The following is a 108,171-nucleotide window of genomic DNA, read 5'->3' on the forward strand; positions in this document are numbered from 1 at the left end:
GTGTCTTGAAATTTGTGAGTACATCCCGACCATCGCAGCCGTTCGCCAACCCACAATTGTGTAAAATGCCGCCCCCTCAGACTGCTGGCCCTGCCCGATGAACGCTGACGCTCTCTCCACCCTTCACGATCATTTGCTGACGGCCCTGGCTGATGCACCCGCAGAAACCCGTCGGCTGTTCCATGGCCGGGGTCGTTGCTGGCCCGGGCTGGAACAAGTGACCGTTGACTGGCTGCAGGGCGTGGTGCTGGTGTCGCTGTTCAAGGAACCTGAAGCAGCGCAGCTGGAAGCATTGAAGCAGTTGCTGATGGTGATCACGGAAACGGCGCAGTGGCAAAAATCAGGGGCGAAGACTCTGTTGCTGCAACACCGCTACCTGCTGCAAAGCACCACCGAATGGCTGCTTGGGGACGCGATCGAAGAATTGATCATCACCGAGGGCGGCCTGCGTTATCGCGTGGACCTGGGCCGCAAGCAGAATACCGGACTGTTCCTCGACATGCGCTACGGCCGCGACTGGGTGCGAGCGAATGCCGAGGGCAAGCGCGTGTTGAATCTGTTCGCCTACACCTGCGGTTTTTCGGTCGCCGCCATCGAGGGTGGCGCCGAGCACGTGGTCAACCTGGACATGTCCAGCCCGGCCCTGAACCGTGGTCGCGACAACCATCGGCTCAATGGCCACGACATGAGCAAGGTGAGTTTTCTCGGCCATGACTTGTTCAAGTCCTGGGGCAAGGTGATCGGCAAAGGGCCTTATGACCTGGTGATCATCGACCCGCCATCCTTTCAGAAAGGCAGTTTTCTGCTGACCAAGGATTACCAGCGGGTGTTGCGTCGGCTGCCGGAGTTGCTCAGCCCCGAAGGGACAGTGCTGGCGTGCATGAACGACCCGGCGTTTGGCGCGGACTTCCTGATCGACGGCGTCGAGCGAGAAGCACCGAGCCTGCGTTTCGAGCAGCGGTTGGAGAATCCGCCAGAGTTTCCGGATGCCGATGTTGAGTGCGGGTTGAAGGCGCTGGTGTTCAAACTCGGGAGCTAAGTGCTGTTCACTGTGGGAGCGGGCTTGCCCGCGATGAGGCCGTCAGATCCAACATTGATTTCGTCAATTACACTGCCATCGCGGGCAAGCCCGCTCCCACAGGGATCTGTAGCGGACCCAAGATCGGTGGGCGGCCTCGGATCAACGCGGCTGCAACACCAGCGCAAACAGCTCGCTGTGACCGTTCACGTTGAGCTTGTGATAGAGATTGCGCCGATGCACTTTCACCGTCTCCGGGGAGATTCCCATTTGCTGGGCGATGGCTTTGCTTGAGAAGCCCTGGAGAATCAGTCGAGCCGTTTCGACTTCGCGCACGGACAATCGCGCGTCGAAGCGATCCAGCAGGGTTGCCAGATCGCCGGCCACGGCCTCGGCAGTGGTGCCTTGCGGCGGCATCAACTGCGAATGCCGGCGCATTGCCGACAGCACCCAATCCCGCACACACAGCAAACGCCCCTGCTCTTCGAGGGTAAAACACGTCGAGCGCCCCAGCGATAAACCGAGCACGGCACCGTCGATGTTGACCATGAATTGCAACTCGTCTGCGCCCACCACCGAACGGAAGTAACTCAGGTAGTACTCGCTCTGTTGAAACTGGTCGGGGGCCACCGAGTCGAGGCTGTGCAAGCCATCGGCGATGCCGGCACAAGCCGCCTGGTAAAAGGGATCGAGCAGGTACATGCCAGCGCTGTAGTGCGCCAGTTCTTCGTGTTCGGTTTGACTACCTTTAGAGTCGAAATCGATCAGCAAACGTGGCACTCGCCCCGCCCGCATCACCGCCACCAACGCATTGTCCAGCGGCACCAGCAGGCGCAGCGTGTCGACCAGCGCGCGCCAGAAACCGTCCTGGCCCAACCCGCCAAATACCCGCGCCAGCCCCTGGTGCACCGGCAACTCTTTCAACAACGCGTCCACGCACTACCCCTTTCGAGTAACCCATGATGGGAATGGGTGTGTCCCCCGCCTGCCGATACGCTGCAAGCACCTGTTCATCACCGGCCTGCAGCAGGCCAGGAGTGCCGCATCATGAGTCGTCGCCGTCAACAGATCAATCTTGGACTGAGCGCCTGTTTGTGCGTTTCGCTGTCGGCGGTGGCTGCCGAGGGGCCCACGGTTCATGTCTACAACTGGTATGACTACATCGGTCCCACCACCCTGCACGACTTCAAGCGCGACACCGGTATCGAGCCGGTCTACGACACCTTCGACAGCGCCGAAGTGCTGGAAGGCAAATTGCTGACCAGCCGCAGCGGATACGACGTGGTGGTGGCGAGCAACTTCAGCCTGCCGACCCTGATCAAGGCCGGCGCCCTGGCGCCACTGCCCCGCGCGCAGCTGCCGGACTTCAAGAACATGGACACCGAGCTGCTGGCAAAACTGGCCAACAACGACCCGGGCAACCTGTACGCCGTGCCATACCTGTGGGGCACCAACGGCATCGGCTACAACATCGACAAGGTTCGCGCCGCGCTGGGCGACAAGGCGCCGGTGGATTCCTGGGACCTGGTGTTCAACGAAGAGAACCTGGCCAAGCTCGGCCAGTGCGGCGTGGCGATGCTCGACTCGCCCTCGGAGATGTTGCCGGTCGCCCTGCACTACCTGGGCTTGCCACCCAACAGCACCAACCCCGAAGACTACAAAAAGGCCGAAGCGCTGTTGCTCAAGCTGCGTCCGCACATCGCCTACTTCAACTCCTCGAAGTTCATCAGCGACCTGGCCAACGGCAACATCTGCGTGGCGGTGGGCTGGTCCGGCGCGATGCTCGAAGCCAAGACCAATGCCGAGCAGGCCAGGAACGGCGTGAAGATTGCCTACAGCCTGCCGAAGGAAGGTGCGCCGGTCTGGTTCGATACGCTGGTGCTGCTCAAGGACGCACCGCATCCGGAGCAAGGCCTGGCCTTCATCGACTACCTGATGCGCCCCGAAGTCATAGCCCCGGTCAGCGATCACCTGTCGTACCCCAACGGCAACCGCAGCGCGACACCGCTGGTGGCCGAAGCGACCCGCAACAACCCGGCGGTTTATCCGTCGGCTGAAGCGCTGGCCACGTTGTTCACCTTGCAGCCGTTGCCGCCGGCCACCGAGCGAGTGCGCACGCGGATCTGGAGCAAAGTAAAAAACGGTCAGTAATCCCATTGAGACCTGTAGCAGCTGGCGGAGCCTGCGTTCGGCTGCGCAGCAGTCGTGTCTTCAGAACACTCGGTCTGTCAGGTGGACAGAGCAAGCCGGTTCTACGACTGCTTCGCAGCCGAACGCAGGCTTCGCCAGCTGCTACAGGGATCGCATCAGCCGCGCATTTTTGAATAAATTGAAGATGAGAGAAACGATGAAACCACGTGCCCGCGATTTGAATATCCAGTTCGGCCAACTGCAACCCGGCCCCCTCAACGCCATCACCGATGTGCCCGGCGTGCGCGTCGGCCACAGCGATGTGCGCGGCCGCACTGCCAGTGGCCGCGACATTCACACCGGCGTAACCCTGATCGAACCGCGTGCCGGGTCCACCAATCAGCAACCGTGTTTTGCCGGCGTCCATGTGCTCAACGGCAACGGCGACGCCACGGGGCTTGAGTGGATTCGTGAAGCCGGCCTGCTGACCAGCCCGATCGCCTTCACCAACACCCACAGCCTGGGCGTGGTGCGGGATGCGCTGATTGCTTTGGATCGCGAGGCTCAGCCCGATGACGGGCGACTTTACTGGAACATGCCGGTGGTGCTGGAGACCTTCGACGGCCTGCTCAGCGACATCAACGGTTTTCATGTGAAGCCCGAGCATGTGGCCGAGGCCCAGCGAAATGCCGTCGGCGGACCAGTGACTGAAGGCGCGGTAGGCGGCGGCAGCGGGATGATCTGTCACGAATTCAAGGGGGGCATTGGTACGTCCTCGCGCCAATTGAGCAAGGCTCAAGGCGGCTGGACCGTCGGCGCCATCGTCCAGGCCAACCATGGCATTCGCAATGAGTTGCGCGTCGATGGTTATCCGGTCGGGCGTTATATGGAACAGGCAGACTCACCGTTCCTCAGGGCATCGCTGCCCTATCCGGGCATGGGCTCGATCGTCGTGTGCCTGGCCACCGATGCACCGCTGCTGCCGCATCAATGCACGCGCCTCGCACAACGCGCCAGCCTCGGGCTCGCCCGTACCGGCGGCGGCAACGAAGACCACAGCGGCGACATTTTCATCGCTTTCGCCACGGGCAACCAACACGTGCCACCGGCCGCTTATGAAGGCAAAGGTGCGTCCACTTGCGACAACCTGAGCATGGTCAACAACGACCACATCAGCGAGTTGTTTTTGGCCGCGACGGAAGCAGTGGAGGAAGCGATCATCAACGCCGTGCTGGCCGCTGAAACAACTGAAGGTAACGGCCACACGGTGCCGGGTCTGGACGCAAAAACACTGCTCAAGGCCTTGCGTCAGGCCGGTTGGCCGGGGGAAACAGGCGGGATCTGAAGACTCGGTTTAAGTGAAGCCGCCCGATGCCGTGCATCGGGCGGCTATCGCTTAGTCTTTAAGGATCAGCAGCGGTGTGTCTTTTTTCACGAGGTAGGTCGCCAGCTCCGAGGCCTTACCGTCACCGATGTTCTTCGCAACATGCACGGTGCCTGCGGGGATGTACAAGGAGTCGCCGGCTTTGAGCGTCACTGGCGCCCGTCCTTCTAGTTGATACTCAAACGTGCCCGAGATCACGTAGGCGACTTCCACGCCAGGATGCGAATGCTTGGGGGATACAACGCCCGGGTCGAAATCGACCCGCACCTGAATCACCTCACCCTTGGAAATGTCGAGGTCCTGGCGCACCAGGTCCGTACGGTGAAGGCCTGTCTGCCAGCTTTTTGCCGGAGCGGCTTGCGCGGGCGCTTTTGCTTCTTCAGCCGCGAACGCGTTGAGTGATACAGCGGCAGCCAGGGCGATGCCAAGCAGGCCTGCGGTGTGACGGGATGTGATACGGGACATCGCAATTCTCCAATGAATGCCGCGGTTGCGGTGGCTTCATTACGAGGTCGCGGTGTATCGCGCAAGTGTCGAGAACAGCATGGTTTTGTATGCCCAGGTAACGACTGGCGCCGGGGATACGTTCGGATACAACCGCGGACGCACGTCAGTGCGGTACGCCGAACTTGGTCACGATGTCTTCTGGCTTGAGTGCTCGTCCGTCCGTTGAAACCAGCTGCAGTTTCTGGATTGGCTGACGATCCTTTGCGTCGACCATGACGGATCCCGCTTCGCCGGGCTCGTACAAAAACTCGTTACCCCACTGGGACAGGGCAATCAGGACAGTCTGCAAGGCCCTGCCCTTTTCGGTCAGCACATACTCCTTGTAAATGCTCCCGTCAGTCGCCGGTTCCATGCGCATTACACCCTCTGCCACCAGGCCTTTGAGGCGGGCACTCAGAATGTTCTTCGCGACATTCAGGCTTTTCTGAAAGTCACTGAAGCGTCGCGTGCCAGACAGCGCATCACGAATGATCAACAAGGACCACCAGTCGCCAATCAGATCCAGGGACCGAGCGACCGGACAGGGACTGCCCTGCAAGCTTTTGCGCTTCACGTAAACGAACCTCCGACAAAAAGGTGCCAACGCTGACGCAAATCAGTCAGATGGCAGGTGGTTGCATAATACAACCTACGCTGGTAAAAATCACTTCCATCGGTTTCATTATGAAACCGACAACCCGATTTCGAGCGATACCCTGTGTCAGACGCACAGTGATTTCGCCCTCAATGGTTGCATGATAAAACCGTAGGAGATTCCCAATGAAACTGGCTGGAAAAACTGCATTCATCACCGGCGGCAACAGTGGCCTCGGCCTGGCCACCGCCAAACTGTTCATCGCTGAAGGCGCAAAAGTGGCGATCACCGGTCGCAGTCAAAAAACCCTGGATGAAGCCCGGGAAGCGCTGGGTCCAAACCTGTTGGCGATCAAGGCGGACCTGACCGATGTTAAAGAGATCGAGCGCGCCGTAGCAGAAGCCGTCGCGGTATTTGGCAAGCTCGACATTGTGTTCGCCAACGCTGGAATTGCCGGGCAGACCCCGGTTGGCGGCACCACATTTGAAACGTTCCAGAACATCATCCAGACCAACCTCACCGGCACGTTTTTTACCGTGCAGGCAGCCGAACCGCACCTCAACCCAGGTGCCTCGATCATTTTGAACGGCTCGGTTCACGCCGTGATGGGATGGCCTGGTTACAGCGCGTATGCAGCGAGCAAGGGCGCCGTTCGTTCCATGACCCGTGTGATGGCCGCAGAGTTTGCCCCGCGTGGCATTCGCGTCAACCAGATTACCCCCGGTGCGGCGCGCACACCGGTATGGAACCCGCACACGGTGAAAGTGGGAATGGATGCGCTGGAGGAAAAACTGAACACTACGATCCCGCTCGGTCGCATAGGCGAAGCTGACGAAGTGGCCACCGTCGCTTTGTTCCTCGCCTCCAGCGACTCTTCGAATGTCGTAGGCGCCGAGATTGTCGTCGATGGCGGTGCAACCAGTTCGCCTCTTGGCGCACCGGCTCACCGAAAAAACTGGCAGGCGTAACGGGTTTGTATCGGTGTGTATTTTCGCTGGCGATCTTACACAGCGATACACAACCACCTGATCAGGACATATAGGCACTACATAAAAGTGAAAAAGTGGGGACCTCACCCGTTCGCCCCTTAAACCGGCGACATACCGGGTGATGCCCCCAACACTTAGCAGGAACCCGTCATGATCAATGAAATCGACACCGTGCTGTATACCGGCAAGACCCACACCACCGGCGGCCGCGACGGCGAATCGAAGAGTTCGGATGGACGTCTGGACGTCAAGCTTTCCCCACCCGGCTCTTCCGGAGCTGGCACCAACCCCGAGCAACTGCTGGGTGCGGGCTGGTCGGCCTGCTTCATCGGCGCGATCGGTAAAGCGGCTGCCGCGCTGAAAGTGACCTTGCCGAGCGGCGTCGCGGTTGATGCTGAAGTGGATCTGGGCAAGACCGACAATGCCTTCTTCCTGCAGGCGCGCCTCAATGTCAGCCTTCCGGGCCTCGACCCGGTTGTCGCACGGACGCTAGTGGATGCCGCGCACCAGACCTGCCCGTACTCCAAAGCGACCCGTGGCAACATCGACGTCGAGATCAATCTGGTTTAAACCGGGCACCGCGTTCGGCCTGTCTTCCCCGGCAGGCTGTACCGGCTTGTTCCCTATAGCATTTATCCATCCTGCCGCCCTTGCCCAAGGACGAAATCGGTCTAAAAAGTCCGGTTTGCGTTTCGCAGGCTTTGCTATTCTGAATTCTGTAGGTGAAGACGCAGACTGATGCGCAAGAGGATAGCGAGGAAGCGTAGGGCGCGCTCCTAAGGGTACACGGTTAGAAAGACGCTCCGAGGTGAGGTCCAGCCCTTATGCCGTGTGAAGCAGGACAGCACAAAACTGTTCTGTCAGAAGCCTGATAAACCTTGTAAGCCAGAGACCAGCGCTGGCCACCTACTCGATTCCGAAGCCCGCCCTGTGCGGGCTTTTTCGTTGTGTGCAGAAACCGGGAGCCACTGCCACCTCCCCCCACTCCGACCGCTCGTCGCCAAGCACGCCTTTACCCTCTTGACTTCGATTGGCGACTGCGCGAGTATTATTTCCATCGCATACGATACAAGCGTATACGTCATACAAGCCAACCCAATGCACCTTTGAGGATTCATCCCATGAGCAAGATCGAAAAAGTCCTGGCCTCCGGCAAAACCCACACCACCATGAGCAGCACCGGCACCACTTCGCGTGGCCATAACGGCACCCTCGACATCGTGCTGACGTCGCCTGGCAGCGACAAACCCGTTCATGAATTCAAAGGCACCCAACCGCACCCGAAAGCCGAGCAACTGTTTGCCGGTGCCTGGTCGGCCTGCTACATCGCCGCCGTCGGTCTTGCCGCCAAGCAGCGCAACGTTGAGCTTCCATCCGATGTGTCCGTCGATATCGAAGTCGACCTCGGCCAGACCGGCGACGCGTACTTCCTTCAAGCACGCCTGACACTGCGCGCTCCAGGTCTGGATCAAGCTGTGGCGACTGAAATCGCCCACGCCGCCGACCAGATCTGCCCGTACTCCAAGGCAACCCGGGGCAACATCGACGTGGCCCTGAACGTTCTCACGGCCTGAAACACCGGGAAGTTTTGACATCAATCGGCATTTTAGAAACATTACACTTATCGCATGCGATGTAAGCGCATACGAATAACAACCCTATTAAACATTCAGGTAACCACCCATGAGCAAGATCGAAAAAGTACTGGCCACCGGCAAAACCCACACCACCGCCAGCAGCACCGGCAACACCTCGCGCGGCCATAACGGCAGCCTCGACATCGCCATCTCGTCGCCCGGCAGCGCCCATCCCGCGCATGTGTTCGCCGCCACCCAGCCGCACCCCGCCGCCGAGCAATTGTTCGCCGGTGCATGGTCGGCCTGCTACACCGCCGCTGTCGGCCTGGTGGCCAATGACCTGAACGTGGTGCTGCCGGCGGACATGTCCGTCGACATCGAAGTCGATGTCGGTCAGACCGGTGCCGAGTACTTCCTTCAAGCTCGCTTGACCCTGCGCGTGCCCGGCCTGCCGGATGATGTTGCAAAAACCCTGGCGCACACCGCTGACCAGATCTGCCCATACTCGAAGGCGACCCGTGGCAACATCGACGTAGACTTGAACGTCCTTACGGCGTGATGCACCGCACGGCGGGTTCGACGTTGCCCGGCACGTCGACCCGTCGGAAGACAGAAACAAGGTGCTCGGGCGCGACCTGTCTGATGCAGAATGAGTTCATGCCGCTGCCGATCTCGACCGAGACCTTGCGCAACACCTGATCAAATCATTCAACACTGAGGAGTAAGCGATGACCACGCACACTGAAACCGCAATCCTGGCCGGTGGCTGCTTCTGGGGCATGCAGGACCTGATAAGGAAGCAAAAAGGCGTGCTGTCGACGCGAGTCGGTTACTCCGGCGGCGATGTGCCGAATGCGACTTACCGCAACCATGGCACCCACGCCGAAGCGATCGAGGTCGTGTTTGATCCGGCCATCACCAGCTACCGGCAGATCCTTGAGTTTTTCTTCCAGATCCATGACCCATCGACTGCCAATCGTCAGGGTAACGACATTGGCCTCAGCTACCGCTCGGCGATTTTTTATTTGAACGAAGAGCAACGAGCAGTGGCCGAAGACACCGCGGCCGATGTCGATGCTTCCAAACTCTGGCCCGGCCGGGTCGTGACTGAAATCGTTCCCGCCGGGCCGTTCTGGGAGGCAGAACCGGAGCATCAGGACTACCTCGAACGACTGCCGACCGGTTACACCTGCCACTTCATTCGGCCGAACTGGAAGCTGCCGAAACGAGCGTGATGCTCTGAGGCCTGGGTTCCGTCAATGGAACCCAGGCACCTTTGCGTCAGGTATTGGTTTTCAACTTGGTCCACAGCCGTGTGCTCAGCCGTGCGATTGCGGCGGGCAGATCCTCTACCGTAAACAATTTATCCATCACGGTTTTCGGCGGGTAAATCGCCAGGTCCTGTTTCACCGCCGGATTGACCAGCGTGTCCGCCGCCAGGTTCGGGTTGGCGTAGTGGATGCTGTTGCTGATGTTGGCGATGACGTCAGGCTTCAACAGGTAATTCATGTAGGCGTAGCCGTTCTTCTCGTGGGGCGCGCTCTTGGGCATGACCACCATGTCGAGCCACAGGGTCGAGCCCTCGTCCGGGATCGAATAAGCGATCTCGATGCCGTTGTTCGCTTCCTTGGCACTGGCCGCCGCTTGCACCACGTCTCCGTTAAAGCCGATCACGGCGCAGACATTGCCATTGGCCAGGTCGCTGACGTACTTGGACGCGTGGAAATACTGAACGTACGGCCGAATCTTGAGCAACGCCTGCTCGGCTTTCTTGTAGTCCGCCGGCTCGTGGCTATGGGGCGGTAATCCGAGGTAGTTGAGGGTGATCGGCAGAATCTGCGTCGGGTTATCGATGATCGCCACGCCGCATTCGCTCAGCTTCTTGATGTTGTTCTCATCAAAAATCAGGCTCCAGGAATGGGTGACGTCGGTGGTGCCGAAAATCGCGTTGATTTTCTCGACGTTGTAGCCAATACCCGCGGTGCCCCACATGTAGGGATAGCCGTACTGGTTGCCCGGGTCGTTGACCTCGAGCTTTTTCATCAGCGCCGGATCGAGGTTTTTCCAGTTCGGCAGCTGGCTCTTGTCCAGTTTCTGAATCGCGCCGGCCTTGATCAATCGCGACAGGAAATGGTTCGACGGGCTGACCACGTCATAACCGGTATTGCCGGTCATCAGTTTTGATTCCAGGACTTCGTTGCTGTCGTGGATGTCGTACGTCGCCTTGATCCCGGTTTCCTGGGTGAAGGTGTTCAAGGTGTCGTCGGCGATGTAGCCGTTCCAGTTGGAAATGTTGACGTCTTCGGCCGCCTGAGTGGCTGCCGAAAATGCCGTGAGCGCTAGCATCAGGGAAAGAGTATTGACCTGCATGTTGAATCACCTTTTTGTTCTTTTGTGATAACCGGATTCTAGATTTCTGTCCTGGCCCGGACCGCTTCGACGCGCATCCGAAACAGGGCGCCGATGTCGAGCAAGGGTCGCGGCGGGAGCCAGCCGGGCCGCGCTCTGTCCATCACAGAGTCGAGCAACGGCGAGCCAACACCCGATGCAAACTCGGCGAGCAGTCGGCCCCAAAGCGTGCCGCGCGCCAAGCCCGAGCCGTTGCAGCCGGCCACGGCAAACACGCCCTCTTCCACCCTGGAGAAAAACGGCTGCCCGGACCGTGAGGCGCTCAGGTGTCCGGTCCAGGTGTGCTGGATATCCTGCTCGGTCAGCCATGGGAAACGCCGCTGCAAACCCTGCACATGGTGCTGGCGACGGATCGCCAGTTCACGGCCGGACAAATCCCGCGAACGGTACTCCGCTGTGTTGCGGATCATCACCCGGCGATCTGGTGTCAGCCGTACCGTGGCGCCAAGCGGACGGGTAGAGAGCACGCCCCAGGGCTCGATGCTGCCGATGTTGCGAAACTCTTCGTCACTCAATGGCCGCGTGAGGCTGGCGCTGAGTTCCATGGCAAAGGTGCCGCTGTCCTGGATGCCCGCGCGCGGCACGAAGGCGTTGAGGCAGATCAGCACCTGCCTGGCCTCGATGCTGCCATCGATGCCGTTGGCCCGCACTCGTCCTTTACCCAACCGTTCGAGGCCGGTGATGTCGGTGTTTTCGTAGACCGTTACGGTCTCCGGCAGCGCCTCCAGCAAACCCTTGACGTACTTCGCCGGTTGCAGCAATGCGTTGCCTTTGCCGCACCAGATCGCGGCGCGGTAATGCCGGGTGCCGAGTTTTTGATTCAGTTGCTCGCCTTCGAGAAACTCCGCGCAGGCGCCGAGTGCCCGCAAGGTTTGTAGCTTGGCGTCAATGTGGGTCAGCTTGCCGGGATCGCTGACGGCAAAGAAATAGCCCGAGTCCCGGAAGTCGCACTCGATACCGTGTCGGTCAATCACCTTGCGCACTTCCGCACTGGCGGCACGGGAAATCGTCGTGTCGACTTCAAACCCGGCGAAGCCTGGGTTGCCGATCAATTCATCATGGGTGGGGTGTTCGTGGGCTACCACAAATCCGGAGTTACGCGCCGAAGCGCCCTGCGCCGCTCGCTGTCGGTCGACCACCACGATGCGTGCCTGCGGGTGCAATTGCGCCAAGGCATGGGCGGCACTCAGGCCGGTGATGCCGGCGCCGATGATCAGCCAATCGGCTTTTTGCGCACCGATCAGACGATCCCGTGCCGGAGCACTTCCTGCTTGCGCGATCCAGCCACATTCATTATTCATGCGTCACCTGCCTAGACTGTCGTTCTGCTAACCGGCACATGCAGTGATTGCATAGGCAATATGTGATGGCGGCTGCTAGCGCTAGAATCTATTAGGTCTTCGGTGCTACAACCAACGTTATAAATTCATTGAGCCATTCATAAAACGCATGGATAAGATTCGTCACGTCCCTTCCCTTCAAGCCATGCAGGCATTGGTGGAAGTCGCCGATTCGGGCAGCTTCACCCAAGCGGCGAGTAAACTTTGCCTGACCCAAAGTGCCGTTAGCCGGCAAATACAGCAGCTGGAAAGTCACTTCGGTGTGCCGATGTTCGTCAGGAGCAGCCGCAGCATTCGCCTGACCCCGGAAGGCGAACAAGTGTTGGCCAGCGCGCGCAATATTCTCGAGCAACTGAAAACCCTCGAAGATCGGCTGTCACCGCAGAAACGCCCGTTCCGCATCCGCATGCATGTGTCGCTGGCGGTGCGCTGGTTGCTGCCGAAACTGAGCGATTTCTACCGCTGTCACCCGGACATTTCCCTATCGATCGAAACCGTGGCAACCGAGATCGTCGAGCCGTCCAGCGACAGCGACGCCTACATCCTCTACTTACCCGAACCGTCCAGCGATCCCGTGTGCCTGACGCTGTTCGAGGAAGCGCTGGTGCCGGTGTGCGCGCCTGGCCTGACCAGCGCAACCCGGCCGCTGGCGTCGGTGGAGGACCTGCTGCGTTTCCCGCTGCTGCATCGTTCGGCCGATCAACAAGCGTGGATCGAATGGCTGGCGGCCAATGACGGCAAGCCGCTGCAGGACTATCGACACATTCCCTTCAACCTCGACGAGTTGGCGCTTGATGCTGCAGCGCGTGGGCTGGGGGTGGCGGTGACCGATCTGACCCTGGCGCAGGAATCGATTGATCGCGGGGTGCTGGTCGTTCCGTTCGGCAGCCCGTTGAAGACCCGCGGCGTCTATTCGCTTTGCCTGCAACCTTCGGCGGCGACTCATCCGGCGTGCGCGCAGGTCATGCAATGGTTCGCTGCTCAGGCTGAATGATGCAGGTATGGATACCTATGTGGGAGCCAGCCTGCTGGCGATGAGGGTGTGTCAGTCAAAGAATTCATGGCTGTCAGACCGCTATCGCGAGCAGGCTCACTCCCACAGGGTTTTGTGTTTATTCAGGGATTCAGGTTTCTGGTTGTACTACACCGCGCTCTTCCAGCAGGCGCACAAACATGGTCAGGCTCTGGGACACCGTCCCTCTGCGCCACACCAGCCAGGTGCACAAAAACCGGAAGGATGGCGACAACGGCCAGACACTCACCGTGGTGCAGCCCGGCATGCTTTCGAGCATGCTGCGCGGCATCAGCGCCAGGCCGGCACCGGCGCTGACGCAGGCCAGCATGCCGTGGTAGGACTCCATTTCGAAGATTTTGCCCGGCACCGCCGCGTCCTTGCTGAACCAGCTTTCGAAGTGGTGTCGGTAGGAGCAATTGGAGCGGAAGGCATAGATGTTTTCGCCGTTGACCTCCCGCGCGCGGTGGATCGGGGCATGGTGGAGCGGCGCGATCAGCACCATTTCTTCCTCGAACGCCGGCACGCCTTCCAGTGCCGGGTGCAGCACCGGGCCGTCGACAAACGCCGCGGCCAGTCGGCCCGACAACACGCCGTCGATCATGGTCCCGGACGGTCCGGTGGACAGGTCCAGTTCGACCTTGGCGTGCTTCTGGTTATAGGCCGCCAACAGCTCGGGGATGCGCACCGCCGCCGTGCTTTCCAGCGACCCCAGCGCGAAGGTGCCCTGGGGTTCTTCACCGGCCACCGTCGCCCGGGCTTCCTGGACCAGGTCGAGAATTCGCCGGGCGTAATCGAGAAAACTCCAGCCGGCCGGCGACAGGCGCAGGCGGCTTTTCTCGCGAATAAACAGGTCCACGCCCAGGTCCTGCTCCAGTTGTTTGATCCGCGTCGTCAGGTTCGACGGCACCCGATGGATGTGCTGGGCGGCCACGCTGATGCTGCCGTGCTCGGCCACTGCCTTGAAAATTTCCAGCTGAACCAGATCCACAGTCATTCTCCAAACGTGAACGATATGCTCAGCATTATTCAGTTTCCAGAAACCAAACGCCACTTTAACCTGAACGCATTCCCACCTAGCAGGACGGTGCCATGACCAACGTTTCCAGCCTCACTCACGCCATTTCGATCAACCCCGCCACTGGCGAGCAGATCGGCCACTACCCATTTGAATCCGATTCGGCGCTGCAGGCTGCGTTGTCCCGTGCCGCTGCCGGGTTCCGTGTCTGGCGCAGCACCTCGGTTGCGCAACGCTCGCAACGGTTGATCACCCTGGCCGGGGTTTTGCGCGACAACGCGGCAGCGATGGCGAACATGATCACCCTGGAGATGGGCAAGCCAATCACCCAGGCGCGCGGTGAAATCGAAAAGTGTGCGCAGCTCTGCGAATGGTACGCCGAACACGGCCCGGCCATGCTCAGCGCCGAACCGACGCTGGTTGAAGGTGGCAAAGCACGCATTGAATATCGTCCGCTCGGCCCGATTCTCGCGGTGATGCCGTGGAATTTCCCAATCTGGCAGGTCCTGCGTGGCGCCGTTCCCGCGCTGATCGCCGGCAACACCTACGTGCTCAAACATGCGCCCAACGTGATGGGCAGCGCTTACCTGCTGCTGGAAGCCTTCAAGCAAGCCGAGTTCCCTGAAGGTGTGTTCGAGGTCATCAACGTCACGCCGGAGGGCGTTTCCACAGCCATCGCTGATCCACGCATCGCCGCAGTGACTCTCACCGGCAGCGTGCGCGCCGGCATTGCCATCGGCGCACAGGCCGGTGCGGCGTTGAAGAAATGCGTACTGGAACTGGGTGGTTCGGATCCGTTCATCGTGCTCAACGATGCCGACTTGGACGAAGCAGTCAAAGCCGCCGTGATTGGCCGTTATCAAAACACCGGGCAAGTCTGTGCAGCCGCGAAACGCTTGATTGTCGAGCAAGGCATCGTCGAAGCATTCACGCGCAAGTTCGTCGAAGCCACACGCAAACTGGTGGTCGGCGACCCACTGGCCGCCGACACTTACGTTGGCCCGATGGCGCGCTTTGATCTGCGGGACGAACTGGATCAACAGGTGCGCGACACCCTGGAAGAAGGCGCGACGTTGTTGCTGGGCGGCAAGAAGGCAGAAGGTTCGGGCAACTTCTACGAGCCCACCGTTTTCGGTGATGTCACCGACCAGATGACTTCGTTCAAGCAGGAACTGTTTGGCCCAGTGGCTTCCATCATCACCGCACGTGACGCAGCCCATGCGCTGGAACTGGCCAATGACAGCGAATTCGGCCTCGCCGCGACGATCTACACCGGCAACGTCGAACGTGCCCAGCAGATGGCCGGCGAACTGGAAACCGGTGGCGTGTTCATCAACGGCTACTGCGCCAGCGACCCGCGCGTCACCTTTGGCGGCGTGAAGAAAAGCGGGTTTGGCCGCGAGCTGTCGCACTTCGGCGTACGTGAGTTCTGCAATGCGCAGACGGTGTGGCTGGACCGCCGCTGATCGTCTTCAGCGATAACTTACGCCTAACCGACGATATCGATCAATTGCTCGCGCTGCGCACCGGTCAGCATCGGCCCGAAACCGGCGCCGGCGTTGTCCGCCATGTAGCGCGGATTGCCGGTGCCGGGAATCACGCAGGTCACCGCGGAATGCGACAGCAGGAACTTCAGCGCCATCTGCGCCCAACTGTTGACCCTCACGTCCGCCGCCCAGCGTGGTAACGGTTTTTCCTTCAGGCGGGTGAGCAGGTTGCCGCCGCCGAACGGTCGATTACAGATCACCGCCACGCCGCGTTCGCGACACAGCGGCAGGATGCGTTTCTCGACGCCACGGTCATCCAGCGCATAGTTGATCTGTAAGAAATCCAGCGGCTCGGCCTTGAGCACTGCTTCCACTTCGTCATACGCCGAGGCTGTGTAATGGGTGATGCCGATGTAGCGAATGCGCCCTTCTTCCTTCCATTTGCGCAAGGTCGGCAAATGGGTTTGCCAGTCCAGCAGGTTGTGGATCTGCATCAGATCGATGCGATCGGTTTGCAGCAGTTTGAAGGACTGTTCCATCTGCGCGATGCCTTCTTCGCGGCCCCGGGTCCAGACCTTCGTGGCGAGGAAGGCCGGCGAGCGCGGCTCGTGAATCGACAGCAACTCACCAGTCGTCGCTTCTGCCCGGCCGTACATCGGCGAGCTGTCGATCACCGTCCCGCCCTTCTCGAACAATGCACGCAGCACGGCGGGCAGTTGCTTATAGGCCGGGCTCGACGGCGCGACATCAAAACCGCGATAGGTGCCCAACCCGACGATGGGCAATGGCTCGGAGCTGGAAGGAATGGCGCGGGTCAGCATGTTCTTGCCTCCTGTTTCCTTCGACGGCGCGGTTGCAGCAAAGGCCGGACCGAAGGTAAAAACCGCCGAAGCCCCGGCAGCCAGCGTGAGTATTTGGCGACGCGTGTATCCATCAGTGTGGCTCATGGAATGGCCCTTCCACCTTTTTGCTATCAGCCCGTTGTTCCTGGTGCCTGGCCAGCCACAGGCATAACCAGCCCCACAGCCCGGCAAACGGCACGATCACCAACGCTATCAGGCCAAAACCGGCGCCCAGTGCCGTCAAACCCACCGATAACCAGCCGCTGGCGGCGTCTCCACCGCGGTACACCAGGGTTTCGATCACATTCTTGGCCTTGTACTTTTCCTCGCGGCTCACCACGGTCCACAACACCTCCCGAGCCGGGCGCACGATGGCGAACTCGACGGCGCGGCGCAGCCCCTGCGCCAATGCAACCGTGGCAGGCACGGGCGCCAGGGCCATGGCGGTGAACGCCACGATCGTCGCCAAGGGCAACGCCACCAGCGCCCCGCCGACACCGACCAAACGTATCAACGGCGCCGTCAGCAGCAGCTGAAAGATCAAGGTCAACGCCGACACGATCAAATCGACCACGGCGAAGAATTGCGTGCGGCTGGCCACATCAGCATAGCTACCCGCCACAATCCGTCCCTGTTCGAAATACAACAAGGTCGCGGCGCTGGTGTGAAGCAGCATGAACAACACCAGCCCCAGCAGATAGGGCGAGCGCACAATCAGGGTGATCCCGGCCAGCATGCTGCCGCCCATGCGCCGATCATCCAGCAAGCGGCTGCCAGACTGCGATTGGGTTCGGGACAGCAGCGCCCGATAGCAGCGCACCGCGATTTCCAGCAGCACCGCCGCCGCGACGGTCAACGCCACCGGGCCCAGGCGTGTGGCCATGGTCGCGGCCAGCAACGGCCCGATGAATGTGCCCAAGGTCCCACCCGCCGCGATGAACCCGAACAGCCGTCGTCCTTGCTCACTGGAAAACCGGTCGACCAGCACGCTCCAGAAAATGCTGACGATGAACAGGTTGTAGATGCTGATCCAGACGAAAAACACCCGCCCGACGGCCACCGGCGCGACGTGATTGGCGATCAACACGCCAAACACCAGCATCGACGCGGCGATCACACGATAGATCAACGGCACGAACCGCGTGGCCGGCAGCCGTGAAGCCAATGCGCCAAACACCGGCACCATCAACAGCATCACCACGAAGGTCGCCGTGAACAGCCACTGCAATTTGTCGGCACCGCCCTCAAGGCCCAAGGCATCGCGCAGCGGCCGCACCAGGTAATAACTGGCCAGCACGCAGAAATGGAACGCGAACCCCAGCATCAGGGCGGTTCTTTCGTCGGGTTGCGCGTTGAGCCACTGTGCAGCGATGGGCATGGGCGCCCTCCTCTGTAGCCGGGCTCGGTGTGCCCCGCTAGCGATGAACTAAACTCTGGCTCCAATCCCGTGGATTGGGTTCCTCAGCCCAGAGCCGTCAATGTCGCCCACTAAAGTTAGTCGAATGCCACGAACCCTGGTGTTAATCGTCGTCATCCTGGCCGCGTTGTACCTGGCGCTCTGTGCGGCGCTGTTCGTGTTTCAGCGTTCGCTGATCTACTTCCCGCAACCCAGCGCCATCGAGACGCCCGAAACGCTCCTCAAGCTGACCGTAGAGGGTGCCGAGGTGAGGGTGTCGGTCAGGCCCCGCGACGGGCCGAAGGCGTTGATCTATTTCGGCGGTAATGCCGAGGACGTCTCTCGCAACCTGCCCGGGTTCGCCCAGGCGTTTCCGGAGCATGCGATCTATTTGCTGCACTATCGAGGTTTCGGGGGAAGCTCGGGCTCGCCTTCGGAGGAGTCGATCCAGCGCGATGCCATGACCTTGTTCGACAAGGTCTACAACTCCCACTCCCAAATCGCCGTGGTCGGACGCAGTCTCGGTTCAGGCGTCGCCGTGCGCCTCGCCAGCCAGCGCCCGGCCTCGAGCCTGATCCTGATCACGCCTTACAACAGCCTGGAAGACCTCGCCGTGCGCCAGTTCCCGTGGTTTCCGGTGAAGTGGCTGCTGCAGGAGCGCTTTGAATCATGGAAGTACGCGGCGCACATCACGATGCCGACGCTGCTGATCGCGGCGGAGCACGATGAAGTCATACCGCGCTCCAGCACCGAGCAGCTCTTCACGCATTTCGCCAAAGGTGTGGCCACGCTGCGGGTCATACCGGGCGTGGGCCACAATTCCATTTCCGAGAGCCCTGAATACCTCAAGCTGCTGGGCGCAGCCCTGTGAACAAAGCAGCTCTGCAACGTGTAGCAGCTGCCGAGCCTGCGAGGCTGCGTTCGGCTGCGAACTCCGCTACGACAATGCCGACGGCATCAATGACGACAAAGAGCGTAATACCGCCGGCCTGACCACCACCTGGTATCACCGCATCGGCAGCAATACCCGTGGCCTGCTCGAATACGACCACACCCAGTTTGATTACCAGCAGCCTGACAGCCCGCGCAGCAGCAAATCCAATGCCGTGCTCGCCGGTGCCGTATGGGACATCACCGCAAAGACCACCGGCGACTTGAGCCGGCTCTCCAGTGTGCCGGCGGTCTTGAGTAACCCGTTGGTCCAGCAATTCCAGGCGGACCGAGCCAAGGCGCAAGCCAAGGTCGATGAGCTCGCGGGGCGCTACGGGTCGAAACACCCTAGCCTGATTTCCGCGCAATCGGAATTGCGCGCCGCGACCACCAGCCTGCAGTTGCAGGTTCAGCAAGTGGTCGCCGGGATCGAACGCCAATTCCAGCTGGCCTCGGCCAGTGAAGCCTCGCTTCGCCAATCCTTCAACAGCAACAAGGCGCAGATCCAGGACATTGCCCGCAAGGAATTCCAGTTGCGCGAGTTCCAGCGTGAAGTCGACAGCACCCGCGCACTGTATGAAACCTTCGTCACCCGCTTGAAGGAAACCGCCGCCACCGCCGACATGGACTCCACCAAAGTGCGCATCGTCGATCCGGCCATTGTGCCTGTCGAAGCGAGCAAGCCCCGTAAAACATTGATTGTGGGGATCGTCGGGTTAATCGCGACGGTAATCGGCATGGCGCTGGCGTTGCTCATGGACAAACTGAGCAACACCTTCAAGACCGATGAGTCGATTGAAAGCACGCTGAACATTCCGCTGCTCAGCGTCGTTCCCCTGGTCATGAAGAAAAGCCGTCGGCAACTGGCGCGGTTGTTCGAAGACAATGAAAATCCGCGCTTCTCCGAGACCATTCGCAACCTGCGCACCTGGCTGATGTTGCAAAGCAGTGACATGCCGTCGCAGGTGGTGCTGGTCACCTCGACCGTCGCCGGTGAAGGCAAAAGCACGATTGCCAACAACCTGGCCAGCTCACTCACACCTCTGGAACGTGTGCTGCTGATCGATGCCGACATGCGTCAGCCAACCCTGTCGCTGAACTTCGACTTTCCGCCCGACAGCCCGGGACTGGCGAATGTGATCGCGGGCACTGCCCGGCTCGAAGACTGCATCGTTTCGGTGGGCAATCTGGACATGCTGCCAGCCGGGAGGATGGCGCCTGTATCGCAGGATCTGTTCACCGCACCGCGCCTGCCGTCTCCTGCGGACCCGCTAAGTTCGGCACGCCAGCCGCCGCCACAGGACCTGCTCAGTTCACCGCGCATGGCGCGCATGCTGGAGGTGCTCAAGACGCGTTACCGCCACATCATCATCGACTCTCCCCCTGCAGAGATGATCAGCGACGCGCTGTTGCTGGCCAGGCATTCGGATGCCGTGATCTATGTGGTCAAGGCCGACAGCACGCCGATCAATCAGGTGCAGCGAGGCATTTCGATGTTGCAACAAAGCCACGTGCCGGTGTTCGGCGCAGTGCTCAATCAAGTCGATCTGCGCAAGGCGCGCAAGTACGGCTACAACCATTCCCGAACGTTCTACAACTACGACTTCGCGCCCCGGTAACTACCCCGCGCGGCAGCCTGCCGTTACACCGCTTCTACCATCACGACACCTTGCTTCACCTCTGCCGACTCCTCAAAAGCCTGCGGGAGCCACGCCTGCCTGCTCCATCAGCGCCGACGAATCCACTCTGCCTCGAGGTCAAGCCCATGACTCCGCAGTACACCGCTCACGTTGCACATCGCCGAGGCCTGACGTTCTGGGGCCAGTGGTTGTGCGCGATGACACTGGCCATCTCGCTGCTGACGCTCCTGGTGTTTTGGCGTGTCGGCAGTCTGACCAGCGAATACCGCATCCTGATGATTCTTACCGTGCTCGGTTCGGTGCCCATCTACAGCATGATGCAGGTCTACCACAAGCGACATGGCCTGGTGGTCGGGCTCGGCCGGTTACTGGCCGGCTGGTTGATCCTGCTGGCGGTGCTGGCGGCCATTGCTTTCATCACCCAGACCAGTGCGATTTACTCGCGCCAGGTCATCATGGTCTGGGCCGTGCTGGGCTTTTTCGTCCAGGCGGCGAGTTTTCTGCCCTTGCATTATTTCGCCCGACTGCACTCGCGAATGATCTTCAAGGAACGTCGCTCGGTGATCATCGGCACTTGCCCGACCGCCCACGAACTCGCGAAAAAGCTCTCCCGGCCGAACCGTGCGCAGGTATTGGGGTTCATCGCCGCCGCCGATAACAACGGCCCGGCACCGAGCATTCTGCCGCTGCTGGGTCACGTCGACGGGATCCGCGAGATCATCACTCGCCTGGACGTACGCCGTGTCTACATTGTCCTGACGATGGCGCATGCCGCCACCATCGAAGCGCTCTACATCGATCTGCTGGACATGAACGTCGACGTGGTGTGGATCCCGGATTTCGGCAGCATGGTGCTGCTCAACCACTCGATCTCTGAAATCGAGCGAATGCCGGCGATTTACCTCAACGAGAGCCTGATCAGCTCGCACCCCGCCAGCCTGTTTTGCAAGGACCTGTTCGAACGCAGCCTGGCCGCCGTGGCCATTGTTGCCCTCAGTCCGTTGCTCTTGCTGGTGGCGATCGCCGTCAAGCTGACCTCCGCCGGTCCCGTGCTGTTCAAGCAAAATCGCCACGGCTGCAATGGCGAAGTGATCAAGGTCTGGAAGTTTCGTTCGATGCGCCTCCACGACGATCGCGAAGTGCAGCAGGCCACCCGTGACGATGAGCGCGTCACGCCGCTCGGGCGCTTTCTGCGCCGCAGCTCCATCGACGAATTACCGCAGCTGTTCAACGTGTTGTTCGGGCAAATGGCCCTGGTCGGCCCCCGCCCGCATGCCGTCACCCACAACATTTACTACACCGGCAAAGTCCGCGCCTACATGGCCCGTCACCGCCTCAAACCGGGGATTACCGGGTTGGCTCAGATCACCGGGCATCGGGGCGAAACCGAAACGGTGGAAAAGATGCAGCTACGGGTCGCCCAGGACCTCAACTACATCAACCAATGGTCGCTGTGGCTGGACATCAAGATCCTCATCAAGACGCCCTTCACCTTGTTCTCGAAAAACATCTATTGACCCCTGCCCAACGTTGATCGCTGTCACGACGACCTGAGGTTTGATCATGAATGTGAGCGTATTCGGTATTGGTTACGTGGGACTTGTCCAAGGCGCCGCGCTGGCGGAAGTGGGCCACAACGTCCTCTGTGTGGATGTCGACGCCGACAAGGTGCAGGCACTGAAGGACGGCACGCTGCCGCTCTATGAGCCGGGGCTGAAAAGCCTGGTCCTCAACAATTACCACAGTGGACGACTGCAGTTCGGCACCGACCTTGCCAGCGCCGTCCACCATGGTGATGTGCTGTTGATTGCCGTGGGCACACCGCCTGACGAGGACGGCTCGGCAGACCTCAAACATGTACTGAGCGTTGCGCAAACCATCGCGCTGAACATGGACCGGCATCACATCATCGTCGATAAATCCACCGTACCCGTCGGGACCGGCGACCAGGTGCGCGCGCACATCGAACAGGTGCTGGCCGACAACGGCCGCGGCGACCTGACCTTCGACGTGGTCTCCAACCCCGAATTTCTCAAGGAAGGTTGCGCGGTCGAAGACTGCATGCGCCCGGACCGGATCATCATCGGCACCGACAGTCAGCACGCCGAAGAGGTCATGCGGGAACTGTACGAACCGTTCAATCGCAACCGCGAAAAGATCATCGTCATGGACCTGCGCAGCGCCGAGCTGACCAAGTACGCCGCCAACAGCATGTTGGCGACCAAGATCAGCTTCATGAACGAAATGGCCAGCCTCGCCGAAAAACTCGGTGCCGATATCGAGATGGTCAGGCATGGCATCGGCTCTGATCCGCGCATCGGTTATCAATTCATCTATCCGGGTGTGGGCTACGGCGGATCGTGTTTCCCCAAGGACGTCAAGGCGCTGATACACGCCGCCGCCAGCGTCGACATCGACGCTCGGTTACTCAAGGCCGTCGAGTCGCGCAACGACGAACAGAAAGCCAGCCTGTACACGAAGATTTTCAATCACTTCGACGGCGCACTCCGCGGCAAGACCTTTGCCCTGTGGGGCCTGAGCTTCAAACCCAACACCGACGACATGCGCGAAGCCCCCAGCCGGGTGTTGATGGAAGCCTTGTGGCGCGCCGGCGCCAGCGTCCAGGCGTTCGACCCCAAAGCCATGGAAGAGGCCCAGCGCATATATGGCTCGCGCGATGACTTGACGCTGGCGGGCACCAAGGAAGCGGCGCTGAAAAATGCCGACGCCTTGATCATCGTCACCGAGTGGCAATCGTTTCGCGCGCCTGACTTCGACCTGCTCGGCCGGCAGCTCAAGCAACCGCTGATTTTTGACGGACGCAACTTGTTCGATCCGCAGCGGTTGAGCAAACGCGGCTTTACCTACGTCTCCGTGGGTCGCCAGACCTGCCCGGTCCTCTGAAAGGAGTCGCGCCATGATCAGGTTGCAAATAGTCAGGCATTACTCACCGAAGTTACTCGACGCCAATCAGGCTTATTCCTTCATCAACTTTGCGTCTATCGGCTGCCTTTTCGAACAGGCCCCAGGCACCGTCGCCTACTTTTGCGACGGCATGCTGATGTCGACGTTCATGTCGCGCGTGACCGGCCGGACGATCGGCCGGGTCAGCTTTGATTTCACGTCGATTGCCGACGCTGTGCTCAGCAGCGCCGAGCAACAGGGCAAGCGCGTGTATTTCGTCGGCGCCCGCCAGGCTGAACTCGATCTGTTTGTCGGCAAGATCAAGATCCTCTATCCGCGGCTGAGCATCGCCGGTTATCACAACGGCTACTTCGATGCGTCCCAGGCCCGGTGCATTCAGGCCGACATCTGCCGCAGCGAAGCCGACATCCTGATCGTCGGCCTGGGCGCCGGGCTGCAGGAGCAGTTCGAACAGGATGCGCTGCGCGCAGGTTTCCGTGGTGTCGCCTTCACCTGTGGCGGGTTCATCCGCCAGGAAGCCATGGCCACGCGGCCTTACTACCCGCCAGTGATCAATCGATTGCATCTGCGCGCTTTTTATCGGATGTATCGCGAGCCCCATACGATCAAACGCTACCTCATCGATTACCCCAGCAACTTTTTGCACCTGTTGACGATGATCGTTCAGCGCAAAGTCGCCATCAGCGTTGGGGAATGACCATGCACATCCTCTTCATTCTCAAGGACTTCAAAACGGGCGGCGGCATCGAGCGCGTCCAGCAGCGGTTGTCCGAGCAGTTTCTCAAGGACGGCCAGCGTGTGAGTTTTTTCGTCATGAACGGTGACACGCCAGACACTGAAGGTGCGTCAACGCTGGGCAGCGCCAGTGGCAGCGGCATCGTCGGGTTGCTCAAGTCCATTGTGCTGTTGCGCCGGCTCATTCGCCGTGAGGGCGTTACCCACCTGATTTCCGCCAAGGAGCAGGCCAACCTCTGCACCTGGTTCGCCACCCTGGGCCGTCCTTGCAAAGTCATTTATAGCCGCCACGCGGCACTGGATTGCACTGAACAGAAAACCGGCCCTTCAAGCCTGCGCCTGCTCTATTCGTTGTACCTCTGTGGCAGCGGCAAGGTGGTCACGGTCTCCACAGCCTTGCGCCAGTCCCTCGTCAACTGGATGCCCTGGGGTCGGCAACGGATCCGCTATTGCCCCAACGCCGTCGTCACCGAACAACTGCTTCACGCCGCACAAGCGCCGCTGCCCGCCGATTTGCCCCGCGACTATTGGTTGAGCCTGGGCCGACTAGTGGAACCTAAAGGGTTTCATCTGTTGCTGGAGGCCTATGCCCTGGCGTTGCGCAGCGAAGCATTGCCGGACCTGGTGATCGTCGGTGACGGTCCCTTGCTCGACGCACTGACCACTCAGGCAAGCCGACTGGGCATCACGCACCGGGTGCATTTCACCGGTTTCATGAGCAACCCCTATCCGCTGCTGAGGCACGCACGGCTGTTCATTCTGAGCTCGGTGCAGGAAGGCATGCCGACCGTCCTGATCGAGGCGCTCGCGCTGGGCACACCCGTGCTGGCATGCGACTGCGAGACCGGGCCCAGGGAACTGCTGGACAACGGTCGACTGGGTCAACTGGTTGCCGTGAACGATGCACCGGCGTTAGCGCGGGGAATGCTGCAAAGCCTGGCGGCACAGAACGGCGTTGCACCCAGCGCAAAAATGCTCAGTGACGCCATCCATCCGTACACCAGCCAGTACGCCGCACAAGCGTATTACCAGGTATGGAACCAATGAAAAAGTTGCTGATTATCCTGCATGACCTCAGCGCAGGCGGGGCTGAAAAAATGATGGCTCGCCTTGCCGGTGCCCTGGTGGACGCAGGCAATGACGTGACATTGCTGATGCTAACCGGCGGCGGTTTCCATGCGGTGAACCTCGACCCGCGTGTCAAGAAAGTCGAATTGCAAAGCCAGCGCACCGCCCGTGCGGTGCCGGCCCTCGCGAGATTTCTGCGCGCCAATCGCTTTGACGCACAACTGGCGGCCCTCACTCACGTCAACGTGGTGGCCATCATCGCCGCCTCACTGTCAGGGACACTGGCACGGCTACACGTCAGCGAACGCAACACGTTTTCCCATGACAAGCACGTCAACCCCGGCTTCATGGTGCGCCTGGCGTACCGGGTGGCACCGCTGTTGTATCGGCTCATCCCCAACCCTGTCATCTGCGTCTCGCGAGGCGTCGCCCAGGACCTGGTCGACACCACCCTTGCACGTCTGAAGGACGTGACCATTGCCGACAATCCGGTCCTCGATGACGACTTTCGCGACAGGCAACCGGGGCCGCCGAGCCACCGCTGGCTGCTGCAAAAGTCCAGCCCGGTGATTGTCGCCGTGGGTCGTCTCGCCCCGCAAAAGGGCTTTGACACCTTGATCAACGCCTTCGCGAGGTTGCCCGACGCCAACGTTCGTCTGATCATTTTTGGCGAAGGCGCGCTCAGGGCGCAGTTGCTTGAGCAGGCACGCACGCTGGGTGTGGCTGATCGATTCGACTTGCCAGGCTACACCCGCGATCCCCTGGCAGAAGTGGCCGCGGCCGACTGCTTTGTCCTGTCGTCACGTTTCGAGGGCAGTCCCAACGCGCTGGTCGAAGCCTTGTCCACTGGCACCCCGGTGGTGTCGACACGCTGCCCCCATGGCCCACAAGACATTCTCATGGGTGGCCTCGTCGCGCCGCTGGTGGCCGTCGACGACCCAAGCGCGTTGGCGCAGGCGATCACCCTGCAACTCTCGACACCGCCAGACCTGCAACGCCAGTCCCGCATCGAGGCCGCCGCGCGTTTCATGAATGCCAGCGCGGTAGAAACCTACCTCGCCGCGTTGCTCCGCAGGCCATCGCCATGAGCACACTGGAAATCAGATATTCCACGCTACGCGACGCGTTCACGTTGTTCGGCGTGCTGTTCTACATCCAGGTGATTACGTTTGTCCTCAGCCTGGGTGGCGCCTCCAGCTTCGGCGACATCGATAAAGACCTCGAAGGCAACGTCGCCAACCAGATCTGCGGTCTCATCACCCTGCTGGTGCCCTTGTTCTTCTTCATCCGCAACAAGGTGTTCCTCAGCAAAACCTTTTACCGCAGCAACTTCTTTCTGCTGCTGTTCATGTTCTGTGTGATCGCTTCAATCGGCTGGTCCCACGACCCGATGCTGAGTTTCAAGCGGTTTATCGCGATGCTCAGCGTGGTGTTTTTTGCCGGTTTCATTGCCTACAACTACCCCCTTGAAAAAATCACCTTCATGCTCGGCTGCGCCATCGGCGTGGCGGCGTTGATCGGGTTGATGCTCGCCGTCGTCATGCCGGACGTCGCGTTCTTGTCCGGTGGGATTCGCGACGGCGCCTTCAAGGGGATTTTCGCCGAAAAGAACGCCGGGGCACGGCTCAACGCAATCGCCATCCTGCTGTTGCTGCCGATGATCCGCCAACGTAACCGCTGGGCGCTCTTCTGCTCGTTTTTTTCACTAGTCGCCATCCTGCTCGCCCAGTCGGCGACCGGCGTGGCCTTGATCATTTCCGGAACGCTGAGCTACTGGTATTTCCTCACCTTGATCCGCTTGCGCATGCACCGCTCGCAGTGGCTGTTCTTCGGTTGCACGCTGGTGTTTCTGCTGGTTTGCCTGTTGTTGTACAGCCACGTTGCGTGGTTGCTGGAGATCGCCGGTCGCGATCCGTCGCTCACTGACCGCACGTTGATCTGGGAGCTGCTCGCGCCGTTTGTCGATCAACAATGGTTCAAGGGTTACGGCTTCGGTGCCTTCTGGGCCAGCCCCGATGCCAGTGTCTTCATCAATCGCTGGGGCTACATCGGCAACGCCCACAGCGGCTACATGGAGACCCTGCTCAACGGCGGCGTTATCCAGTTGACGGCGCTGGCGTTGCTGCTGGGCGAAGCGCTGTTCAAACAATACCGCGCCGTAACGGCGAACCAGGCGGCCCGGTTTCGTGCCAGCGCCCTGGTCATCATCGGTTTGTTCGTCGTCACCAATTATGTGGCGTACGTGATTCCCAACTATCGCTCCGCCGAGTTCCTGGTGTTCTGCACATTGGCCCTGTCATTTCGGCATCACCACGCGACATTCCCCGAGTTATCACCGACACCCCTGCGTCAGCGTCCGTCTGGCAGGGATTTAGCGCGCGATTCAGCCCAGGCGTGACAAAAAGGAGAAACAACCCGTGCCCAACCAAGCCTCCCCTTTACCTCATTCAGTGTGCGTCGTGATCCCGATGTACAACGGCGCCGACAGCATCGAGCAAACGCTGGCGTCCCTGGTCGAGCAGACCCGGCTGCCCGATCACGTCATCGTCGTCGACGATGGTTCCACCGATGACGGGCCACAACGGGTCAGGGACTTCGTGGCGCCGTACCGCCTGACGCTGTTGCAGCAGGCCAACGAAGGCCAGGCCAGTGCCCGCAACCACGGAATGCGACACAGTGAAGAAACGTTTGTGGCGCTGCTCGATGCCGATGATCAATTTCGTCCGCAAAAGCTCGAGCTGCAATTGGCGCTGTACGACGAACTCACTCGTCAGGGACGGCCGGTGGGGCTGATCGACTGCTACACCCAGGTCAATTACAGCGACGGCCGGCGGCAACTGGACAACCGGCGCAAGAGTGGTCGGCATTTCTACGATTTCATCCACGCCAACGTCCTCAATGGCGTATCCACCGCGCTGGTCAAGCGCGAGGTGATCATGCAATACGGCGGCTTCGATGCCAGCCTGCGTTACTCCGAAGACCGCTTCATGTGGACCCGGATCGCCGAACACTGGGAGGTCCACACGGTGCCACAGGTGCTGCTGGAGCGCACGGTCAACGGCGGCAACATGACCGCGCAACCGAAAAAATACTATGGGAACAAACTCAGGTTCATCGACGTGTACCTCGCCCGCTATGGCGAGCAGCTCAGCAAGCAGCAACGGATCGATTTCGTGCTGGGCAACCACACCGATTTTCTCAATGCCTTTTCCCGACGTGGCGAGCATGCCGAAGTGATCGGCGTGTACCGGCGAATGCTGGAGTATTCCTGGCAAACGCTGATCTTCGCCAACGGCAAACCGACCTTGCGCTACCTCTATGCCTGCGCTCGAACCCTGCGCAAGGCAAGGGCCTCAACCACCGCCCATTGAACCGGTATCCGCCATGGCCAATCACCGTCTGGTGACATTGATCTGGATCTTCACCGAAAAATTCGGCCTGATCTTCCTGTCGATGATTACCTTTGTCGCGTATGCCAGGCTGCTGTCGCCGGCAGAGTTGGGTGTGGGCACCGTCATCATCGCCGTCGTCGAGTTGATCGGCCTGGTGTATTCATCGGTGCTGGAAGACCCGCTGGTACGACTCGAACGGCTGGAGGACAAACACATCGCCACGGCGTTCTGGGCGGCGGTACTCGTCAGCCTGGTGTCCATCGTCGTCATCTCGGGCGCAGCGATGCTGTACACGCCCGATCCGGTGTTGCAATGGATGACGGCGGCGGCCTCGGTGAAAATCCTGTTCACCATGATGGCGCGGGTCTATGTGGCGCAAATGCGCCGCAGCGGTAACTTCAGGATGCTCGCGTCACGCACGTTACTGGGCAAAGTGTGTGGCGGTGTGGGCGGCATTGCTGTCGCACTCTGGGGATTAGGGGCCTGGGCGGTGATTGCCCAGGCGCTGATCATGGAACTGGTGTCCATCATCGTGTTGATGCGCGGCGACCGGCGACGCATTGCCTTTCATATCGACGGCCCGGTCTTGCGCGAACTGTTGAAGTCCGGAGCGCCGGTGGCCGTCAACGCGCTGAGTTCGCAAGCGCTGCAACGCGGGGTCAATGTGGTTTTGGGCATGACGGCCGGCACCAACGCGGTGGGCATGTTCAATATGGCGATGCGCATCATCGATCTGCCGCGCACGGCGATCTACCACGGTCTGATCAGTTATGCGCTGCCGGTGTTTGCCCGGCGTAGCGCCGATCCATCACGGTTGCGCGCGATCATCAGCGATTCGACCGCCGTCAGCGGCTTCCTGCTGACGCCCCTGTTCATCGGCATCGCACTCACGGCGCACGACGTGATCCTGTTGATCTTCGGCGCCAAATGGACCGAGGCCATTCCCCTGCTGCAAGTGCTGGCGTGCACCGCCGCTATCGGCAATACCGCCATGTATGCCACGACCGCGCTAATTGCCGTCAACCGCAGCCACCTGACCATCAAGGCCGAAGTGGCAACCACGGTACTGGCTCTGGCGCTGGTTTACAGCTTCGGCAGTCTGTATGGCGGCATGGCGGCCGCCCTCGCTCTGCTGGCGAGGATGCTGATCATCACGCCGCTGCAAATCCGCGGACTCAACACGGCCATCGGTTATGGCTGGCACCGATTCTTCGACGCCAATTACCGCAGCATGATCGCCTCGCTCGTCATGGCCGCAACCGTCCTGATGGTGGCTCCCCGAATGGGCTTTGAAGGCTATCTGAACCTGATTTGCACCATCGGTATTGGCGCCCTGAGCTATGCCGTGGCGTACAGCGTATTGCACCCACGCTGGCCGCAAGAATTCAAAACGGTATTCACCGCCCGCTGAATTCCCCCCCTGAGACAGGAACACCTCACCATGTCTAAAACCACGCTTATTACTGGCGGGGCCGGCTACATTGGCTCCCATACTGCATTGGCGCTTATTAATGCCGGGCACTCTGTGCTGGTGCTCGACAACCTGTGCAACAGCTGTCGAGAGTGCATCGCGCGCCTTGAGCTGCTGACCCACACCCGGGTCGATTTCATCAATGGCGACATTGGCGACTCGGTCTTGCTCGACCAGATTTTCAGCCGTTACGACGTCGATGCCGTGGTGCATTTTGCGAGCCTCAAATCCGTCGAAGAAAGCCTTCGCAAGCCTTTGGACTATTACGCCAACAATGTCGCCGGGACACTCAATCTGTGCCGGGCGATGGTGCGTCATGAAGTCTTCAATCTGGTGTTCAGCTCCTCGGCGACGGTGTACGGCGACCCTGCGCAAACCCCGATCCTGGAAGACATCGGCACCGGCAAACCGGTCAATCCCTATGGCCGCACCAAACTCATGATCGAGGAGTTGCTCACCGACCTGTGCCACGCGGACCCACGCTGGAGCATTGCCTTGTTGCGCTACTTCAACCCGATCGGTGCCCACGAAAGCGGGATAATCGGCGAAGACCCTCGCGGGCGCCCCGCCAATTTGCTGCCGTGCCTGACCCAGGTGGCGATCGGACGGATTCCCGAACTCACGGTGTACGGCTGCGACTATCCCACCGTGGACGGAACCTGCGTGCGCGATTACATCCATGTGGTCGACCTTGCCATCGGCCACCTCAAGGCGCTGGAGGTGTTGCAAGGCAAAGGCGGCATCAACGCCTGGAACCTGGGCACCGGCATCGGCTACAGCGTGTTGCAGATCATCCAGAGTTTCGAGGACATTACCGGTATCACCATTCCCTACCGCTTCGCCCCGCGACGTGCCGGTGACATTGCCAAATGCTGGGCGGACCCGAGCAAGGCTGGACGTGAGCTGGGCTGGAGCGCGCAACGCGACCTGGAACAGATGATCGTCGATACCTGGCGGTGGCAGTCGCGCAATCCGCAGGGGTATCAGTCGGCCCTCGACATACCGGCCCTGGTGACGGCGAAGTAATGCAGATGCTCAGCCACTATCTGCTGGTCCTGCTGTGGTCGGTTTCACTGGCTGGCACGGCGGCGCAAGCGGCCTCCCGTCCGCCGGCCAGCGGCCTGGTGCTGTGGCTCGACGCGGCCGACGCATCAACCATGACCGTCGATGCACAGGACCGTGTGCAGTCCTGGCGCGACAAATCCGGCCATTCCAACGACGCCACGGCAGACGATGCCGCCTTGGCACCGAAGCAGGTGGCGAACGCCCTGAACGGTCAATCGGTGCTGCGTTTCAGTGGCGTTTCGGGGTTTCTGGGCAAAAACATCCGCAGCGCAAAAGGCCCGGTCACGGTATTGCTCGTCTCCCTTCGGCCAGAAGAAGCCAATGTTGACCCCTGGCAGCGGCTGTTCAGTTCGCGACCGCAAATCGCAAACAACGATAACGTGTTGCCGAATTTCGCCATCAGCCTGCGACAGACCACCGCGTATGCGCCGACCATTTCCGTGCTGGAGCTTTTCGATGTGCCGATCGGTCCGTATGCCGTCGGGCGCAACGTGGGTGGCAAGGACGAAAACTTCCGCGGCGACATCGCCGAAGTGCTGGTCTACGACCGCCCGTTTGCCTCCCTCGCCGAGCGGCAACAAGCGTTTGAGTACCTGGCGGACAAATGGTCCATGGTCGTTCCCAGACTGGCCGACACCTGGACCCGTGTCGGACCGCTGGGCACGTTGCCGGTCCATACCAACCCCGACCTGCCGCTGTCTGATCAGGCCAATGCCGGCCAGTGGGCACTCGACACCAACCTGTCCGACGACTTCAACGGCCCCACCCTCGATCTTGCACGTTGGCACGTCAACAATGCCCAAGGGAACGAATCGCTCGGACGCAAACCGGCGCTGTTCAAGCCGGACAATGCAAGGGTCCACGATGGCCACCTGAACATCGTCTTCCGCAAGGAAACCTTGCCGCAGAAGTACGTCAAGCTCGGCTTCAAGGACTACTCCTCGGCGATGGTTCGCACCCATTCGCGTGGGCTCTTCGGGTATTACGAAGCGCGCGCCAAACCCATGAATTCGGCAGGCTCCAGCGCCCTCTGGCTGGCCTGGACGGGCATGGCCGACAACGCCACCGAAATCGACATCTTCGAAATCGGCGGCAAGACCAAGAACGCGGCGCTCGATCGTTCGTACAACATGAATGCCCACCTGTGGGCCACGCCACAAAGCACCGAACATATTGCCGATGGCAGCACCTGGATCAGTCCATGGCGCCTGGCGGATACCTTCCATATCTACGGCTTCGACTGGCAGCCCGACACCCTGCGCTGGTATGTCGATGGCGTGCTGGTCCGGGAATCGAAGAACCACCATTTCTTCTTCCCGATGCAGATTGTCTTTGACAGTGAGGCGATGTGGCAGTGGTTCGGCGTGGTTGACGATGCTGACCTGCCCTCTACCTTCAGCGTCGATTACGTCAAGGTGTGGCAACGCAGTCGATAGCCGCCACACCAGATCGACAACCGCACGGGTCAAATCTCTATCGGCAGATGGTCAGTTTTTCAGTCAGCGCTAACACGTCTGGAGCGCATTAAAATGATCAAACGCCGGCTGAATGAACTGGATTTGCTGCGCTTCCTGGCGGCTATCGCAGTCGTGTTTTTTCACTATGCCTTTCGCGGGTATGCAAAGGGCGACATGTCGGCAATGCCCTACCCGCTATTGGCTGAACCTGCCAAATACGGTTACCTGGGTGTCGAACTGTTTTTCATGATCAGCGGGTTCGTCATCCTGATGACGGCTTCGAGCAACAATCTCAAAGTGTTTTTCATCTCCCGCGTCGTTCGTATCTGCCCGGCTTTCTGGGTGTGCTGCACCCTCACTTTCGTCATCACACTTGCCATCGGACAACCCCGGTATACCGCTGATCTTTATCAATACATTGCGAACATGACTTTTCTGAGCGACTTGATGGGTATCGCGCCGATCGACGGCGTTTACTGGTCTCTGTTTGCAGAAATCAAATTTTATCTAATGATCTCCATTGTGCTGGGCTTCAAGAAAATAGAAAAAATAGAGACCTACCTCGTGCTTTGGCTGCTGGTCTCTGCCATCGCTGAAGTATTCACGTTAGAGAAGATGCGTTCGGTACTGGTGACCGATTACGCGGCCTATTTCATAGCGGGTGCAACGTTCTACCTGATATGGGCCAAGGGCATCACAACATCACGGGTTCTGTTGTTGGCGGGGGCATTGGCCTTGGCCAACTTCACCGCCATTGTGTGGGCCCAATTGCTCGAAACAAAATATTCGACCGAATACAATCCTTTGATCGTCTGCAGCATTATCATCCTGTTTTTCATGACGTTTTTCCTGGTCGCAACGAACAGGACGGGAGTAATAGGGACATTGAACTGGACTGCATTGGGAGCGCTGACCTACCCGCTTTATCTCTTGCACCAAATGATCGGCTTCATGATCTTTAACATCGCTTATCCGGCGGTGAATCCGCACCTGCTGCTTTGGGGCACTATCGCCTTGATGATCGGTGCGTCTCATATCATCCACAAACAAATAGAAACCCCGATGGCCAGGTCAATGAAAAAATTCCTTTCATTATCCTTCAAGCGTGTCGAGGTTAATAAGCCGTAACCGAGCGTACAAAGTCGCTGAGCGCTCATGCCGATCAACGGATAGTCGCGAAGGCCTTACGTTGGGGTTGGGGTACATATCCGTTTCTGCGGTAACGGCGGGTATTGGTTCCGCCCTTACGGCGGGTCACTTTGGAAAAGCCCCAAAGTAACCAAAGGGCTCTTGCCCCTGACGTTCGGTACCTCGCCAAGGCTCGGCATGCCCTCGCTCCGGCCTGGCTCTTCGTGTGAATGCATTTCCCCTGTGGGAGCTAGCCTGCTAGCGATGGACGTTAACGATTACGCGTTCGGTCTGAATGAACGCGGTGTCTGGACGTCCACCGCTAGCAGGCTAGCTCCCACAGGTTTTTTTGGCGGACATGACATGGTGTTCACTACCGATGACCTTGACGCACATCAGGTCGGCTATCAGTCCGCATCGTTTTGGTTTTTGATCTGGCTTTTGATCTTGATCTTGATCTTGCTTTTGATCTTGATCTGCCCCGTCGGAAGGCCGAGCGCAGGTTCTGCGCAGTGGGCACCGCGGCAGGGATGCCGCGGTAGCCGCCCCCGGCCATGGATGGCCGATGGCGGCGGGCCCACGGAGCAGGACCGGAGCGAGGCACCGTACGTCAGGGGCGAAAGCGTTTGGTTACTTTGCGCTCTTCAAAGTCACCCGCCGTAAGGGCGGAACCAATAGCAGCCGTTACCGCAGAAACGGATATGCCCCCCGACACCAGCCACCTTCAAATCATCGGCGAAGCACTCACCACCCGCAGCGCCAACCCTTCATAGGCATCCAGCGTAATAGTGAAATCCCCCTCCTGCGTCAAATCCCCTTCAACCCGCTCGTTGATGATGTCGACCACCGGCCCCGGCGCAATATTGGGCAGGTGCAAGGTTTCGGTGATCGGCGTCGATCCGAAATTCAGCGCGGTGATTTGCGTCCCCTTACCGGCCGGCAATTCGTGAACCATGACCAGCAGCCCGGGATGCTGCACATACGGAATCAGGATCTGACGACTCGCGGCAATGTCGTAGGCGCGACGCGCGGCGAGGATTCTTTTGAGTTGCGAGACGAACGAATCCGGGTCCTTCAATTGGCTGGGCAAGCTGCCATACAAGGTCTTCGGACGCGGCATTTCACCTGCGGACAGTGGCGCATCCGGATTGAGGTCCACCAGATCGTAGGCACCGCGGTGAATCCAGCGCGTGTCACCATCGCCCATCAAATGCTCGACCTGCTCCGCCGGCAACGGTAGCGCGCCGACAAGGTCCCAGCCGGACAGCGCGAACACACCCGGCTGCATGGCGTTGTACATCACCAACAGCAAATGCACTTGGCGAATCTGCTGGATATCCGCCGCTGTGATCGAGTCGAGATCACGAATGCCCAGCGCCGCCGTGATGATGCTGGCGGTGGTGCACGACACGCCGTTGGTCACGAATTTCAGGTTGTAAGGCGCGTGCTCGCCCGCCAGACGTTCGTACATCTGCTCACGAATGTGTTCACGCAAGATGCTGCCCGGGAAGGTCTGCCCCTGATAGAGATAGGTGTCATGGGCGTGCAGCGTCCAGAAATGCACCAGTTCCAGGGTCAGTTCGTCGTGGTTCTGCAGGGCATGGATCAGCGAACCGGGGTCGATGCCGAGGGTGTGCATCTGCCGCAGCATCAAGCGCAGGAATTCGGTGTCGCCCATCAGCAACGCGTGCTGGTAGGCCGGTCGGGTGATGAAGTCGTAGGAGAGATCGGCGCCGCCGTGGGACATGCTGGCGATGTCGTCGACGGTCAGGTTCAGCTCCTGGAAACTGAAACCGCCGGCCTTGCGGATCGCCCCGGCGAGCAACTGGTTACCGGTGATCGATAACGGGTGGCTTTCAGACCAGGCGGTGCCGTCGAGCTTGCGCTCCACGCCGAGGAATCCGTTGGCGTCCAGACGCAGGATTTTCGCGCCCATGACGTCAATGGCGTGCAGGGCATCGCCGATGATCATCTGTTGTGCGGCGAAGGTCGGGTCCAGCCAGTTCAGCGACGGCTGCCCTTCCTTGAAGTAATGCAGATAAACCCAGCGCCGTGGTTTGCCATCGACGCCGATCACGATCGGAGTCGCGCTCCAGTCGGTTTCCTTGACCCCCGGCTCGAAGAAGATCACGCGCTGCAACTGGCCGACGATGTAGTGCTTGTCCCGGAGCACGTCGACCTGCATAGGGCTGAGATTTTGCGCATCACGACCGTCGGCGATGTCCGGCAGCAACGGCCAGTCCTCCTCGCGGATTTCGACCATGTGGTAGAGACCCGGGTAGTCTTCGTAGGCCATCTCGGCCAGGCGGAAATCCGCGCCTTTGCCGGTGTGCGAAGGGATCACGTCATCGATGATCACCGCGTTGTGCGCGGCGGCCATGCGCACCAGCGCCTGGAGCTGCGCCTCGGTGCCCAGTTGCGGGTCGATCTCGAAACTGATGCGGTCGAAATTGCCGTCAATGGTCGGTGTGCGTTGGGTGCCGGTCAGGCCGCCAGACATTTTCAGCGGACCGTTATGAATGCCCTGGATGCCGATTCTCGACAGCGCATGCCATAAGGTTTCATCGCCCAGGGCTTCCAGCACGGTGCCGTCTTCGCGAGTGACGATGGACGCCGGGTAGGCAGTGAACCACACCGACGCCAGGGCCGAGGCATCGCGGGGCCGGGTATGGGCATAGGGCTGTTGCCACAGCCGACCTTGCCCCGAATAGAGCTTGGCCCGCTGCCGGGCGGCATGAAGCATCGATTGTTCAACCAGCCAGGTCACATGATTTTTGTCAGCCGCGGTCATAAAAACTGTTACCTGTTGTCGGGGTAAATTTGCGCTTGGCCATCCCATGCGTACCTGCACCGGCGGACCCGTCCTTTTCATATGAGGCCCTGAGGCGGCATTCGTTGCATCGACGCTGGACGAATCAGAGCCCGCCTGCTGTTTCAAGTCATACCTGGGAATGAGTTGTTAACACCTACATATCCCCGCAGACAACCTAGGCATAAGTGACGCACCTGCGCGTCTCTTTAAGATACAGCCATCAAATACCCACGCTTGATCAGACAAAAAACGTTCCTGGGTCGCGTCACTACGACGGTCTCTCGCGGACCGTTGCACGCATGCAAAACCCTTGTTGCTTGAACATCCCTTGATCAAATAAGGAGAACAGGATGAAAACTCCAAACGTCGTATTGGGCATCGCCCTGCTTGCTACCACTGGCTTGATAACGGCAACGATTCACGCCGCCGAACCTCGCGACGCAGCTGCCAGCGGCAGCCGAACAGGCGGAGATCGGGATGCTGTTGCACCGTTGGTCCAACACGCTTCCGACAAACCCACCCACCCGCACGTTGCCGAAGGCGGTGCCGATCGCTTGAAAGAACGGCAATTGGCGTCGGACGGCTCTGATCGCCTCAAGCAGAACCGTGTCGCCGAGGGCGGTGCCGACCGCCTGAAAGAACGGCAACTGGCAGCCGACGGCTCCGATCACCTCAAGCAGAATCGCGTCGCTTTCGGGGCCAACAGTCGGATGCGTGGCACGCGTGTCGCGGAAGGCGGCTCCGATCGTTTGATGCAGAACCGTGTTGCCGATGGTGGCTACGACTCCGGTTCAGACATGAACGCCGACTTCTGCTTCGCCTGCCGCTGATCGAGCATTGATTCAGGGCTCGGCTGACGGGCTCGATAAACAGAAAGCCCCTCCATGAGGGTAATGCGGTTCACTTAAGCGCGGTACTTCAGACATAGCTACTTTTGTGGCGAGGGAGCTTGCTCCCGCTGGGCTGCGTAGCGGCCCCAAAAATCCGATAACACCGTCGATTTTTGTGAGTGCTCCGCACTCAAGCGGGAGCAAGCTCCCTCGCCACAGGTTCTCTATGACTGAAGAGGTTTAAGTGAACAGCATCACCTCCACGAGGGGCTTTTTTCATCCGCCAATATTCAGGACGATTTTTGGCCGAAATTCAGGGGTTTATGTCCTATTGAAGGGCAAACATTTGCTTCTAGCATAGGCACCCGACTCCGCCCCCTCGATACCAGGAGTGCATGACCGAGATGAACAACAACAGGTCTTTCAATGCGCGCAAAGCCTTTCCATTTTTCAACAGTGCCAACGGCAAAGGGCAACGCATACCCTGCGAGACGAGCATTGGTGCAGCGATCGGCATCAGTTCCAACCCGCTGATCAACGCCCTGGGATGGCTGATCGGGCTGCTGGTGGCGTGCGGCATCGTGATCATCAATTCCGAGACACACACTGACCTGGCCCCGACGATTCTTTACATCACGTTGCTGTTGATGGCGGCGAACCTGTTTTCAATCAACGCCGTTATTTCAATCGCGCTGATGTGCATGCTGCTGCTGACGGCGACCTTTTTTTATAACGGCGGCTATCAACGCTGGGACTCGACAACGGGGTTCTTCCGCTGCCTGACCGCGCTGTCGGCGATCACCTTCCTGGCGCTGCGCAGCAAATATGCTGCCGACCGGCTGCGTCATAACGAGGTGTACCTGATCGGCGCCCAACGCCTGAGCCAGACCGGCAGCGTCGGCTTTCGCGCCGGCGCCGAAGCGATCTCCTGGTCGGATGAATCGGCGAGGATTTTTGAGTACCCGCTGACCGAAGCCCCGACCTTCTCCAAAGTCCTGGCACGCACTCATCCCGACGACCTTGCGCTGGTGCACGAAATCTTTGCCAAGGCGACGCGCCATGAAGCGCTGATCGAGGTCAAGCACCGCTTGCTGATGCCGGATGGACGCATCAAACATGTGCACATGATCGCCAGTCCGCTGTTCACTCAGCATGAGCGCTCCAAATACGTCGGCGCTCTGATGGATATCACTGCCAGCAAACAAGCCGAAGAAGCCCTCTTCTGCGCCCAGGCGCAACTGGCCCACGTCACCCGCGTCACGTCGCTGGGCGAACTGGCCGCCTCAATTGCCCATGAAGTGAACCAACCGCTGACGGCCATCACCAGCAGCAGCGAAGCCTGTCGCCGCTGGCTCGACCGCCCCGTCCCGGATCTGAACGAAGCGATCGCTTCCCTGGACCGCATCATCGCCAGCTCATGCCGCGCCAGCGATGTCATCAGTCGCATCAGGACGCTGTCACGCAAGTGTGGGCCGCTGCGCCAGAGTGAGTCGCTGAACGACATCGTCAACGAGACGCTGAGCCTGGTTCAACAAGAGTTGGCACACCACAAAATCAGTCCGAAGGTCGATTTGGCCGCGTGCGCGGGTCGTGTCCATGCGGATCGGGTACAGCTGCAGCAAGTGATCATCAATCTGATCATCAACGCATGCCAGGCCTTGGCGGAGGTCGAAGTCTGCGAACGAATTCTGCACGTACGCACGTGGGTCAAGGACAACGAGGCGGTGGTGGAAGTGGCTGACCTGGGTCCGGGCATCGCGGCCCATGTCCTGCCGTCCTTGTTCACCCCCTTTTTCACGACCAAGGACAACGGCATGGGCATGGGCCTCTCCATCTGCCGCTCGATCATTGATTTTCATGGCGGCAGGATCTGGGCCACCAGCGCCATCGGTCACGGCGCCTCGTTCAAGGTCGCCTTGCCGCTGCTCGTCACCGTCGCCCACTAAACGGCTTGAACACCAGGACAACTGCTCCCAGGGAAGCTCCATGAACAAATACCACCCCATGAACAAAGTCAGCAACACCGAGCCTTTGGTCTTCATCGTCGATGATGATGCGCCGCTGCGTGAAGCACTCGGCAGCCTGCTGCGTTCCATCGGCCTGCAGGTCGAGCTGTTCGGTTCCGCTGCCGACTTCATGAAGTACAACCGTCCGGACATCCCCAGCTGCCTGGTGCTGGATGTGCGATTGCAAGGCTCCAGCGGGCTGGATTTCCAGCAGGAGCTGGTGGCCGCCAACATTAACCTGCCGATCGTTTTCATGACCGGGCACGGCGACATTGCCATGACAGTTCGCGCGATGAAGGCCGGCGCGGTGGATTTCCTCGAGAAACCCTTTCGCGAACAGGACTTGATTGATGCGGTATCCGCTGCCCACGCACGGGACAAGGTGCGGCGCGAGTCGGAGCGCGAAAACGATGAGTTGCGCAGTCGCTTTGCCACGCTGACCCCCAGAGAGCAGACGGTCATGGCATTGGCCGTGTCAGGTCTGATGAACAAGCAGATCGCCGGGGAAATCGGCTTGAGCCAGATCACCGTCAAGATCCACCGCGGCCAGGCCATGCGCAAAATGTTCGCCCGCTCGTTTGCCGACCTTGTCCGAATGGCGCAAGCCCTGGGAATCAACCGCCCTTAGGGACGGGTCTATACGCAGGTATACTGTGTCGCGCTGGGGGATTGGGTATCTTGCACTGATGGCGGGCACTCTTTATGGGCTACCCGATATCACCCAGGTACTTAAATGTCCTACCCCTTTATCATTTCCGTGGTCGACGATGACGAGTCGGTTCGCATTGCACTGGACAGTTTATTGCGCTCCAACGGCTACACCGTCCGGGTATTCGCCACGGCCGAAGAGTTCCTCTCGACTAACGGTCCGCTGATCACCTCCTGCCTGATCTCCGATGTTCAAATGCCCGGCCTGTCGGGCATTCAGATGTATGAAGAACTCTCAGCCCGAGGCATTCACCTGCCGGTCATCTTCATCAGCGGATACCTGGATTCCCTGCCCCAGGTCAGCGCTACAGCCGTCAAACCCGTCGCATTTTTTCCCAAGCCATTCCCCTGTGGCGAATTGATTGCCTGTATCGAAGACATCCTCAATCGCTCCGCTTGAGCCCGCTCACCTGCGGTCAAATCACTCGGTCTGTGCGTTTTCATTTTGCCCGCTTAATACACGGGTATGCCTTGCTCATACTCATGCGTGTTTGCACTGACCCCAGGTAGAAGTGTCCCACCCTCTTCCCGTCGATAACATCTCCCTTGTCTTCAGGTGTAGGGCGGTGACTGGCGTGTATGGCTTTTTTGAAAATCCGTATCGGGTGTTGAAGTTGTCTCATGTGCTGCTGATCGGCGGGCTGATCATGTTGGCGGTCGGGATCATCCTGGCCTACGGCTGTGATGCCTACCTGACGCTGCCTGCCCTGGTGGGCGCGCATGCCATGACGATTCTGGGCCCGACGGCGATCAAGCTTGGTTATGTCATGCGGCTGCTGGCCCATAACCGCCTGCGCCTCAATCTGAAAGCGCAACTGCAGGACGCCGCTGCCTGATCCACCTTTTATAAAAGACCCGGCCAGCTCCCTCCTTGCTGAACCGGCGATTCCCAAACGCCCGCCAACCCGTTTTTTTGGCGGGTTTTTTTTGCTTCGAATTTACGCCGCCGCGCGTTCATTGTTCAGGGCTGGCAACGCAATGGCGAGCGCAAGGCCGATCAGTCCCGCAGCGACCAAAAAGGTGATTGCCATGCCATGGGCGACCGCTTCCGGGGCTGCGCTGGTGATGTCGGTTGTCGATGACGCCAGCGCAAACACCGCCCCCATGACCGAGGCGCCGGTGATGAGTCCGAGATTGCGCGACAGGCTGAGCAGGCCAGCGATAACGCCGCGCTGATCCTGACTCACGCCGATCATGATCAACGTGTTGTTGGCCGCCTGAAACAGCGCATAGCTGGCGGTGATCACGGCGATGGGCGCGAGGTAACCGAAGACGCCGAAACCCGTCGGCATCATGGACAGCACGCCAGCACCGAGCGCCATCGCGACGAGCCCGGAAGCGGTCATGCGCTGCGCGCCAAAACGGTCCACCAGACGACCGGCAGGTACGCCACCCAGCGCGGCTACCAGCGGGCCGACTGACAACGTGAGCCCGACCAGCGCTGCATTCAACCCGAGTGCGCCCGAGAGATAAAACGGCCCGACCACCAGTGTCGACATCATCACCGTCGAGACGAGCATGCTCATGGCCAGACTCGCGCTCAACCCCCGCTCACGCAACAGCGTCAGTTTGATCAGCGGCGATGCAACCGTCGCCTCGATGAACAGGAAGACTCCGCTGCCCGCAACGGCGATCAGCAATAACGCGAGGTTGAGCGAACTCCAAACCCCTTCACCCAACGTCATTGCCAGTGCATACGCGCCGAGTGTCAGCGCCAGTACCAGCGTGCCTGCAACGTCAAAAGCACCGCGTTGAACCTTCGGCATTTGGCGATCAGCAGGCAAGTAGAGATACGCGAGCACCCCGTTCAAAATGCCCAGCGGCAAGTTGATCAGAAAAATCGCCTGCCAGCCGAAACCGGAGATCAGCACGCCGCCCAGCGCCGGACCCAGCGTGGTGCCGATCGCCGACATCGTGCCGAGCAAGCCCATGGCGCTGCCGGTCTGCGCTTTGGGCACCGTCTCACCGACAAAAGCCACGGTGAGCGCCAACATGATCGCCGCGCCGAGGCCTTGCACCGCTCGCGCGGCGACCAACCACCACAGCGACGGCGCCAGACCACAGGCCAGTGACGCGAGCGAGAAGATGCCGATGCCGGCCAGCAGCAACCGGCGACGACCGACTATGTCGCCCAAGCGTCCAACGCTGACGATCAGCGTCGTGATCGCGAGCAGATACGCGAGGACGATCCACTGCACTTGCTGGAATGAGGCGTCGAGTGCCTGGGACAAAGTCGGCAAGCCTGCATTGGCGATGCTGGTGTCGAGCGAAGGCATCAACATCGACAACGAAAGGCTGGCGAGCGCCCAGCGGACCGAGCGGGATTGCGTGATGGTTTTCATGGTTGGGCCACTGATGAAGAGTTGGCCTTCAGCGTATGCCCGCGCCTGATAGGGCGGAAGACGCACCACTTGCACTTGATACCTGCACGCAACGCCCTGTCATCGTCCGGCCGTGCTAACGTTGAAGCATGACAACTCCTGACCTGAACCTGCTGATTACCCTCGATGCGCTGCTCGCCGAAGGCAGTGTGGCGCGTGCCGCCCAACGACTGCGACTGAGCCCGTCGGCGATGAGCCGGGCACTGGCGCGCCTGCGTGAAACCACCGGCGACCCACTGCTGGTCCGCGCCGGACGCGGGCTGGTACCGACACCCCGAGCGCTGGAACTGCGTGAGCAGGTCAGCCAACTGGTGCAGCACGCCGAAGCGGTGCTGCGCCCCGCCGTGCAGCTCGACCTCAAGCAGCTAGTGCGCACCTTCACCCTGCGCACCAGCGACGGCTTTGTGGAGAATTTCGGGCCGGCGCTGATTGCTCGCCTCAGCGAAGAAGCACCCGGCGTACGGCTGCACTTTTTACAGAAACTGAACCAGGACAGCGCGCTGCTGCGAGACGGCACGGTCGATCTGGAGACCGGCGTTGTCGCGGACACCACCAGCCCGGAAGTGCGCACCCGCGCGTTGTACCAGGACCGTTTTATCGGCGTGGTACGCCCGGGTCATGCACTGAGCAAGGGCAAGATCACCCCCGCCCGGTATGCGTCCGGCCGGCATGTCCTGGTCTCGCGACGCGGGCGGGACAAAGGGCCGATGGATGACGCCTTGAAACCGCTTGGACTGGCGCGGGAGATCGTGACCATCGTCGGCGGATTCTGCGCAGCGCTGGCGCTGGCTCGGGCGTCGGACCTGATCGCTACGGTGCCCGAACGCCACACCCACAATCTGCGTGCCGGCCTGCACAGTTTTGCCCTTCCGGTTTCAACGCCGGTGATCACCATTTCAATGCTCTGGCACCCGCGAATGGACGCCGACGCCGCGCACCAGTGGTTGCGCGGATGTATTCGCGAGGTGTGTGCGGGGTCGCTGGATTAGCGCTTATTGAATGCTTTCGCACCCACAGGTTCGGCGGCCAAGTCGGCGAACCGGGTCTAGACTCAATGCGTTGCTTCGGGCCACACCGGTCAGGCCAGCGATCTGGATATGAGGGAACGTCATGAGCGACAAAGTTGATTTACGCAAGTATTCCTCGCAAGTGGTCGACGGCGTGGAGCGCGCGCCGGGCCGTTCCATGCTGCGTGCCGTGGGCTTCACGGATGAAGACTTCAAAAAGCCGCAGATCGGCATCGCCTCGACGTGGGCGATGGTCACGCCGTGCAACATGCACATCGACAAGCTCGCCGTTGAAGCGGAAAAAGGCGCAAATGCCGCCGGCGCCAAAGGCGTCATTTTCAATACCATCACCATTTCCGACGGCATCGCCAACGGCACCGAAGGCATGAAGTATTCGCTGGTGTCGCGAGAAGTGATCGCTGATTCCATTGAGGTGGTGGCCGGTTGCGAAGGTTTTGATGGCCTGGTAACCGTGGGCGGTTGCGACAAGAACATGCCGGGCTGCCTGATCGGCATGGCGCGGCTGAACCGCCCGTCGATCTTCGTCTATGGCGGCACCATCCGCCCGGGCGCCGGCCACACCGACATTATTTCCGTGTTCGAGGCCGTGGGCCAAAATGCACGCGGCGATATCAACGAGATTCAGGTCAAGCAAATTGAGGAAGTGGCGATTCCCGGTCCCGGTTCCTGCGGCGGCATGTACACGGCCAACACCATGGCTTCTGCCATCGAGGCATTGGGCATGAGCCTGCCGGGTTCCAGCTCCCAGGACGCCGTCGGCAGCGATAAGGCGTCAGACAGTTTCCGCGCCGGTCAGCAGGTCATGGAGCTGTTGAAGCTGGACCTCAAACCACGCGATATCATGACTCGCAAAGCTTTCGAGAACGCCATCCGCGTGGTGATCGCCCTCGCCGGCTCGACCAATGCAGTGCTGCATCTGCTGGCCATGGCGCATGCGGTGGATGTCGAGCTGACGCTGGATGACTTCGTCGAACTGGGCAAGGTGTCGCCAGTGGTGGCCGACCTGCGCCCCAGCGGCCAATACATGATGAGCGAGCTGGTGGCCATCGGCGGCATCCAGCCGCTGATGAAACGCATGCTCGCGGCCGGCATGTTGCACGGCAATGTGATGACAGTGACCGGCAAGACCCTGGCAGAAAACCTGGAAAACGTACCCGATTATCCCGAGGGCCAGGACGTGATCCTGCCGTTCGACCAGCCGGTCAAAAAGGACTCTCATCTGGTGGTGCTGCGCGGCAACCTTTCACCCACTGGCGCCGTAGCCAAGATCACTGGCAAGGAAGGTTTGCGCTTTGAAGGCACGGCGCGCGTTTATCACGGTGAAGAAGGTGCGTTGGCCGGGATTCTCAATGGCGAAGTCAAAGCCGGCGACGTCATCGTCATTCGCTACGAAGGGCCCAAAGGTGGGCCGGGCATGCGCGAAATGCTCTCGCCGACGTCAGCGGTCATGGGCAAAGGGCTGGGCAAGGAAGTCGCGTTGATCACCGACGGCCGCTTTTCCGGTGGCTCCCATGGTTTTGTCGTGGGGCATATCACGCCGGAAGCCTTTGAGGGCGGGCCGATTGCGCTGATTGAAGATGGCGACACGATCACCATCGATGCAGAAACCCGGCAGATTACGGTGGATGTATCCGACGCTGAATTGGCTGAGCGCAAGACCCGTTGGGTGAGGCCGGAATCCAAGTACAAACGCGGGGTGTTGGCCAAGTATGCGAAGACCGTGTCCAGTGCTTCGGAGGGGGCGGTTACGGATAAATATCTTTAGGGATGGGCGCCAGACCTGTGGTTTTGCGTTGTCTGATCTGCCGCCTTCGCGAGCAAGCCCGCTCCCACACTTGATCCGCGTCAAACACAAAACCTGTGTTCAATGAAGATCTAATGTGGGAGCGGGCTTGCTCGCGAAGAGGCCTTCACAATCACTGCAAATCAATGGATCGGCACACGAACCTCAAAGCCGAAACCGATCCACCGACTGCGACAGCTTGCCCGCCAAGGTCGACAACTCATCGGTCGTCGAAGCCGTCTGGCCAATCACCTTGCTGTTGCCTTCCGACATGCCCGCAATCATGTCCACCTGATGGGCGATTTCGTTACTGGCCAGGCTCTGTTCACCAATCGTGCGGGTGATGTCGTTCACCAGCTCGGTGGTGTTGAGCGTGGCCTGGAGGATTTCGCGGATGGCGCGTTCGACGTCGGCGGTCACGGCCATGCCTTTGTCGACCTGTGCAACGCCCGCCTCCATGCTGGTCACCGCCTCGCGGGTGCTTTGCTGGATGCGCGAGACCATGCTGGCAATTTCCTGCGTAGAGGCGCTGGTGCGTCCCGCGAGGCTGCGGACTTCGTCGGCCACCACGGCAAAACCACGGCCCTGCTCACCGGCACGGGCAGCTTCGATCGCGGCGTTGAGGGCCAGCAAGTTGGTTTGATCGGCGATGCCCTTGATCACCTGAATGATGCTGAAAATCCCCTCGGACTCCTTGTCCAGCGTGCGGATCACCTGGGCTGACTGCTGCGCCGAACGGGCTATGCCGTCCATGTCGTTAACCACTTGATGAATCACGCGACCGCCATCCTTGGCCAGTGACTCGGCCTGGTTGGCCATGTTCAGTGCGCGTTCGGCGTGACGGGTGATTTCCTCGATGCTCGCGGTCATTTCACTGGCGGCAGCGGCCATGGTGCTGGCGGCGACGCTTTGCTGCTGGCTGCTGTCGGCGACCTGGTGGCAACCACTGCTTAACTGCACGCTCATGCCACTCACGCCGTGAGCGTTGCTGCGAACCACCTCGATCATGCCGCGCAAGTCGCGCTGCATGGTGGCCAGACTGCGGATCAAGGCGCTGGCTTCGTCGTTGTGGGTCGGTTCGACGATCGGCTCGCTCAGGTTGCCGTGGGCGATGCTTTTGGCAATGCGGCTTGCGGTCTGCAACGGCCCCATGATGCTCAGAATCACCCAGCGGCCCTGGATAAGCAGTAACAGAAGGCTGGCGATCAGGACGATACCCAGCGTGAAGTTGGCGCTGCTGATGGCCTGCTCAGTGCTTTTGCTGGTCTGTTGGGTGTTGGTTTCGATCACCTCGCTGAGGGCCGCCATCTGGTCTTCCAGCTGGCTGAACGCGGTATTGAACGTGCCCAGTTCCTTTTGCGCGGAATCCGGATTTTCCAGCGCCAGACCGACAATGCGCTCGGCCGCACCGATGTAGGTATCGAGGCTCGGCTTGACCTTGTTCAGGCCAGTCTTGATGGTGTCGTTGACCGGCAACTTCAGGTTTTCACCCAGCACGTCACGAAAATGCGCCGCATGCCCCTCGATGGAACTGCGCACCTCGGCTTTGCTGCTGGTGCTTTTGCCCAGACCGACCACCATCGCAGACAGCACATCGGCGCGCAGTGCGTCGTGCATCATGTCGGCTTCAAGGTGATTGCGCAGCGCGGTCATGCTGACCTCGTTGTCCTTCACCGCCTCGGCCATCCGGGTGTTTCCCACGTAACTGACCAGGCTCACGATCAACGCGGTGAGCAAGCTCGTACCAATCAGCAGCAACAAGCGTAATTTTATAGACATGGGGTAACCCTCTCGGTACGTCGCATTTATGAACACGTTATCGGCTGCGCCGGCAAGTCTTTGAAGCCTGACGCCGGACTTTCGGTGTTTTGCGACATGCGGTAGTGACAGCCGGTTTTTCCAGCGCAAATTTCCCCTCTTCACGCCTGAACCTAGTGCCTGAACGCAAGTCTTAGCCGAGCCATGAATTCCCATTGCCGCTGTCATCTCATCAGAGCTGCCCGTCACATGCGCCAACCTCGCCATGCCTTTCGTCTTGTTTCGCTCTGTTTCATACCTTTGCTTCCTCTGTTTGCCGGCGGATCGAGCAAGAGCCGCTGGTTACCGAGGCCGGCAGATCGGCGAAAACATCGCCGCCGGGCAGAGCTCACCGGGCAAGGCAATGGCAGGTTGGCTGGCCAGCCCCGGGCATTGCGCCAATTTGATGAACCCTATGTTTACCCAGGTGGGCGCGGCGTATGCGGCGGACGCGCGCAGTGATGAAGGGGTTTACTGGACGATGGTGTTTGGTTCGCCGTGATCCTGATTCTGCGCTGTCGCTTTCTGAGCGGTGAAGTCATGGCCAAACCTTGCGCCGGGCCGCTAAAGTGGCGCGACGAAAATCAGGGAACCGATGAACATGGATGAGCTTCACCAAGGCAGTTGCCTATGCGGCGCCGTTGAATATCACGTATCCACTGAACTGAAAGCCGTCACCCACTGCCATTGCAAAAAATGCCAAAAGAGCCATGGAGCGGCATTCGCGACGTATGCGAGCGCTCCCAGGTCGGCGATTTCAGTAATTGCGGATGCAACGGCGCTCAAGGGCTACGAATCGTCCAAAGGCGTCACACGCCAGTTCTGCTCCCACTGCGGGTCTTCGCTGTTCTGGTCAGATTCGAAGGGGGCGTTTTCGGACTGGGTTTCGATAGCGATCGGTACGCTGGATACGCCTTTCCTGACCTTAAAGCAGAAACACACCTGTATTGAGTCCAAAGCGTGCTGGTACGAAGCCGATTCGCTATAGGGCTAGCGCTTGCGCGCCAGCCGCTGCTTCCAATTGCCACCATTGGCGCGCTGACATTGCTCTTCAGAATCAAACTGCACATGGGCCGCGACCGATCTGACGTGTACATCCGCTTCGCTTAATGCTGTCGCCGTCAGTTCGACCATGCGCTCGCCCTGCCCGCTCGCCAGCGCCTGATCCTTGTTGGCCTGGGTGTCGAAGATCCAAATTACCCTGAGGCTGGATGGAAACACGTCGTAATCGACTTCGTGGGTCAGCCATTCAAAGCCGACGATGTGCACTTTGGCCGTTTCGCATGCCTCGGTCAGGGTGGCAATCAGGCGACGCTCGATGTGTGCCTGATCGCGTTTGCTTAAACCCATGGGGAATCCTTGAAATTGTCGAGATTTAAAATCAGGTTCAATGGTGCATTGTTTTCGGGCAATTGATGCCCCTGACAATCATTGTCCGATTTCTTGATAAACAGCGAGTTCAGGACGAAGATATTCGTCCGGAATGAAGGCCGGCTCTGCCACCTTCAACTGCCGAATCCGGTAATCGCCGAGACGCCCGGCAATCAACCTGCACGATTGCGAGAGGGAATGACATGAACACCTATCAGCCGTTGAACTGCGATCTGCACGACTACCTGGAGATCGCCTGCCTGTACGGTTATCGCCTGGATATCGAGTTGAACGACGGCGCACGTCTGGTCGCCAAGGCACTGACGACGCGAACCTCCAGCGACAAGGAAGAGTTTCTCTGCCTTAAGACCGCTGACGGCCAGCATGAAGTCCGCCTGGATCAACTGCTGGCCATCACGCCGCTGGATGCCAATGCGCAGTTTGGGCGGGTGGTGCTTCAGGGAGCGGTTTGCCGTTTTTGAGCGGCCCATCGGGTGCTTCATTACAGTACGGGCCCGGCATCACGCATGAAAATCTCGATGGTTTTGGGCCCACCCCCTTCGAACGCTCGGTGGTAGTCCTCTCCCGCAATAGCGCGCAGATACGCTTGATCCGCCTCAACCCTGAGGTCGCGCCACTCCTGCCAGCTCACGATGCCCAGGCGATCCATCTCGTCAGACTGACGAATCAGTTCTTCGTGATAGGCGTCGGGACACTCCATGCGCAGCCTCAAATCCTCAAGGGCAAGATGCCAGGCGTTGAGCGCTCGCAGCTTTAGCTCATGAGCCGGTGTCAGCAGATTGGCAAACGAGTGCATGGCAGCTCCCCCCGAGAGTTCTTTCAGAATGGATCAATCCATCGTGAACACGGTTCAGGCATGCCGACCAAAGGCAGGTTTTTCAAGGCGGCGTCCCCAATGGGCTACGTGAGGACCTGGCGGATGAAGGTGGTGCTGGACCTGCTGCGCGACGGAGTTCAGATCAAGGTGATCGCTGCGTCAGTCGGGTACAGCTCGCAAGCTTCTTTCTCCCGCATTTTTTCGTCTTCCAGCGCTTGAAGTTTTATACTTCTGTCCCTGGTCGATACACCGGGGTGCGTTATCGCCACCCCCCATGGAAGACGTCCGCGCACGACACATCAATCGAATGGAATCCATCACAATGAGTTTCACTGCTATACAAAAAGTATCCACTAAAGCCTGGTTCGCGATTGTGGCCCTGGTGACAGTTCTAAGCGGCATTGCAACGATTTACGCCACGTTTCACGAAACCAACCCCAACAATCCCCGCCTCATCGGTCGCTGGATGACTGATTACACCTACCCGTTCACCAACGGCACGTTCGAATTCAAGGGCATGACCGAGTATTTCCGCACAGGCCGGTACAACGTCAATGGCATTGTCATTCTTGACGGAACCGCTGAATCCAAACCCTACCGTCTTGAATACAGCGTAAACGGTGCCGGCAACTGGACGGCCGATTCCAGCCTGCTTTCGTTCACGTTGGCTGACATGAAGTCGATGCCCAAGTCTTACGTGATCAACGGCACAGCCGTTCCCCCCTCGCTAGTTGCCAGGTTGGCTGGGCCCTCCATGCCTGCCTTTAGCGACGGTTTAGCGTCCGGCGCTTCCGACGAATTCAAAATCCTGATGATCAAGGACGATGAAATAACGCTTGAGGGTAAAGACCCGGCAGGGAATGCCTTCACCCTACAGACATACAGACAACACTAGGTTTGTGCGGGTCTGATCTGAAAACTTCAGTGGCTGTGGTGCCGTCTTCGCGGGCAAGCCCAGCTCCCACAGGATTTGCGTCGTTGACATGAGGAGTGATCGACAAAAATCCCCTGTGGGTGCGTGGCTTTCCCGCGAAGAGGCCCACAAACAACCCAAATCCTGATGACTCGACTGTCACTGCCCCGGCCTTTGCGACTAACGGTGATATCGCCTTTCAGCCCGCCTCAATCCCTCTAATTCGGCGGTCTCAGACACCCAATCAAACTTCGCACATCGACGCGGCAGCCTGCTACAAATAACTGCTTACAATTTAGCCAATCATAAAACCCGATCCTGTACTACCGAGTGTTACGTTGAGCGCCTTATCGGGCCATGAGATGCCAACGTAGTCATGCGCATCAAACTTCACCGTTTTCCTGCCTTCTGTGCCTACCTCACCCTGTTCTGCCTTTTTGCGACCGCATGGGTGATCAATCCTGCCAATACGCATTCTTCCTTTGCCCAGATCAGTCCAGTGATGGCAGTGGCCGGCAAAGTGGCCGAGCCTATTTATACCAGCCGATTCGCCTCCTCCGGGCTCGTCGATTTCGTGCATTCCTCGGCGGTCACTGCCTTGCCCGACGGCAGCCTGATGACGGTCTGGTTCGCCGGCTCGCGTGAAGGCGCCGCCGATGTGCAGGTGCGCTCCGCCCGGTTCGATTCGAAAACCGGCGAATGGGGTGCCGAAAAGGTCTTGGCGACTCGGGACTCAACCCAACAGGGCACCCGAAAATACATTCGCAAACTGGGCAACCCGGTGGTGGCCCTCGCGCCGGATAACCGCGTGTGGTTGTTCTATGTGTCGGTATCCATGGGTGGCTGGGCCGGTAGCGCGGTCAATGTGATGGTTTCCGACGACTTCGGTGAACATTGGTCCGCTCCGCGTCAATTGATCACGTCACCCTTTCTGAACATCAGCACCCTGGTCCGCTCGGCACCGGTGTTTCACACCGACGGCTCCATCGGCCTGCCGGTCTACCACGAGTTTCTGGGCAAGTTTGCCGAGTACCTCTACCTGAGCGCCAATGGCGATGTGATCGATAAATTCCGCATCAGCCACGGCATGAATTCCTTGCAGCCCACGGTGGTTCCGCTCGACGGCCAGCGCGGCATTGCCTTGCTGCGTTATGCCGGCAACACCCACCACCGTGTTCTGGCGGCCCGCACCGAAGATGCCGGGCAAACCTGGAGCGAGCCCTATCCGCTCGATCCCTCGAACCCGAACTCCTCGCTGGCAGCCGTCGCGACACCCGAACACGGCTTGCTGGTCGCGCTCAACGACCTGCAGGAGGGACGCTTCAAGCTGAGCCTGTACGGGACCGATGCCAAAATGGACGATTGGCGCTCATTGCGCGACCTGGATAAATCACCTGATCCACAGGGCGCTCCGTTTTCTCCTGAAGCCTACAAGGAGATCATCGGCAGAGAGTTCCGTGGGTCGAGCGGTGCGCGCCGCCAACCGCTGGAAGCGGAGTTCCTGGATAACCTCGACAACCGTGTCTGTAAAAACCAGGAGTGTGAATTCGAATACGAATACCCGTATTTCATCCGCAGTCCTGACGGCATGTATCACTTGGTTTATTCCTGGAACAACACCTTCATCAAGCACGTTACCTTTAACGATGCATGGCTTAACGAGCGTCTCAAATGATCAGCCTGTGGCAAGCCCATGTCAGCTTCGCAATGATCATCTTCCTGGTGCTGCCTTCGTTCGGCTTGCCCAGAACCTCGCGGATCGCACTGCTGGCCGCATTGCTGGCCGTCAGCTTCATCTCGCCGGACGGTTTGTCGTTTGCCGCGTATTTGCGCAGCTACATTGATGACCTGGCGATCACCACCCTGGTGTTCATGGCGTGGGGCTGCTTGCGCCGGCTGGACATGTTGCCACCGGCACGGGGCAAAAACGGCGTATTGATCCTCTTCGCCGCGATGGCCGTGGTGCTGTACCCGGCCACCCTGGGCATGAGTGATCTGGACCCCTATCGCTTCGGGTACAGCCCGCGGCCCATGTTGATTCTCTTCGCCGCGCTCACACTGGGCCTGTTTTACCTGCGCAATGGCCTGGCCGTCTTGATGCTGGCCAGCGCAACCCTGGCCTTCATCGCCGGGATCAAGCCTTCGCAAAACTATTGGGATTACCTGGTCGATCCGCTGCTGGGTCTGTATTGCTGCGGCGCCCTGCTGATGCTTGCCGTACGCTGGATGTATCGCCGCTCAAACAAACGCCGTACTGCGATGAGCGACCAGATTAAATCCGCTTGAGATTTAACGACTTTTTAACAGGGGAACAGGGATGGGTTGGCTGCACTCGAGACGTTTACATTACTGGCTAGGCGCTACAGCGATTGCGTTCGTGCTGTTTGCACTGCTGAGGGTGGTGTTCTTCTTCGGCTTTTCCGGGTTCGAACCCAAAGCCCTGAGCGACACACAAGGCGTCTGGGAAACCCTGAGCATCGGCTTTCGTTTCGATCTGCGCCTGGCCATCCTGATGATGTTGCCGCTGGCGTTGCTGGCCTGGATTCCGCGCTGGAACCTGCTCCGCAGCCGTCTGCTAAGGCGCATCGCACGCGTCTACCTGGTCGCAGTCCTGAGCGTACTACTGCTGATCTACATCATCGATTTTGGCCATTTCGCCTACCTGGGCGTGCGAATCAACGCCACTGTCCTGCGCTTCATCGAGGATGCGCAAATCTCCCGCGACATGGTCTGGCAGACTTACCCGGTGATCTGGATTTCGCTGGGTTGGCTGGCCACGGTCGCGTTTGTGACCCTGGCGCTGGTGCGTCTGGAAAGCGTCACGCTGGATCGCCCTCGCAAAATCATTCACCCGCTCTCCGCAACATGGGGCGGCGCGGTCATGGTCGTGCTGGTGCTGCTGGGCATTCTGGGTCGTGTGGAAAACATGAACCTCGAAAACCCGGTGCCGTTGCGCTGGAGCGATGCGTTCTTCTCGGGCAATAACCAGATGGCCGCGCTGGGCCTGAACCCGGTGTTGTTCCTCTACGACACGGTCAAGGTCGGCCAGTCGCGTTACGACGAAGCGCAGGTGCGCGAACATTACCCGGTCATGGCCAACTACCTGGGGGTCGAAAAACCCGATCCGCAGACCCTGAATTTCGTCCGGCACCAGGCACCACAACCGTACAAAATTCCGGGCTCACGTGCGCCGAACGTCATGTTCATCATGCTTGAATCGCTGGGCACCAGTGCCGTCGGCGCCTATGGCAATCCGATCAATCCGACGCCCAATCTCGATCGCCTGGCCACCCAGAGCTGGTTCTTCGAGCACTTCTATGTGCCCGTGACGGGGACCGCAAAAACCGTCTGGGCCAGCATCAGCGGCGTACCTGACGTCACTCGCCAGGAAACCGCAACGCGCAATCCACTGATCACCCAGCAAAACACGCTGATCAATGCCTTCACCGGTTACGAGAAGATCTACACCATCGGCGGCAACTCCGGCTGGGCCAACATGAATGCACTGATTCGGCAGAGCATCGACGGCGTGCGCTTGTTCGAAGAGCGCGACTGGAAATCGCCGGTGGTGGACGTCTGGGGCATTTCCGATCTGGACCTGTTCAAGGAAACCGATCAGATCCTGCAAGCACTGCCCAAGGACAAACCGTTCTTCGCGTATGTGCAGACGGCCGGCAATCACCGTCCGTTCACGATTCCCAAGAGCAATGACGGCTTCGAGGTCAAGCACCCTACCCTGGCCGAAGTACAGGCCGCAGGATCGCGCAGTGTCGAGCAGTACAACGCCGTGCGTTTGCTGGACTTCAATCTCGGACGCTTGATGGAAATCGCCAAGGCCGGCGGCTGGTATGAGAACACCATTTTCGTGATGTTCGGCGACCACAACACCCGCATCGCACAGATCCCGTTCCTGGCACCGGCCTACGAGCAACTGGGCCTGGAAAGCAACGCGGTGCCAATGATCATCCACGCACCGGGCTTGATCGGAACGCGCAAGGTCAAGGAAGCGGTTGGCCTGGTGGACTTGCTGCCCACCGTGGCAGGCATGGCCGGTCTTGAGTTCCGTAACAGCGGCATGGGCCGTGATATCCAGCAGCCCGCGCCAGAAGGCGAACGTGTGGTGCCGCTGGTATTGCGTGAAGGCACATTCCCGTTGATCGCCGGCGTCACGCAACACTACATGGTGCAGATGGAGCACGACGGCAGCTCGCCAACCCTTCACGACCTCGCCTCGATGACGCCACGGGACAACGTTGCCGAGAAAAACCCTGAAGAGTTCAAACGCCTGTCGGCGCTGACCCGCGCCATGCATGAAACCTCACGGTTGATGCTGTACCAGAACGTTCGAAAGTAACCGTTCAGGCCTGAAAATCCGCGTCTATGCTTCGGATAGACGCGGGTCCTCCCCGCAACATCCGTAAAAGACTCTGCCTATTACCTCCTAATACTCCACCTATTAGCTGACTCCCCAAGTGGGGTCTAACCTGTATCCAGCGCTGGCGGAACAAGCCGGCCGGTTTAGTGCTGATAAGGAGACAGGAATGAGTCCGAAGCTTGACTAGGCCACCCGTGGGCCACCGCCGCTGTCCAATTCCCGTGTGGTCCAGACGATCAGTTGATCCAACTGTTGGTCCTGCAGCCTATGTCATTGAATTCGCTCGTTGCTATCTAACGCCCACCCCGGGCCGATAGCCGGATGAAACACGACCAAAGGTAGCTCACACATGGCAAATGAATCGAAATGCCCGTTCAATCACGCCGCTGGCGGTGGCACGACGAACCGCGATTGGTGGCCGAACCAACTGAATCTGAAGATCCTGCACCAGCACTCGTCCCTGTCCGACCCCATGGACGAGGGCTTCAACTACGCCGAAGAATTCAAGACCCTGGACTTTGAGGCGGTCAAGCGTGACCTGACGGCTCTGATGACCGACTCGCAAGACTGGTGGCCAGCGGACTTCGGCCACTATGGGCCGCTGTTCATTCGCATGGCCTGGCACGCCGCAGGCACGTATCGCACGGGCGATGGTCGTGGCGGTGCCGGCTCCGGTCAGCAGCGCTTTGCACCGCTCAACAGCTGGCCGGATAACGTCAGCCTCGACAAGGCGCGCCGGCTGCTCTGGCCGATCAAGCAAAAGTACGGCCGTAAAATCTCCTGGGCGGACCTGATCGTCCTCACCGGCAACGTCGCGCTAGAGTCCATGGGCTTCAAGACTTTCGGTTTTTCCGGGGGTCGTGCGGACGTCTGGGAACCGGATGAAGACGTCTACTGGGGTTCGGAAAACAAATGGCTGGGCGGTGACACCCGCTACGGCAAAGACAGCGCTCCCGTGGAAGCTCCCGGTGACGGTCCACTTGTCGCCGAACCCGGTAAAAACGAGGAGAGCCGTACCGAACACGGCCGCAATCTCGAAAACCCGCTGGCCGCCGTGCAAATGGGCCTGATCTACGTCAACCCCGAGGGACCGGAAGGCGAGCCAGACCCGGTCAGATCCGCCATAGACATCCGCGAAACCTTCGGCCGCATGGCAATGAACGACGAAGAAACCGTGGCGCTGATCGCCGGCGGTCACGCCTTCGGCAAAACCCACGGCGCAGGGCCTGCCGACAACGTCGGCGCCGAGCCCGAAGCCGCGGGCCTCGAAGCCCAGGGCTTTGGCTGGAAGAACAGCTTCGGCACCGGCAAAGGCCCGGACACCATCACCAGCGGCCTGGAAGTGACCTGGACCACCACGCCCACAAAGTGGAGCAACAATTACCTGGAAAACCTGTTCGGCTTCGAGTGGGAACTGAGCAAAAGCCCGGCCGGTGCACACCAGTGGGTTGCGAAAAACGGCGCGGGCGCCGGCACCATTCCGGATGCTCATGACCCGTCGAAACGGCGCAACCCCACCATGCTGACCTCGGACCTGGCATTGCGCTTCGACCCGATCTACGAACCGATTTCTCGGCGTTTCCTGGAAAATCCGGATCAACTGGCCGATGCGTTCGCCCGCGCCTGGTTCAAGCTGATCCACCGTGACATGGGCCCTCTCTCCCGCTACCTCGGCCCGGAAATGCCCAGCGAAGAATTGCTGTGGCAAGACCCGATCCCGGAGGTCGACCATGCCTTGGTCAACGACAGTGATGTCGCCGCGCTCAAGAGCAAAGTGCTTGCTTCGGGCCTGAGCGTCTCGCAGCTGGTATCGACGGCGTGGGCAGCAGCTTCCACCTTCCGTGGCTCCGACAAACGTGGCGGCGCCAATGGGGGGCGTCTGCGTCTGGCGCCGCAGAAATCCTGGCAAGCCAACCAACCTGATCAACTGGCGAATGTGCTGGCGAAACTCGAAAGCATCCAGAGCGAGTTCAACAACAGCGGCAAGAAAGTCTCGCTGGCTGACCTGATCGTGCTGGCGGGTAACGCGGGCGTCGAACAGGCGGCGAAAAATGCCGGTCACAGCGTCACGGTGCCGTTCACCCCAGGGCGCATGGACGCTTCGCAAGAGCAGACGGATGTCGAATCCTTCGGCTTCCTCGAACCCATCGCCGATGGCTTCCGTAATTACCTCAAGTCCCGCTACAGCGTGTCGGCCGAGCATCTGCTGATCGACAAAGCGCAACAACTGACGCTCACCGCGCCAGAAATGACCGCGCTCGTGGGTGGCCTGCGCGTGTTGAACACCAATGTCGGGCAAACCAGACACGGCGTGTTCACCCAGCAGCCAGAAGCGTTGACCAATGACTTCTTCAAGAACCTGCTGGACATGGGCGTGGAATGGAAACCGACCTCAGAATCCAATGAAGAGTTTGAAGCACGCGATCGTAAAACCGGCGAAGTGAGGTGGACCGGAACCCGTGTTGACCTGGTCTTTGGCTCTCATGCGCAGTTGAGGGCGCTGGCTGAGGTTTACGCGAGCAGTGACACGAAGGAGAAGTTTGTGAAGGACTTCGTGGCGGCGTGGACCAAGGTGATGAACCTGGATCGCTTCGATGTGAAGTGATGCACTCGTTGAATCGGTAAGGCTTGAAAGGACCACCCCGACCCGGTGATACGGGTCGGGGGAATCCCTCTGAACTCACCTGACTATATAAGCTGCTGGGTCTTCGCGATCCGAGCGTGTTTCCAGCATCTCGATGGCCAGCGCAGTAAAGCAGTAACTCTTGTCTGCCCCAAAAACGATGACCCCCTCTTCACAGAGGCGCTTGAGCACTTCCCGCACGCTGATAAACGGTAAATCGGTTGAGAAGGATTGCAGATAGGAATGCACTCCGCGCACACCGATGGGCGTTCCGTCTCTCGCGGCGACCAGCAAGGCATCGATCACTTTCAAGCGAATAAGGCTGGTGCGCAATCCGTAATAGCGAAGCAACGCCCGGATGTGCTCGTTGGAACTGCGCTCGAAATCGAATGCCCGGTGAGCAGACGTCGATTGGAATTTCAGAGTTGCGAGGGTCGCCGATGCTGAGGTGTTTAACATTCGAATACTCCTTTTCAAATACTTTCATGCATCAAGAAATGCACACGTGGTTATTCACCAAACGTTACCGCCGACGACCCGCCGCCATTAGAAATCGACCGTAGCCGACAGCTGCAGCGTCCGCGGATAACCCGGGGAAAACGCACCGTACGAGGCGACGCCAGACCAGTACTCTCGATCAAAGACGTTCTGCACCGTGGCGCGGAATGTCGTAGGTCGACCTTCGATTTTGGTGGTGTAGCGAGCGCCCGTGTCGAAGCGCGTCCAGGCATCCAGTTCCTGGGTATTGGCCTGATTCACATATTGGCTGCCGGTGTAGATCGCGCCGCCAGTGAGCGTGAAGCCCTCCAGCCACGGGGTGTCCCATTCGGCCCAGAGGTTGGCTTGTACGTCGGGCACGCCCACCGGCTCGTTGCCCCGGTTAGCGGCCGTGGCGGAATCCGTCAGTTCGCCATCGAGGAAGGTCACGCCGCCCATCAAGCGAGTACCCGGCGCAACTTCGCCGAACATGCTCAGCTCAACGCCGCGATTGCGTTGTTCGGCCTGCACCGAGAACACGTTGCCTGCGCCGATTTCGCCGCTGGGCTTTTCAATCTGGAACAACGCCAGGGTGGTCATGAACGTGCCATGTTCATATTTGACGCCGATTTCGTGTTGCTTCGACTCATAAGGCGCAAAGGTTTCACCGGAGTTGGCGGCGGTGCCTGGTGCTATATCACCTTTACTCAAACCTTCGACATAGTTGTAGTAAAGCGACACGTCTTCCCAGGGTTTGACCACCACGCCGACCAGCGGCGTCGTGGCGCTGTCGTCATATTTGGAGCTGACCGAACCTGTCGCGGTGTAGTTACGCGACTCGATGTCCTGTTTACGCACACCCAAGGTCAGCTGGATGCGGTCGTCCAGCACGGACAAGGTGTCGGTCAGCGCCACACCGGACAACTCCGACTCGGAAATGCGCAGCACCTTTGGCGCGTTGAGGAATTGTTCGGGCACCTCCACCGGGTGGTAGATGTTCGAACGGATTTCGGTTCCGTTGGTGATGCCCCGGGACAACTCATCCTGATACCGGGTCGCCATCAGCGTGGTCGTGTGGGTGACCGGCCCGGTGGCGAACACGCCACGGATACCCACGTCGGCCGTCGAGCGATCGACGTTGAATTTGTAGTAGCCGGGAATGTTGCTGGTATCGCCGGCGTTGTTGAGGATTCTCGGCACCTGGTCGGACTTGCGCTTGACGTCTGCCTTGCCGCCACCGGCATGGGCGAATACGGTGACCGCGTCAGTCAGATCATATTCGCCGCCCAGCAACGCCGACTGCTCCCTGGTGTCGGACCATCCCCAATCCTGCGTCAAGTTAGTACGACCATTGGGCGCAGAGGGAATATCGACACCCGGCGCCACCGTAAAGGGCCGCGAGGGAGCCTCGAAGCTTTCTTTCTGGCTGATGAAGTCAAGGTTCAAGCGCAGTCGCTCCCCTTGATAATCGAGCGCAATGGCCCCGATATCGACCGATCGTTCCTGGTCGTCAACGGCGGTATCGCCCCCCTGGAGGCTGCCGTTGAAGCGCACGCCGAACTGGTTCTCGTCGCCAAAACGACGGCTGATATCCAGATGACCGCCTGCTTGCGAGTCCGACGCGTAACTCGCGGTAAAGCGCGTCAGGTCTTCGGCCAGTGGCCGCTTGGGCACGATATTGATCACGCCGCCGACACCGCTGTTCGGCGAGATCCCGTACATCAAGGCCCCCGGCCCCTTGAGCACTTCGACGCGTTCGGCGTAGTCGGTGAACACCCGATAGTTGGGCGCCACGCCATACACGCCGTCGAAGGCCAGCTCGCCCAGGTTGCCTTCGCCCACCGCGAAACCGCGAACGAAAAAGGAATCGACGATGCCGCCGGTTTGACCGGTGGAGCGCACTGATGGATCTCGTTCCAGGGCATCGGCAACGGTCACCGTTTGCAGGTCGGCCAATGTCTTGGCGGTGTAGCTGGTTACACTGAACGGCGTATCCATCACATCTTTGTTGCCCATCATCCCCAGGCGCGCACCGCGAGCAACCTGCCCACCGGCAATGACTCCCGGCAGCACGGTCGGGCTGGTGTAATTGGCAGTGATGTTGGTAGAGCCGAGTGTCAGGCCATCGGCATTCGGGTTTGCCGAAGCGTCAGGTGTCTTGGCGACGTCAGCATCCTGTTGCTGTTGGGCGGCGGCCCAGGTGTTGGCGCTTCCTGCGACCAGGGCAAAACTCAGCATGGCGGTACGAATGGCCTGCGTTAACGCGCGCTCACCGCATGGTCGACTGGCAACGGACATGACGTAAGGATCCTTTTGGGCAAGAGAAAATGGTAATCACTCCTATTGCCAGTCGACCCGCGAAAAAGTATCACCCTCTCTTCGAAAATTTTTGGGCCCCTCGGCCGTAAAGCCGAGGAGCCTGCCCGGTCAATCACGCGTACAGGCAGTCGAGCGGTATGGCGATCACCGGCAAGGCCGGGTCGAACGCATGCCGCGTGGTCTTGTACGGAAACAGCTCGCCACGGGCGATCGTGGTGAAAATCCGTGCCACCTCGAACGTTTGCCCGGTCTGCCAATGCCGCACACAAACGCGCGGGTCGGCGTAATCGAGCTGGATGCAGGGGACCCTTTTCAACCCCAGTTGCAGCGCCGCGTTGAACCGGTGATTGCCGTCCATCACGATGCCTTTCGAGCGCTCGACGATGATCGGTTCCAGCCAATGCCCGGCCCGGATGATGGCTTCGCGCAGCAACGCCACATTGGCTGGATCGACCTGTTCCGACTGCAACACATCGCACATTGGCCGCAGCGCAATCTGATAACCGTGCCCCATGATTCATCTCCTGTTCGACGGTGGCTCAGCAGGCATCGGCCTTGGCAACCAGCGCGTATCGACTGGCCACGTCCAGCAGACGCTGCGCCTGTTCGATGAGGGGCAGATCGACCATCTCACCGTCCACTTGCACCGCATGACTGCCTCCGGCCACGGCGCTCAAGACTCGATCCGCCCAGGCCAGCTGGCGCGCATCAGGCAGGAAGGCCCGCTGGACAGTGCCCAACTGTGCGGGATGGATGCAGAGCTTGGCGCCAAACCCCAGGGAGCGGGCGTAACGCGACTCCTGCGCAACCACCGTCATGTCACTGATCGCCGGTGTCACGCCATCGATCGGTGCCGGCAAATCGGCGGTACGCGAGGCCAGCACAATCCGGTTTCGAGCGAACAGAAAGGCCTCGGGGATCTGGCTGCAATTGATATCCAGGGAAAAATCCAGCGAGCCAAATGCCAGGCGTGCCAACCCCGGAATTTCGGCAATCGCCTCGACCTGTTGCAAGCCTTTGGCGGTCTCGATGATGGCGACGATCTTGAGTTCGGGATTCCATGCCAGCAGGTCTTCGACGACCCGGAACAAGTTCTCGGGGCGTTCCGCCTTGGGCAGGAAAATACCCGCGCAGCGCTCGGGATAACGCATGTCCCTGAGCCAGGTCAGGTCCTGGCGAAAGAGCGCACTGCTGACGCTGTTCAGACGGATGTAACGCTGGCAGCGCACCGTCGGCGTGCTCTCCTGCCAAGCCCAGATTGCGGCTCGCGCGGCGGCTTTGCTTCCCGGATGAACGGCATCCTCGAGGTCAAGAATGATTGCATCCGGAGCCGCATCGACCGCTTTGGAAAAACGTTCGGGACGATTGCCTGGAACGAACAGGTAGCTGATGGGAAGCGTGGCTTGGGTGCTGAGACGATCAGTTGTCATGAATCTCTCCTTGGCATGCATCAGTCGTGGGTTTCAAAAAAAATTCGGGTATCTGCGGCGTTGAATTTCCGAGCCTGGAAACGGCGTGTTGCATCAACCTTCAACGCCTTGTTCATCAAGGTTTTAAGGTGTTTTTTCAGGCAGGAACGCATGCTTGCAAGAGCGTGCAAATAATCGCTTTTGCACTCTTGCTCAACGGGTGGGCATCCAAAATATTTGAAAACCTTACTTGATAATCGTTCGCGTTAGCAATATTGTTCTCGCCGCCAAGAGAAACAATTCTCGAATCAAAGCAAGCGTTCATGTTTACGGGAAGTACAGAGCAGTGATGTCATTTGAATGTCAGCTGCTGGCACTTTACAGGGGGTTAGGCCATCAACTAATGGCCGAACAATCTGTCCCTATAAACCTTATGGAATGGGGTCTCATGCAATTGTTTTGTATAGCATTTATGACGACTATTACCCCTGACACATTCTCGGGTTTTATCTGGCATCCGCCTCCTGAATCATTAAGCGCTCGTGCCTGACGAGCGCAAAGATCACACCTATCGATAACGTTTAGTTGTCGAAATATGAATGGCGAGATTTTCGATGCCAAGGGTTAACTATGCCTATTACAATTGCGTCGTCATTAGATGAACGGATTGAAGTTCATCAGCCAGAACTGCTTAAACCGCTGCTCGACCCTGTTGTGGCACAACTGATTCATCAGTATCCGCAAACACTTCTGGAACTGGTGTCTCAATACGGATCTCCCTTGAATCTGGTGTGGCCACATGCTTTTGAACTCAACACCCGCGCCCTCTTGGCGGTGTTGAAACAGCACGATGTGCAGCACGCTATTTTCTATGGCGCCAAAGCCAATAAATCCCAATGCCTGCTTGGCGCGGCATCAGACTCTGGCATCGGCATCGACGTTTCAAGCCTTCACGAAATGGACGCAGCGCTGCGATCCGGCCTACCGGCGCAACGTTTGTGCGCCACGGGACCGGCCAAAACCACGGTGTTTCATCGGGCGTTGGTGCAGGCCGGCTCACTCATTTGCGTGGACTCCCTGGAAGAGTACGGTCACCTCACTGCGCTGATCGAATCCATGCCGGAACCCGTGAAAGCCAGGGTTTTACTGCGTTACAGGCCACAGAGCTACCCGAGCAGCCGTTTCGGAATGGGTGCGAGTGAGGTGCTTCAATGCCTGCAACACCTGACTGAACACCGCGAAACTTTCCACTTCGAAGGTTTCCATTTCCACCTCGGCGGCTATGGATTCGAAACCCGGGTACAAGCCTTTCGTGAGGTCAGCGGTTTCGTCGAAGCGGCGCGGGAGATGGGGTTAAACCCAACCATGATCGACATCGGCGGAGGCTTGCCGATGTGTTATGTCGAGCCTCAGGCCTATAGCAGTTTTTTACAAAACGATAATAATCCGAGCAACTACGAAAACCAGAAAGTTCCAGCCTCTTTTTACCCATACGGCAGTAGCCTGACTGCCTGTCAGTGGCTGGCCTTATTTCTCGAAGCTGATTATTCAGCAGGACAGTCCATTGCGAGCTATTTGAAAGCCAAAAATATAACGCTGGCACTGGAGCCCGGCCGAAGTCTGGTGGATCAGGCGGCCATTTCCGTATTTCGCATTACACGCACCAAGCAGTTGGAAAACAACAAAACCGTCATCTTTGTTGAGGGCAGTAGTTTCAGTGCCTGCGAAACGTGGTTCTCATCCGAATACCTCGTCGACCCGATACTTATCAGCACCCACCAACTACCGCGAAACCCGACACACGCCTACATCGCCGGCCACAGTTGTCTGGATGACGATGTCATCACTCATCGCTTAATCAATTTCAGTACTTCACCGCAGGCGGGTGACTTATTGATTTACGTCAATACCGCCGGTTATCAGATGGACTTGCTGGAGAACGAGTTTCATCGCCATCCCCTGCCCCGGCGATTGATGGCGACCTGTTGTACGGAAGGTAACTACGCGTTTTCACCGGACTACTAAAAGGGAATATTTCAAATGATACTGAATAAAGTCTCGGACCTTATTGGCAATACGCCAATGTTGGGTATTGATGTTCCTGATACGAACGCCAGGTTGTTGCTCAAGATTGAAAAGAACAATCCCGGCGGCAGCATAAAAGACCGCATGGCACGCAACATGGTGCTCGCGGCGCTCAAGTCAGGAAGGCTGAAACCGGGTGGCGTGGTCGTCGAATCGTCTTCCGGCAACACCGGCATCGGCCTGGCCATGGCGGCCGTCGAGTTTGGCCTGCATTTCATCGCTGTGGTCGATCACCACGCGGCTCAAGACAAGATCGCCGTGATGAAGGCACTGGGCGCCGAAGTCCGGTTTGTCGCGGGGACCTACCGCGAAGATGAAGTCGCCGTGGTCGAGCGCCAACGGTTAGCGGCCGAACTCGCGTCGCAGATTCCGGGCGCGGTGTTCATGAACCAATCCGACAATGCCGCCAACGCCGGCGGGTATAGCGATTTCGTGCGCGAAACCATTGCCCAGGCCGAAGGTCGTGTCGGCGCCTACGTCGGTTGTGTCGGCACCGGCGGCTCGATGACAGGAATCGCTCGAGGGCTGAAACTGCACAACCCCGACACCGTCACAGTCGCTGTCGAACCGGCCGGTTCCATCGTCTTTGGCCATCCCGGCTATCCGTACTATCAATCAGGCACCGGCACCCCGGCCGGGGACACCGTGGGCCTGGTGCTCGACTACAGCTGCATCGACCTGGGTGTGCAAGTCACCGATTCCCAAGCCTTCGAAACGGCACGGTACATCGCTCGCAACCTGGCCTTGCTGGTCGGCGGATCCACTGGTGGCGCCATCTTCAAGGCACTGGAACTGATTCACAAAGGCGTGCTGACCGGCAACGTCGTGGTGCCGATCGCCGATGGCGGCGAGAAGTACCTGCACACAGTATTTGACGACAAATGGCTGGAAGAACGCGACCTGCTGGACCCGAATGTCGCGCCGCAACTGGATATCTGGCTGGGCAAGACCCAATGGCTGGACTCCGTCTCCACGCCTCTGCAATTGAGCGTCGCATGACGCTTCTCCCACACAGGAACGCCTCTCAATGAAACCGCTGAAAGTCGCCATCTGTGGCGGAGGCAGGACCGGTCACCTCAATGCCATCCTGTTCAAACAGCTGCCCAATGTTCAGGTCTCGATGCTCACCAGCAACCTGGAGATCGTTGATCAACACGCTCGCCATACGCCGATGCAGGCGTTGATGCCGGACGGCTCGACGCTGAGCGCCCGGCTGGACCGGGTGACCACTCATGCCAGCGCAGCCGTCGAGGATGCCGACATCGTCATCATTACCGTGCCGGCCCATGCCCGGCCGCACACCCTGCAAGCGATTGCCCCGCATCTGAGTTCGAGCAAACCGGTGTACATCGGTGCGATTCCCGGCTTCTGCGGTTTCGACTGGCTGGCCGAAGCCACGCTGGCCGACCGGCCGAACCTGGTGATCTGGGGCATGAAAGATGTCCCGCACACGGCGTTCGATCTCAAGCCCGGGCTGTCGATCAAAATGGGCGGCGGCAAAAGCCAGTTATACGTGGCGACCCACGCCAGGGAGTCGCAAGCCTCCCGCCAGCACCTGCAGGACATGCTCACCGTGCTCTACGGCCCGTGCGTGACGATGCTCGACAACTACCTCGAAATCACCCTCACCCCGGGCAACCCGATCATGCACAGCTCGGTGATTTACGGGCTGATCGGGCCCTACGGCCAATGGCATCGCAAGATCTTTCCCCAGCGCATGTGCTGGTGGACCGAATGCCCCGAATTGGGCGCCTATTTCCTGGAGCGCATGGATCAGGAAAGTCAGGACCTGTGCGCCGTCATCAGCCAGCGAATGGGTGTCGACCTGTCTTCGGTCAAATCCCTGAAGCAGGAAATTGTCGAGGCGTACGGTGAACAGATTCGCGACCAGAGCAGCATGCTGTCGATCCTGCGCACCAATCAGGCCTACAACGACATCCTTGCGCCCATGGTGCCCGCCGATGACAACCGCGCCGGTTACGTGATCGAACGCGAGAGCCGCGCCTTCAACGAAGATGTCGCCTACGGCCTGGTGCTGCTGGTGGAAATGGCCAGGCGTTTCGAGCTCAAAGTCCCCTACATCGAGGAAGTCCTGCACTGGAGCGTTTCCTACATGCAAGGCCTGCGCGATTCGGCGCTCGATTACTTCCCAAGCCAATGGCCGCGCACGGCATGAGTCGCGCCCTCACCTCTTCATTTACTTATCGACGAGCAGATAGCTGATATGGATGACCTCAAGACACTGATCGCCTACTCCCGCAAAAACGCCATGCGACGGTTGATTCGTTGCCTGTTTGCCGAAAACATCCTGGACCGTTCGGCCCTGGTTTTTTCCGCCGAGGGAAACCAGGCCACCTACCCACTGGAGAACGCCCGTGCCCACGTGTTTTTCACTGAAATCGCCATGGGACCGGCCGACACCCTGGTCAACGACGGTGACGTGGTGCTGGTGACCGATGAAGGCGTACGCCAGGTGATTCACAGTCATCAGGACTTGCTGGACGTGCTGCGTGACAGCTTCGACTTCGAACCGACGGATGAAGGCATGGCCGGGCTCAAGTCGGACATGGAAAACAGCCTGCTGAACGATGCCCATGCTCGCCAGTATCGTCAGGAATGGAACGCGCGCCTGGCCGACGCCGCCAAAAGCCATGGCCTCGACAGCCTTACCGACTATCTTCGCCAACACGCCAGCACCAAAGATGCGGCCATCCTGCTGGACCAATGGGGCTCGCTGGAAGGTCACCCGTACTATCCGACGTGGAAATCCCGCCCGGGCCTGAGTGACGCCGAAGTCGAGCAACTGTCGCCGGAATTCAACGCCCGGGTGCCACTGCGCATTGCAGCATTGCGCGCCGACATGGCCAAAAGCGAAAGCATGCCCCACGTGACCAGCTACCACGCCTGGTTTGCCACGAACTTCCCGGTGCAATGGGAACAATGGAAGGCTTCGCTGAATGACAAAGGCCTGGACGAAACCCGGTGGCTACCGCTGCCGATTCACGCCTGGCATCTGCAGGCCTACGTGCTCAAGACGTTTGCCGCGGAAATCGAAGAAGGCATCCTGATCACTGAGGGGCCGGACCTTCAGACCCTGCCGACCATGTCGTACCGCACGATGATGCCGGTGCTCGACGAAACAGCGCCGCTGATAAAATTGCCGATCGCGTTGTGGATGACCAGCGAGCTGCGCAGCCTGCAAGCGAAGTCAATTCACATGGGGCCGCGCATCAGCACGGTGATCACCAAGATCCTCGCCGCCGAAAACGGCTTCGACCAGCAACTGGAGATTTTCCCGGAAGAGATCGGCGTGCGTTATAAAAACGCGATCACACAGGACGATGCGCCTGGCCGTCATCTGTCAGTGGTCTATCGCGCCAGTCAGCAGGCGTTTGAACGCAGCGACGATTGCCTGCCGATTACCGTGGCGTCGTTGTTCACCCGGTTGCCCGGCAGCGGTCGTCCGCTGTTTACCGACCTGATCGAACGCGACGGCGTTCGGGCCAGCGCCGACACGGTCGAGACCTGGTTCCGCCAATACGCCAACGTGGTCACCCGCCCGGTGGTGGCGATCTATCTGCTGTACGGCATCGGGCTTGAAGCGCATCAGCAAAACACCATGGTGCTGTTTTCCCCCGATGGCAAAGCACGTAGTCTGCTGATCCGCGATTTCGGCGATGGCAGGACCTATGCTCCGTTGCTGGAGGAACGCGGTTACACCCTGCAACCGCATGTTCAGCCCGGCATCTTGCCGACGGTGTTCGTCGAGGATATCGAGCCGGTGCGCATGTTCGTACTGGACGCGGCATTCCTCACGCACCTGCACGAAATGGCCCTGTGGCTGACGAAGGAGTACGCGTTGAACAACACCCGGATGTGGGAGATCTTGCGTGAAGAAACCGAGAACGCCTTCGCAGCCGTGCGTGACCGGGTCTCGCCAGCGCTGTGGGAAGTCGAGCGCAAAGCGTTCGTTCAGGACCCATGGCCCACCCGGTCGTTGTTGCGCATGCATTTGATGCAGTACTCCAACTATCGTTTGCAGCACACGCTGACCAACCCGCTTGATGCTGTTTAACCACCGAGGCTGACTCATGTCCCATGCTGGTCCCATCCAGGGTTCGCGAGTAAGAATCCTGATTTATCTTCTGTTCGCGATCCAGCTCATCTCCATGGGCGCGATGGAAATGAGCGGGCCGTTCTGGCCCGTCCACCTGCGTGGGCTGACCGCTTCGGAATCGGTATTCAGCTTCGCCAGCATCGCCGTCTACGTCGGTCCGATGCTGGGGATTATCCTGACCAGCGCCTTCTGGGGCCGTATCGGCGATCGCTACGGCCACAAGCTGATGATGATCCGCGCCCTCGCCGGTTTGTCATTGACCCAGCTTGGCCTGGTCCTGTTCAGCGACATCTGGGTGATCCTGATCCTGCGCTTCCTGCAAGGCGCTTTCGCCGGGTACATCGCCCCGGCACAGGCTTACGGTGTCAGCATCGAAGCACCCTCGCGGCGGGCGCGACTGTTTGCGATCCTGCAGATATCGACCAACGTCGGCTCGTTGCTCGGCGCCGTCGTCGGTGGCCTCATCCTCGATTACGCGACCTTCTTCTGGATCAACATCATCGCTTCGGTCCTGTGCGCCATTTGCACCGTGGTGGCGGCCGTGACGTTGCCGGATGTTCCGCCCGTAAAGAAAACGCCGGTCGTGGACACGGCGACTCCGGTCAGGCGCTCAGGCAGCGTCTGGCAAGGTTCGCCCCTGTTGTCGCTGCTGGGCGTCATGGGCATTCTGCTGTTGGCGCGGATGCTGCCGCAGACCTCCTTCTCGCTGTATGTCAGCTCGGTGTTCGAGGTCAGCAACTCGGTCGTCGGCTTGTGTTACGGCTTGCTGGCACTGGGTTTCATCCTCTCGGCCACCGCGTGGTCGCGCTACTTCGAGCACCGCACCCAACAGGAAACCCTGCACCGCATCACCTACATTGTCATCGGCTGCGTGGTCCTGACCGCGGTCGCTGGTGTCACACGCAGCCCCGCCGTGTTTGTCATTGCCTACTTCATATGGGGCGTACTGCTGGGCGCCACCACACCAGTGCTGATGGCCCTGATCTCGAAAACGGCCGACAGCTCACAACAGGGCTATGTGCTGGGGATTGCGCAGAGCACCGCGCAATTCGCCTCGATTGCGGGGATCTCGGCCGGTGGTTTGCTCAGCCAGGTCTATGGCTTGCAGTACACCTACCTGTTTGTGTGTCTGGCCTATGTCGTCGCGCTGATTCCCATCATCGCCCTGCGTTACTGGCCGGTGGTCATGCAAACGAGCCAAGCCCCACCCGGCGACTGATCTAGGAGTCTTGCGTTGAACATTGCACAACTGCGTGCCGACACCCCCGGTGTCGAGCAGCTGATTCACTTTAACAATGCCGGCGCGGCCTTGATGCCCGACCCGGTGATCGATGTCATGACCCGCCACCTTCAATTCGAAGCCAGACTCGGTGGCTACGAGGCGGCCGGGCAACGTGCGGCTGAACTGGAGAATGTCTACGGTGCCATCGGCCGCCTGATCAATGCTGACCCCGACGAAATCGCCGTCATCGAAAACGCGACCCGCGCCTGGGACATGGCCTTTTATTCATTGCCGCTGCAACCCGGTGACGTGGTGCTGACCTCCACCACCGAATACGCCGGCAACTTCATTCCTTATCTGCAGCTGAAACAGCAACGCGGCATTGAAATCCGGGTCATTCCCAACGATGAACAGGGCCAGGTTTCACTTGGCGCCTTGCAGGACATGCTGGGCGATGAGCGCGTCGCGTTGGTGTCTCTGCCGGTGATCGCGACCAACGGCGGACCGGTTCAGCCCATCGAGCAGATCGGTGCGCTGGCCCGGGATGCCGGCGTGCTATTTTTGCTCGATGCCTGCCAGGGTGTCGGGCAAATGCCGATCGATGTGCGCAAAATCGGCTGTCACCTCCTCGCCGCGACCAGCCGAAAATACCTTCGGGGGCCCAGGGGCATGGGCTTTCTATACGTTGAAAAGTCGCTGTGCCAAAACCTTGAACCGGTGTTTCTCGACCTGCATGCCGCATCGTTGCTGACGCCAGACACCTTCAAGATCCGTGACGATGGCCGCCGCTTCGAAAACTGGGAATGCAACGTGGCCGCGAAACTGGGCCTGGGGGCAGCGGTTGAATACGCACTGGCACAAGGCATCGAGCCGATGTGGCAGCGCATTCAGCAACTGGCGAACCACTTGCGGCATCGACTGGCCGAAGTCCCTGGCGTCACACTTCGCGACAGAGGTGCCCTCACGTCCGGGATCGTGACGTTCACGCGCCAGGACAGCAGCGCCGCACACTTACAGCAATGGCTTGCGGGACAAGATAAACGGATCAACGTCTCCACCTCGACATTCCGCTCAACCCTGCTCGACATGCAGCAACGAGGTTTGCAGGAAGTCAGCCGCGCTTCGGTCCACGCTTACAACACCGAAGGCGAAATCGACGCCCTGATTGAAGCGCTGATGCGCATGCCGCGAATCTGAAAACGGGATGCAGAATCGCCCTTGCGTCGGAGCGTCTTTGTCACTTAGCATTGTGAATACTTCTCAATTGCAAAAAAGCCGCCGCCATGAGCGATACCCTTCCCGCGAATAACAGCAATCATCTGCGCGCGATCGAAGCCCTGTACAGCGGCCATCACGGCTGGCTGTACGCCACGCTGCGAAAAAAACTGGGTAACGCCATGGATGCGGCGGATCTGGCGCAGGACACCTTCACTCGCATACTGGCCTCCCAAGTCACGGTCATCGAGCAACCCCGGGCCTACCTGAGCTGCGTGGCCAAGGGCATTCTGGTCAATTGGTATCAGCGCAAGGCACTTGAACGCGCCTACCTTGATGCCCTCGCGCACCTGCCCGCGCCCGAAGTGCCTTCGCCGGAATTGCGCTTCATCGTGCTGGAGACCCTGCACGAGATCGACGCGATGCTCGACACCCTTCCCCCGCTGGTCAAACGCGCATTTTTGCTGTCGCAGATCGGCGGCCTGAAATACGACGACATTGCCGAGCAGTTGAACGTCTCGCTGATCACCGTCAAGCGCTACATGAAGCAAGCCTTCGTGCAGTGCCTGATGCTGGTGGAATAAATGCTCACTCGGCGCAATGACCCGCAGCTCGACCCCAAGGTGCTTGAAGAAGCAGCCGAATGGCTGATGCGCTTGAGTGAAAGCGAGCTCAGCGACGCCGAGCATGCCGAATGGGAAGGCTGGAAGGCCAGCACGCCCGAACGTAATCGTGCGTGGTCGCGCGCGCAGTTGCTGCAGAGCAAGCTCGGCGGGCTGCCATCGTCCCTGGCGATGTCGGCACTGGATCGCCCGAGCAATCCCGAACGTCGCGTCGCCCTGGGCAAACTGGCGATGCTCCTGGCCGTTCTGCCTGCCGGTTGGGGCAGCTGGAAACTGGTGGAATCACAGCAATGGTCCGCCGATTACCGGACGGCCGTGGGTCAGCGACGCGAATTGACCCTCGCCGACGGGTCGAATATCACCCTGAATACCGACACCGCCATCGATGTGATCTTCGACGCCAATCAGCGGCTCATCAACGTGCGCGAAGGGGAAATACTGGTGCAGACCGCCCCCGATACTTCGCCGCTGGCACGCCCCTTCCTGGTCAGCACACGCCAGGGCCGAATGCAGGCATTGGGCACGCGATTTACGGTTCGCGAACTGCAGCCCCGCACCCATCTTGCTGTACTGGACGGCGCGGTGAGGGTCGAATTGTCAGATAGCAGTCAAGCAGTCCCGCTGATCATCAACGCCGGACAACGCACCGATTTTTCATCCCGCACGTTTGGCCAGGTGACCCCGACAGACCGCTACGTCGGGGCCTGGACCCAAGGCATGCTCATGGCCGACAAGATGCGTCTTGCGGATTTCGTCGCCGAGCTGGCGCGTTATCGCAGAGGCTTCGTGCGGTGTGATCCGACCATTGCCGAGCTGCGCATTTCCGGCGCCTTTCCGATCAGCGATACCCAGCGCACGCTGAACATGCTGGTGCAAACCTACCCGGTACTCGTCACCGGTCACTTGAGCGGTTACTGGGTGACGCTCTCTCCCGCCTGACCTCGTGCCAAAAAAGTTGCCGCAAGGGTGATACTTTTTTTGATCTCAACTGGCAAGGACAGGAACAACCTTTTCACCTCGTCCATAGGTCATCCATTCATGCTCGTTGCGCGGCCCTCACGGCCGGACCGTCTGCTCAAGCCAGTGATTCGCAGTGTGTTGCTCAGCCTTGCCTTGGCCGGTGCCGCGTGCCCGCTTGTCTTGGCCGCCGTACCGTCGCAACAGGACTCCACGGTTGTCCGCGCCTACAACATTGCTCCCGGACCGCTTGGCGCAACCCTGTCGAGTTTTGCCGTGGATGCCGACATTGCCTTGTCGTTCCAGCCCTCGATCACCGAAGGCCTGGTCAGTCCGGGGCTGTCCGGTACTTACTCCACACAGGAGGCGACTACACGGCTGCTGGCCGGAAGTGGCCTGGAAATGGTTTTACGCGACGACGGCAGCTACACCCTGGTGGTACGCCAGTTGACCCTGGAAGAAACGGCGATCAATGGCACCGACCGACGTACCCAAGGCTTGCCCCCGGTGTATCCGGGAGGCCAGGTCGCCAGCGGCGGGCGCCTCGGCATGCTGGGCAATACCGATGTAATGGACGCACCCTTCAGCGTCAGCAACTACACCTCGACGTTGATCAAGGATCAGCAGGCGGTCACCGTGGGCGATGTGCTGGAGCGTGACTCCTCGGTGCGTTCCACGGGACAGACCGGAGGCATAGTCGATTCGTTCTTCATCCGTGGATTTCCGGTCGGTGAAGGCAATCTCGGTGAACTGGCGTTCGACGGGGTTTACGGTGTGGCCTCCAACTACCGGGTGTTCACCGAGTACGTCGAACGCATCGAAGTGGTGAAAGGTCCTGGTGCCCTGCTCTATGGCATGTCACCCAACAGCGCCGTTGGCGGCGTGATCAACGTCGTGCCCAAGCGTTCTCTTGACGAGGATTTGACCCGGTTCACCGCCAGTTACGCCATGGATTCGCAGCTCGGCGGCCACCTCGACGTCAGTCGACGGTTCGGTGAGGAACGCCGGTTCGGTGTTCGGATCAACGGCAGTGTGCAGCAAGGCGACACGGCCATCGACAAGCAAACCCGGGACATCGACATCGGCGCCATCTCCCTGGACTATGCGGGTGATCGCCTGCGGACTACCTTGGACCTGATCAGCCAGAAAGAACAATTTGACGCCGCGTCCCGACCGTTTCTCATCGCTCCCGGCGTACCGATTCCCTCTGCGGCCAACGGTCGTACCAGCGTGAGCCAGGACTGGGGTTGGTCCGAAACCCGTGACCAGTCGGCGTTGTTCGGCGGCGAATACGACCTTGACGATGCCCTGACCGTATTTGCTCACGCCGGTGGCGGCAAATCGGAGGTAGCGCGGATGTCCGATCAGACTCCGACGATCATCAACGCGGCCGGCGACACCTCTTCGATCCCCGGCTACTACAAATTCGAAGTCCAGCGCTACACGATCGACGCCGGTGCCCGCCTGCGCTTCGACACCGGGCCGGTCAGTCACAGCACCGCCCTGCAAGTCACCCGTTATCGCGATGAGTTGTCCCGAGGCATCATTTCCGGCCCGGTACTACTGTCGAATATCTACCACCCGGCCGACCGTCCAGAACCCTCTATTGCCAAACCGGATACGCCGAAAATCTCCGAGAGCGAACTGTCAGGCGTGGCCCTGGCCGACACCCTGTCGGTGCTGGACGAGCGTTTTCAAGTCACCGTCGGCTTGCGCAAACAGAACATCAAATCCGATAACTTCAATGCGGCCGGGACGGTCACCACCTCCTACGACAAAAGCGCTACCACGCCGTTGTTCGGCGTCGTCGCCAAACCCTGGGACCACGTGTCGTTCTACTACAACTACATCGAAGGCTTGAGCAAGGGTGACACTGCGCCATCCGCGGCCTCGAATGCGGGGGAGATTTTTTCACCTTACATCTCCCGGCAACAGGAAGTCGGGGTCAAGGTCGACTACGGCACCTTCATGTCCACACTCGCCCTGTTCCAGATCAAGAAACCCAGCGGCGAATTGGCCTCTGGCGTGTTCTCGGTACAAGGCGAGCAACGCAATCGCGGTGTGGAGCTCAATGTGTTTGGCGAGATCGCCCCAGGCACCCGCCTGCTCGGTGGCGTGACCCTCCTCGATGGCGAACTGACCAAGTCCGGCGTTGCCGCCAACCGTGGCAATAAACCGGTCGGTGTCCCTGACGTTCAGGCCAACCTCTGGGCCGAATGGGACACGCCGTGGGTCGAGGGCCTGACGCTGACCAGTGGCGCGATCTACACCGCCAGCCAGTACGTGAACCAGGCCAACACCCAGGAACTGGATGCCTGGACCCGCTTCGATGTCGGTGCGCGCTTCGCGACCCGCATTGCGGAACACCCGACCACATTGCGCGCCACCGTGCAGAACGTGTTCGACCGCGAGTATTGGTCGGGCGTCGCCTCGTACGGAGCGTTCTCCCAAGGTTCACCCCGCACCCTGCTGCTGTCGGCCACCGTCGATTTCTGAAACGTCCGGCCCGGCAACTTGAGTCGCTGTCCGGTCCTGACTTCTGCAAAGGAACAAACCATGGTTACCTTCTTCCGACGCCCCCAAACCTTCGCTGCGCTGCTGTTCGCAGGACTGCTGGGCCTGTCGCTGTGCGCTCTGACGCCACGCCACGCGCTCGCCGCCGACCCGGATCCCGCGCTGGGCACGGTGACCGATTTGCTCGGGCGCAAGATCAAGGTTCACCTTCCGGTCAGGCGGGTCATCCTCGGCGAGGGACGCCAGTTGTACCTGGTCGCCGCGCTGGATACGCAAAACCCCATTGAACGCATCGTCGGTTGGCGCAAGGACCTGATCCAGTCGGACCCGGACACCTACGGCGCCTACCTGCGCAAGTTTCCCGCCATCGCCAAGATCCCGACATTCGGCGGGTTTGAAGACGGCACTTTCGACATCGAGCAGGCGATCTCGCAGCAACCCGATGTGATCATCCTCAATATCGAAGCGCAGCACGCCACCGAAGATGCGCGCTACATCGAGAAACTCGACGCCCTGGGGATTCCCGTGGTGTACGTCGACTTTCGCAACAACCCGATGCAAAACACCGAGCCGACCATGCGCCTGTTCGGTCAGCTGTTCGGCAAGGAAGCGCGCGCCGAAGCCTTTATCGATTTTCGCAACCAGCAGATCCATCGCGTCACCGACGTGATTGAGGCGCGCCACCCTTCCCGTCCCAGCGTGTTTATCGAGCGCATCGGTGGCTACACCGATGATTGCTGCCTGAGTTTCGGCAACGAAAATTTCGGCCTTTTTGTCGACATGGCCGGTGGCAACAACATTGCCCGAAACATCATCCCCACCACCTTCGGCCAGCTGAACCCCGAGCAAGTCATCGTCGCCAACCCGGACCAGGTGGTTGTCACCAGTGCCAACTGGGAAGCCTTTGCACCCGGCGGTCATTGGGTCGGCGTCGGCCCCGGTGCAGACATGACCCAAGCCAGGCACAAACTGGCGTGGTACACACAACGCCCTGCCTACGCAGGCATCAAGGCTCAGGACGACCAGTCCTTTCATGCCATCTGGCACCAGTTCTACAACAGTCCCTACCAGTTCGCGGCCATCCAGCAACTGGCGAAATGGTTTCATCCGACGCTGTTTGCCGATCTCGATCCGGACGCGTCATTGCGCGAACTGCATGAGCGATTTCTGCCGGTGCCTTACGAGCCCGGCTACTTCGTCAGCCTGGACAAGCCTGAGGTGAAGCAATGAGCTCATTGAACGAAGCAATGGTCGTTCAACGCGACACCTACCGTCGACTGGTGCTGCGCAAACGCCTGATCCTTGGCGGGCTCCTGGTGTTATTGATTTGCAGCGTGCTGCTTGACCTGGCACTTGGGCCGGCGAGCTACAGCCTCACCGAAGTGCTCGGCGCGCTGTTTTCGCCGGACACCGCTTCAGCGCAAGTACGCGTGGTGATGTGGGAAATCCGTCTGCCCGTGGCGCTGATGGCCGTCGCGGTCGGTGCCGCGTTGTCGTTGGCGGGCGCACAGATGCAGACGATCCTCAACAACCCGCTGGCCAGTCCGTTCACGCTGGGCATTTCTGCTGCCGCCAGTTTCGGCGCCGCCATGGGGCTGGCCTTTGGTGTGGCGCTGTTCCCGCTGGCGGCGCAGTACATGGTGCCGGTGAATGCGTTCATCATGGCCATGCTGTCCGCGCTGCTGATCCACTTCCTGAGCCTGCGCCGTGGTGTCACCGCCGAGACCATCGTGCTGCTCGGCATTGCCCTGGTGTTTACCTTTAATGCGCTGTTGGCCCTGGTGCAGTTTTTTGCCACCGAACAAGCCGTCGCGGCCGTCGTGTTCTGGACCATGGGCAGCCTGACCAAAGCCACCTGGCCGAAACTCGGTGTGATTTGCCTGGTCATCCTGATCACCCTACCGATCTTTGCCAAGCGCGCCTGGGCATTGACGGCCCTGCGGCTGGGCGATGACAAGGCTGCGAGTTTCGGGATCAACGTGCGCAGTCTGCGTTTTCAGACGCTGATCATGGTCAGCCTGCTCGCCTCGTTCCCGGTGGCCTTTGTCGGCACCATCGGGTTTATCGGACTGGTCGGTCCGCACATCGCACGGATGCTGATTGGCGAGGATCAACGGTTCTTCCTGCCAGCCTCTTTGCTAACGGGCTCGCTGATACTTTCCGCCAGTTCGGTCGTCAGCAAAACCCTGATCCCGGGCGCGATTTTCCCCATCGGCGTCGTCACGTCACTGATCGGCGTGCCGTTCTTCATATCTCTGATTCTCAGCGGGAAGAAAAACTCATGGTGAAGATCCAGCTCGATAACCTCGGCGCCCGTTATGGGCAGCGCGAGATCATTTCAGGCGTCACCACGGCCGCCTTCACGGGGGGTCAGGTGGTTGCCGTGGTCGGGCCGAACGCAGCGGGCAAATCCACCTTGTTCAAACGCATGGCCGGGCTGATTGACGGGCCGGGCCAGGTCATTCTGCAGGACTCGAAAAAGGGTCATCAGGGCATCAGCTACATGCCGCAGGGCCTGAACGCCAGTGCGCGCCTGACGGTCTACGAATCAGTGCTGCTGGCGCGTAAACAACTGACACCGGGCTGGGTCGTCCACGACGATGAATTGAAGCTCGTCGATGAGATTCTCGGCGCGCTCGGGATTACCGAACTGTCTTTTCGCAACCTCGGTGAACTCAGCGGCGGCCAGCAACAACTGGTGTCCATCGCACAAACGCTGGTGCGCGAACCGGAAATCCTGCTGATGGACGAGCCGACCAGCGCACTGGACATGCACCGGCAGGTGCAAGTACTGAATTTCATGCGGGCACTGGCTCGAAAACGCGAGGTCATCGTGTTCATCGCGATCCACGATCTGAATCAGGCGTTGCGCTTTGCCGACCAGGTATTGGTGATCGCCAACGGGACGACCCAAGGCAGTGGACCGAGCAACGAAGTGATTACCGAGCGGATGCTGCGTAACGTCTACAAGGTCGAGGCGCGGATAGAAACCTGCAGTCGCGGGCAGCACCATATCCTGATTGACGATATCGTTTGATCGCGTGAGCCATCCCGGATTGAGTGACGTGTCAACCACTGGCGGCCGAGCCGGATTCAACGAGGATCCGGACTCAGGGCTGGCGCTGGACCATTGAGAAAAGCACTCCAGACTTCATAAGCATCGTGATGTCGTTTAGTCGCAACGTCCCAGTCGGGCCCGGAAACACAACGGGATGACACCAGCGTCATCATGCCCATCGTGGCAGCATCCAGTTCGATCAGCAGTGCATGAGAATGGATTCTGAAGTCTTCTAGCGAAGTCATAATGTAAGTCCCAGCGGATATCACCGCTATCGAGAAGCAAGCACCTCTCAGGGTGTTGAGTGCCACCACCCCGAATAATTCATATTTTCCAACGTCATCCTGCAATCACCTGTTGCTCTCCTCGATTGTCCCTTTCTGGTTGACAGTCAAACCGTTTTCACCCTCTTTTTCCCCTTCCTGCAGATCATTAATCTGAGCCCATGTTGAACGAAGCCACTTACCCCTCTCGATAAAGGATTTCATCATGAGCAACGCCACTTACAACCGCCTGAACAAAGACGACGCCGTAGTGTTGATGATCGACCACCAGACCGGTCTGATCTCGCTGGTGCAGGACTTCTCGCCCAACGAGTTCAAAAACAACGTACTGGCCCTGGCTGACGTGGCCAAGTTCTTCGAACTGCCAACCGTCCTGACCACCAGCTTCGAACAAGGTCCCAACGGCCCACTGGTACCGGAGCTCAAGGAAATGTTTCCGGACGCGCCTTACATTGCCCGTCCTGGCCAGATCAACGCCTGGGACAACGAAGACTTCGTCAAGGCGATCAAGGCGACCGGTCGCAAACAGCTGATCATTGCCGGCGTGGTGACCGACGTCTGCGTGACCTTCCCGACGCTGTCGGCCCTGGCTGAAGGGTTTGAAGTGTTCGTGGTCACGGATTCTTCCGGCACCTTCAACACCACCGTGCAACAGGCGGCGTGGAACCGCATGACCCAAGCCGGTGCGCAAATGATGAACTGGTTTTCGGTAGCCTGCGAGTTGCAGGGCGACTGGCGCAACGACATCGAAGGCCTGGGCAACCTGCTGTCCCAGCGCATTCCGAACTACCGCAACCTGATGAACAGCTACTCGGCATTAGCAGCCCGCCAGGCGTAAACCTGACGCGCAAAAACCAAGGCCCGCTTTTGCGGGCTTTTGGCCGTCTCCTGCCTGTACACCCCGATTTTCAATCGAACCCCTCCTACCCCGAAAGGTCTGCATCTGTATTGCCTCTCTGGATTAAGCTGCCATGTCTGCGCACCACAGCCTTGTTGTACTCGCTCGGGGTGGATATGCCGCTCGAGGCGTTCTTTACCTGATCATCGGCATCTTCGCTTTGCTGGCGGCTCAAGACTCGTCTAAACCGAAGGACAGTCACAGGAGCCTCGAGGCCGTATTAAGCCAGCCTTTCGGTTATGTATTGGTCGGATTGGTGGTGGCTGGTCTGCTTGCTTTTGCCTGTTGGCGAGTGTTGCAGGCCATACGCGACGTTGATCATCACGGTAACGATATGAAGGGGCTGGTCATCCGGGCAGGATTGTTCGCAGGAGGTTTGGTCAACGGCGCGCTGGCGTTTTTTGCGTTGGGCTTGCTGATCAGCGGCATCCGAAACTCGGGGGATTCGGGCGGTGGGCAGACTAAGGATCTATTGGCGCATCTGTTGTCCTGGGAACACTCGAATCTATTGGTGTACCTCGTTGCACTCGTCCCTCTCGGCGTGGGCATCGCTCACATCATCAAGGGCTGGAAGTCCACGTTCGAACAATATTTTGAAGCGGACGAAGACGTGATGCGCTACGTCCGCCCGGTCTCTCGGTTCGGCCTTATCGCCCGTGGCGTCGTGTTTATCGAGATCGCCCTGTTGCTGATCATCAGTGGCTCCCGCTATAAAGCCATGGACCCACCCGGCATGAAGGAGGCGCTCGATGCGCTGCAGAATCTGCCGGCCGGCGGCGTGATTTTGATGGTGATGGCCTTGGGCTTGATCGCCTTTTCGGTCTACAGCTTGTCCGAAGCCGCCTGGCGCAAGATCAACATGGATGTGCCTGGCGTACCGGGCGCATAACGGCATGAACGGCATGAACGGCATGAACGGCCGACAGCATTTTGCAAACCCACACCGCTGACCTCAACCAAAGGACTGATGATGACCTTTCTGATTTTTCTTCTGGCCTGCGCGGCCGCGGCCAGTACAGGCATTCTTTTCAAACCGGGCCAATGGTACGAATCGCTCGTCAAACCCAGCTTCACGCCACCCAATTGGCTGTTCCCGGTCGCCTGGTCGATTATCTATCTGCTGCTGGCCTGGGCCGGGTACCGGTTGTCCCTGATACCTGGAAGTCAGGTGGTGCTGGCGTTATGGGCGGCGCAGATTGCCCTGAATACGCTGTGGACTCCGGTGTTCTTTGGCGCGCACCGCATTTTCGCCGCCATGGTGATCCTGGCGCTGCTCTGGCTGGTGGTGGCAGCCATGGTGGTGATGGCAATGCGGCTGGATGTGATCACGGGCCTGATCCTGTTTCCTTACCTGGTGTGGCTGTGTGTAGCGGCTGCGTTGAATTTCTCCATCTTGCGCAATAACCGCTGATGGAGCATTCCGAACTCGCTACTCAAACACCTTGGCCTGCTGGCGAGCAGACGTGGGAGCAAGTGCGCAACTTCAACAAGAAGCTCGCCTGGTTGCCGCGCTTTCGCATCCGCAATCGCATCACGCCTCGGGTGATCCAGACGCTGCTGCGCGCCAGCCAGATCGGCGGCGCGGGTCTATTGCTCAAGCATGGGCTCAAGGCTGAAACAAAGGTGATTGGTGCGGGCGGCGGCGTGCCAGTGTCCGTACGGATCATCCGGCCGAAAGGCAAAGCAAAGGGCGTTGTGCTTGATTTCCATGGCGGCGGATGGGTGATCGGCAATGCGCAGATGAATGACGCCTTTAACGTGGCCATGGTGAATACGTGCAACGTCGCAGTCGTCTCGGTCGATTACCGGCTTGCCGTATCGACTCCGATTGAAGGCCTGATGGAAGACTGCCTTTCTGCCGCTCGCTGGTTACTGAAGGACTGCACCGAGTTTGCGGATCAGCCCGTCATTGTCGTGGGCGAATCGGCCGGGGCTCATCTTGCGGCGGCAACGTTGCTGTCGCTGAAACAATCGCCCGGCTTGCTGCAAAGGGTGCGCGGCGCGCTGTTGTATTACGGCGTCTATGATTTGACCGGAACACCGAGCGTCCGCGCAGCGCCCCCCGAAACGCTGCTGCTGGACGGTCCTGGCATGGTTGAAGCGTTTCGCATGCTGACGCCGGGCCTGAATGACGAGGAACGCCGGCAGCCACCGTTATCACCGCTGTACGGCGACTTTACGGATTTCCCGCCGGCGCTGCTGTTTGCCGGCGAGCTGGATCCCCTGAGAGACGACACTCTCGACATCGCCGAGCGCTGGAGGCAATCGGCACCTGTCGAGGTGCACTTGCTGCCGTCTTCTCCCCACGGGTTCATTCATTTTCCGACGGCGATTGCACGGAGCGTGCTTGCGTATAGCCGGCAGTGGATAACGGCTCGAATCGACGGGTGAGGCCATTCCGCTGTGACTCACGATTCGCCGTCAACCAGCCTCACCCTGTGGCAGTCAGAGGGTCCGAGTTTATGCCCACTTGATGAACGAACATCCATCGGCATCAGAGGTTGGCCAGACGCGTTGTCCAGCAGTACAGAACGCGTCTCCTGGGGCTGGAACAGGTAACGTTCGCCCCACTGCCTCATGCTGACCACCACCGGAAAGATCTCCCGTCCTTTGTCCGTCAGGACGTACTCCTTGTAGGCGCTTCCATCTGATGCGGGTCGAACGTCGAATACCCCGACCTCAACCAAGGTTTTCAGGCGCGAAGCCAGAATATTTTTGGCCACGCCCAAGCTCTTCTGAAATTCACTGAAGCGGCGAATGTCGTCAAAAGCGTCGCGAATGATCATGAGCGACCAGCGATCCCCGATGGCCTCCAGTGTTCTCGCTACCGGGCATTCGCTGCTCTGCGGTGAAATGCCTTCAACCATCGTATTTACCTTTTGGATAAGGGTTGCCAAGTCTGCCGACCAAGCTGGTTGCAATTTGAAACTTGATTCAGCAATATTCGAATCCAGTTTTTATTTGAAACCAGTTTAACGCCATGGAGGCGTGCATGACAGCAGATACCGACACAGTCGCCCAACGTAGCACCAGGCAGCCTTCGGGATTGCCGCCTGGGGAAACCAGGACCGACCAGTCTGCGGGGCTTTCTCCGGCGCTCACGTTATTGTTTTCGGTCACCTGCGCACTGGCCGTCGCCAACGTCTACTTTGCCCAACCCTTGCTCGCTTCAATGGCTGAAAGCCTTGGCGTCAGCTCAGGATTGATCGGGGTGGTGGTGACGGCCACTCAGGCTGGATACGCACTGGGGTTGCTGTTCATCGTACCGCTGGGCGACCGGGTCAACCGTAAAAGGCTGATTTTGACCCAAGTGATACTGTCTGCCATTACGCTGGCGGCCGTCGGCGCCTCACAGCAATGGCTGGCGCTTTTGGGCACCATGATCGTGATGGGTTTACTGGCCGTGGTGGTTCAGGTGCTTGTCGCCTATGCCGCCGCGCTGGCAACGCCCTCGCAACGTGGGCAGGCAGTGGGGACCATCACCAGCGGAATTGTCCTGGGCATTCTGCTGGCGCGGTTTACCTCTGGACTGATTGCAGACATCGCTGGCTGGCGCGCCGTTTATTTCGTTTCCTCAGGATTGATGCTGAGCCTCGCGGTGGTGCTATGGAAGTCGGTGCCTGCCGCCGTGTCGGCACGCAATCAGGACACCTACCCAGCGCTCATCGGGTCGCTCTTCAAGCTGTTCATGACCGAACCGGTTTTACGGATCAGGGGTTTGTTGGCCTTGCTGATCTTCGCTGCGTTTTCCGTGCTGTGGACCGCCATGGTGCTACCGCTGAGCGCCCCACCACTGTCGCTTTCACACACCGCCATCGGCATGTTTGGCCTGGCCGGCGTCGCCGGTGCCCTGGCGGCGAGAAGAGCCGGCCAGTGGGCCGATAGAGGTTGGGGACAACGCGTGACCGGCATTTCGCTGGGGCTGCTGACGCTTTCCTGGTTGCCCATTACTTTTGCCGAGACGTCCTTAGTCGCTCTGGTCTGCGGCGTGGTCGTGCTCGATTTCGCGGTGCAAGCCGTACACGTCACCAACCAGAGCTTCATTTTTGCGGCACGCCCCGACGCCCAAAGTCGCATGGTCGGCGCCTACATGTGCTTCTACTCGGTCGGCAGCGCGTTGGGCGCGGCAGCCGCGACCCAGGTTTATGCGCTCTGGGGCTGGACGGCAGTGAGCCTGCTGGGCACGTTGATCAGCGCTGCGGCTTTGGCGCTGTGGGCTCTTACGAGTCATCTCTCACCAACCATTCAAGGAAGATCAGCATGAAAGCCGGACACCTGCTGCTCGCCATCACGATTACAGCCATTTGGGGCGTGAATTTCTCGGTGATCAAACTGGGCCTCACCACCGTTGACCCGCTGATTCTTGCCGGCATTCGCTTTACGCTTTGCGCACTGCCAGCGATCTTTTTTATTCCGAAACCCGACGTACAGTGGCGCTACATCATTGGTTATGGTCTGGTCTTCGGCATCGGACTCTGGGGCGTCGTCAACCTTGGCATCAAGTCGGGCCTCTCCGCAGGCATCGCTTCGCTGGTGCTTCAGTTCAGCGCGTTTTTCACGATCCTGCTGGGCTCATGGATTTTCAAGGAAAGGATTTCCCGCTACCAACTGGCGGGCATGGGCATCGCCTCCTGTGGCTGCTGAGCATCATCTCGATTGTTGACGGGACAGTGACGACCGCCGGGCTGATCCTGGTCCTGCTGGGTGCGGTGGCCTGGAGTGCGGCTAACGTGATCAACAAAAAAGCCAGGACCACTCAGGTCTTCGCTTTCCTGGTGTGGTCCAGTGCGTTTTCACCCATCCCGCTTTTTGCGCTTGATTACGCGGTCAACGGCTCGACGGGTTACAGCGCGTTGGTGAATCAACTCGACTACCGTGCCGTCCTGTCGATCCTGTTCCAGGTCTACCCCAATACCCTGTTCGGCTACTGGGTGTGGAATTCACTGCTGAAACGATACCCGGTGTCTACCGTCGCGCCGTTGTCGTTATTGGTGCCGGTGTTCGGCCTGATGGGTTCAGTCCTGATTTTCAATGAGAGCCTGTCCCTCAACAAAATCGTTGCTGTCGTTCTCATTGTGTCGGGGCTTGGCGTCGGGTTATACGGACAGCGTGTCCTCCGTGCCGTGCTCAGGCATCAACCGGGTTGATCCGCGACCGTGATCTGCGTCAGCCCTACCCGCTCGGCCTGTTGCAGAATCTGCGCCGGCGTCGCGTCTGCGGTGGGCATCATCAGGCTGTTCTCAGCGTCCCCATAATGCAGCTGTAGCAAGTGCATCGCGGCCTCATGGACGGGCAACTGAGGCTGTTCCAGTTCAAACAGGTAGGTGCGGGGTTCGCCGTTGAACAGGTAATTCAGGGTCCATTCGTGCATGGTGGAATCCTCTTATTGGAAAAGTGCAGCTGATTATCCTGACTTAACGATCAGCTTTTCGTTCAACTCTTCGACCAGGAAACAGCCATAGGAAAACTCGTCGAACTCTGATGGAGCCGTCGTTACCATGGACATCGTTTCAACAGGAGGAATGCAATGGAGCTGAAGTTCAGTCACGTCGATGTACTGGTCAAGAATCTCGAGGAAGCCTGCGCTTACTACGCACAGATTCTGCAAGCCAGGATCTCTAAAACGCTGGTCTGGGAACGCGGTGGCCTGCACGTGCGCTACGCGATTGCGTTGATCGGGCAGGAGCGTTTCATGCTGGTGCAGCCGTTGGCGGGGAACCTGAAGGATCTGCTGGATTGCGCGGGCGAAGGCATGATTTACCGCCACTGCTACTCCACACCGGACATCGAGAAGGCCTATGACGACTTGATCGCCGCGGGTGTTCAGCCAGAAGACGAAAACGGAAAACCACTTGCCCGCGCGAACCTGCAATCCCCGTCAGGGACCCGCATCATCTGGTTGCCCAAGCGCTTCGGGCACTTCTCCATCGAGATATTGGAAGACAAGGCGCTGGAGGCATTTATCGAGGAGGCGTTTGCCTGAGAGAGGCTGCGGCGAATGTCCGCTTTCGCCCCGCCCAGTCACTGTCGCACTTTAGCGGCCGTCAGTCGTAGAACGGCTCAACCGACACCCGACTGCCGACAAAAAAGCTGTCGGCCACCAACCGCAGCGGCTGGAGGTCCAGGTCGCTGGCTTTGTCGCCAATCAGCTGTTGGAAATGTCGATACACCGCCGCGTACTCGCCCTCCTCCGAGACGGCCTGGCGCACGCCGTCGATAGTCAGGAGTGCACCACCGTTGTCCAGGCGCAGGGTGCCTTCGGTGCTGCGGATTTCGATGCTCCAGAGTTCGTCATGACCGTGGTCGAAATCGAACTCCGCGCGGACATCGAGGTGACGCGCGTCAGACATTTTGATCGAAGCGGCAATCGGCGACTGGCAGTTATTGGGGACTCGCAGTTCGGCAGACTCGACGAACAGCGGCAGCGCCAGCAAATGGGTGACGATCGACAAGGCATTGATGCCCGGATCGAAGACGCCCAGGCCTCCGGGTTGCCAGATCCAGGCCTGGCCGGGGTGCCACTTGCGCACGTCTTCCTTCCAGTCGATCTGCACGCTTTGCAGGGTGCGGGTGGCCAACCAATCACGGGCGGCCTCGATACCCGGCGCGTAGCGTGAATGCCAGGCGAACAAACCGCTGACGCCTTGTTCTTCGGCCTGGCTCACCAACGCCATCGCCTCACCCAACGTGGCGCACGGTGGTTTTTCTACCAGCACGTGTTTGCCTGCAGCCAGCGCTTGTTGCACCAAAGCAAATCGTCCCTGCGGCGGTGTGCAAAACGCAATCGCATCGACCTGAGGGCCGTTTTCGAGCAGTTCGCTCAGGGACTTGAAGTTCTCGACCCCGGCGCAAGGCTGCCCTTGCGTGGCGACAGACACCAACTGGAACGCGGGGTTGGCGTGGATAGCGGGAACGTGTTGATCCTGGGCAATCTTGCCGTAGCCCACCAGACCGAGACGGATCGGTTGCATCGATGACTCCTGATTGTTTTTGTATTGGTACGCAAGCCGGCAAGATTACGTTTGTACAGCGGGGAAGTCATTGACGACGTGCTGATGCTGCACCCAAGCGGCGAGCTTGAACGCTGCCAGCGCCTGGAAACGACCTTTACCCGGGTCCGCCAGCTATTGCCAACCGCCTCCAGCAGCGCTCTGCGCCGCCCATTCGGCGAGCCTCCTAAGAAGGCTGCTATGTGCGCCAGCGAACAGACGAACAGCCCTTCAGGTCTCCACACTCAAGTTGAAAAGCTACGTCCAGCAAGTGCTGTCCGGTGCTGGCGCAATGCGTTGGCGTACCTATCAAAATGCACGCAATCGCATCATGCGTTTCAGGCTCGGGACCTTATGAACAGCATATGGACACGCATACAGAAGGTATTTCCCCGCTCGTCCGGCTTTTGGCGGACTCATCTGTTTCCCCAGCCCCGATTCAAATACGAGCCCATCTTGCGCTCGGAGCTTTTCAGCGCCGACCAGATGGCCAGTCACGGCATCGCCCTGGCCGGGCAGCATCGCCTGACCACGCTGTCTGCACGGGACTCGATGCTGCACCGGCTCGATGATAACGAGCAGTTACTCAAACGCAGCTGCACGGCGCTGACCAGCGCTCAATTGTCCAGCCGACGAGTGACTCCGGCAGCGGAATGGCTGCTGGACAATTACTACCTGGTCGAAGACCACATCCGCACCGCCAGGACGCACCTGCCCAAAGGCTACAGCCGTGAGTTGCCACGCCTGATCAACGGCCCGTCTGCGGGACTGCCACGCGTCTATGACATCGCGCTGGAGACCATCTCCCATGGCGACGGTCGGGTCGACGAAGAGAGTCTGAGCCGCTTCATATTTTCTTATCAGACCGTGATGCCACTGGCGCTGGGCGAACTGTGGGCGATACCGATCATGTTGCGCCTGGCACTGATCGAAAACCTGCGGCGCGTGGCCTCGCGGGTCATGGCCAACGCCGACGAGCGCAATCTGGCCGATGACTGGGCCGAACGCTTGATCGAAACCTCGGAACAGGACATCAAGAGCGTGGTGCTGACCGTTGCCGACATGGCTCGCTCCGCACCGCCGATGACCCCCGCCTTTGTCGCCGAATTCACCCGCCGCCTGCAGGGCCAAAGTGCAGCCCTGGCCCTGGCGCTGAACTGGATCGAGCAAATGCTCGGTGAGACCGGCTCCAGCATCGAACGCCAGGTGCAGCTCGACGCGCAACAACAGGCCGCGGATCAGGTGTCCATAGGCAACAGCATCGGCAGCTTGCGTCTCTTGTCCGCCACGGACTGGCGCGAGTTCGTCGAGTCAATGAGTCACGTCGAACAGATTCTCCACGAAGACCCGGCGCAGGTTTACCGGGCGATGGATTTCAAAACCCGTGACAGCTACCGGCATGTCATTGAGCGCCTTGCCCGACGAAGCCCCCAGCACTCGGAAATCCAGGTCGCCCGCGCCGCGATCAATCTCGCCGCAGCCGGAACCGCCTCAGTCTCCTGCCCAGTGCTGGCTCACCACGTCGGGTATTACCTGATCAGCGCCGGGTTGCCGACCCTGGAGCGACGGCTCATCGCCCGAGTACCGCTTCATGAGCGCTGGAAACGGCTGTTGCAGCAGTCACCGCTGATGTTTTACCTGGCGCCGGTGGCTTTCCTGACGCTCATCTTCGCCTGGCCCCTGCTGGCTTCTGCACAGCGCGATGGAATGCCCGATGCGGCGCTTCTGCTGATGGCGATTCCATGCCTGATCATGACCAGCCGACTGGCAATCAGCCTGATCAACTGGTTGGTGACGTTCAGCCTGTTGCCGACGACGCTGCCGAAAATGGATTTCGCCAACGGTATTCCCGATGGCGCGCGAAGCCTGGTGGTGATCCCGACGCTGATCGCCAGCCTGGCCGATGTGGACGAACTGGCGGAAGGTCTCGAAGTGCGCTTTCTCGCCAACCGCGACAGCAACCTGTATTTCGCGTTGCTCAGCGATTTCCTCGATGCGCCTGAAGAGTCTCAGCCACAAGACGCCGAACTGCTCACACAGGCGTCCCGTGCAATCACCCTGCTCAATGAAAAATACGCGGATGGACTCGGCGACCGATTCTTTCTGTTGCATCGGCCACGGCGCTGGAACGCGAGCGAACACGTATGGATGGGCCACGAGCGCAAACGCGGCAAGCTGATCGAGCTCAATGCCCTGCTGCGCGGCAATGGACAGGACCGTTTCAACGCCATTGTCGGCGACATCACGCCGTTGCGCGGCGTGCGTTACGTCATCACGCTGGACACAGACACCCTGCTGCCGCGCGATGTCGCTCGCCAATGTGTGGCGGCGATGATGCACCCGTTGAATCGTCCGTTGTTCGACAGTGCTGGCGAGCAGATCATTTCCGGCTACGCGGTGTTGCAACCGCGAGTCGGCATCGGCCTGACCAGCGCCACGCGCTCGATCTACGCCCGGTTGTTTGGCAGTGATGCCGGTGTCGATCCTTACACCCGGACGGTGTCGGACGTTTACCAGGATCTGTTCCAGCAAGGTTCCTTTATCGGCAAGGGCATCTACGATGTCGATGCGTTCACCTGCGCACTGGAAGGCTGCTTGCCGGATAACCAGATTCTGAGCCACGACCTGATCGAAGGGTGTTATGCACGATCCGGCCTGCTCAGTGACGTGCAGGTCTACGAGCAATACCCCTCGCGCTACGGTGCCGATGTCAATCGCCGGCATCGCTGGATACGCGGCGACTGGCAGCTGCTGCCGTGGACTTTACCCTGGGCGCGCAACGCCGATGGCAAATGGGTGCGCAACAGGCTGAGCGTCATGGCACGCTGGAAGATTCTGGATAATCTGCGACGCAGCCTGGAACCGCTGGCGCTGTTGTTGATGTTTGCATGGGGCTGGTTTGCCAGCAGTCAGCCCATGAACTGGACCCTGACAGTCATCGGGTTGATGGTGATTCAACCGTTGCTCCGGGCGGTGACCGATCTGATGCAGGCCCCCGCCGATGTGCCCTTTGGACAATACCTGAGGGCGCTGCTGGGAGATCTTGCGAAGGACCTGGCCCGGGCATGCCTGACGCTCGCCTGGCTGCCCTTCGAGATGTTCTACAGCGCCGATGCAATCCTGCGCTCGCTCTGGCGAATCGGCTTTAGCAGACGCCGGCTGTTGCAATGGCAGCCCTCGCGCGAGGTGGAGCGCACGACCGATAACCGTCTGTCCGGCCTCTATCGCCAGATGTGGATCGAGCCGGCATCGGCCCTCATCGCGGTGGCCCTGTTGGTGAACGATCCGCAGACGCTGGCCATTGCCAGTCCGCTGCTGTTGTCGTGGCTGGTGGGCCCCTGGATCGCCTGGCGGCTCAGTTTGGCGCCCAGGCAGTCGGTGTTTGCCCCCTCGGCAGATGATCTGCGTTTCCTGCGGTTGCTGGCGCGCAAAACCTGGGCGTTCTTCGATCAATACGTCGGGCCTCAAGATCACTGGCTGCCACCGGACAACGTGCAGGAACAACCCCGGCCTGCCGTTGCCCATCGGACCTCGCCGACCAATATGGGCATGTCCTTGCTCGCCCATCTGGCCGCTCGCGATTTCGCGTACTTGAGCACCGAACGACTGCTGTCCCGGCTTGCGGCATCGCTGGACAGCATGGACGGACTGGAGCGTTATCGGCAGCACTTCTACAACTGGTACGACACGCTGACCCTCGAACCGCTGCGCCCGCATTACGTCTCCACAGTCGACAGCGGTAACCTGGCGGGCCTGCTGCTGACCCTGCGCACCGGCATCGAGCAGCTTGCAGACGCCCCGCTGTTCAGCCCTGCCGTGATCAAGGGTCTGCGCGATACCCTCGATATCCTCATAGAGTCCCAACGCGCTTCAGGGACGGATGAAAACGCCCTGAATCAATTGCGAAAAAGCCTTGAACAAGGCTCGCAAACGGCGACCACTGACGCGTTGGCAGAGCTGCTGCAAACCGCTCACCTGATGGTCACAGGCCAGCAAGCGGACACCGATGAGGAAAGCCTCTACTGGCGAGAAGCGTTTACCCGTCAATGCATCGACTGGACAGAAGAACTGCAGCGCTATCGCCTCCCTGCCCCCCTGGTGACGATGGAGTCGCCTGGCACCTTGCGTCAGCTGGCAGCGCTGAATTGCGCTGACTGGGCAATCGACCATCACCCTCGAATCGAGCAGGTCCGCACCGACGCCAGGGAGCGCCTGAAGACCCTGGAACGTCTGGCCTTATTAGCGACGTCATTGGCGCAAATGGATTTCTCGTTGCTTTACGACAATCAGCGTGACCTGTTCGTCATCGGTTACAACGCCGAAGAATGCCGGCTCGACACCGGCTATTACGACCTGCTGGCATCCGAGGTGCGGCTCACCAATTTCGTGGTTATCGCCCAAGGACAGATTCCCCAACGCGCCTGGTTCACCCTGGGAAGACTGCTGGGCGAAAACGCGGGCGTACCGACGTTGCTGTCCTGGTCGGGGTCAATGTTTGAATACCTGATGCCAATGCTGGTGATGCCCAACTATGAAGGCAGCCTGCTGGACCAGACTTGCCGCGCCGCCGTGTCGGTGCAAATCGAGCATGGCAACAGGCTGGGCATTCCCTGGGGCGTTTCGGAATCGGGTTACAACACCGTCGACGCGCACTTCAATTATCAATACCGCGCCTTCGGCGTTCAGGCGCTCGGGCTCCAGCGCGGGCTGAGCAATGACGTCGTCATAGCGCCTTATGCCAGCGCCCTGGCGTTGATGGTCGATGCCGATGCGGCCTGCAAAAACCTGCAACGCCTTGCCCTGCAAGGCTCTTCGGGGCGTTTCGGCCTGTATGAAGCAGTGGATTACACCGAGGCCCGCTTACCGCGCGGCCAACCCTTCGTCGTGGTCCGGTCGTTCATGGCGCACCACCAGGGCATGAGCCTGCTGGCCTTGACCAGCCGACTGCTCGATCAACCGATGCAACGGCGATTCGAGTCCGACCCGGCGCTGCAATCAGCCCTGCTGCTGTTGCAGGAGCGGGTGCCCAAATCCGCCGCACCCTACCTGCAAACCGCCCAGGCGCCGGCACTCGGCGATGTTGGCCAAGGCCAGGATTCGGGGCTTCGGGTGTTCTCGGATCCGGGACGCAAACGTCCAGCCGTGCAATTGCTCTCCAACGGTCGCTACCACGTCATGCTGACCAGCGGCGGCGGTGGTTACAGCCGCCGCAATGAAATGGCCGTCACCCGTTGGCAGGAAGACACTTCACAGGACAATTGGGGGATGTTCTGCTACCTGCGCGATGTCCAGACCAACACGGTATGGTCGGCTGCGCATCAACCGACTTTGCATAAACCCGAGAGCCACGAGGCGATCTTCTGCGACTCCCGGGCAGAGTTTCGCGCACGCAACCTGGATTTCGACACGCATCTGGAGATTGTTGTCTCGCCTGAAGACGACATCGAACTGCGCCGCCTGCACGTCACCAACCGAGCCTCATCCGCCAAGACACTGGAGATCACCACCTACGCCGAAGTCGTGCTGACTTCTCCCGGCAACGACGCGATGCACCCGGCGTTCAGCAAGCTGTTCGTGCAGACCGAATTACTGCCGGCGCTCCAGGCCATTGTCTGCAGCCGCCGCCCCCGGGCCAACGATGAGCCGACGCCGTGGATGTGCCATTTGCTGGCTGCACACGGGGTGGACATTGATGCGATCTCGTACGAAACCGATCGCGCCCGGTTCATCGGCCGAGGGCGCAGCCTGGTGTCACCTGCCGCCCTGGATGCCGATTGCCAGCGCTTGTCAGGCAGTGCAGGCCCGGTGCTTGATCCGGTGGTCGCGATTCGCTGCAGGATTACCCTGCAACCCGGCCAACAGGCAACCATCGACCTGGTCACCGGAGTCGCCGACAGTCGCGACGATTGCCTCTATCTCATTAACAAATACCGCGACCGCCACCTCGCCGACCGGGTGTTCGACCTGTCCTGGACCCATAGCCAGGTGCTTTTGCGTCAACTCAATGCCACGTTGTCCGACGCCCGTCTGTTCGAGCAGATGGCCTCGTCGCTGCTTTATGCAAACGCCTCGATGCGCGCCGACAATGCAGTGCTGATTGCCAATCGACGCAATCAGCCGGGACTCTGGGGTCAGGCCATTTCCGGCGACCTGCCTATCGTTCTGCTGCAGATCCAGAGCCTGGACAATATCGCTTTGGTGCAGCAGTTGATTCAGGCCCACGCCTACTGGCGGCAAAAAGGGCTGGTGGTCGATCTGTTGATCTGGAACGAAGATCAGGCGGGTTATCGCCAGCAACTGCAAGACGTGATCATGGGCCTTATCACCTCCGGCAGTGAAGCCGCTTTGCTGGATCGTCCGGGCGGGATTTTTGTGCGCCCCGCGCAGCAGATGTCGACAGAAGATCGCGTGCTGGTCCTTTCGGTGGCCAGGCTGGTGCTGAGCGAAGAGCTGGGCAGTCTCGCGGAACAGATTCATCGACGCAAAGGATTGCCGTTGCACGCGCCGTTTGTTGCGAGCCGGCATTATCAGGCCGGGCCGGCACCGGTACGACCGAACCGTCCCTCACTGCTGCTGGGCAATGGATATGGCGGTTTCAGCGACGATGGCAGTGAGTACATTGTCACCGGGCTGGCAGCCAATCCGACACCCGCGCCCTGGGTCAATGTGATTGCCAATGCACACCTCGGCACCGTGGTCTCGGAAGCCGGCAGCGCGTATACCTGGGCCGAGAACGCCCATGAATTTCGCCTGACGCCGTGGCACAACGACCCGGTCACCGATCGGAGCGGCGAAGCCATTTACCTGCGCGATGAAGAGACCGGGCACTTCTGGTCGGCATCGCCTCAGCCCTGCCCCGGGCAAGGCCCATACCGGACCCGCCATGGTTTCGGCTATAGCGTGTTCGAGCATGAAGAGGACGGCATTTACAGCGAGCTGTGGATCTATGTAGCGCTGGATGCGCCGATCAAATTCTCGCGACTGTTATTGACCAACCGCTCGGGACGCAGCCGATCATTGTCGGTCACCGGGTATGTGGAATGGGTGCTGGGCGATCTGCGCAGCAAGTCGGCGATGCATGTGGTCACCCAATCGGATCCCGCCAGCGGTGCCTTCTTCGCCCGCAACGCCTACTCGGTGGAGTTTTCCGAGCGGGTGGCCTTCTTTGATACCGACACGGTCGATCACGGTGTCAGCGGTGACCGTACTGAATTCATCGGCCGCAGTGGCAGCCTCGCCTCACCGGCAGCGATGCAACATGAAGGGTTGTCTGGGCGCATGGGGGGCGGCATGGACCCTTGCGCCGCCCTGCAAGTGTCGGTTGATCTCAACGATGGCGACAGCAAGGAAGTCATCTTGCGCCTTGGGGCGGCCTCGTCCAGCAACGCCGCTACCCAGTTGGTGCAACGCTATCGGGGCAGACTTGCGGCCGCAGCAGAATTGCAAAAGGTACGGGAACACTGGCGCTCATTGCTCGGGGCCATTCATATCGAAACATGCGAGCCGGCGGTCGATGTCATGGTCAACGGCTGGTTGATGTATCAGGTCATCGCCTGCCGATTCCAGGCCCGAAGCGGCTACTACCAGTCGGGTGGCGCCATCGGTTTTCGCGATCAGTTGCAGGACAGTATGGCGATGATCCATACCGATCCGGCCACAGTGCGAGCGCATCTGTTGCTGTGCGCCGCCCATCAGTACGTGGAAGGCGACGTGCAACACTGGTGGCACCCGCCGATGAATCGAGGGGTCCGCACCGCCTGCTCCGACGACTTTTTGTGGCTGGTGGCCGCCACCAACCGCTATGTCGAAATGACCGCCGATGTGGGTGTACTGGAAGAGCCCGTCGGGTATCTGGAAGGACGCGTACTGGCGGCTGGCGAAGAGTCCTACTATGACCTCCCTGGGGTTTCGCACCTGCGAGAATCCCTTTACCAACACTGCGTGCGCGCCATCGAACATAGCCTGCGCCGCGGTCATCACGGGCTGCCGCTGATGGGCTCGGGTGACTGGAACGACGGCATGAATCGCGTCGGCCATCTGGGTGCAGGAGAAAGTGTCTGGCTGGGCTTCTTCAGTTATCAGGTGCTGGAGCAATTTGCGGTGACCGCCCGCCTGCACGGTGATCACGCATTTGCCAGGCGCTGCAGCGACAGCGCGGTGACACTGCAACGCAACCTCGATCAAAGTGCCTGGGACGGCGCCTGGTATCGCCGTGCCTGGTTCGATGACGGGCAAGTGCTCGGCTCGGCGAGCAATGAAGAATGTCGCATCGATTCCATTGCTCAAAGCTGGTCAGTGCTGTCAGGGGCCGGACCTGCCAACCGCCAGATCAAGGCCATGCAATCCTTGGATGAGCATCTGATCAAACGTCGCATCCGCGCCGTGTTGCTGTTTGATCCACCGTTCGACAAGGGCACCCTGGACCCGGGCTATATCAAGGGCTACGTGCCTGGCGTGCGCGAGAACGGAGGTCAGTACACCCATGCCGCCGTCTGGGCGGGCATGGCGTTTGCGCAGTTGGGTGAAGCCGGCAAAGCGTGGGAACTGCTGAATCTGATCAACCCTGCCGCGCCGGCCAACAACGCTCGAATCGACACCTACAAGGTCGAGCCCTATGTCATGGCCGCGGACGTCTACGGCGCCGGCCCCCATGCCGGGCGCGGTGGCTGGACCTGGTACACCGGTTCCGCCGGCTGGATGTACCGGCTGATTGTCGAATCATTGCTGGGCGTACTACGCAGCGGCCATACGCTCAGAATCGAACCGTTGATGCCCGCTCACTGGCCGGGTTTCATCTTGCACTACCGCTTTGGCAAAACCCTCTACCACTTTGATGTGCGTCAAGGCAGTTCGGCCTTCACCTCGATGACCCTCGACGGCCAGCCATTGACTGACGCAGCGCTGACACTGGAGGACGACGGCCTGGAGCGCTGGGTTCAGGTCGATTGTCGCGCCCGATCACCCAGGCCTCAGGCGCTGGAATACGAACACACCGCCGATGAATAGACATTGACCACCCGCCGGATGCGCATGGGAGTACCCTGAGTCGGCACGCCCCTGTTCCGCCAAGGATGCTCTGCCATGCCTGCTTCTCCCAAGCCAAGCGACAATCATCTCCTTGCAGCGCTGCCGGCCGACGACCTCCAGCGCCTTGTTCCGCACCTGGAGCAGGTCAGCCTGGCGCTAGGCGATGTGCTGTATGAACCGGGAGACACCTTGCGGCACGTTTACTTTCCGACGGACTCCATCGTGTCCCTGCTGCATGTCACGGAAAACGGCTCATCAGCAGAGATTGCCGTGGTCGGAAACGAGGGGCTGATCGGTATTGCGCTGTTCATGGGCGGCGAAAGCACGTCTAGCCGCGCGGTGGTGCAAAGTGCCGGAACTGCGTTTCGTCTGCCCGGGCAAAAACTCAAGAAAGAGTTCAACCGTCATGGCGACCTGCTCCTGCTGATGCTGCGTTACACCCAGGCGCTGATCACACAGATGTCACAAACCGCCCTGTGCAACCGCCATCATTCGATCGATCAGCAACTGTGTCGATGGCTCCTGCTGTCGCTGGATCGCCTGCACGGCAATCGCCTGAACATGACCCAGGAGCTGATCTCCAACATGCTGGGTGTGCGCCGCGAAGGCGTCACCGAAGCAGCCGGCAAACTACAACGCCAAGGCGTCATCGAGTACAGCCGAGGCCAGATCACCGTACTGGATCGAGCGCGCCTCGAACGACTGAGCTGCGAGTGCTACCTGGTGGTCAAGACCGAGACCGATCGGCTGTTGCATTACACCCGCCGTCAGGACGAGTGATGCGTTCAGACTGATTGCCAGCTGCGATACCTACTTCTGTCAATCGTTCAGTACCGATAAGTTGCCTGCACCGAAATGCCATTCGCACTGTTTTCATAGTTGGCGCTATATTCCGGTTGCAGACCGGAGTTGTTCGACTGCTTGACAGAGACTTTGGAATCCCAGAGATAACCATAAGCAAAGTCTATCGTCAGATCGGGGTTCGGCGAGTAAGCGCCGCCAAGGGTCACGGCCTGGCGATTCCCGACCGGAATGCGCACGCTGCGATCGGCATTTCTGATGGGCGACGGATCATAGGCGTAGCCTGCGCGCAGCAGCCATTGCTGATTCAATTGATAGGAGGCGCCCACTGCGGTGGACCACGTGTCGCGCCAGTTCATTTCTTCAGTCACACGGCCCAGGCCGGCCGCCTGGCCCAGGGGGGAAAGACCGCTGTTGATGGCCTCGACCTGCTGGATCCGGCTCCATCGTGTCCAGGTAGTCCCCAGGTATCCGGTCCAGCGACTGTTGAATCGATGGGTGATGGACGTGTCCACTGATTCGGGCATGGTCAGATCCAGCTTGGCGTCATAACTCCCGTCCAGCGGGACAACGCTCGGGGAACCGGAAACGTCGGTATGCCCCTTGAGGTGATAGTTCACCTTCGAGTGATAGGTAATCCCCCAACTCGTTGCCTCACTGAAATCGACCAACAGGCCGACGTTGTAGCCAATCGCCGTGTCGTCGCCTTTGATGGTGACCAGGGTGTCCTGACCGTTGTTCAGGGCACCAGTGGCCAGGTAATTCTGAAGCTTTGCATTGAAACGGTTCAGGGTCGGCCCGCCACCAATGGACACGAAATCATTGATCCGCCAGGCAACGGTGGGCTGAAGGGTTATCTCCTTGGTCGTGCTATAGGATCCATGGTAACGGCCTTGAAAAGAGCGCTCGTAATCATTGATCAGGCCACTCGGGGCATAGAGGCCCAGCCCCATCGAAAAACGCTCATCAAGGGGTGTCGACATATAGGCGAAGGGCACGACGCCCAAAGGGACCGAATCCCCTTTGTTGGTTCCTGCTGCACTGCTTTGCGCATCACTGATGTCGTCACTCACCGACACGAGCGCGGCCCCGCCGGAAATCTCGCTGCGTTTCAATTTGGTCAAGCCGGCAGGGTTTCCGTAAATAGTGCTGGCATCCAGCGCCGAAGACGACCTTCCCGCATACGCCGTTCCTGCACTGCTTGCACTTTGTTCGTTAAGGGCAATGCCATTGGCGCTTGCAACTGTAGAGGCGCCAAAGAGTGCCATGGCACCGGTGAACTTGATCCAGGCAACGCACTTTCGCTGAGCAAAGAGACACGGAATCACACGGCTTTTGAGTTTCATTTTCCACCTCTGGTTTATTGTTTTTATTGATTTCACGCAGGCAAGGCTTCGCCGTCCTGTGCACTTTTCAGTGCCGGTTGGCGTTGATCGACGTTGTGTAAAAGGCCCTGGCTAAACAGCGCCAGGGCTTGATGGCCGGATTAGAATCAGGGACTTAACCAAGCCACTCGATTTGAAAGCTGTAGCGCCCCAGGAGCTGAGCCAATAGTTCCTGGCCAGTTCCGGCCCGGATGCAGGCAACATGCCCACGGCGATTGTCCTGCACGACCTCGACAGCAATGTCCAAAAGCCCCAGGCGCCCTGCTTCCTGACGGACGACTCTGGCAATCTCGCGCTGCTGCAAGGCGGGTTTGAATATCTTGCCGACAGCCGTCAGTGGCAACGCACCAAGGATTTCAATGCGCTTGGGCACTGCTGCTCGCTCGCTGATGTGCAGATGCGCAAACGCCTCAAGTTCTTCGGCGTTGCACACTTGCCCGGGGCGCAGCTGAATGTAGGCTACCGGCACTTCGCCCGAGTAGGCATCGGGGCTGCCGATGGCAGCGGCCAGGGCGACGGCGGGATGCGCTTGCAGAGCCTCCTCGATTTGCTTGGGATCGATGTTGTGACCGCCGCGAATGATCAACTCCTTCTTGCGACCGGTCAGCCAGAAGTAACCTTGCGCATCCTGACGACCCAAGTCGCCCGTATTCAGCCAGCGCTGACCGTCGATATCGATCCAGAGGCCGTGGTTATGACGCTCCTCCAGATAGCCTTCGAAAAGATTCGGGCCGCTGATCGTGATGAGGCCGATCTCATCCACTTCGGCGTCACGCAGGTACGCTCCAGCATCGTCGAGCAAGACCGCGCGCATCTTCTGGTAGGCGATCCGTATCCCGATGGAGCCGATACTACGCTCGCCATGGGGCGGATTGATTGAGGAAACGCAGGCCCCTTCAGTCAGGCCGTAACCTTCCAGGATCTTTACCCCGGTCCGGCGCTCGAACTCGCGGAAAAGCTCGGCCGGCATGGGCGCGGCGCCACACATTGCAAAGCGAAGACTGGAGAGGTCGCGGCCCTGCCATTCGTTTTGCAGCAGTGCGGCATAGACAGTCGGTACGCCGGAAAAGAGGTTGATTCCGAAGTGCTCGACCATCTCCCAGAAGCGTGGGATCACCCCCTCGCCACGGTACCCATGAGGTGTCCCGAGTATCACATGATCGCCTTGAGTCCACGACATCAACCCGGTCACCATTTGTCCATTGACATGAAACAGCGGCAGGCCACAAAAGATCACCTGTCCACCACTGCGTGGCTGCAAGTGAGCGGCCACGGCCCATGCATTGAAGACTTCCGAGCCATGGGTACGCGCGGCGATCTTGGGCAGCCCGGTGGTGCCGCCCGTACAGATGTAGGAGGAGCACTCATCCGGGCGGATTTGCCGGCCGCTCTTCAGGTGGGCGTGCGGCTGGGTGCTCATCAGCGATTGCCAATCGTGGATCTCGATATCGCGGTGCTGGCCTCGCTCCATCAGTGCCGCGGCTTTCAGGGCACCACGCACCGGCTCGGGGGCATAGGGTTCCATGCTGACCCAGACCACCTGCCGGACCGTGGGTAGCTGATGCAGCTGCGAAGCCAGTTTGGGCCACAGATCGCTGCCCGGCGTCGGCGCGAGTGTCACCACCACGGATACCTTCGCGGCATTGAGCAAGCTCGCCATCTGCGTGGCCTCGAGCAGCGGATTGATCGCCATGACGATGCCGGCCGCCTCCCCGCCCCAAATCGTGAAATGGGTTTCCGGCAGATTGGGCAGGATGAAGGCCAGCACCTCACCCGATGTTATGCCCAGGTCATGGAAGGCATTGGCCGCGCGGGTGATCTCCGCGAAGAGCCGGGCGTAATCCCACTCAAAGGTGTGTTTGAAATCCGCAGCATCAGCGAAGAAGCTAAGCGCCGGTGCCTGCGGGTTGCTCTCGGCCGCCTGGCGCAGCGCTTCATACGTGCTGGAAGCCAGGTCACGCTCCGACAACGGGACTCGTTCGAGACGTTCGATGTCGCACAGGGTCTGCACCACCATCAGGCTTGCTCCACGACGCGGTTGCGTTGCACGCCGAGGTCGACCACGCCATCGGCGCTGCGAATGCGCGCCTCGACCACGTCACCGGCCTTGAGATACTGCGTCCGGCCCTCTTGCGCCTTGAGGAAAAGTTTCCACTTGGTGGCTTCTGGCATCAGGGCCGCAATGCGCTGTTTGGCAGGCGAAGGAATCGTCAGAGCGCAGCCCGCAGGCGTGCCGGTAGCGATCAGGTCGCCAACGTCGAGATCTTGCACGGACGAGAGCTCGGTCAGGGTTTCAGCGGGGCCGTAAACCAGGTTGGCCGTGCTGTCGTTCTGTCGCACCTGGTCGTTGACGGTCAGGCGCAGTTGCAATGCTTTGAGGTAATGCATGTCCTTTGCATCCAGCAGACAGAGGTACGGGCCGACCGGACCAAAAGTGCGGAAGCTCTTGCCCTTGTAGAACTGCATCTGCGGAATCTGAACGTCTCGCGCCGAGTAGTCGTTTACGATGACGACGCCTGCAATGAACTCATGCAGATTGGCATCGGTGACGGCAACGGCGCCGGTGATCGCGCGTTTCATCACCAACCCCAGTTCGATTTCGTAGTCGAGGAAGCGTACGGTCCGCGGCTTGATCAGGTCGCTGTCAGCCGCCACCAGGCAACTGGTCGCCTTGGTGAAGATCATGTTGAATTTTTTCGCATCCGGGTCCATGCCCGACTCGATCATGTGCTGACGGTAATTGGCACCCTGGCAGACGAACTGCTGGTTACGGGTTACCGGCGACAGCAGTTTTACTTCACCCTGCGCAAGCTCCGAGCCTTTGAGTTGAGCGAGGTCTTCGATACTGTTCTGGCTAATGAAGTCACCGGTGGTTTCAAAAACACCGGGGACCACCGTAATACGGCCCTGGCGAAGCACGCCCCAGTGGATACCGTTCTCAAATTCGAAGCGGACGACGTGTACAGCAGACATTGAAGGTACTCCTGGAGCGGCGTTTGTCCCGAACTCGGTGGCGCGGGAACTGTGGTGTTGTTCTGAAACGGGGCCGGCAACGGTGTAGACCCACGCACCGCCGGCAAGCAAGGCGCCGGCTTTAAGCACGTCCCGCCGGCGAAATCGGGTTGAGTTATTCGACATGGCGGCAGCTCTACCCGAACATCCGCATGAGGGTCATCAACTTGCGAAGGGTCAAATCCGGGCTGCGTCGCAGGTTGCGGATCAGCGCACGCAAATTGGCCAGGCTGATCTTGGGTTTGGTAAAACTTTTGGGCATGCGCTGCCCCCACTGGGCCATTGCCTCGGGGCTTACCGGATGAATGCCCGTCGGCCGAGTGGCCGTGAACAGATCCCCGTCGCAGTAATGCTCGTGCTTGTCGCCCCATGGGTCTTGCCAGTAATCAAAGATCTGACTGCCCAGAATGTGCCGGCCGATGCCCCATGAGTGTTGCCAACCGCGCTCGCGCAGGACGCGCTGCCCCATGCCCACCGCGTCTGCATCGACGACTTCATAGGCGCTATGGCTGTAGGTCGCCATGAACCCTTGCGCAATCGCGAGCGTATGGTGATCCGCGGGACTGTCACCAAGATCAAGGCGCATGAAAGTGACGATAGGCGTGCCGTCGGAAAGCACCTGCACATCGCTGGGAATGAACCCGAAATGCTCCGTGTACCAGGCGCAGGTCGCCTGGTAGTCGGCCACTTCAATGACGATGTGGCCAAGTTTGAGGACTTCAGGGGGCGCAATCGGCGGGCGCTGCGTGGCATTGATTCGTGGCTGCTCGTGCGCCAGATTCCAGTGCAGAGGCGCTCTGTGTGCCAGCGCCTTGCCGGGGGCCTGGTCGCAAATCGCTTCCACGATAAAACCGGAAGGATCGGTCAGCCGGACGGAGAACCCTTTGCCAGGATGCTCCGACTTTTCTACCGATGACGCCCCTGGAATTTGAGCGAGCTTTTCCAGATCTTCAAGCGACGACACTGCGAGTCCGAAGCCGATAAATCGTGCATGCTCGGCACGATGGACACGGTAGCAATAGGAAGTGGCGTCGGTGGCCCGCAGATACAGCGTATCGGCGTCCTGCCGATTGACCGTCAGGCCGAAGTCGGTCAGGAACCGCGCCGCCTCATTCAAGTCCGGCCGTTGAAAGATCAGGTGAGTCAGATCCCGGGCCTTCACGGTCGGTTGTGGATGCCGGGAGGGTTGTGGTGTCGCCAACCGGTGCAATTGGTTTATGTCATTCATTGTTTTTGTTTTCCGGTTTTTTCAGGGCAAAGCAGTCCCGAACCCCTGAAAAAACAGGGGTGTTTTCTAGTTGAATCAGTTAGGGCTCAGTCCAGAGACGGAAGCGCCGGCAACTCTATTGTCGCCATCGCGCGTGCCTCATCCGGTGGCACACCCAATGCCCGCAGTACCAGCTCGGCGGTGTCAGAGCCCGATTCGCGCCACGTCCGATGACCTTCCAGCACCAGGAAAATCGAGCCCAGTACGCTGCTCGATATCAGCGTCAGCACTGAGAGCAACTGCGCCTGCTGAAACGTGTAGCGCCCGGTGGAAAGCCCGCTCAGAAGGTCCGTGGTCGCCTGGCTGCTGAACATTTCGCGCAATGACGCATTGCTCATGGCGAACTTATGGATGAATGCCCCCCACTGGGAATCCTCGTGCGCTCGACGGATGAAGAATCGAATGCCATTGGCCAGGCGCTGCGCCGGATCGGTGAGGGAATCGAAGCTCTTGTTGACGCGCTCATGCATCTCCCTCGCCAGTTGGCCAGCGACGGCTTCGAACAGGCTTTCCATGTTGTCGATGTTGCTATAGACGGTTCCACGCGCCACGCCGGCCTCTTGTGCGAGGTCGAGAATGTTCACTTGTGAGGTGCCTCTTTCAGCGAACAGCCGAAAGGCGGCTTGATGAATGCGGCGCTGTGTTGGATTCAGGGATTGCACGGTGCTCTCTCCAGGATTACCCTATGGCCCTATTGAACACGTGTGTTCAGTTGTCGTCAACAACGTTTTGGCGCTGAAGCACGTCCAACTCAACGGAAACCGTTATATGCCAATGGAAAGGGATGGATACGACTAGACCACCGGCAGGTTTGGCACATGAAAAATGAACACGCGCGCTCAGCTGCACCGTATCTCTGACAGGTGATCAATTTGGTTTGCTGAATCACATCAGATCAGGTGGGTAGCGGCTTACCAGCGATTTTCCGGGCTTTGGCGGGTGTCACGCCCAGAGCCTGGAGCGTCATTTCCGCGACCCGCACATCGTGCTCCGCGCCCGCACGCCCTTCGACAACCGAGCGCATTGCTCCGGTTGTGCAGGATAAGACGATGTCCAGGGCGACCCCTTCGTCCACGTAAGCAAAAGTGCCCGCGCGCAGCCCCTCACGCAGATCGCCCAGGACATGGGCAGCCAGACGCGAGCGCATGGTCTGGTCGAAATGGATGATGCGCAGCAGCGCATTCGCCCATTGGTGGTCGGCGGCGGCCCGACAGACAAACATGCGAACCCCAATCGAAAGCCGCTGCGCACCGCACTGCTCGTCCGCGCTCAAGACGGATATGGCATCGGAAAACTCGGCGGCCATGGCAATGCCCACGGCCTCCAGTACTTCGTCGCGCGTTCGAAAATAGTTGTAGATGGTGCCGTTGGATACCGCGGCTTCCGCAGCGACTTCGAGCAGCGCGATTTCCCCCACTTCCTTGCGTGCGACAAGACGCAACGCCGCGTCCACCAGGCCACGACGGGTGCGCTCGCGTTTCTTGTGGCCTCTCGTGAGAGGTTCTGACGCAACAGTTTCTAAAGGAAGAATGGGGGAATGCATGATCAAGCTCGTAATCTAGTGGGCTCGTTGATGGTAATGGAAACGCTATCAACCGTGGCGTCTTTGCTACCCAGCAGGCTCCTGCAATCTTGAAGCAGACTGCCCGCCTCTGCGCCTGGGGCGTGATGCATGATGATCCGGTCGGGACGAACCGCGACCAGCGTTCCTTTGGGAGCCAGTGGCAGGATGTCATGGTTCATGTCTTCGATGAAGTCGCAGCCGCCGCCGGAGCGTTGGCCGCGTGTTCTGACCTCGAGGAAGTGGCCGCCCATTTTTTCCCAGGCCATGATCTGATCAGGAGTAAGCAGTGACAACGGGTCTACACCGAATCCAACCAGGGTCAGGTTGTCTCCAAGCGCATCGTCGCTCAGCTTGATCTGCTTTTGCAGGGTGCGAATCCAGGCTTGGGGAAACAGGCTGCCACGCACCAGTTTGTCGCCCCGCCGATGCTGCACGAACAGGCCGTGTGTGAAGGTGTTCTTCGGCTTGATGTCCAACTGCTCGAAGTACCTCCTGGTCGCGGGGGTCAACGCCAGCGTGCGCATCAGGCCGTGGATGAAGAACGCTGCAATCTTGTTCTTGGGCATCACCAGACGACCCATGAGTTTTGCCAGATTGATCATCGCCTGGGCATGGGGACGGCGCTCTACGTCATAGGTATCGAGTATTGCAGGGGCGGCATGGCCGCGAAGAACCCAGGCCAGTTTCCAGGCAAGGTTGGCGCCATCTCGCAGCCCCGCTACCAGGCCTTGCCCGACAAATGGAGGGGTGATGTGCGCAGCGTCGCCAGCGAGAAAAACGCGACCCTTGCTGAATCTTTTGCAGCAGCGCGCGTGGAATCGATACACCGCCTTGCGCTCGATTTCCAGCTCCTGCGGGTTGATCCATGGCGCGATCAACCGGGCGATGCTTTCCGGGCTTTCCAGTTCTTCCCGGCATTCACCGGGTTGCAGCATGAACTCCCAACGCTCCCTGCCGCCCGGGGCAGGCATGTGCGGCGTTGGGCGCTGCGGATTACAGATAAACTCAATGTGATCAATCGCTGACTCATGCCGGTTTTTGACATCGACAATCAGCCAATCCTCTGCATAGGTCTGCCCTTCGAACTCCTGGCCGATCAATGCTCTGATCCTGGAGCTTGCACCATCCGCACCGACCAGGTATCGGGTGCGAATGGAATGCGATTGCCCGTTCTGATCCCGTACGGAGGCGACGACGCCATCCGACACTTCGACCAGACTCTCAAGCTCGAAGCCGCCCAGGCTGGTCACTGACTTCAACCGGGAAACCTGGCTGCGCATCGCGTGTTCGAGGTCGGGTTGATAGAACGTCACCAGTTTCGGATGGCCGTCGATGCACCCCTCGGTATTGGCGCGACCAAATTGCCCAAGCACCGGGGAATGCATCCTCACTTCAGGGATAGCGATCGTCTCGAAAGCGTCTTCCGACAAACCGGCGAGTTGCAGGATGCGCAACGCCTCGTTGTCCAGAGCAATGGCACGAGGCATCAGTACGACGTCATGGACCTTGTCCAGTACCAGGGTCGTGACCCCATAGCGGCCGAGCAGCGCAGCGATGGTCGCACCTACCGGGCCATAACCGATAACCAGCACGTCGACGGCGGCGGGAGGCAATTGGCAATCTTTCTTGTTGTTGTTCATCTCGAGCCCTTGTTGTGATTGAAGTCGTGAGGCACGCAGGTCTCATCGTCAGGCAGGGCCAAGATATTCAATATTGAGGATGTTTTCAATATTGATATTGCTGTCACTAAATTAGAAGAATCATTTCAGGGCCACCATGAGCGACATCCGAGGCCTCAGCACTTGCAAATCGAGTTCGAGTTGAAGCGAAGAATGTCCACTCATCGATTCCAAGGCGCTTCGTCAACAGCCTCAATACCGTATTGCTCGCGGGCCTTGGCATGAGCCTGCGTATCCACCATGGCGAGCGCCGCCAGCACGATGTGATAGCGATCGACTTCAAAAAAGTCGCGCAAGGCCGAACGCGTGTCGCTACGGCCAAAGCCATCAGTTCCCAGGCTATTGAAGGGCGCCTGTACATAAGGCGCGATGAGTTGCACATACCCGCGGACATAGTCACTGGCCGCAACGATCGGAACGAGTCCTGGCAGGCAGGCCTGCACATGACTCGTGAACGCGAAGTCCCCGCCGAACAGTTGCTGACGTTGCACTTCACGTGCGTCGCGAGCCAATTCGGAAAAACTGCTGACACTCCAGATTTCGCTGCTCAGTTGCCATTGTTCGTCGAGGATCTGTGCCGCCGCTATCACCTCACGCAAAATAGCCCCCGAGCCCAGCAGGCGGACTGCGGGGGTATCGGCGCCCACTCGTTCATAGAAGCGCATGCCGCGGATGACATCCTCATACTGGCTCGGCTCGAGTGACGCCTGAACGTAGTTTTCGTTGGTCACTGTCAGGTAGTAAAACTCATCCTTTTGCTGCTCGAGCATGCGTCGACATCCATGATCAATGATCACGGCTGCTTCACTGGCAAATGCCGGGTCATAGGCCCGGCAGTTGGGCACCGTCGATGCTATCAACTGGCTGGAGCCATCCTGATGCTGCAGCCCCTCCCCGGCCAGCGTCGTCCGCCCGGACGTGGCGCCGATCAGAAACCCTCGCGCGCTCTGATCGGCAGCGGCCCAGATCAAGTCTCCGATGCGCTGGAAACCAAACATGGAGTAATAAATGTAGAACGGCAGCATGGCTTCGCCGTTGACGCTGTAAGACGTTGCCGCGGCCGTCCATGATGAGATTGCGCCGGCCTCGGTGATGCCCTCCTCCAGCAACTGCCCGTCGGTCGACTCCTTGTAGTACAGCAGGGCATGGGCATCTTCCGGCTCATAAAGCTGCCCGACTGACGAGTAGATACCGATCTGGCGAAACAGATTGGCCATGCCGAACGTGCGCGCCTCATCGGCGACGATGGGGACGATGCGGGGTCCCAGTTGTTTGTCCTTGATCAGGTGGGTGAACAGCCGCACCACGGCCATCGTTGTTGAAATTTCTCGATCATCGGCACTCAACGCAAAGCGCGCATAACTGTCGAGCGGCGGGACGCCAATGGTCGCTGCATGGCTGCTGCGCTTGGGAAGGTAGCCGCCCAGCGCACGACGTTGCTGATGGAGATAGCGCAACTCGGGACTGTCATCTGCCGGTCGGTAGAAGCGAAGCTCCTCCACCGCTTGATTGTCCAGCGGCAAGGCGAAACGATCACGAAAGGCTTTAAGGGCATCGACATCGAGTTTTTTCTGCTGGTGAGCGGTGTTGCGCGACTCGCCGATCTGGCCCATGCCATAACCCTTCTTGGTTTTCGCCAGGATCACAGTCGGCCGGCCCTTATGCCGCCTGGCCGCCTCGAACGCCGCGTGCAACTTGCGAAAATCGTGTCCGCCCCGGCGCAGGGCTTCGATCTGCTCGGTGCTCATGTGTGAAACGAGTGCTTGCAGTTGCGGATCCTGGCTAAAGAAATGACTGAGGTTGTAAGCACCGTCATTGGCGCCCAGGGTCTGGTATTGCCCATCCACCATCTGCGAGAAATGACGCAACAACGCTTGCCCGTGATCCCGGGCAAACAAGGCATCCCAGTCAGATCCCCACAGCACTTTGATCACGTTCCATCCGGCACCGCTGAAAAGCGATTCCAGTTCCTGGATGATCTGGCCATTGCCCCTGACCGGACCGTCCAGGCGTTGCAGGTTGCAATTGATCACAAAGGTGATGTTGTCCAGGCTTTCACGTGCCGCCAGTGACAGCGCAGCGATCGACTCGGGCTCGTCCATTTCGCCATCGCCAAACACGCCCCACACCCGGCGGCTATCCGTCGTTGCAATGCCGCGGTGCTGCAAGTAACGCAGGAAGCGCGCCTGGTAAATCGCATTGATGGGGCCGATGCCCATCGAGCCCGTCGGAAACTGCCAGAAGTCAGGCATCAACCAAGGGTGCGGATAAGAGCATAAGCCTCCGCCGTCGACCTCTTGCCGATAGCGTTCCAGTTGCGCCTCTTGCAGACGCCCTTCCAGAAAGGCTCGTGCATAGACGCCGGGCGCAGAGTGCGCCTGGAAGTACACCAGATCGCCCCGCCCCTCGGCGTTATCGGCCCGGAAGAAATGATTGAAGCCGACCTCGAAAATTTCTGCGGCCGAGGCGAAACTGGCAATGTGGCCACCGAGTTCGCCGTAGGCTTTATTCGCTCGCGCCACCATCGCCAAGGCATTCCAGCGAATGATCGAAGTGATGCGTTCCTCCATCACCAGGTCGCCGGGGTACACCGGTTGTTGCTCTAACGCCAAGGTGTTCTGGTAGAGCGAATGGGCGTTGGACGCTGATTGAATCCCGAGGCGGTTGGCTTGCTCGGCCAGACGCTGCAACAGGAAGCGGACCCGCGGGGCGCCTGAGACCCGGGCGACACCCGCCAGGGCATCAAGCCACTCGTTGGTCTCGATGACGTCAATGTCCTCGTGGACAGGTGTTGCAGTCTGTGGCTGTTGCGCAGAATCTTTCACAGCAGAGCCCTCGATACATAGGACTGACCATCAGACGCACTGAGTGCGTCTGGCCGGTTAAACAGGCTGATGCAGCACTAGGTCACTCTAAGTCGAAATCTGCTCAAGGAATATAAGCTGCAAGGGCTCGGCCAGCAGGTCGTCGCTGGCGGCGGCAAAACGCTGAAAGTACGGCATGGCAAAATACGCATCGAGTGCAGCCGGATCCTTGAAGGCCTCGCGCATGAAGAACGTGCCGGGTTCATCCTGTCGTTCAAACAAGACGTAATCCAGGTTTCCTGGCTCCTCTCGTGTCGGTTCGATCAAGGCCAGGAGTGCTGCTTTCAAGGCCTGCTGCTTACCCGCTTTAGCCTTGAGGACCGCAATCGATAAGTGGAACCTGGGTTCCCGTACTATCCAAGTATCCGGACCGCTGTTCAGTGATGACGCCGATATAGCCCGGCGCTGGGCCATTGAAGGCGAAGGCATCGCCTACAAGTCTTGGCTGGATGTGAGCGCAGATGTCACGGCAGGACGACTGGTGGTGTTGATGGAGAATCATCCGGGTGAGGGTTTACCGCTGAGTCTGGTCTGTCCCCATCGCAAACAGGTATCCCCGGCAGTTTCCCGGCTCCATGCATGGTTGAGGAGTCAGTTCGTGACACTCAAGCCAGTTTGACGTGGTTACGCCACTTTTCTACGGGCAAAACAAAACCCCTACCTGCATACGCAGATAGGGGTTTCGGAATTTAATCTTGACGATGACCTACTCTCACATGGGGAAACCCCACACTACCATCGGCGATGCATCGTTTCACTGCTGAGTTCGGGATGGGATCAGGTGGTTCCAATGCTCTATGGTCGTCAAGAAATTCGGTAGCCAGGTCATGGGCCCTTGCGGGTTCACGCTCCAGCGAATGGGTATGTGACAGCTTGGTGTTTTGTGAGTATCTCGAACTTTCGGTTCGTTTCGTCTTCACACACCGCAATCTGGTGCTCTTTCGCCTTTGGGCTCGAAGCAAGCAAATTGCTTGGGTGTTATATGGTCAAGCCTCACGGGCAATTAGTATTGGTTAGCTCAACGCCTCACAGCGCTTACACACCCAACCTATCAACGTCGTAGTCTTCGACGGCCCTTCAGGGGACTCAAGGTCCCAGTGAGATCTCATCTTGAGGCTAGTTTCCCGCTTAGATGCTTTCAGCGGTTATCTATTCCGAACATAGCTACCCGGCAATGCCACTGGCGTGACAACCGGAACACCAGAGGTTCGTCCACTCCGGTCCTCTCGTACTAGGAGCAGCCCCTCTCAAATCTCAAACGTCCACGGCAGATAGGGACCGAACTGTCTCACGACGTTCTAAACCCAGCTCGCGTACCACTTTAAATGGCGAACAGCCATACCCTTGGGACCGGCTTCAGCCCCAGGATGTGATGAGCCGACATCGAGGTGCCAAACACCGCCGTCGATATGAACTCTTGGGCGGTATCAGCCTGTTATCCCCGGA

Annotated in this window: 87 protein-coding genes, 2 rRNA genes and 5 pseudogenes (1 of these 94 only partly in view); 61 read left to right on the forward strand and 33 right to left on the reverse strand. The window is 59.5% G+C overall.

Annotation, left to right across the window (positions count from 1 at the left end):
- Positions 1-97: 97 nt before the first annotated feature.
- Positions 98-1,039 carry a class I SAM-dependent methyltransferase gene (locus ACA060_RS15945; protein WP_497311738.1) on the forward strand — a complete coding sequence of 314 codons (942 nt, stop codon included), beginning with the start codon at positions 98-100 and terminating at the stop codon, positions 1,037-1,039.
- Positions 1,040-1,180: 141 nt separating this feature from the next.
- Here the strand turns inward: ACA060_RS15945 and ACA060_RS15950 are convergent, their stop codons facing one another.
- Positions 1,181-1,954: a helix-turn-helix transcriptional regulator gene (locus tag ACA060_RS15950; protein WP_497311739.1), complete on the reverse strand. Its 774-nt coding sequence runs from the start codon at positions 1,952-1,954 to the stop codon at positions 1,181-1,183.
- A 111-nt stretch (positions 1,955-2,065) separates the two neighbouring features.
- On the opposite strand from ACA060_RS15950, the gene ACA060_RS15955 reads away from it, so the two are divergent.
- On the forward strand, positions 2,066-3,169 hold the full coding sequence (locus ACA060_RS15955; protein ID WP_497311740.1) for an extracellular solute-binding protein: 1,104 nt from the start codon (positions 2,066-2,068) through the stop codon (positions 3,167-3,169).
- Positions 3,170-3,365: 196 nt separating this feature from the next.
- Positions 3,366-4,493 carry a DmpA family aminopeptidase gene (locus tag ACA060_RS15960; protein ID WP_497311741.1) on the forward strand — a complete coding sequence of 376 codons (1,128 nt, stop codon included), beginning with the start codon at positions 3,366-3,368 and terminating at the stop codon, positions 4,491-4,493.
- 51 nt (positions 4,494-4,544) lie between these two features.
- Here the strand turns inward: ACA060_RS15960 and ACA060_RS15965 are convergent, their stop codons facing one another.
- Together ACA060_RS15965 and ACA060_RS15970 are read right to left on the reverse strand one after the other, a co-directional pair.
- Complete coding sequence (locus tag ACA060_RS15965) at positions 4,545-4,997, reverse strand: cupin domain-containing protein (protein WP_497311742.1); 453 nt, start codon at positions 4,995-4,997, stop codon at positions 4,545-4,547.
- A gap of 145 nt (positions 4,998-5,142) precedes the next feature.
- Positions 5,143-5,592, reverse strand: coding sequence for a winged helix-turn-helix transcriptional regulator (locus tag ACA060_RS15970; RefSeq protein ID WP_497311743.1), 450 nt, complete (start codon positions 5,590-5,592; stop codon positions 5,143-5,145).
- 206 nt (positions 5,593-5,798) lie between these two features.
- Between ACA060_RS15970 and ACA060_RS15975 the strand changes: the two genes are divergently transcribed.
- The 4 genes from ACA060_RS15975 to ACA060_RS15990 all read left to right on the forward strand — a co-directional run bounded on the left by ACA060_RS15975 (position 5,799) and on the right by ACA060_RS15990 (position 8,738).
- Entirely contained in the window at positions 5,799-6,581 is a 783-nt protein-coding gene (locus ACA060_RS15975) for an SDR family NAD(P)-dependent oxidoreductase (protein WP_109632214.1), read from the forward strand.
- A gap of 171 nt (positions 6,582-6,752) precedes the next feature.
- Positions 6,753-7,172, forward strand: coding sequence for an organic hydroperoxide resistance protein (locus tag ACA060_RS15980; RefSeq protein WP_497311744.1), 420 nt, complete (start codon positions 6,753-6,755; stop codon positions 7,170-7,172).
- Between the two features lie 551 nt (positions 7,173-7,723).
- On the forward strand, positions 7,724-8,176 hold the full coding sequence (locus tag ACA060_RS15985) for an Ohr family peroxiredoxin (RefSeq protein ID WP_497311745.1): 453 nt from the start codon (positions 7,724-7,726) through the stop codon (positions 8,174-8,176).
- A 109-nt stretch (positions 8,177-8,285) separates the two neighbouring features.
- Entirely contained in the window at positions 8,286-8,738 is a 453-nt protein-coding gene (locus ACA060_RS15990; protein ID WP_497311746.1) for an Ohr family peroxiredoxin, read from the forward strand.
- Here the strand turns inward: ACA060_RS15990 and ACA060_RS15995 are convergent.
- Positions 8,728-8,874, reverse strand: coding sequence for a hypothetical protein (locus ACA060_RS15995; RefSeq protein ID WP_497311747.1), 147 nt, complete (start codon positions 8,872-8,874; stop codon positions 8,728-8,730). The genes ACA060_RS15990 and ACA060_RS15995 overlap by 11 nt on opposite strands.
- A gap of 33 nt (positions 8,875-8,907) precedes the next feature.
- On the opposite strand from ACA060_RS15995, the gene msrA reads away from it, so the two are divergent.
- On the forward strand, positions 8,908-9,414 hold the full coding sequence (gene msrA / locus ACA060_RS16000) for a peptide-methionine (S)-S-oxide reductase MsrA (RefSeq protein ID WP_497311748.1): 507 nt from the start codon (positions 8,908-8,910) through the stop codon (positions 9,412-9,414).
- A 46-nt stretch (positions 9,415-9,460) separates the two neighbouring features.
- Here msrA and ACA060_RS16005 read toward each other — a convergent pair whose 3' ends face one another.
- Both ACA060_RS16005 and ACA060_RS16010 read right to left on the reverse strand, forming a co-directional pair.
- Complete coding sequence (locus ACA060_RS16005) at positions 9,461-10,549, reverse strand: polyamine ABC transporter substrate-binding protein (RefSeq protein WP_497311749.1); 1,089 nt, start codon at positions 10,547-10,549, stop codon at positions 9,461-9,463.
- Positions 10,550-10,587: 38 nt separating this feature from the next.
- Positions 10,588-11,889 (reverse strand): NAD(P)/FAD-dependent oxidoreductase, encoded by a 1,302-nt coding sequence (locus ACA060_RS16010; RefSeq protein ID WP_497311750.1) that lies wholly within the window; start codon positions 11,887-11,889, stop codon positions 10,588-10,590.
- A 148-nt stretch (positions 11,890-12,037) separates the two neighbouring features.
- On the opposite strand from ACA060_RS16010, the gene ACA060_RS16015 reads away from it, so the two are divergent.
- Positions 12,038-12,922, forward strand: a complete 885-nt coding sequence (locus ACA060_RS16015; RefSeq protein WP_497311751.1) for a LysR substrate-binding domain-containing protein — start codon at positions 12,038-12,040, stop codon at positions 12,920-12,922.
- A gap of 130 nt (positions 12,923-13,052) precedes the next feature.
- Here the strand turns inward: ACA060_RS16015 and ptrR are convergent, their stop codons facing one another.
- A complete protein-coding gene (ptrR, locus tag ACA060_RS16020; RefSeq protein ID WP_497311752.1) occupies positions 13,053-13,931 on the reverse strand; it encodes a putrescine utilization regulator PtrR in 879 nt (292 codons plus the stop codon).
- A gap of 101 nt (positions 13,932-14,032) precedes the next feature.
- On the opposite strand from ptrR, the gene ACA060_RS16025 reads away from it, so the two are divergent.
- On the forward strand, positions 14,033-15,424 hold the full coding sequence (locus ACA060_RS16025) for an aldehyde dehydrogenase family protein (RefSeq protein ID WP_497311753.1): 1,392 nt from the start codon (positions 14,033-14,035) through the stop codon (positions 15,422-15,424).
- A 23-nt stretch (positions 15,425-15,447) separates the two neighbouring features.
- Here the strand turns inward: ACA060_RS16025 and ACA060_RS16030 are convergent, their stop codons facing one another.
- Positions 15,448-16,392, reverse strand: coding sequence for an aldo/keto reductase (locus tag ACA060_RS16030; protein ID WP_497311754.1), 945 nt, complete (start codon positions 16,390-16,392; stop codon positions 15,448-15,450).
- Positions 16,379-17,665 carry an NTP/NDP exchange transporter gene (locus ACA060_RS16035; protein WP_497311755.1) on the reverse strand — a complete coding sequence of 429 codons (1,287 nt, stop codon included), beginning with the start codon at positions 17,663-17,665 and terminating at the stop codon, positions 16,379-16,381. The genes ACA060_RS16030 and ACA060_RS16035 overlap by 14 nt, the downstream gene beginning before the upstream one ends.
- Before the next feature lie 124 nt (positions 17,666-17,789).
- Between ACA060_RS16035 and ACA060_RS16040 the strand changes: the two genes are divergently transcribed.
- The 13 genes from ACA060_RS16040 (at position 17,790) to ACA060_RS16100 (ending at position 33,494) form a co-directional block, all read left to right on the forward strand.
- Positions 17,790-18,554: an alpha/beta hydrolase gene (locus ACA060_RS16040; RefSeq protein ID WP_497311756.1), complete on the forward strand. Its 765-nt coding sequence runs from the start codon at positions 17,790-17,792 to the stop codon at positions 18,552-18,554.
- A complete protein-coding gene (locus ACA060_RS16045; protein WP_497318268.1) occupies positions 18,463-20,232 on the forward strand; it encodes a polysaccharide biosynthesis tyrosine autokinase in 1,770 nt (589 codons plus the stop codon). Before ACA060_RS16040 ends, ACA060_RS16045 begins: the two co-directional genes overlap by 92 nt.
- Before the next feature lie 146 nt (positions 20,233-20,378).
- Complete coding sequence (locus ACA060_RS16050; protein ID WP_497311757.1) at positions 20,379-21,770, forward strand: undecaprenyl-phosphate glucose phosphotransferase; 1,392 nt, start codon at positions 20,379-20,381, stop codon at positions 21,768-21,770.
- Positions 21,771-21,816: 46 nt separating this feature from the next.
- Complete coding sequence (locus ACA060_RS16055; RefSeq protein ID WP_497311758.1) at positions 21,817-23,157, forward strand: UDP-glucose dehydrogenase family protein; 1,341 nt, start codon at positions 21,817-21,819, stop codon at positions 23,155-23,157.
- A gap of 13 nt (positions 23,158-23,170) precedes the next feature.
- Entirely contained in the window at positions 23,171-23,875 is a 705-nt protein-coding gene (locus ACA060_RS16060) for a WecB/TagA/CpsF family glycosyltransferase (RefSeq protein WP_497311759.1), read from the forward strand.
- Between the two features lie 2 nt (positions 23,876-23,877).
- The gene (locus ACA060_RS16065) at positions 23,878-24,960 is read left to right on the forward strand and encodes a glycosyltransferase (RefSeq protein WP_497311760.1); all 1,083 of its coding nucleotides are present in this window, start codon (positions 23,878-23,880) and stop codon (positions 24,958-24,960) included.
- Positions 24,957-26,069 carry a glycosyltransferase gene (locus ACA060_RS16070; RefSeq protein ID WP_497311761.1) on the forward strand — a complete coding sequence of 371 codons (1,113 nt, stop codon included), beginning with the start codon at positions 24,957-24,959 and terminating at the stop codon, positions 26,067-26,069. Before ACA060_RS16065 ends, ACA060_RS16070 begins: the two co-directional genes overlap by 4 nt.
- Entirely contained in the window at positions 26,066-27,379 is a 1,314-nt protein-coding gene (locus tag ACA060_RS16075) for an O-antigen ligase family protein (RefSeq protein WP_497311762.1), read from the forward strand. Before ACA060_RS16070 ends, ACA060_RS16075 begins: the two co-directional genes overlap by 4 nt.
- Positions 27,380-27,398: 19 nt before the next feature.
- Positions 27,399-28,352, forward strand: coding sequence for a glycosyltransferase family 2 protein (locus tag ACA060_RS16080; protein WP_497311763.1), 954 nt, complete (start codon positions 27,399-27,401; stop codon positions 28,350-28,352).
- 13 nt (positions 28,353-28,365) lie between these two features.
- On the forward strand, positions 28,366-29,784 hold the full coding sequence (locus ACA060_RS16085; RefSeq protein ID WP_497311764.1) for an oligosaccharide flippase family protein: 1,419 nt from the start codon (positions 28,366-28,368) through the stop codon (positions 29,782-29,784).
- 30 nt (positions 29,785-29,814) lie between these two features.
- On the forward strand, positions 29,815-30,870 hold the full coding sequence (galE, locus tag ACA060_RS16090) for a UDP-glucose 4-epimerase GalE (RefSeq protein WP_109632260.1): 1,056 nt from the start codon (positions 29,815-29,817) through the stop codon (positions 30,868-30,870).
- Positions 30,870-32,345 (forward strand): family 16 glycosylhydrolase, encoded by a 1,476-nt coding sequence (locus ACA060_RS16095; protein WP_497311765.1) that lies wholly within the window; start codon positions 30,870-30,872, stop codon positions 32,343-32,345. Before galE ends, ACA060_RS16095 begins: the two co-directional genes overlap by 1 nt.
- A 93-nt stretch (positions 32,346-32,438) precedes the next feature.
- The gene (locus ACA060_RS16100; RefSeq protein ID WP_497311766.1) at positions 32,439-33,494 is read left to right on the forward strand and encodes an acyltransferase family protein; all 1,056 of its coding nucleotides are present in this window, start codon (positions 32,439-32,441) and stop codon (positions 33,492-33,494) included.
- A 724-nt stretch (positions 33,495-34,218) separates the two neighbouring features.
- Here ACA060_RS16100 and treS read toward each other — a convergent pair.
- Positions 34,219-36,285, reverse strand: coding sequence for a maltose alpha-D-glucosyltransferase (gene treS / locus ACA060_RS16105; RefSeq protein WP_497311767.1), 2,067 nt, complete (start codon positions 36,283-36,285; stop codon positions 34,219-34,221).
- A 371-nt stretch (positions 36,286-36,656) separates the two neighbouring features.
- On the opposite strand from treS, the gene ACA060_RS16110 reads away from it, so the two are divergent.
- The 5 genes from ACA060_RS16110 (at position 36,657) to ACA060_RS16130 (ending at position 40,686) form a co-directional block, all read left to right on the forward strand.
- A complete protein-coding gene (locus tag ACA060_RS16110; RefSeq protein WP_497311768.1) occupies positions 36,657-37,136 on the forward strand; it encodes a phage infection protein in 480 nt (159 codons plus the stop codon).
- Between the two features lie 395 nt (positions 37,137-37,531).
- Positions 37,532-39,082, forward strand: a complete 1,551-nt coding sequence (locus ACA060_RS16115; protein ID WP_497311769.1) for a sensor histidine kinase — start codon at positions 37,532-37,534, stop codon at positions 39,080-39,082.
- A gap of 40 nt (positions 39,083-39,122) precedes the next feature.
- Positions 39,123-39,770 (forward strand): response regulator transcription factor, encoded by a 648-nt coding sequence (locus ACA060_RS16120; protein WP_256597428.1) that lies wholly within the window; start codon positions 39,123-39,125, stop codon positions 39,768-39,770.
- A gap of 105 nt (positions 39,771-39,875) precedes the next feature.
- Positions 39,876-40,250 carry a response regulator transcription factor gene (locus tag ACA060_RS16125; protein ID WP_109632274.1) on the forward strand — a complete coding sequence of 125 codons (375 nt, stop codon included), beginning with the start codon at positions 39,876-39,878 and terminating at the stop codon, positions 40,248-40,250.
- A 175-nt stretch (positions 40,251-40,425) separates the two neighbouring features.
- Complete coding sequence (locus tag ACA060_RS16130; RefSeq protein ID WP_497318270.1) at positions 40,426-40,686, forward strand: transmembrane sensor/regulator PpyR; 261 nt, start codon at positions 40,426-40,428, stop codon at positions 40,684-40,686.
- A gap of 102 nt (positions 40,687-40,788) precedes the next feature.
- Here the strand turns inward: ACA060_RS16130 and ACA060_RS16135 are convergent, their stop codons facing one another.
- Complete coding sequence (locus ACA060_RS16135) at positions 40,789-42,192, reverse strand: MFS transporter (protein WP_497318272.1); 1,404 nt, start codon at positions 42,190-42,192, stop codon at positions 40,789-40,791.
- Positions 42,193-42,320: 128 nt separating this feature from the next.
- Here ACA060_RS16135 and ACA060_RS16140 point away from each other — a divergent pair, with 128 nt between their 5' ends.
- Both ACA060_RS16140 and ilvD read left to right on the forward strand, forming a co-directional pair.
- Complete coding sequence (locus ACA060_RS16140) at positions 42,321-43,220, forward strand: LysR family transcriptional regulator (protein ID WP_497311770.1); 900 nt, start codon at positions 42,321-42,323, stop codon at positions 43,218-43,220.
- Between the two features lie 121 nt (positions 43,221-43,341).
- Entirely contained in the window at positions 43,342-45,024 is a 1,683-nt protein-coding gene (ilvD, locus tag ACA060_RS16145) for a dihydroxy-acid dehydratase (RefSeq protein WP_497311771.1), read from the forward strand.
- A 183-nt stretch (positions 45,025-45,207) separates the two neighbouring features.
- Here the strand turns inward: ilvD and ACA060_RS16150 are convergent, their stop codons facing one another.
- Together ACA060_RS16150 and ACA060_RS16155 are read right to left on the reverse strand one after the other, a co-directional pair.
- A complete protein-coding gene (locus ACA060_RS16150; protein WP_497318274.1) occupies positions 45,208-46,071 on the reverse strand; it encodes a methyl-accepting chemotaxis protein in 864 nt (287 codons plus the stop codon).
- Positions 46,066-47,067 (reverse strand): annotated as a pseudogene (locus tag ACA060_RS16155) (MCP four helix bundle domain-containing protein); the annotation flags it as partial. The gene ACA060_RS16150 and the pseudogene ACA060_RS16155, both read right to left, overlap by 6 nt.
- 46 nt (positions 47,068-47,113) lie before the next feature.
- Here ACA060_RS16155 and ACA060_RS16160 point away from each other — a divergent pair.
- Together ACA060_RS16160 and ACA060_RS16165 are read left to right on the forward strand one after the other, a co-directional pair.
- Positions 47,114-47,341: pseudogene (locus tag ACA060_RS16160) on the forward strand (CAP domain-containing protein); the annotation flags it as partial.
- A 99-nt stretch (positions 47,342-47,440) separates the two neighbouring features.
- Positions 47,441-47,827: a GFA family protein gene (locus ACA060_RS16165; protein ID WP_497311772.1), complete on the forward strand. Its 387-nt coding sequence runs from the start codon at positions 47,441-47,443 to the stop codon at positions 47,825-47,827.
- Positions 47,828-47,829: 2 nt separating this feature from the next.
- Here the strand turns inward: ACA060_RS16165 and ACA060_RS16170 are convergent, their stop codons facing one another.
- Positions 47,830-48,189, reverse strand: a complete 360-nt coding sequence (locus ACA060_RS16170; RefSeq protein ID WP_497311773.1) for a hypothetical protein — start codon at positions 48,187-48,189, stop codon at positions 47,830-47,832.
- 224 nt (positions 48,190-48,413) lie between these two features.
- On the opposite strand from ACA060_RS16170, the gene ACA060_RS16175 reads away from it, so the two are divergent.
- On the forward strand, positions 48,414-48,692 hold the full coding sequence (locus ACA060_RS16175) for a Rho-binding antiterminator (protein ID WP_497311774.1): 279 nt from the start codon (positions 48,414-48,416) through the stop codon (positions 48,690-48,692).
- A 20-nt stretch (positions 48,693-48,712) separates the two neighbouring features.
- On the opposite strand, the gene ACA060_RS16180 is transcribed toward ACA060_RS16175, so the two are convergent.
- The gene (locus ACA060_RS16180; protein ID WP_497311775.1) at positions 48,713-49,027 is read right to left on the reverse strand and encodes a hypothetical protein; all 315 of its coding nucleotides are present in this window, start codon (positions 49,025-49,027) and stop codon (positions 48,713-48,715) included.
- Positions 49,028-49,120: 93 nt separating this feature from the next.
- Here ACA060_RS16180 and ACA060_RS16185 point away from each other — a divergent pair.
- The 6 genes and pseudogenes from ACA060_RS16185 to katG all read left to right on the forward strand — a co-directional run.
- Positions 49,121-49,249: pseudogene (locus ACA060_RS16185) on the forward strand (helix-turn-helix domain-containing protein); the annotation flags it as partial.
- 121 nt (positions 49,250-49,370) lie between these two features.
- Complete coding sequence (locus ACA060_RS16190; protein ID WP_497311776.1) at positions 49,371-49,943, forward strand: hypothetical protein; 573 nt, start codon at positions 49,371-49,373, stop codon at positions 49,941-49,943.
- Positions 49,944-50,337: 394 nt separating this feature from the next.
- Positions 50,338-51,636 (forward strand): sialidase family protein, encoded by a 1,299-nt coding sequence (locus ACA060_RS16195; protein WP_497311777.1) that lies wholly within the window; start codon positions 50,338-50,340, stop codon positions 51,634-51,636.
- A complete protein-coding gene (locus tag ACA060_RS16200; RefSeq protein ID WP_497311778.1) occupies positions 51,633-52,247 on the forward strand; it encodes a hypothetical protein in 615 nt (204 codons plus the stop codon). Before ACA060_RS16195 ends, ACA060_RS16200 begins: the two co-directional genes overlap by 4 nt.
- A gap of 31 nt (positions 52,248-52,278) precedes the next feature.
- Positions 52,279-54,315, forward strand: a complete 2,037-nt coding sequence (locus ACA060_RS16205) for an LTA synthase family protein (RefSeq protein ID WP_497311779.1) — start codon at positions 52,279-52,281, stop codon at positions 54,313-54,315.
- 370 nt (positions 54,316-54,685) lie between these two features.
- The gene (gene katG / locus ACA060_RS16210) at positions 54,686-56,941 is read left to right on the forward strand and encodes a catalase/peroxidase HPI (protein ID WP_497311780.1); all 2,256 of its coding nucleotides are present in this window, start codon (positions 54,686-54,688) and stop codon (positions 56,939-56,941) included.
- 75 nt (positions 56,942-57,016) lie between these two features.
- On the opposite strand, the gene ACA060_RS16215 is transcribed toward katG, so the two are convergent.
- From ACA060_RS16215 to ACA060_RS16230, 4 genes are all read right to left on the reverse strand, one after another.
- Complete coding sequence (locus ACA060_RS16215) at positions 57,017-57,418, reverse strand: fe2+ zn2+ uptake regulation protein (protein WP_497311781.1); 402 nt, start codon at positions 57,416-57,418, stop codon at positions 57,017-57,019.
- 87 nt (positions 57,419-57,505) lie between these two features.
- The gene (locus ACA060_RS16220) at positions 57,506-59,734 is read right to left on the reverse strand and encodes a TonB-dependent receptor (RefSeq protein WP_497311782.1); all 2,229 of its coding nucleotides are present in this window, start codon (positions 59,732-59,734) and stop codon (positions 57,506-57,508) included.
- 133 nt (positions 59,735-59,867) lie between these two features.
- A complete protein-coding gene (locus ACA060_RS16225; protein WP_497311783.1) occupies positions 59,868-60,269 on the reverse strand; it encodes a transcriptional regulator in 402 nt (133 codons plus the stop codon).
- A gap of 25 nt (positions 60,270-60,294) precedes the next feature.
- Complete coding sequence (locus ACA060_RS16230) at positions 60,295-61,185, reverse strand: HpcH/HpaI aldolase/citrate lyase family protein (RefSeq protein ID WP_497311784.1); 891 nt, start codon at positions 61,183-61,185, stop codon at positions 60,295-60,297.
- 609 nt (positions 61,186-61,794) lie between these two features.
- On the opposite strand from ACA060_RS16230, the gene ACA060_RS16235 reads away from it, so the two are divergent.
- The 16 genes from ACA060_RS16235 (at position 61,795) to ACA060_RS16310 (ending at position 80,528) form a co-directional block, all read left to right on the forward strand.
- Positions 61,795-63,189 (forward strand): Y4yA family PLP-dependent enzyme, encoded by a 1,395-nt coding sequence (locus ACA060_RS16235; RefSeq protein ID WP_497311785.1) that lies wholly within the window; start codon positions 61,795-61,797, stop codon positions 63,187-63,189.
- 15 nt (positions 63,190-63,204) lie between these two features.
- Positions 63,205-64,248: a PLP-dependent cysteine synthase family protein gene (locus ACA060_RS16240; RefSeq protein WP_461974384.1), complete on the forward strand. Its 1,044-nt coding sequence runs from the start codon at positions 63,205-63,207 to the stop codon at positions 64,246-64,248.
- A gap of 28 nt (positions 64,249-64,276) precedes the next feature.
- On the forward strand, positions 64,277-65,425 hold the full coding sequence (locus tag ACA060_RS16245; RefSeq protein WP_497311786.1) for an NAD/NADP octopine/nopaline dehydrogenase family protein: 1,149 nt from the start codon (positions 64,277-64,279) through the stop codon (positions 65,423-65,425).
- 48 nt (positions 65,426-65,473) lie between these two features.
- Positions 65,474-67,324: an IucA/IucC family protein gene (locus ACA060_RS16250; protein WP_497311787.1), complete on the forward strand. Its 1,851-nt coding sequence runs from the start codon at positions 65,474-65,476 to the stop codon at positions 67,322-67,324.
- Positions 67,325-67,340: 16 nt separating this feature from the next.
- Positions 67,341-68,585 (forward strand): MFS transporter, encoded by a 1,245-nt coding sequence (locus ACA060_RS16255; RefSeq protein ID WP_497311788.1) that lies wholly within the window; start codon positions 67,341-67,343, stop codon positions 68,583-68,585.
- Positions 68,586-68,600: 15 nt separating this feature from the next.
- Positions 68,601-69,785: an aminotransferase class V-fold PLP-dependent enzyme gene (locus ACA060_RS16260; protein ID WP_497311789.1), complete on the forward strand. Its 1,185-nt coding sequence runs from the start codon at positions 68,601-68,603 to the stop codon at positions 69,783-69,785.
- An 86-nt stretch (positions 69,786-69,871) separates the two neighbouring features.
- Positions 69,872-70,387, forward strand: a complete 516-nt coding sequence (locus ACA060_RS16265) for a sigma-70 family RNA polymerase sigma factor (RefSeq protein ID WP_109632323.1) — start codon at positions 69,872-69,874, stop codon at positions 70,385-70,387.
- Positions 70,388-71,365, forward strand: a complete 978-nt coding sequence (locus ACA060_RS16270) for a FecR domain-containing protein (protein ID WP_497311790.1) — start codon at positions 70,388-70,390, stop codon at positions 71,363-71,365.
- A 99-nt stretch (positions 71,366-71,464) separates the two neighbouring features.
- On the forward strand, positions 71,465-73,879 hold the full coding sequence (locus tag ACA060_RS16275) for a TonB-dependent siderophore receptor (RefSeq protein WP_497311791.1): 2,415 nt from the start codon (positions 71,465-71,467) through the stop codon (positions 73,877-73,879).
- Positions 73,880-73,939: 60 nt separating this feature from the next.
- Positions 73,940-75,127 (forward strand): ABC transporter substrate-binding protein, encoded by a 1,188-nt coding sequence (locus ACA060_RS16280; RefSeq protein ID WP_497311792.1) that lies wholly within the window; start codon positions 73,940-73,942, stop codon positions 75,125-75,127.
- Positions 75,124-76,185, forward strand: a complete 1,062-nt coding sequence (locus ACA060_RS16285) for a FecCD family ABC transporter permease (protein WP_109632332.1) — start codon at positions 75,124-75,126, stop codon at positions 76,183-76,185. Before ACA060_RS16280 ends, ACA060_RS16285 begins: the two co-directional genes overlap by 4 nt.
- A complete protein-coding gene (locus ACA060_RS16290; protein ID WP_109632334.1) occupies positions 76,179-76,934 on the forward strand; it encodes an ABC transporter ATP-binding protein in 756 nt (251 codons plus the stop codon). Before ACA060_RS16285 ends, ACA060_RS16290 begins: the two co-directional genes overlap by 7 nt.
- A gap of 510 nt (positions 76,935-77,444) precedes the next feature.
- A complete protein-coding gene (ycaC, locus tag ACA060_RS16295; RefSeq protein WP_105348963.1) occupies positions 77,445-78,077 on the forward strand; it encodes an isochorismate family cysteine hydrolase YcaC in 633 nt (210 codons plus the stop codon).
- Positions 78,078-78,210: 133 nt separating this feature from the next.
- Positions 78,211-79,026, forward strand: a complete 816-nt coding sequence (locus ACA060_RS16300) for a DUF1206 domain-containing protein (protein ID WP_497311793.1) — start codon at positions 78,211-78,213, stop codon at positions 79,024-79,026.
- A gap of 81 nt (positions 79,027-79,107) precedes the next feature.
- Positions 79,108-79,548: a tryptophan-rich sensory protein TspO gene (tspO, locus tag ACA060_RS16305; protein WP_109632338.1), complete on the forward strand. Its 441-nt coding sequence runs from the start codon at positions 79,108-79,110 to the stop codon at positions 79,546-79,548.
- Positions 79,548-80,528 carry an alpha/beta hydrolase gene (locus ACA060_RS16310; protein WP_497311794.1) on the forward strand — a complete coding sequence of 327 codons (981 nt, stop codon included), beginning with the start codon at positions 79,548-79,550 and terminating at the stop codon, positions 80,526-80,528. The genes tspO and ACA060_RS16310 overlap by 1 nt, the downstream gene beginning before the upstream one ends.
- Before the next feature lie 17 nt (positions 80,529-80,545).
- On the opposite strand, the gene ACA060_RS16315 is transcribed toward ACA060_RS16310, so the two are convergent.
- On the reverse strand, positions 80,546-81,004 hold the full coding sequence (locus tag ACA060_RS16315) for a winged helix-turn-helix transcriptional regulator (RefSeq protein ID WP_109632341.1): 459 nt from the start codon (positions 81,002-81,004) through the stop codon (positions 80,546-80,548).
- 125 nt (positions 81,005-81,129) lie between these two features.
- On the opposite strand from ACA060_RS16315, the gene ACA060_RS16320 reads away from it, so the two are divergent.
- Both ACA060_RS16320 and ACA060_RS16325 read left to right on the forward strand, forming a co-directional pair.
- Positions 81,130-82,401: an MFS transporter gene (locus tag ACA060_RS16320; RefSeq protein ID WP_497311795.1), complete on the forward strand. Its 1,272-nt coding sequence runs from the start codon at positions 81,130-81,132 to the stop codon at positions 82,399-82,401.
- Positions 82,398-83,284, forward strand: a pseudogene (locus ACA060_RS16325) (EamA family transporter). Before ACA060_RS16320 ends, ACA060_RS16325 begins: the two are co-directional and overlap by 4 nt.
- Here ACA060_RS16325 and ACA060_RS16330 read toward each other — a convergent pair.
- Positions 83,272-83,508: a hypothetical protein gene (locus ACA060_RS16330; protein ID WP_109632345.1), complete on the reverse strand. Its 237-nt coding sequence runs from the start codon at positions 83,506-83,508 to the stop codon at positions 83,272-83,274. The pseudogene ACA060_RS16325 and the gene ACA060_RS16330 sit on opposite strands and share 13 nt — an antisense overlap.
- A 156-nt stretch (positions 83,509-83,664) precedes the next feature.
- Between ACA060_RS16330 and ACA060_RS16335 the strand changes: the two genes are divergently transcribed.
- Positions 83,665-84,120: a VOC family protein gene (locus ACA060_RS16335; protein WP_109632346.1), complete on the forward strand. Its 456-nt coding sequence runs from the start codon at positions 83,665-83,667 to the stop codon at positions 84,118-84,120.
- A gap of 61 nt (positions 84,121-84,181) precedes the next feature.
- Here ACA060_RS16335 and ACA060_RS16340 read toward each other — a convergent pair whose 3' ends face one another.
- Positions 84,182-85,108: a Gfo/Idh/MocA family protein gene (locus ACA060_RS16340; protein WP_109632348.1), complete on the reverse strand. Its 927-nt coding sequence runs from the start codon at positions 85,106-85,108 to the stop codon at positions 84,182-84,184.
- Between the two features lie 372 nt (positions 85,109-85,480).
- Here ACA060_RS16340 and ACA060_RS16345 point away from each other — a divergent pair, with 372 nt between their 5' ends.
- Together ACA060_RS16345 and ACA060_RS16350 are read left to right on the forward strand one after the other, a co-directional pair.
- Complete coding sequence (locus ACA060_RS16345; RefSeq protein ID WP_497311796.1) at positions 85,481-94,132, forward strand: GH36-type glycosyl hydrolase domain-containing protein; 8,652 nt, start codon at positions 85,481-85,483, stop codon at positions 94,130-94,132.
- A 75-nt stretch (positions 94,133-94,207) separates the two neighbouring features.
- Positions 94,208-94,933, forward strand: a complete 726-nt coding sequence (locus ACA060_RS16350) for a Crp/Fnr family transcriptional regulator (protein WP_497311797.1) — start codon at positions 94,208-94,210, stop codon at positions 94,931-94,933.
- Positions 94,934-94,980: 47 nt separating this feature from the next.
- On the opposite strand, the gene ACA060_RS16355 is transcribed toward ACA060_RS16350, so the two are convergent.
- The 9 genes from ACA060_RS16355 to ACA060_RS16395 form a co-directional block, all read right to left on the reverse strand.
- On the reverse strand, positions 94,981-96,300 hold the full coding sequence (locus tag ACA060_RS16355; protein ID WP_497311798.1) for an outer membrane protein transport protein: 1,320 nt from the start codon (positions 96,298-96,300) through the stop codon (positions 94,981-94,983).
- Positions 96,301-96,454: 154 nt separating this feature from the next.
- Positions 96,455-98,356 carry an acyl-CoA synthetase gene (locus ACA060_RS16360; RefSeq protein ID WP_497311799.1) on the reverse strand — a complete coding sequence of 634 codons (1,902 nt, stop codon included), beginning with the start codon at positions 98,354-98,356 and terminating at the stop codon, positions 96,455-96,457.
- Positions 98,356-99,312: a fumarylacetoacetate hydrolase family protein gene (locus ACA060_RS16365; RefSeq protein WP_497311800.1), complete on the reverse strand. Its 957-nt coding sequence runs from the start codon at positions 99,310-99,312 to the stop codon at positions 98,356-98,358. Before ACA060_RS16365 ends, ACA060_RS16360 begins: the two co-directional genes overlap by 1 nt.
- Positions 99,313-99,487: 175 nt before the next feature.
- Positions 99,488-100,579 (reverse strand): VOC family protein, encoded by a 1,092-nt coding sequence (locus ACA060_RS16370; RefSeq protein WP_497311801.1) that lies wholly within the window; start codon positions 100,577-100,579, stop codon positions 99,488-99,490.
- Between the two features lie 86 nt (positions 100,580-100,665).
- A complete protein-coding gene (locus tag ACA060_RS16375) occupies positions 100,666-101,280 on the reverse strand; it encodes a TetR/AcrR family transcriptional regulator (RefSeq protein ID WP_109632361.1) in 615 nt (204 codons plus the stop codon).
- Positions 101,281-101,513: 233 nt separating this feature from the next.
- Positions 101,514-102,161, reverse strand: coding sequence for a TetR/AcrR family transcriptional regulator (locus ACA060_RS16380; RefSeq protein WP_497311802.1), 648 nt, complete (start codon positions 102,159-102,161; stop codon positions 101,514-101,516).
- Positions 102,162-102,163: 2 nt separating this feature from the next.
- Positions 102,164-103,822: a bifunctional 3-(3-hydroxy-phenyl)propionate/3-hydroxycinnamic acid hydroxylase MhpA gene (mhpA, locus tag ACA060_RS16385; RefSeq protein WP_497311803.1), complete on the reverse strand. Its 1,659-nt coding sequence runs from the start codon at positions 103,820-103,822 to the stop codon at positions 102,164-102,166.
- Between the two features lie 200 nt (positions 103,823-104,022).
- Positions 104,023-106,686, reverse strand: coding sequence for an alpha-ketoglutarate dehydrogenase (mdeB, locus tag ACA060_RS16390; protein ID WP_497311804.1), 2,664 nt, complete (start codon positions 106,684-106,686; stop codon positions 104,023-104,025).
- A gap of 87 nt (positions 106,687-106,773) precedes the next feature.
- Positions 106,774-107,082, reverse strand: a complete 309-nt coding sequence (locus tag ACA060_RS16395; protein WP_497318276.1) for a putative quinol monooxygenase — start codon at positions 107,080-107,082, stop codon at positions 106,774-106,776.
- Between ACA060_RS16395 and ACA060_RS16400 the strand changes: the two are divergent.
- Positions 107,051-107,344, forward strand: a pseudogene (locus ACA060_RS16400) (LysR substrate-binding domain-containing protein); the annotation flags it as partial. The gene ACA060_RS16395 and the pseudogene ACA060_RS16400 overlap by 32 nt on opposite strands.
- Before the next feature lie 74 nt (positions 107,345-107,418).
- Here the strand turns inward: ACA060_RS16400 and rrf are convergent.
- Positions 107,419-107,534: ribosomal RNA gene (gene rrf / locus ACA060_RS16405) — 5S ribosomal RNA — on the reverse strand.
- 173 nt (positions 107,535-107,707) lie between these two features.
- Positions 107,708-108,171 (reverse strand): 23S ribosomal RNA (locus tag ACA060_RS16410); it runs 2,428 nt beyond the window's last position.

Source organism: Pseudomonas sp. LBUM1671, assembly GCF_059695685.1.

What these genes read in the sequence shown, in the direction of transcription:
- ACA060_RS15945 (WP_497311738.1), top strand. Translation starts at nt 98, where the DNA reads ATGAACGCTGACGCTCTCTCCACCCTTCACGATCATTTGCTGACGGCC.
- ACA060_RS15955 (WP_497311740.1), top strand. Translation starts at nt 2,066, where the DNA reads ATGAGTCGTCGCCGTCAACAGATCAATCTTGGACTGAGCGCCTGTTTG.
- ACA060_RS15960 (WP_497311741.1), top strand. Translation starts at nt 3,366, where the DNA reads ATGAAACCACGTGCCCGCGATTTGAATATCCAGTTCGGCCAACTGCAA.
- ACA060_RS15965 (WP_497311742.1), bottom strand. Translation starts at nt 4,997, where the DNA reads ATGTCCCGTATCACATCCCGTCACACCGCAGGCCTGCTTGGCATCGCC.
- ACA060_RS15975 (WP_109632214.1), top strand. Translation starts at nt 5,799, where the DNA reads ATGAAACTGGCTGGAAAAACTGCATTCATCACCGGCGGCAACAGTGGC.
- ACA060_RS15980 (WP_497311744.1), top strand. Translation starts at nt 6,753, where the DNA reads ATGATCAATGAAATCGACACCGTGCTGTATACCGGCAAGACCCACACC.
- ACA060_RS15985 (WP_497311745.1), top strand. Translation starts at nt 7,724, where the DNA reads ATGAGCAAGATCGAAAAAGTCCTGGCCTCCGGCAAAACCCACACCACC.
- ACA060_RS15990 (WP_497311746.1), top strand. Translation starts at nt 8,286, where the DNA reads ATGAGCAAGATCGAAAAAGTACTGGCCACCGGCAAAACCCACACCACC.
- msrA (WP_497311748.1), top strand. Translation starts at nt 8,908, where the DNA reads ATGACCACGCACACTGAAACCGCAATCCTGGCCGGTGGCTGCTTCTGG.
- ACA060_RS16005 (WP_497311749.1), bottom strand. Translation starts at nt 10,549, where the DNA reads ATGCAGGTCAATACTCTTTCCCTGATGCTAGCGCTCACGGCATTTTCG.
- ACA060_RS16010 (WP_497311750.1), bottom strand. Translation starts at nt 11,889, where the DNA reads ATGAATAATGAATGTGGCTGGATCGCGCAAGCAGGAAGTGCTCCGGCA.
- ACA060_RS16015 (WP_497311751.1), top strand. Translation starts at nt 12,038, where the DNA reads ATGGATAAGATTCGTCACGTCCCTTCCCTTCAAGCCATGCAGGCATTG.
- ACA060_RS16025 (WP_497311753.1), top strand. Translation starts at nt 14,033, where the DNA reads ATGACCAACGTTTCCAGCCTCACTCACGCCATTTCGATCAACCCCGCC.
- ACA060_RS16030 (WP_497311754.1), bottom strand. Translation starts at nt 16,392, where the DNA reads ATGAGCCACACTGATGGATACACGCGTCGCCAAATACTCACGCTGGCT.
- ACA060_RS16035 (WP_497311755.1), bottom strand. Translation starts at nt 17,665, where the DNA reads ATGCCCATCGCTGCACAGTGGCTCAACGCGCAACCCGACGAAAGAACC.
- ACA060_RS16040 (WP_497311756.1), top strand. Translation starts at nt 17,790, where the DNA reads ATGCCACGAACCCTGGTGTTAATCGTCGTCATCCTGGCCGCGTTGTAC.
- ACA060_RS16050 (WP_497311757.1), top strand. Translation starts at nt 20,379, where the DNA reads ATGACTCCGCAGTACACCGCTCACGTTGCACATCGCCGAGGCCTGACG.
- ACA060_RS16055 (WP_497311758.1), top strand. Translation starts at nt 21,817, where the DNA reads ATGAATGTGAGCGTATTCGGTATTGGTTACGTGGGACTTGTCCAAGGC.
- ACA060_RS16060 (WP_497311759.1), top strand. Translation starts at nt 23,171, where the DNA reads ATGATCAGGTTGCAAATAGTCAGGCATTACTCACCGAAGTTACTCGAC.
- ACA060_RS16065 (WP_497311760.1), top strand. Translation starts at nt 23,878, where the DNA reads ATGCACATCCTCTTCATTCTCAAGGACTTCAAAACGGGCGGCGGCATC.
- ACA060_RS16070 (WP_497311761.1), top strand. Translation starts at nt 24,957, where the DNA reads ATGAAAAAGTTGCTGATTATCCTGCATGACCTCAGCGCAGGCGGGGCT.
- ACA060_RS16075 (WP_497311762.1), top strand. Translation starts at nt 26,066, where the DNA reads ATGAGCACACTGGAAATCAGATATTCCACGCTACGCGACGCGTTCACG.
- ACA060_RS16085 (WP_497311764.1), top strand. Translation starts at nt 28,366, where the DNA reads ATGGCCAATCACCGTCTGGTGACATTGATCTGGATCTTCACCGAAAAA.
- galE (WP_109632260.1), top strand. Translation starts at nt 29,815, where the DNA reads ATGTCTAAAACCACGCTTATTACTGGCGGGGCCGGCTACATTGGCTCC.
- ACA060_RS16095 (WP_497311765.1), top strand. Translation starts at nt 30,870, where the DNA reads ATGCAGATGCTCAGCCACTATCTGCTGGTCCTGCTGTGGTCGGTTTCA.
- ACA060_RS16100 (WP_497311766.1), top strand. Translation starts at nt 32,439, where the DNA reads ATGATCAAACGCCGGCTGAATGAACTGGATTTGCTGCGCTTCCTGGCG.
- treS (WP_497311767.1), bottom strand. Translation starts at nt 36,285, where the DNA reads ATGACCGCGGCTGACAAAAATCATGTGACCTGGCTGGTTGAACAATCG.
- ACA060_RS16110 (WP_497311768.1), top strand. Translation starts at nt 36,657, where the DNA reads ATGAAAACTCCAAACGTCGTATTGGGCATCGCCCTGCTTGCTACCACT.
- ACA060_RS16115 (WP_497311769.1), top strand. Translation starts at nt 37,532, where the DNA reads ATGACCGAGATGAACAACAACAGGTCTTTCAATGCGCGCAAAGCCTTT.
- ACA060_RS16120 (WP_256597428.1), top strand. Translation starts at nt 39,123, where the DNA reads ATGAACAAATACCACCCCATGAACAAAGTCAGCAACACCGAGCCTTTG.
- ACA060_RS16125 (WP_109632274.1), top strand. Translation starts at nt 39,876, where the DNA reads ATGTCCTACCCCTTTATCATTTCCGTGGTCGACGATGACGAGTCGGTT.
- ACA060_RS16135 (WP_497318272.1), bottom strand. Translation starts at nt 42,192, where the DNA reads ATGAAAACCATCACGCAATCCCGCTCGGTCCGCTGGGCGCTCGCCAGC.
- ACA060_RS16140 (WP_497311770.1), top strand. Translation starts at nt 42,321, where the DNA reads ATGACAACTCCTGACCTGAACCTGCTGATTACCCTCGATGCGCTGCTC.
- ilvD (WP_497311771.1), top strand. Translation starts at nt 43,342, where the DNA reads ATGAGCGACAAAGTTGATTTACGCAAGTATTCCTCGCAAGTGGTCGAC.
- ACA060_RS16150 (WP_497318274.1), bottom strand. Translation starts at nt 46,071, where the DNA reads ATGCAGCGCGACTTGCGCGGCATGATCGAGGTGGTTCGCAGCAACGCT.
- ACA060_RS16165 (WP_497311772.1), top strand. Translation starts at nt 47,441, where the DNA reads ATGGATGAGCTTCACCAAGGCAGTTGCCTATGCGGCGCCGTTGAATAT.
- ACA060_RS16170 (WP_497311773.1), bottom strand. Translation starts at nt 48,189, where the DNA reads ATGGGTTTAAGCAAACGCGATCAGGCACACATCGAGCGTCGCCTGATT.
- ACA060_RS16175 (WP_497311774.1), top strand. Translation starts at nt 48,414, where the DNA reads ATGAACACCTATCAGCCGTTGAACTGCGATCTGCACGACTACCTGGAG.
- ACA060_RS16180 (WP_497311775.1), bottom strand. Translation starts at nt 49,027, where the DNA reads ATGCACTCGTTTGCCAATCTGCTGACACCGGCTCATGAGCTAAAGCTG.
- ACA060_RS16190 (WP_497311776.1), top strand. Translation starts at nt 49,371, where the DNA reads ATGAGTTTCACTGCTATACAAAAAGTATCCACTAAAGCCTGGTTCGCG.
- ACA060_RS16195 (WP_497311777.1), top strand. Translation starts at nt 50,338, where the DNA reads ATGCGCATCAAACTTCACCGTTTTCCTGCCTTCTGTGCCTACCTCACC.
- ACA060_RS16200 (WP_497311778.1), top strand. Translation starts at nt 51,633, where the DNA reads ATGATCAGCCTGTGGCAAGCCCATGTCAGCTTCGCAATGATCATCTTC.
- ACA060_RS16205 (WP_497311779.1), top strand. Translation starts at nt 52,279, where the DNA reads ATGGGTTGGCTGCACTCGAGACGTTTACATTACTGGCTAGGCGCTACA.
- katG (WP_497311780.1), top strand. Translation starts at nt 54,686, where the DNA reads ATGGCAAATGAATCGAAATGCCCGTTCAATCACGCCGCTGGCGGTGGC.
- ACA060_RS16215 (WP_497311781.1), bottom strand. Translation starts at nt 57,418, where the DNA reads ATGTTAAACACCTCAGCATCGGCGACCCTCGCAACTCTGAAATTCCAA.
- ACA060_RS16220 (WP_497311782.1), bottom strand. Translation starts at nt 59,734, where the DNA reads ATGTCCGTTGCCAGTCGACCATGCGGTGAGCGCGCGTTAACGCAGGCC.
- ACA060_RS16225 (WP_497311783.1), bottom strand. Translation starts at nt 60,269, where the DNA reads ATGGGGCACGGTTATCAGATTGCGCTGCGGCCAATGTGCGATGTGTTG.
- ACA060_RS16230 (WP_497311784.1), bottom strand. Translation starts at nt 61,185, where the DNA reads ATGACAACTGATCGTCTCAGCACCCAAGCCACGCTTCCCATCAGCTAC.
- ACA060_RS16235 (WP_497311785.1), top strand. Translation starts at nt 61,795, where the DNA reads ATGCCTATTACAATTGCGTCGTCATTAGATGAACGGATTGAAGTTCAT.
- ACA060_RS16240 (WP_461974384.1), top strand. Translation starts at nt 63,205, where the DNA reads ATGATACTGAATAAAGTCTCGGACCTTATTGGCAATACGCCAATGTTG.
- ACA060_RS16245 (WP_497311786.1), top strand. Translation starts at nt 64,277, where the DNA reads ATGAAACCGCTGAAAGTCGCCATCTGTGGCGGAGGCAGGACCGGTCAC.
- ACA060_RS16250 (WP_497311787.1), top strand. Translation starts at nt 65,474, where the DNA reads ATGGATGACCTCAAGACACTGATCGCCTACTCCCGCAAAAACGCCATG.
- ACA060_RS16255 (WP_497311788.1), top strand. Translation starts at nt 67,341, where the DNA reads ATGTCCCATGCTGGTCCCATCCAGGGTTCGCGAGTAAGAATCCTGATT.
- ACA060_RS16265 (WP_109632323.1), top strand. Translation starts at nt 69,872, where the DNA reads ATGAGCGATACCCTTCCCGCGAATAACAGCAATCATCTGCGCGCGATC.
- ACA060_RS16270 (WP_497311790.1), top strand. Translation starts at nt 70,388, where the DNA reads ATGCTCACTCGGCGCAATGACCCGCAGCTCGACCCCAAGGTGCTTGAA.
- ACA060_RS16275 (WP_497311791.1), top strand. Translation starts at nt 71,465, where the DNA reads ATGCTCGTTGCGCGGCCCTCACGGCCGGACCGTCTGCTCAAGCCAGTG.
- ACA060_RS16280 (WP_497311792.1), top strand. Translation starts at nt 73,940, where the DNA reads ATGGTTACCTTCTTCCGACGCCCCCAAACCTTCGCTGCGCTGCTGTTC.
- ACA060_RS16285 (WP_109632332.1), top strand. Translation starts at nt 75,124, where the DNA reads ATGAGCTCATTGAACGAAGCAATGGTCGTTCAACGCGACACCTACCGT.
- ACA060_RS16290 (WP_109632334.1), top strand. Translation starts at nt 76,179, where the DNA reads ATGGTGAAGATCCAGCTCGATAACCTCGGCGCCCGTTATGGGCAGCGC.
- ycaC (WP_105348963.1), top strand. Translation starts at nt 77,445, where the DNA reads ATGAGCAACGCCACTTACAACCGCCTGAACAAAGACGACGCCGTAGTG.
- ACA060_RS16300 (WP_497311793.1), top strand. Translation starts at nt 78,211, where the DNA reads ATGTCTGCGCACCACAGCCTTGTTGTACTCGCTCGGGGTGGATATGCC.
- tspO (WP_109632338.1), top strand. Translation starts at nt 79,108, where the DNA reads ATGACCTTTCTGATTTTTCTTCTGGCCTGCGCGGCCGCGGCCAGTACA.
- ACA060_RS16310 (WP_497311794.1), top strand. Translation starts at nt 79,548, where the DNA reads ATGGAGCATTCCGAACTCGCTACTCAAACACCTTGGCCTGCTGGCGAG.
- ACA060_RS16315 (WP_109632341.1), bottom strand. Translation starts at nt 81,004, where the DNA reads ATGGTTGAAGGCATTTCACCGCAGAGCAGCGAATGCCCGGTAGCGAGA.
- ACA060_RS16320 (WP_497311795.1), top strand. Translation starts at nt 81,130, where the DNA reads ATGACAGCAGATACCGACACAGTCGCCCAACGTAGCACCAGGCAGCCT.
- ACA060_RS16330 (WP_109632345.1), bottom strand. Translation starts at nt 83,508, where the DNA reads ATGCACGAATGGACCCTGAATTACCTGTTCAACGGCGAACCCCGCACC.
- ACA060_RS16335 (WP_109632346.1), top strand. Translation starts at nt 83,665, where the DNA reads ATGGAGCTGAAGTTCAGTCACGTCGATGTACTGGTCAAGAATCTCGAG.
- ACA060_RS16340 (WP_109632348.1), bottom strand. Translation starts at nt 85,108, where the DNA reads ATGCAACCGATCCGTCTCGGTCTGGTGGGCTACGGCAAGATTGCCCAG.
- ACA060_RS16345 (WP_497311796.1), top strand. Translation starts at nt 85,481, where the DNA reads ATGAACAGCATATGGACACGCATACAGAAGGTATTTCCCCGCTCGTCC.
- ACA060_RS16350 (WP_497311797.1), top strand. Translation starts at nt 94,208, where the DNA reads ATGCCTGCTTCTCCCAAGCCAAGCGACAATCATCTCCTTGCAGCGCTG.
- ACA060_RS16355 (WP_497311798.1), bottom strand. Translation starts at nt 96,300, where the DNA reads ATGAAACTCAAAAGCCGTGTGATTCCGTGTCTCTTTGCTCAGCGAAAG.
- ACA060_RS16360 (WP_497311799.1), bottom strand. Translation starts at nt 98,356, where the DNA reads ATGGTGGTGCAGACCCTGTGCGACATCGAACGTCTCGAACGAGTCCCG.
- ACA060_RS16365 (WP_497311800.1), bottom strand. Translation starts at nt 99,312, where the DNA reads ATGTCTGCTGTACACGTCGTCCGCTTCGAATTTGAGAACGGTATCCAC.
- ACA060_RS16370 (WP_497311801.1), bottom strand. Translation starts at nt 100,579, where the DNA reads ATGAATGACATAAACCAATTGCACCGGTTGGCGACACCACAACCCTCC.
- ACA060_RS16380 (WP_497311802.1), bottom strand. Translation starts at nt 102,161, where the DNA reads ATGCATTCCCCCATTCTTCCTTTAGAAACTGTTGCGTCAGAACCTCTC.
- mhpA (WP_497311803.1), bottom strand. Translation starts at nt 103,822, where the DNA reads ATGAACAACAACAAGAAAGATTGCCAATTGCCTCCCGCCGCCGTCGAC.